General features: G+C 66.2%; 97 protein-coding genes, 1 tRNA gene and 1 riboswitch (1 of these 99 cut by a window edge). Of the genes, 42 read left to right on the top strand and 56 right to left on the bottom strand.

All coding sequences use genetic code 11. The features are described from left to right. Positions 1 to 637, bottom strand: partial view of a FadR/GntR family transcriptional regulator gene (locus U9J33_RS17955; RefSeq protein WP_324699606.1) — the 5' portion only. The gene continues 113 nt to the left of window position 1, outside the view; only the first 637 of its 750 coding nucleotides appear in the window; the start codon lies at positions 635 to 637; the stop codon falls past the left edge of the window. A 159-nt stretch (positions 638 to 796) separates the two neighbouring features. Continuing rightward, positions 797 to 3,601, bottom strand: coding sequence for a TonB-dependent receptor (locus U9J33_RS17950; RefSeq protein ID WP_324699605.1), 2,805 nt, complete (start codon positions 3,599 to 3,601; stop codon positions 797 to 799). Between the two features lie 194 nt (positions 3,602 to 3,795). On the opposite strand from U9J33_RS17950, the gene U9J33_RS17945 reads away from it, so the two are divergent. From U9J33_RS17945 to U9J33_RS17915, 7 genes are all read left to right on the top strand, one after another. Further along, complete coding sequence (locus tag U9J33_RS17945) at positions 3,796 to 4,497, top strand: response regulator transcription factor (protein WP_420719909.1); 702 nt, start codon at positions 3,796 to 3,798, stop codon at positions 4,495 to 4,497. Then, positions 4,494 to 5,789, top strand: coding sequence for a HAMP domain-containing sensor histidine kinase (locus tag U9J33_RS17940; RefSeq protein WP_324699604.1), 1,296 nt, complete (start codon positions 4,494 to 4,496; stop codon positions 5,787 to 5,789). The genes U9J33_RS17945 and U9J33_RS17940 overlap by 4 nt, the downstream gene beginning before the upstream one ends. Positions 5,790 to 5,917: 128 nt before the next feature. Beyond that, a complete protein-coding gene (locus U9J33_RS17935) occupies positions 5,918 to 6,928 on the top strand; it encodes an alpha/beta hydrolase (protein WP_324699603.1) in 1,011 nt (336 codons plus the stop codon). Positions 6,929 to 7,012: 84 nt separating this feature from the next. After that, on the top strand, positions 7,013 to 8,419 hold the full coding sequence (gene leuC / locus U9J33_RS17930) for a 3-isopropylmalate dehydratase large subunit (protein ID WP_324699602.1): 1,407 nt from the start codon (positions 7,013 to 7,015) through the stop codon (positions 8,417 to 8,419). Beyond that, complete coding sequence (gene leuD / locus U9J33_RS17925; RefSeq protein WP_324699601.1) at positions 8,419 to 9,048, top strand: 3-isopropylmalate dehydratase small subunit; 630 nt, start codon at positions 8,419 to 8,421, stop codon at positions 9,046 to 9,048. The genes leuC and leuD (U9J33_RS17925) overlap by 1 nt, the downstream gene beginning before the upstream one ends. Beyond that, positions 9,045 to 9,680, top strand: coding sequence for an isochorismatase family protein (locus tag U9J33_RS17920; protein WP_054441905.1), 636 nt, complete (start codon positions 9,045 to 9,047; stop codon positions 9,678 to 9,680). The genes leuD (U9J33_RS17925) and U9J33_RS17920 overlap by 4 nt, the downstream gene beginning before the upstream one ends. 456 nt (positions 9,681 to 10,136) lie before the next feature. After that, positions 10,137 to 12,647 carry a TonB-dependent receptor gene (locus U9J33_RS17915; protein ID WP_132468849.1) on the top strand — a complete coding sequence of 837 codons (2,511 nt, stop codon included), beginning with the start codon at positions 10,137 to 10,139 and terminating at the stop codon, positions 12,645 to 12,647. A gap of 63 nt (positions 12,648 to 12,710) precedes the next feature. Here the strand turns inward: U9J33_RS17915 and U9J33_RS17910 are convergent, their stop codons facing one another. From U9J33_RS17910 to U9J33_RS17855, 12 genes are all read right to left on the bottom strand, one after another. Beyond that, complete coding sequence (locus U9J33_RS17910; RefSeq protein WP_324699600.1) at positions 12,711 to 13,409, bottom strand: energy transducer TonB; 699 nt, start codon at positions 13,407 to 13,409, stop codon at positions 12,711 to 12,713. Continuing rightward, positions 13,402 to 14,001: a biliverdin-producing heme oxygenase gene (locus U9J33_RS17905; protein ID WP_324699599.1), complete on the bottom strand. Its 600-nt coding sequence runs from the start codon at positions 13,999 to 14,001 to the stop codon at positions 13,402 to 13,404. Before U9J33_RS17905 ends, U9J33_RS17910 begins: the two co-directional genes overlap by 8 nt. A 27-nt stretch (positions 14,002 to 14,028) precedes the next feature. Beyond that, the gene (locus U9J33_RS17900; protein ID WP_324699598.1) at positions 14,029 to 15,588 is read right to left on the bottom strand and encodes a surface lipoprotein assembly modifier; all 1,560 of its coding nucleotides are present in this window, start codon (positions 15,586 to 15,588) and stop codon (positions 14,029 to 14,031) included. Positions 15,589 to 15,595: 7 nt separating this feature from the next. Then, a complete protein-coding gene (locus U9J33_RS17895; RefSeq protein ID WP_165913204.1) occupies positions 15,596 to 16,369 on the bottom strand; it encodes a Slam-dependent surface lipoprotein in 774 nt (257 codons plus the stop codon). A gap of 114 nt (positions 16,370 to 16,483) precedes the next feature. After that, positions 16,484 to 19,558, bottom strand: a complete 3,075-nt coding sequence (locus U9J33_RS17890) for a TonB-dependent receptor (RefSeq protein ID WP_324699597.1) — start codon at positions 19,556 to 19,558, stop codon at positions 16,484 to 16,486. Positions 19,559 to 19,768: 210 nt separating this feature from the next. Then, positions 19,769 to 20,734, bottom strand: a complete 966-nt coding sequence (locus tag U9J33_RS17885) for a FecR family protein (RefSeq protein WP_324699596.1) — start codon at positions 20,732 to 20,734, stop codon at positions 19,769 to 19,771. A 93-nt stretch (positions 20,735 to 20,827) separates the two neighbouring features. Continuing rightward, positions 20,828 to 21,367 carry a sigma-70 family RNA polymerase sigma factor gene (locus U9J33_RS17880; RefSeq protein ID WP_082370598.1) on the bottom strand — a complete coding sequence of 180 codons (540 nt, stop codon included), beginning with the start codon at positions 21,365 to 21,367 and terminating at the stop codon, positions 20,828 to 20,830. A gap of 54 nt (positions 21,368 to 21,421) precedes the next feature. Continuing rightward, on the bottom strand, positions 21,422 to 22,381 hold the full coding sequence (locus U9J33_RS17875) for a fumarylacetoacetate hydrolase family protein (protein ID WP_324699595.1): 960 nt from the start codon (positions 22,379 to 22,381) through the stop codon (positions 21,422 to 21,424). Between the two features lie 2 nt (positions 22,382 to 22,383). After that, a complete protein-coding gene (locus U9J33_RS17870) occupies positions 22,384 to 23,175 on the bottom strand; it encodes a cyclase family protein (RefSeq protein ID WP_324699594.1) in 792 nt (263 codons plus the stop codon). Then, entirely contained in the window at positions 23,172 to 24,329 is a 1,158-nt protein-coding gene (locus tag U9J33_RS17865; protein WP_324699593.1) for an alpha/beta hydrolase family protein, read from the bottom strand. The genes U9J33_RS17870 and U9J33_RS17865 overlap by 4 nt, the downstream gene beginning before the upstream one ends. A 3-nt stretch (positions 24,330 to 24,332) precedes the next feature. After that, complete coding sequence (locus U9J33_RS17860) at positions 24,333 to 25,235, bottom strand: VOC family protein (RefSeq protein ID WP_324699592.1); 903 nt, start codon at positions 25,233 to 25,235, stop codon at positions 24,333 to 24,335. Positions 25,236 to 25,260: 25 nt separating this feature from the next. After that, entirely contained in the window at positions 25,261 to 26,376 is a 1,116-nt protein-coding gene (locus tag U9J33_RS17855) for an FAD-dependent oxidoreductase (RefSeq protein WP_054441980.1), read from the bottom strand. Positions 26,377 to 26,533: 157 nt separating this feature from the next. On the opposite strand from U9J33_RS17855, the gene U9J33_RS17850 reads away from it, so the two are divergent. After that, on the top strand, positions 26,534 to 27,433 hold the full coding sequence (locus U9J33_RS17850; protein WP_054441897.1) for a LysR family transcriptional regulator: 900 nt from the start codon (positions 26,534 to 26,536) through the stop codon (positions 27,431 to 27,433). Between the two features lie 9 nt (positions 27,434 to 27,442). On the opposite strand, the gene U9J33_RS17845 is transcribed toward U9J33_RS17850, so the two are convergent. From U9J33_RS17845 to U9J33_RS17835, 3 genes are all read right to left on the bottom strand, one after another. Next, positions 27,443 to 30,412, bottom strand: a complete 2,970-nt coding sequence (locus tag U9J33_RS17845) for a sensor histidine kinase (protein ID WP_324699591.1) — start codon at positions 30,410 to 30,412, stop codon at positions 27,443 to 27,445. Continuing rightward, positions 30,409 to 31,146: a GntR family transcriptional regulator gene (locus U9J33_RS17840; RefSeq protein WP_054441896.1), complete on the bottom strand. Its 738-nt coding sequence runs from the start codon at positions 31,144 to 31,146 to the stop codon at positions 30,409 to 30,411. Before U9J33_RS17840 ends, U9J33_RS17845 begins: the two co-directional genes overlap by 4 nt. Before the next feature lie 78 nt (positions 31,147 to 31,224). Continuing rightward, positions 31,225 to 32,535, bottom strand: coding sequence for an MFS transporter (locus tag U9J33_RS17835; protein WP_324699590.1), 1,311 nt, complete (start codon positions 32,533 to 32,535; stop codon positions 31,225 to 31,227). Between the two features lie 107 nt (positions 32,536 to 32,642). On the opposite strand from U9J33_RS17835, the gene U9J33_RS17830 reads away from it, so the two are divergent. From U9J33_RS17830 to U9J33_RS17820, 3 genes are read left to right on the top strand one after another with little or no spacing between them, the layout of a single operon-like run. Beyond that, a complete protein-coding gene (locus U9J33_RS17830) occupies positions 32,643 to 34,364 on the top strand; it encodes an alpha/beta hydrolase (RefSeq protein WP_324699589.1) in 1,722 nt (573 codons plus the stop codon). Then, a complete protein-coding gene (locus U9J33_RS17825; protein WP_324699587.1) occupies positions 34,361 to 35,710 on the top strand; it encodes an MFS transporter in 1,350 nt (449 codons plus the stop codon). The genes U9J33_RS17830 and U9J33_RS17825 overlap by 4 nt, the downstream gene beginning before the upstream one ends. Further along, entirely contained in the window at positions 35,707 to 37,284 is a 1,578-nt protein-coding gene (locus tag U9J33_RS17820) for an FAD-binding oxidoreductase (RefSeq protein ID WP_324699585.1), read from the top strand. Before U9J33_RS17825 ends, U9J33_RS17820 begins: the two co-directional genes overlap by 4 nt. 33 nt (positions 37,285 to 37,317) lie before the next feature. On the opposite strand, the gene U9J33_RS17815 is transcribed toward U9J33_RS17820, so the two are convergent. The 7 genes from U9J33_RS17815 to U9J33_RS17785 form a co-directional block, all read right to left on the bottom strand. Continuing rightward, the gene (locus tag U9J33_RS17815; protein ID WP_324699583.1) at positions 37,318 to 38,049 is read right to left on the bottom strand and encodes a hypothetical protein; all 732 of its coding nucleotides are present in this window, start codon (positions 38,047 to 38,049) and stop codon (positions 37,318 to 37,320) included. Positions 38,050 to 38,063: 14 nt separating this feature from the next. Continuing rightward, positions 38,064 to 38,726, bottom strand: coding sequence for a hypothetical protein (locus U9J33_RS17810; protein ID WP_324699582.1), 663 nt, complete (start codon positions 38,724 to 38,726; stop codon positions 38,064 to 38,066). A gap of 3 nt (positions 38,727 to 38,729) precedes the next feature. After that, positions 38,730 to 39,575, bottom strand: coding sequence for an alpha/beta hydrolase (locus U9J33_RS17805; protein WP_324699581.1), 846 nt, complete (start codon positions 39,573 to 39,575; stop codon positions 38,730 to 38,732). Between the two features lie 2 nt (positions 39,576 to 39,577). Further along, the gene (locus U9J33_RS17800; RefSeq protein ID WP_324699580.1) at positions 39,578 to 40,468 is read right to left on the bottom strand and encodes a VOC family protein; all 891 of its coding nucleotides are present in this window, start codon (positions 40,466 to 40,468) and stop codon (positions 39,578 to 39,580) included. Between the two features lie 133 nt (positions 40,469 to 40,601). Then, positions 40,602 to 41,978 (bottom strand): MmgE/PrpD family protein, encoded by a 1,377-nt coding sequence (locus tag U9J33_RS17795; protein WP_324699579.1) that lies wholly within the window; start codon positions 41,976 to 41,978, stop codon positions 40,602 to 40,604. 1 nt (position 41,979) lies between these two features. Then, positions 41,980 to 42,801, bottom strand: a complete 822-nt coding sequence (locus U9J33_RS17790; RefSeq protein ID WP_054441887.1) for an SDR family NAD(P)-dependent oxidoreductase — start codon at positions 42,799 to 42,801, stop codon at positions 41,980 to 41,982. Beyond that, on the bottom strand, positions 42,798 to 43,121 hold the full coding sequence (locus tag U9J33_RS17785; RefSeq protein WP_185999643.1) for an REDY-like protein HapK: 324 nt from the start codon (positions 43,119 to 43,121) through the stop codon (positions 42,798 to 42,800). Before U9J33_RS17785 ends, U9J33_RS17790 begins: the two co-directional genes overlap by 4 nt. A gap of 101 nt (positions 43,122 to 43,222) precedes the next feature. On the opposite strand from U9J33_RS17785, the gene U9J33_RS17780 reads away from it, so the two are divergent. From U9J33_RS17780 to U9J33_RS17735, 10 genes are all read left to right on the top strand, one after another. Beyond that, positions 43,223 to 44,467 carry a class I SAM-dependent methyltransferase gene (locus U9J33_RS17780; protein ID WP_324699577.1) on the top strand — a complete coding sequence of 415 codons (1,245 nt, stop codon included), beginning with the start codon at positions 43,223 to 43,225 and terminating at the stop codon, positions 44,465 to 44,467. Beyond that, on the top strand, positions 44,464 to 44,823 hold the full coding sequence (locus tag U9J33_RS17775) for a hypothetical protein (protein WP_185999641.1): 360 nt from the start codon (positions 44,464 to 44,466) through the stop codon (positions 44,821 to 44,823). The genes U9J33_RS17780 and U9J33_RS17775 overlap by 4 nt, the downstream gene beginning before the upstream one ends. After that, positions 44,820 to 46,232 carry an FAD-dependent oxidoreductase gene (locus tag U9J33_RS17770; protein ID WP_324699575.1) on the top strand — a complete coding sequence of 471 codons (1,413 nt, stop codon included), beginning with the start codon at positions 44,820 to 44,822 and terminating at the stop codon, positions 46,230 to 46,232. Before U9J33_RS17775 ends, U9J33_RS17770 begins: the two co-directional genes overlap by 4 nt. A 96-nt stretch (positions 46,233 to 46,328) precedes the next feature. After that, the gene (locus U9J33_RS17765) at positions 46,329 to 47,966 is read left to right on the top strand and encodes an FAD-binding oxidoreductase (protein ID WP_132468856.1); all 1,638 of its coding nucleotides are present in this window, start codon (positions 46,329 to 46,331) and stop codon (positions 47,964 to 47,966) included. Then, on the top strand, positions 47,963 to 48,982 hold the full coding sequence (locus tag U9J33_RS17760) for a zinc-binding dehydrogenase (protein WP_324699574.1): 1,020 nt from the start codon (positions 47,963 to 47,965) through the stop codon (positions 48,980 to 48,982). Before U9J33_RS17765 ends, U9J33_RS17760 begins: the two co-directional genes overlap by 4 nt. Positions 48,983 to 49,010: 28 nt before the next feature. After that, positions 49,011 to 50,393, top strand: a complete 1,383-nt coding sequence (locus U9J33_RS17755) for a 3-isopropylmalate dehydratase large subunit (RefSeq protein WP_324699572.1) — start codon at positions 49,011 to 49,013, stop codon at positions 50,391 to 50,393. Next, positions 50,390 to 51,007, top strand: coding sequence for a 3-isopropylmalate dehydratase small subunit (gene leuD / locus U9J33_RS17750; protein ID WP_185999637.1), 618 nt, complete (start codon positions 50,390 to 50,392; stop codon positions 51,005 to 51,007). The genes U9J33_RS17755 and leuD (U9J33_RS17750) overlap by 4 nt, the downstream gene beginning before the upstream one ends. After that, complete coding sequence (locus U9J33_RS17745; protein WP_185999636.1) at positions 51,004 to 51,924, top strand: hydroxymethylglutaryl-CoA lyase; 921 nt, start codon at positions 51,004 to 51,006, stop codon at positions 51,922 to 51,924. Before leuD (U9J33_RS17750) ends, U9J33_RS17745 begins: the two co-directional genes overlap by 4 nt. Next, the gene (locus U9J33_RS17740) at positions 51,921 to 53,117 is read left to right on the top strand and encodes a CaiB/BaiF CoA-transferase family protein (protein ID WP_324699569.1); all 1,197 of its coding nucleotides are present in this window, start codon (positions 51,921 to 51,923) and stop codon (positions 53,115 to 53,117) included. Before U9J33_RS17745 ends, U9J33_RS17740 begins: the two co-directional genes overlap by 4 nt. A gap of 121 nt (positions 53,118 to 53,238) precedes the next feature. Beyond that, positions 53,239 to 54,426 (top strand): HAMP domain-containing sensor histidine kinase, encoded by a 1,188-nt coding sequence (locus tag U9J33_RS17735; protein WP_324699568.1) that lies wholly within the window; start codon positions 53,239 to 53,241, stop codon positions 54,424 to 54,426. A 49-nt stretch (positions 54,427 to 54,475) separates the two neighbouring features. Here the strand turns inward: U9J33_RS17735 and U9J33_RS17730 are convergent, their stop codons facing one another. The 3 genes from U9J33_RS17730 to U9J33_RS17720 all read right to left on the bottom strand — a co-directional run bounded on the left by U9J33_RS17730 (position 54,476) and on the right by U9J33_RS17720 (position 58,255). Beyond that, the gene (locus U9J33_RS17730) at positions 54,476 to 55,219 is read right to left on the bottom strand and encodes an arylmalonate decarboxylase (protein ID WP_324699567.1); all 744 of its coding nucleotides are present in this window, start codon (positions 55,217 to 55,219) and stop codon (positions 54,476 to 54,478) included. A gap of 76 nt (positions 55,220 to 55,295) precedes the next feature. Beyond that, entirely contained in the window at positions 55,296 to 56,513 is a 1,218-nt protein-coding gene (locus tag U9J33_RS17725) for an FAD-dependent oxidoreductase (protein WP_054441880.1), read from the bottom strand. A 236-nt stretch (positions 56,514 to 56,749) separates the two neighbouring features. Next, on the bottom strand, positions 56,750 to 58,255 hold the full coding sequence (locus U9J33_RS17720) for an aldehyde dehydrogenase family protein (protein ID WP_324699565.1): 1,506 nt from the start codon (positions 58,253 to 58,255) through the stop codon (positions 56,750 to 56,752). A gap of 256 nt (positions 58,256 to 58,511) precedes the next feature. On the opposite strand from U9J33_RS17720, the gene U9J33_RS17715 reads away from it, so the two are divergent. From U9J33_RS17715 to U9J33_RS17695, 5 genes are all read left to right on the top strand, one after another. Next, positions 58,512 to 60,560 (top strand): hydantoinase/oxoprolinase family protein, encoded by a 2,049-nt coding sequence (locus U9J33_RS17715; RefSeq protein WP_132468861.1) that lies wholly within the window; start codon positions 58,512 to 58,514, stop codon positions 60,558 to 60,560. Positions 60,561 to 60,574: 14 nt separating this feature from the next. Further along, the gene (locus U9J33_RS17710) at positions 60,575 to 62,464 is read left to right on the top strand and encodes a hydantoinase B/oxoprolinase family protein (RefSeq protein ID WP_324699562.1); all 1,890 of its coding nucleotides are present in this window, start codon (positions 60,575 to 60,577) and stop codon (positions 62,462 to 62,464) included. Between the two features lie 23 nt (positions 62,465 to 62,487). Beyond that, the gene (locus tag U9J33_RS17705) at positions 62,488 to 63,360 is read left to right on the top strand and encodes an isocitrate lyase/PEP mutase family protein (RefSeq protein ID WP_324699561.1); all 873 of its coding nucleotides are present in this window, start codon (positions 62,488 to 62,490) and stop codon (positions 63,358 to 63,360) included. 4 nt (positions 63,361 to 63,364) lie between these two features. After that, positions 63,365 to 64,483 carry an alcohol dehydrogenase catalytic domain-containing protein gene (locus U9J33_RS17700; RefSeq protein WP_054441877.1) on the top strand — a complete coding sequence of 373 codons (1,119 nt, stop codon included), beginning with the start codon at positions 63,365 to 63,367 and terminating at the stop codon, positions 64,481 to 64,483. A gap of 240 nt (positions 64,484 to 64,723) precedes the next feature. Next, a complete protein-coding gene (locus U9J33_RS17695; protein ID WP_054441876.1) occupies positions 64,724 to 65,518 on the top strand; it encodes an IclR family transcriptional regulator in 795 nt (264 codons plus the stop codon). Positions 65,519 to 65,584: 66 nt separating this feature from the next. Here the strand turns inward: U9J33_RS17695 and U9J33_RS17690 are convergent, their stop codons facing one another. The 4 genes from U9J33_RS17690 to U9J33_RS17675 form a co-directional block, all read right to left on the bottom strand. Next, positions 65,585 to 67,102, bottom strand: a complete 1,518-nt coding sequence (locus tag U9J33_RS17690; RefSeq protein ID WP_324699558.1) for an aldehyde dehydrogenase family protein — start codon at positions 67,100 to 67,102, stop codon at positions 65,585 to 65,587. Further along, positions 67,099 to 68,250 (bottom strand): FAD-dependent oxidoreductase, encoded by a 1,152-nt coding sequence (locus tag U9J33_RS17685; RefSeq protein ID WP_324699556.1) that lies wholly within the window; start codon positions 68,248 to 68,250, stop codon positions 67,099 to 67,101. The genes U9J33_RS17690 and U9J33_RS17685 overlap by 4 nt, the downstream gene beginning before the upstream one ends. A gap of 2 nt (positions 68,251 to 68,252) precedes the next feature. Then, on the bottom strand, positions 68,253 to 69,182 hold the full coding sequence (locus tag U9J33_RS17680; RefSeq protein WP_324699555.1) for a polysaccharide deacetylase: 930 nt from the start codon (positions 69,180 to 69,182) through the stop codon (positions 68,253 to 68,255). Positions 69,183 to 69,321: 139 nt separating this feature from the next. Then, on the bottom strand, positions 69,322 to 70,878 hold the full coding sequence (locus U9J33_RS17675; RefSeq protein WP_292635854.1) for a flavin monoamine oxidase family protein: 1,557 nt from the start codon (positions 70,876 to 70,878) through the stop codon (positions 69,322 to 69,324). A 177-nt stretch (positions 70,879 to 71,055) separates the two neighbouring features. Between U9J33_RS17675 and U9J33_RS17670 the strand changes: the two genes are divergently transcribed. Next, positions 71,056 to 73,692 carry a TonB-dependent receptor gene (locus U9J33_RS17670; protein WP_221937301.1) on the top strand — a complete coding sequence of 879 codons (2,637 nt, stop codon included), beginning with the start codon at positions 71,056 to 71,058 and terminating at the stop codon, positions 73,690 to 73,692. Between the two features lie 526 nt (positions 73,693 to 74,218). Next, the gene (locus U9J33_RS17665; RefSeq protein WP_054441870.1) at positions 74,219 to 74,728 is read left to right on the top strand and encodes a porin family protein; all 510 of its coding nucleotides are present in this window, start codon (positions 74,219 to 74,221) and stop codon (positions 74,726 to 74,728) included. An 82-nt stretch (positions 74,729 to 74,810) separates the two neighbouring features. Here U9J33_RS17665 and U9J33_RS17660 read toward each other — a convergent pair whose 3' ends face one another. The 3 genes from U9J33_RS17660 to U9J33_RS17650 all read right to left on the bottom strand — a co-directional run bounded on the left by U9J33_RS17660 (position 74,811) and on the right by U9J33_RS17650 (position 79,331). Continuing rightward, positions 74,811 to 75,917: a glycoside hydrolase family 53 protein gene (locus tag U9J33_RS17660; protein WP_420719907.1), complete on the bottom strand. Its 1,107-nt coding sequence runs from the start codon at positions 75,915 to 75,917 to the stop codon at positions 74,811 to 74,813. A gap of 20 nt (positions 75,918 to 75,937) precedes the next feature. Further along, entirely contained in the window at positions 75,938 to 78,430 is a 2,493-nt protein-coding gene (gene galA / locus U9J33_RS17655; RefSeq protein ID WP_420719919.1) for a beta-galactosidase GalA, read from the bottom strand. 178 nt (positions 78,431 to 78,608) lie between these two features. Then, complete coding sequence (locus U9J33_RS17650) at positions 78,609 to 79,331, bottom strand: FadR/GntR family transcriptional regulator (RefSeq protein ID WP_054441977.1); 723 nt, start codon at positions 79,329 to 79,331, stop codon at positions 78,609 to 78,611. Between the two features lie 165 nt (positions 79,332 to 79,496). Between U9J33_RS17650 and U9J33_RS17645 the strand changes: the two genes are divergently transcribed. The 3 genes from U9J33_RS17645 (at position 79,497) to U9J33_RS17635 (ending at position 81,927) form a co-directional block, all read left to right on the top strand. Continuing rightward, the gene (locus U9J33_RS17645) at positions 79,497 to 80,183 is read left to right on the top strand and encodes a pentapeptide repeat-containing protein (protein ID WP_324699553.1); all 687 of its coding nucleotides are present in this window, start codon (positions 79,497 to 79,499) and stop codon (positions 80,181 to 80,183) included. Positions 80,184 to 80,353: 170 nt separating this feature from the next. Beyond that, positions 80,354 to 80,785 (top strand): GFA family protein, encoded by a 432-nt coding sequence (locus U9J33_RS17640; protein ID WP_324699552.1) that lies wholly within the window; start codon positions 80,354 to 80,356, stop codon positions 80,783 to 80,785. Positions 80,786 to 81,087: 302 nt separating this feature from the next. Further along, the gene (locus U9J33_RS17635) at positions 81,088 to 81,927 is read left to right on the top strand and encodes a LytTR family DNA-binding domain-containing protein (protein WP_054441868.1); all 840 of its coding nucleotides are present in this window, start codon (positions 81,088 to 81,090) and stop codon (positions 81,925 to 81,927) included. 50 nt (positions 81,928 to 81,977) lie between these two features. Here U9J33_RS17635 and U9J33_RS17630 read toward each other — a convergent pair whose 3' ends face one another. Continuing rightward, complete coding sequence (locus U9J33_RS17630; protein WP_324699551.1) at positions 81,978 to 83,027, bottom strand: NAD(P)-dependent alcohol dehydrogenase; 1,050 nt, start codon at positions 83,025 to 83,027, stop codon at positions 81,978 to 81,980. Between the two features lie 239 nt (positions 83,028 to 83,266). Here U9J33_RS17630 and U9J33_RS17625 point away from each other — a divergent pair, with 239 nt between their 5' ends. Then, positions 83,267 to 83,590, top strand: a complete 324-nt coding sequence (locus tag U9J33_RS17625; RefSeq protein WP_324699550.1) for an excalibur calcium-binding domain-containing protein — start codon at positions 83,267 to 83,269, stop codon at positions 83,588 to 83,590. 11 nt (positions 83,591 to 83,601) lie between these two features. Here U9J33_RS17625 and U9J33_RS17620 read toward each other — a convergent pair whose 3' ends face one another. From U9J33_RS17620 to U9J33_RS17600, 5 genes are all read right to left on the bottom strand, one after another. Next, positions 83,602 to 84,510: a LysR family transcriptional regulator gene (locus tag U9J33_RS17620; RefSeq protein ID WP_324699549.1), complete on the bottom strand. Its 909-nt coding sequence runs from the start codon at positions 84,508 to 84,510 to the stop codon at positions 83,602 to 83,604. A gap of 147 nt (positions 84,511 to 84,657) precedes the next feature. Next, positions 84,658 to 84,733 (bottom strand) — tRNA-Ala (locus U9J33_RS17615). 398 nt (positions 84,734 to 85,131) lie between these two features. After that, entirely contained in the window at positions 85,132 to 86,553 is a 1,422-nt protein-coding gene (locus tag U9J33_RS17610) for an efflux transporter outer membrane subunit (protein WP_054441865.1), read from the bottom strand. Positions 86,554 to 86,555: 2 nt separating this feature from the next. Next, positions 86,556 to 89,744, bottom strand: a complete 3,189-nt coding sequence (locus U9J33_RS17605; protein WP_132468864.1) for an efflux RND transporter permease subunit — start codon at positions 89,742 to 89,744, stop codon at positions 86,556 to 86,558. 3 nt (positions 89,745 to 89,747) lie between these two features. Beyond that, positions 89,748 to 90,893, bottom strand: coding sequence for an efflux RND transporter periplasmic adaptor subunit (locus tag U9J33_RS17600; protein ID WP_054441864.1), 1,146 nt, complete (start codon positions 90,891 to 90,893; stop codon positions 89,748 to 89,750). A 118-nt stretch (positions 90,894 to 91,011) separates the two neighbouring features. Here U9J33_RS17600 and U9J33_RS17595 point away from each other — a divergent pair, with 118 nt between their 5' ends. Further along, on the top strand, positions 91,012 to 91,596 hold the full coding sequence (locus U9J33_RS17595) for a helix-turn-helix domain-containing protein (RefSeq protein ID WP_324699548.1): 585 nt from the start codon (positions 91,012 to 91,014) through the stop codon (positions 91,594 to 91,596). Between the two features lie 84 nt (positions 91,597 to 91,680). On the opposite strand, the gene U9J33_RS17590 is transcribed toward U9J33_RS17595, so the two are convergent. Then, the gene (locus U9J33_RS17590; protein WP_054441862.1) at positions 91,681 to 91,956 is read right to left on the bottom strand and encodes a hypothetical protein; all 276 of its coding nucleotides are present in this window, start codon (positions 91,954 to 91,956) and stop codon (positions 91,681 to 91,683) included. Positions 91,957 to 92,521: 565 nt separating this feature from the next. On the opposite strand from U9J33_RS17590, the gene U9J33_RS17585 reads away from it, so the two are divergent. Next, positions 92,522 to 93,373 carry a TauD/TfdA dioxygenase family protein gene (locus U9J33_RS17585; RefSeq protein ID WP_054441861.1) on the top strand — a complete coding sequence of 284 codons (852 nt, stop codon included), beginning with the start codon at positions 92,522 to 92,524 and terminating at the stop codon, positions 93,371 to 93,373. Between the two features lie 128 nt (positions 93,374 to 93,501). Continuing rightward, positions 93,502 to 94,479 carry a serine O-acetyltransferase EpsC gene (gene epsC, locus U9J33_RS17580; RefSeq protein WP_054441975.1) on the top strand — a complete coding sequence of 326 codons (978 nt, stop codon included), beginning with the start codon at positions 93,502 to 93,504 and terminating at the stop codon, positions 94,477 to 94,479. Here the strand turns inward: epsC and cobF are convergent. From cobF to cbiE, 4 genes are read right to left on the bottom strand one after another with little or no spacing between them, the layout of a single operon-like run. Next, positions 94,472 to 95,227 carry a precorrin-6A synthase (deacetylating) gene (cobF, locus tag U9J33_RS17575; protein WP_054441860.1) on the bottom strand — a complete coding sequence of 252 codons (756 nt, stop codon included), beginning with the start codon at positions 95,225 to 95,227 and terminating at the stop codon, positions 94,472 to 94,474. The two genes, epsC and cobF, sit on opposite strands and share 8 nt — an antisense overlap. A 7-nt stretch (positions 95,228 to 95,234) precedes the next feature. Continuing rightward, positions 95,235 to 96,020, bottom strand: a complete 786-nt coding sequence (gene cobM, locus U9J33_RS17570) for a precorrin-4 C(11)-methyltransferase (RefSeq protein WP_054441859.1) — start codon at positions 96,018 to 96,020, stop codon at positions 95,235 to 95,237. Next, positions 96,017 to 96,382 (bottom strand): cobalamin biosynthesis protein, encoded by a 366-nt coding sequence (locus U9J33_RS17565; RefSeq protein ID WP_054441858.1) that lies wholly within the window; start codon positions 96,380 to 96,382, stop codon positions 96,017 to 96,019. The genes cobM and U9J33_RS17565 overlap by 4 nt, the downstream gene beginning before the upstream one ends. After that, positions 96,379 to 97,587 (bottom strand): precorrin-6y C5,15-methyltransferase (decarboxylating) subunit CbiE, encoded by a 1,209-nt coding sequence (cbiE, locus tag U9J33_RS17560; RefSeq protein ID WP_132468865.1) that lies wholly within the window; start codon positions 97,585 to 97,587, stop codon positions 96,379 to 96,381. Before cbiE ends, U9J33_RS17565 begins: the two co-directional genes overlap by 4 nt. Between cbiE and U9J33_RS17555 the strand changes: the two genes are divergently transcribed. After that, complete coding sequence (locus tag U9J33_RS17555) at positions 97,586 to 98,335, top strand: cobalt-precorrin-6A reductase (protein WP_132468923.1); 750 nt, start codon at positions 97,586 to 97,588, stop codon at positions 98,333 to 98,335. The genes cbiE and U9J33_RS17555 overlap by 2 nt on opposite strands. Here the strand turns inward: U9J33_RS17555 and cobJ are convergent. The 4 genes from cobJ to U9J33_RS17535 are packed head-to-tail and all read right to left on the bottom strand — an operon-like array spanning position 98,311 to position 101,547. After that, entirely contained in the window at positions 98,311 to 99,060 is a 750-nt protein-coding gene (gene cobJ, locus U9J33_RS17550; protein ID WP_132468866.1) for a precorrin-3B C(17)-methyltransferase, read from the bottom strand. The genes U9J33_RS17555 and cobJ overlap by 25 nt on opposite strands. After that, complete coding sequence (locus U9J33_RS17545) at positions 99,057 to 99,782, bottom strand: precorrin-2 C(20)-methyltransferase (RefSeq protein WP_132468867.1); 726 nt, start codon at positions 99,780 to 99,782, stop codon at positions 99,057 to 99,059. The genes cobJ and U9J33_RS17545 overlap by 4 nt, the downstream gene beginning before the upstream one ends. Then, on the bottom strand, positions 99,779 to 100,408 hold the full coding sequence (locus U9J33_RS17540; RefSeq protein WP_054441974.1) for a precorrin-8X methylmutase: 630 nt from the start codon (positions 100,406 to 100,408) through the stop codon (positions 99,779 to 99,781). Before U9J33_RS17540 ends, U9J33_RS17545 begins: the two co-directional genes overlap by 4 nt. Continuing rightward, the gene (locus U9J33_RS17535; protein ID WP_054441856.1) at positions 100,408 to 101,547 is read right to left on the bottom strand and encodes a cobalamin biosynthesis protein CobG; all 1,140 of its coding nucleotides are present in this window, start codon (positions 101,545 to 101,547) and stop codon (positions 100,408 to 100,410) included. The genes U9J33_RS17540 and U9J33_RS17535 overlap by 1 nt, the downstream gene beginning before the upstream one ends. Positions 101,548 to 101,783: 236 nt before the next feature. After that, positions 101,784 to 102,013, bottom strand: a riboswitch (cobalamin riboswitch). Positions 102,014 to 102,261: 248 nt separating this feature from the next. Between U9J33_RS17535 and U9J33_RS17530 the strand changes: the two genes are divergently transcribed. Next, entirely contained in the window at positions 102,262 to 102,864 is a 603-nt protein-coding gene (locus tag U9J33_RS17530; RefSeq protein ID WP_324699547.1) for a YbhB/YbcL family Raf kinase inhibitor-like protein, read from the top strand. Positions 102,865 to 102,911: 47 nt separating this feature from the next. Here U9J33_RS17530 and U9J33_RS17525 read toward each other — a convergent pair whose 3' ends face one another. From U9J33_RS17525 to U9J33_RS17510, 4 genes are read right to left on the bottom strand one after another with little or no spacing between them, the layout of a single operon-like run. After that, positions 102,912 to 104,003, bottom strand: a complete 1,092-nt coding sequence (locus U9J33_RS17525) for an NAD(P)/FAD-dependent oxidoreductase (protein ID WP_132468868.1) — start codon at positions 104,001 to 104,003, stop codon at positions 102,912 to 102,914. Between the two features lies 1 nt (position 104,004). Beyond that, positions 104,005 to 105,093 (bottom strand): type III polyketide synthase, encoded by a 1,089-nt coding sequence (locus U9J33_RS17520; RefSeq protein WP_324699546.1) that lies wholly within the window; start codon positions 105,091 to 105,093, stop codon positions 104,005 to 104,007. Beyond that, complete coding sequence (locus tag U9J33_RS17515) at positions 105,090 to 106,319, bottom strand: beta-ketoacyl-[acyl-carrier-protein] synthase family protein (RefSeq protein WP_324699545.1); 1,230 nt, start codon at positions 106,317 to 106,319, stop codon at positions 105,090 to 105,092. The genes U9J33_RS17520 and U9J33_RS17515 overlap by 4 nt, the downstream gene beginning before the upstream one ends. After that, on the bottom strand, positions 106,316 to 106,549 hold the full coding sequence (locus tag U9J33_RS17510; protein ID WP_054441853.1) for an acyl carrier protein: 234 nt from the start codon (positions 106,547 to 106,549) through the stop codon (positions 106,316 to 106,318). The genes U9J33_RS17515 and U9J33_RS17510 overlap by 4 nt, the downstream gene beginning before the upstream one ends. Before the next feature lie 346 nt (positions 106,550 to 106,895). Between U9J33_RS17510 and U9J33_RS17505 the strand changes: the two genes are divergently transcribed. From U9J33_RS17505 to ybaK, 3 genes are all read left to right on the top strand, one after another. Then, positions 106,896 to 107,306 (top strand): cupredoxin domain-containing protein, encoded by a 411-nt coding sequence (locus U9J33_RS17505; RefSeq protein WP_132468869.1) that lies wholly within the window; start codon positions 106,896 to 106,898, stop codon positions 107,304 to 107,306. 35 nt (positions 107,307 to 107,341) lie between these two features. Beyond that, positions 107,342 to 108,013 (top strand): methyltransferase domain-containing protein, encoded by a 672-nt coding sequence (locus U9J33_RS17500; protein ID WP_132468924.1) that lies wholly within the window; start codon positions 107,342 to 107,344, stop codon positions 108,011 to 108,013. A 110-nt stretch (positions 108,014 to 108,123) separates the two neighbouring features. After that, a complete protein-coding gene (ybaK, locus tag U9J33_RS17495) occupies positions 108,124 to 108,597 on the top strand; it encodes a Cys-tRNA(Pro) deacylase (RefSeq protein ID WP_324699544.1) in 474 nt (157 codons plus the stop codon). A 9-nt stretch (positions 108,598 to 108,606) separates the two neighbouring features. Here the strand turns inward: ybaK and U9J33_RS17490 are convergent, their stop codons facing one another. The 3 genes from U9J33_RS17490 to U9J33_RS17480 all read right to left on the bottom strand — a co-directional run bounded on the left by U9J33_RS17490 (position 108,607) and on the right by U9J33_RS17480 (position 110,520). After that, positions 108,607 to 109,176 (bottom strand): hypothetical protein, encoded by a 570-nt coding sequence (locus U9J33_RS17490; RefSeq protein ID WP_132468870.1) that lies wholly within the window; start codon positions 109,174 to 109,176, stop codon positions 108,607 to 108,609. A 69-nt stretch (positions 109,177 to 109,245) separates the two neighbouring features. Continuing rightward, entirely contained in the window at positions 109,246 to 109,875 is a 630-nt protein-coding gene (locus U9J33_RS17485) for an FMN-binding negative transcriptional regulator (protein WP_324699543.1), read from the bottom strand. Positions 109,876 to 109,899: 24 nt separating this feature from the next. Beyond that, positions 109,900 to 110,520, bottom strand: a complete 621-nt coding sequence (locus U9J33_RS17480) for a LysE/ArgO family amino acid transporter (RefSeq protein WP_054441849.1) — start codon at positions 110,518 to 110,520, stop codon at positions 109,900 to 109,902. A 168-nt stretch (positions 110,521 to 110,688) separates the two neighbouring features. On the opposite strand from U9J33_RS17480, the gene U9J33_RS17475 reads away from it, so the two are divergent. Together U9J33_RS17475 and U9J33_RS17470 are read left to right on the top strand one after the other, a co-directional pair. Further along, positions 110,689 to 111,585: a LysR family transcriptional regulator ArgP gene (locus U9J33_RS17475; protein ID WP_054441972.1), complete on the top strand. Its 897-nt coding sequence runs from the start codon at positions 110,689 to 110,691 to the stop codon at positions 111,583 to 111,585. Between the two features lie 104 nt (positions 111,586 to 111,689). Then, a complete protein-coding gene (locus U9J33_RS17470; RefSeq protein ID WP_324699542.1) occupies positions 111,690 to 114,686 on the top strand; it encodes a VIT domain-containing protein in 2,997 nt (998 codons plus the stop codon). The last annotated feature ends 206 nt before the right edge of the window (positions 114,687 to 114,892 follow it).

The raw sequence follows: 114,892 nt of genomic DNA, 5'->3' as shown, positions 1-114,892 counted from the left end.
GGTGCTCCGACATCGGGTCGCGCGGAAGGACATGGATGTGCTGCTTGACCGCCGTGGTCGAGGCGATCGCCGTGAGGATCGAATTCGACAGCGCCAGCAGCATCTCGTTGTGCGTGGCTTCCATGAGCAGGGCGTGAAACCGCAAGTCTGCAGCGCGGCCTTTTTCGCTTTGGAGCGTGTGATGCTCCATCGTGTCGAGCGCATTGGCCATGTCCAGAAGCTGGCTTTCCTCGCGGCGGAGCGCGGCCATTTCGGCGGCCTGGGGCTCCACCACCCTGCGCAGTTCGAACAGGTCCCTCAGGAACGCATCGCTGGCGCCGCACTGGAGCTGCCAGGCGAGCACGTCGGGATCGATCAGGTTCCAGCGCTTGCGCTCGTTGACCCAGGTCCCCGCCTTGGGGCGGCTCGAGACGAGCCCCTTGGCGGTGAGCATGCGGAACGCCTCGCGCAGGACCGAACGCGAGACGCCCAGCGCATCGGCATGTTCCACTTCGGCCGTGAACAGATGGCCCGTGGGATATTCGCCCGAAACGATCCGCAGCGCGAGGCGACGAGCCACGTCGTGATGCAGCCTTCCGTGCCTCGCAGCCGCAAGGGCGTCAGGCTCGGGCGTGAGCGAAAAGGTCATCTTGTTCATCCGGTCAGGTCCGTTTCAAGCGCGACGCACCCGCGAGATGGAAAGGGGAAGACGCCCGTCCTCCGCGAACATCGCGAAGGACGGGCACCCTCGGCCACCGGCGACAGAATGGCGGTACGTCGCTGGCTGCCGGAAGGAAGACGAACGGCCAAGTCCGCCCTACTGGAACGTGAAGCGCGCACCGATGGCGAACGTCCGCGCCAGCAGGGTCGTGCCGAGATTGTCGGTGGTGGAGCCGCCGGCATCGGCGAACTTGTAGTAGCTCTGCTGCTTCGACTTGGTGAGGTTGGTGGCGTCGAAAGTCACGCCGATCGCCTTGGTGACGTTCCAGGTCAGCTGGAAGTCGAGGCTCTCCTCGGACTTGTACCAGATGCCGATCGGGTTCGCGAAGAGGCTGGACTCGTTGTTGTGCAGGAAGCCCTTGCGCCAGATGTAGGAGAGGCGCGCGTTGAACGGCCCCCGGTCGTAGGCCAGCGTGGCATTGTACGAGAGCTTCGAGACGTCGAAGAATGCCGACCGCGAATAGCCGGTGATCGTGCCGGCCGAGTCCGTGACCGGGATGGTCTGGCTGGAATCGAGCACCGTCAGGCTGCCCTGGAAGCCGAGCCCGTCCAGCGGACCGGGCAGGTAGTGCGGGAAGTAGGTCAGCCCCGCTTCGACGCCCTTCAGCACGCCGTTGGATGCGTTCACCGGCTTCGTCACCACGAAATAGTCCGTTGCGCCCGCGACGATGCCGTTGCCGGGGATGTAGGTCATGACCGGCAGGCTGACGACGAGGCCGTCGATCTCGCGGCGGAAAGCGGTCACGGTAATCGCGCTGTCGCGGTCGAAGTACCATTCCAGCGCCACGTCGTAGTTCTTCGAATGCGTGGGCTTCAGGCCTGCATTGCCCGCCGTACCGCTGCCGTAACCGACGCTGGTGAGATCGCCGGTGAGCGAATAGGTCGGGTTCACGTCGCTGAAGTTCGGGCGGCGCAGCGTCTCGCCATAGTTGAAGCGCAGGCGCAGGCGGTCGGTGATGGCATAGCGCGCGGTGAAGCTCGGCAGGAACTTCGCCGAGCCCGAATTGGCGCGGCTGCGGGCATAATCGTTGTAGCGGTCGAAGAAGTTGTAGTCGGTCGCCACGTTCACATAGCGCACGCCGCCTTCGATATCGAGCGGACGCCCGAAGACAGAGACCTGCCCATCCGCCAGCAGGTAGGCCGACATGGTAATCTCGTCGATGTCGAAGGTCTTGTTGAGGACCAGCGATTCCGAGGTCGGCAGGCCATAGAGGCTGCGCACATAGTCGGCGTTATTGTAAAGCCACGCGCCATCGACCGTCACCCAGCTTCGCGGCACGTCGGCCTCGCCGCTCATAAAACCGGAGTTGGTGAAATAGGCGGCTTCAGGCAGCGTGGTCAGACTGGTGCCGAGGCTGGCGGCATCGGCGGTGCGCACGTAGCTCGACGCCTTGCGATCGTCGTAGCGCAGCCCCGCCTTGATGCGGCGGATGAACCCTTCGTCCCAGGTATAGTAGCCATCGAGCGAGGCCGTGACGGCACTGCCCTTGTCCTTGTTGGCGTTGTCGTAAAGCTGCGCGACGTTCCAGGCAGAAGGATCGGTGAGCAGGGAATCGTCGTCGAAGTGGTACGAGGGCACGCCGCCGCCCGAGTTGAAGTCCACCGAAATCTGGTCTGCCGTGCGATCGGTACGCATGGCGATGAACGAGGTCTTCGCGGTGCTGGTCTGATAGGCGAGGTCGCCGGTGATCTTGCCGCGATCGCCCAGATCCCACTGGCCGTTGAGCGCGTAGACGTAGCTGTCGGTCTTCGACCTCGTATAGTCGCCGCTGTTGAAGCCGTAGACGTCGTCGGTCGTGCGTGACTTGATGATGTTCGTGTCGGGGTAGAGCTCGAAGGCGCCCGGATTACTCCAGTAATCGACATAACTGAACATCATGTCGCTGTAGAGCGAGCTGCGATAGCCGGTGTAGAACACCTCGGCGGTGTAGACCGAACTGCTGTTGGGGGCCCACTGGAGCGCCGCGTTGAACGAGGGACGCTTGCGCTTGCCGTACTGGTCGGTGGAGAACACCGCATCGCGTGAAAGGTAGTAAGGCACCTCTACGCCGTTGTAGTTGATCGTCGAACCGGGCGTGGTCGGCAGGCCTTCGTTGAGGCCGGGCGTCCAGCCCGAGAAGATGCGTTCGAGCGGGGAGAGGCCGGAGCCTTCCGTCGGGTTCTCGGTGGCGAAGGGCACCAGTGCGCCGGCAGTGACGGTCTCGTTGCGATACTTCGTCTGGCTGTAGCTGCCGTTCACCAGCAGGCCGATCTCGCCGATCGGTGTCTCCCAGCGGTCGGACACGAGCAGCGCCAAGTTCGGATTGAAGCTGTCAGAAACCTCGTTGTAGATGCCGCGCACGAGGCCGGAGACCGCCAGGCCATCGAAATCGAACGGACGGCGGGTCTTGACGTCGATCTGTCCGGCCAGCCCGGTTTCGAGCTGATCGGCCGAGCGCGTCTTGTAGACGTCCACCTGCTTCACGAGGTTGGCGGAGATGTCCTGCAGCGCGAAGGACTGCCCGGTCGAGGTGAAGATGTTGCGGCCGTTCATCGTCGTCACCGCGTCGGGAAGCCCGCGAATGGTAACGGTGCCCGCCTCGCCGCCGGCGCGATCGGTGATCTGGATGCCGGTCACGCGCTGGAGCGCTTCTACCACGTTATTGTCCGGCAATTTACCCACATCCTCGGCCACCACCGAATCGACGATCTGGATATTCTCCTTGCGCACGTTGAGCGCGCCGACAATCGAGGCGCGCACGCCGGTGACGATGATGTCTTCCGCTGTCGGCTGCGAACTGTCGTCGCTGGCGGCATTGTCCGCCGCACCCTGGCCTAACCCGGCGTCCTGCGCCTGGGCCATCCCGGCAAGGCCGAGAGCGAGAACGGATGCGGTGCAGAACGCGAATGGCTTGAGCGCCATGAATCAACCCTCCCTGAGGGGCTGGCCGATACCATGCCCCTTCAAACTAGACCGGACCTCTATTTGTCCGAGTAATGAGGATATGGCGCTAGGCGGCGCACTTGTGGGTAAAGAGTTCGCAAGCGCATCGTAAAGTTTTCGTAAGGCGCAACGCGAAAGGCTGACATTCGCGGCGGACTGCGCCATCAGGGGGTGTGCAAGAGGAAGCCAAACGCATCCTGCTGATCGACGACGACCTCGAACTGGGCGCCATGCTCGGCGAGTATCTCGAAAGCGAAGGGTTCCGGGTCGAGATCGTGACGGACGGTCTGGACGGCATGCGCCGCGCCCTGTCCGGAGAGCATGACGCGGTCGTACTCGACATCATGCTGCCGCGCCTGAACGGGATAGAGGTGCTGCGCCAGCTGCGCGAGAACAACGAAGTGCCCGTCATCATGCTTTCGGCGCGCGGCGACGAGGTGGACAAGGTGATCGGGCTCGAACTCGGCGCGGACGATTATGTGGCGAAACCCTGCTACCCGCGCGAACTCGTTGCGCGCCTGCGCGCCAACTTGCGCCGGCACTACCCGTCCGACCGGACGCCGCTGCCGCCCCCGGTCGTCGAGGCAGGCGGGCTCGAAGTGCAGGTGGCCGCCCGCAAGGCGCTATGGCTGGGCAGCGCGGTGGAACTGACCGCATCGGAGTTCAACATCCTGCTCGTGTTGGCCCGCGCGGCCGAGGCAGTTTCGACCAAGGACGAACTCTCGCTGAGGGGGCTGGGCCGCGCGCGCCAGTCCTACGACCGCAGCGTGGACGTCCACGTCAGCAACTTGCGCATCAAGCTGGAGGGCGCCTCGCAGGGTGCGGCCTCGATCGAGACGATCCGCGGGGTGGGCTACCGGCTTCAGGTCCGATGATGCGGCGCAGGCTGTTCTGGAAGATCCTGCTGGGCTTCCTGGTGACGTTCCTGCTGATGACGCAGGCGGTATGGCTGCTGTTCGCCCTGCGTGACGACCGCGAGTTTCCCGAATGGCTGGTGACGCAGCAGATCGGCCCCGCCGTGCTGGAGGCGGCCACCCAGGCCGTCGCGGCAGGCGGCCGGGCGCAGTACGACGAGATGGCCAGCCACCTGCCGCAGGACCAGCGCCGCCGTCTCGACATCTTCGATGCAAGCCAGCCGGTCCCGGCGCCTCTCGCGGACGATCCCGAGAATGCCGCGATGGAGCGCGGGGTGACCGACCAGGCCGGAAACCCCTTCGTCGTGCGCTTCCGCTACCACCGGGACAGGCAGCCCTGGCGGCTGAATGTCCCGCCCGAACTTCTCTTCATCGGCGTCATCGCCGGGCTGCTGTTCAGCGCGTTCCTCGCCTGGTATCTGGTGCGCCCGATCGAGCATCTCCGCCGCGGCTTCCAGCGGCTCGCACGCGGCGAACTGACCGCCCGCGTCTCGCCGGCGATCGGCAGCCGGCGCGACGAAGTGGCGGACCTCGCACGCGAGTTCGACCGCATGGCGCGTCGGCTCGAAAAACTCGTCGAAAGCCGTGAGCGGCTGATGCACGATGTTTCGCACGAGTTGCGCTCGCCGCTGGCCCGGCTGCAACTCGCCATCGCGCTCGCACGCCAGGCCCCCGAGCGGTTCGAAAGTGCGATGGAACGGATGGAGCGCGAGGTCGACAGGCTAGACGGGCTCGTCGGCGAACTGCTGATCCTCGCGAGGGTCGAGAACGAGGAAAATCCGGGCGACGAGTATTTCGATATCGCCGGGATCGCCGAAAGCGTGGTGGCCGATGCACGCTATGAAGCGCAGCCCGGCGGCATCGAAATCTCCTTCGAACCGCCCGCCGCCATGGCGGAGCAACTTCCGCCCGTTCGCGGCAGCTCCGAGCTTCTTCGCCGGGCGATCGACAACATCGTTCGCAATGCCTTGCGCTTTTCGGCGCCGCTCGGACATATCGACGTGTGCTGCACCTACCGGGAGCAGGAGAACCGCTTCCTGATTTCGGTGAGCGACGAGGGGCCCGGCGTTCCTTCGGAACTGGTGGACACGATCTTCGACCCTTTCGTGCGCGGCAGGCCGGACGGGAAGAACCTCGGACTGGGGCTGGCCATCGCGTCGCGGGCCATCGCCGTGCACGGCGGGCTCATCACCGCCCGAAACCTGCCCGAAGGCGGCTTCAGGGTGGAGATCGAGATACCCGCGGCCCTTTGATCCGTGGAGGACGGACTATCCTACAGGCGGACATTTCATCCTCGCGCATTCGACAGCGGCAGCGGCACCGGCAGAACCGGCGTCTGGAAAGAACAGCGCCCGCGAACAGACCGCCCCGGAGGAACCTCATGACGATAAAGCGAAACATCGACCGCGCTCTGGCGGTGCTCGCCGCCGGGCTGGCCCTGTCGCTGTCGGTTGCGCCCTCCGCCCTCGCCCAGACCGCCGCGCCGGATGCCGCGGCGCAGGCCCATCCATGGCTGACCGTCGCGCAGCTTCGCAAGACCTATACGGACAGGCAAAGCCGGTTCTTTACCGTGGGCGGGCTCTCCATCCACTACAAGGACGAGGGCCCGCGCGGTGCGCCCGTCCTGCTGATGGTCCATGGGTCGGAAAGCAGCCTGCGGACCTGGGACCGTATCGCACAAGTGCTCAAGGGCCGATACCGCGTGATCCGCTTCGACCTGCCCGGCTACGGCCTGTCGGACGGCGCGACCGACGAGGCGGCGAAAACCCTCTCACCCACCGACGTCCCCATCGCCCTGCTGGACCGGTTGGGCGTGAAGAAGGTCACTTTCGTGGGCGTTTCCAGCGGCGGCACCATGGGCATGTACCTTGCGGCCAGACGGCCGGACATGGTCGAGCGGCTGATCCTGTCGAATACGCCTTCCGATCCTGTCGATACCAGCCATCTCGTCATGCCGAAGAGCTTTCTCGATGCGCAGGCCCGGGCCAGGCAGACCGGCTTTCGCGACCAGGATTTCTGGGACGAGTTCCTGAGCTATTTCGCCGGCGATGCCTCCCGCATTTCCACTCAGACGCGCAAGGAATACTACGATTTCTACCGCCGCGTGCCCGAAAAGAACCTCATCGCGCTGATCGCCCGCATCGGCGACGGCAAGCAGGCTTCGATAGAAATGGCCAAGGTCGACAAGCCCACGTTCCTGATCTGGGGCGGTGCCGACCCGCTCCTGCCGGAATCGGCGGTCACCGCGATCACGCGCTATCTTTCCCATGCCCAGATTTCCAAGGTCATCATGCCTGACGTGGGCCACTATCCGCCGCTGGAAGTTCCGGACCGCTTCGCCCAGCTGATCGCCGCCTATGTCGAGGCGGGGACGCCTGATCCGGCGCGGTAGCCGGGACGGGCGCCGAGTGCCCGCTGTTCGGAGACTATGCCGCCCCGCCCTCCTTCCCGTCCGGTTCCGGCCTAGTAAGAGGGCATGACCGCACCGCGCACGCTTTACGAGAAGCTGTGGGACAGCCACGTCGTCGCCGAAATGCCCGGCGGCGCCAGCTTGCTCTACATCGATCGCCACATCGTCCACGAAGTTTCCAGTCCGCAGGCCTTCGTCGCCATGCGCGAGAGCGGGCGAAAGCTTCGCCGTCCCGAGACGCACCTCGGCGTAGCCGATCACGCGGTGCCGACCCGGAGCCGCGGCGGCGAAATCGCCGATCCGCAGGCCCGCGCGCAAGTGGCCGAACTGGAGGACAACGTCGCCGAGTTCGGCGTGCCCTACGCGCAGCTCGATGGGCCGGAACAAGGCATCGTCCACGTCATCGGCCCGGAAACCGGCTTCACCCTGCCCGGCACCACCATCGTCTGCGGGGACAGCCACACGACCACCCACGGCGCATTCGGCGCGCTGGCCTTCGGGATCGGCGCAAGCGAGCAAGGCACGGTCATGGCGGCGCAGGCACTGCCGCAGGCCAGGGCCCGCACGATGAAGGTCGAACTGCTCGGCGAACGCCATCCCCTGATAGATGCCAAGGACATCGCCCTGGCCCTGATCGCGAAAATCGGCGCGCATGGCGCGGTCGGCCACGCGGTCGAATATGTGGGGGCGGCAGTGGCGGGCATGGCGATGTCCGAGCGCATGACCTTGTGCAACATGACCATCGAGGCCGGCAGCCGCATGGGGCTGGTCGCGCCTGACGACGTGACTTTCGCCTATCTGGCCGGCCGCCGTCTCGCGCCCGAAGGGAAGATGTGGGATGCGGCCACCGCTTACTGGAGCACGCTCGCCAGCGATCCCGGCGCGGTCTACGACAAGGTCGTCACGCTCGACCTGGACCGGCTAGAGCCGCAGGTCAGCTGGGGCACCAGCCCCAACCAGACGCTGCCGATCGGCGCCCTCGTTCCCGATCCTCTGGCAATCACCGACCCCTCGGAGCGCCGCGAGACGGAGAAGGCGCTTGCCTACATGGGCCTCATGGCCGGCCAGCCGCTATCGCAGGTGGTCATCGATCACGTCTTCATCGGCTCCTGCACCAATGGCCGCATCGAGGACTTGCGCGCCGCCGCCCGGATCGCAGCGGGGCGCAAGGTCGCCGCAGGCGTCCGCGCGCTGGTCGTGCCGGGCTCCGCCGCGACCCGCGCGCAGGCCGAGGCCGAAGGGCTGGACCGCGTGTTCCGGGACGCGGGATTCGAGTGGCGGTTTGCAGGCTGTTCGATGTGCGTGGCCATGAACGATGACCGCCTCGCGCCGGGCGAACGCTGTGCCAGCACGTCCAACCGCAACTTCGAGGGACGGCAGGGCCCCGGCGGGCGCACACACCTGATGAGCCCGGCCATGGCCGCCGCCGCCGCCGTCTCCGGCCACCTGGCCGACGTGAGGGACTTCGCCTGATGCCGAACCAGCCTTTCGTCACCGTCTCCGGTCTCGCCGCCGCCATGCGCGAGGAGAATATCGACACCGACATCATCTTCCCCGCCCGCTTCCTGCTCATCACCGCGCGGGCCGGGCTCGGCGAATATGCCTTCCATGACCGCCGATTTGACGCGGACGGCAAGGAAGTGCCAGGCTTCGTGCTCAATTCGGACGGGTTCCGCGATGCGCCGGTGATCGTCGCAGGGGCGAACTTCGGTTCCGGGTCCAGCCGGGAGCAGGCGGTCTGGGCCCTGCTCGGCCGCGGTACCCGTGCGGTGATCTCTTCCAGCTTCGGCGAGATTTTCTATTCGAACTGCCTGCGCAACGGCGTGGTCCCGATCGTGCTGCCCGAAACCGAGGTTTCCGCGCTGATGGATGCAGCGGAGAGCGGCGCCCGGTTCACGGTCGATCTCGATGCGCAGCAACTCGGTGTGGAAGGGCGCCCCGCGCGGGCTTTCGAAGTTCCGCCCGAACGGCGCCTCGCCATGCTGAACGGGTGGGACGAGACCGACCAGATCGTCAACCAGTACGGCGCCGAGATAGACTCTTTCGAACAGCGGCAGCGCCGCACGCAGCCATGGCTGCATCACAAGGAACAGGACGCATGAGCAGCGAGGAAGACCTGCTGGCCAACTACAGGAAGGCCTATGACAACCGCGTCGGCTTCGGATCGCGTCCGGCGCTGATCCTGATAGACTTCTGCCAGGCCTATTTCGAACCGGGTAACGCGCTCTATTCCGAAGTCGACGATGCCCTCGAATCGGCCTTGCGCGTGCGCGCGGCCGCCCGGGCGGCGGGCGTGCCGGTGGTGCTGACCAATGTCGTCTATCACCCCACCGGGTTCGACGGCGGCCGATTCTACGAGAAAGCCATGCCGCTGAAGAACTTCCTGAAGGGCAGCCCGATGGGCGCCTTCGGACCGGGGCTGGAACCGTTCGATGACGAACTCGTCGTGTCCAAGCAATATCCGAGCGCCTTCTTCGGCACATCGCTCGCCTCGACGTTGACGGCGGCAGGGATCGACAGCGTGATCCTCACGGGCCTCACAACCTCCGGCTGCGTCCGCGCGAGCTGCGTCGATGCGATGAGCCACGGCTTCCGCACCGCCGTCGTTGCCGAGGCCTGCGGCGACCGTCACGCGGCGCCGCACGATGCCAACCTCTTCGACATGAACGCAAAATACGCGGACGTCGTGAGCGAGGCGGAGACGATTGCCTTCCTCGGGGGCCTGAGCCGCTGAATCGGCGCGCCTGAAAAGGCGCATTCCCAGCACGATCACATGCCGAACCCGCCGGGCCCAGCCCGCGCGGGTTCGCAGCGCATGGGCCGGCCGCGAGCGCCGCGCACGCTCATCCGACAGGCGAATACGCACCAGATTCGCCGTCATTCTGACGAGACTCAAGTAAATCTATCACTGACAAAAAAGCAGCGGCCCGCTCGATCGGGACGCAAGACAAAAAGAGGGAAGAAGCAATCATGGCGACAACCCGGACAAATATCGGGACCGCCAAACAACACCCCAAGAACACGTAAAAACAACCAGAATACAATCTGAAGAAAAAATCGGGCGAACATCCGGAGACAAGCGCTGAAGCGCGATCCTGACGCCTTGCAAGAACAAAGTGTTCAAGCAGCAGGGACTCAATTTGAAGCGATGCGCCCTTGCGTGTCCTTTCGATCAGCATTGAGGGAAAACATGACTGGCAATTCTCACACCATCCGTCTCGCTTCCACGCTATCAACCCTGGCGCTCGTCGCCGGTATGACATGGTCGGCACCGGCCATGGCCGAAGCTCCCGAAAACACCAGTGGCGACATCGTCGTCACCGCGCGCAAGACCGGCGAGGACATCCTCAAGGTGCCGGTTACGGTGACGGCGATCACGTCCGAGACGCTCGAAGCCAAGGGCATCGTCTCGATGGTGGATGTCGCCAACTCGACGCCCGGCATCAACATCAACAACAGCTCCTCGGGCCATGCGGATCGCTCGTTCCAGCAGGTCGTGCTGCGCGGCTTCACGCCGTCGACGACGCTGGCGACCACGGTTTCGACCTTCATCGACGGCGTGCCTGTCTCGTCACCCTCGCAGGTCGGCGCGATCAGCAATCCCGAGCGCATCGAAATCCTCAAGGGCCCGCAAAGCGCCTACTTCGGCCGCAACACGTTTGCAGGCGCCATCAACGTCGTGAACAAGGTGCCCGGCAACGACTGGGGCGGCCAGATCCTCGGCATGGTCGGCACGCGCGACAACTGGCGCCTGCAGGGCTCTGTCGAAGGGCCGATCATCGAGGACCTGATTTCCTTCCGCGTCACCGGCGAGAAGTGGTCGAAGAGCGGCTCGTGGAAGAACTACGACGGCAGCACGCTGGGCGACCAGTCCTCCACCGTCGGCACCGCGATGCTGGCGATCACCCCCTCCTCCTCCGTCACCATCAAGCTCTTCGGCATGATGGGCGAGGACAAGGACGGCCCGGCGGCACAGACCCGCCTCAGCGCCTATACCGTCACCGCCCCCAACGGCAGCGTCGTGCTTCAGGGCCAGTCGAACTGCACCCTGACCGGCGATACGCGCGGCGTGCTCGATCCCACCACGGGCCAGCCGATCGGCACCGCAGTCAGCAATCCCTATTTCTGCGGCACGATCCCGACGATCGCGAACCCCGTCACGGCCAACGTCGAGAATACCGACCAGGTGCGCCAGTTCCTGGCCAGCACGCGCGGCCGCGTCGTCTCGCCTGACGATACCGTCTCGGGCTACGGCCTGCTGCGCAAGACCCGCCACGTCCACGGCACCATCGACGTGGACCTGACAGACAACCTTACCGCTTCCGCCCTCGCCGGTTACAACCGCGAGGTCTGGACCACGCTGATCGACCTCGACGGCTACGATACCCGCGCCTTCAGCAACGACTCCTACGATCCGCCCGCGAACTACGGAAAGGGCTACTTCGACTATCCCTACCTGATCGAGCGCAAGATCGAGGACTTCTCGCTCGAAGGGCGCCTGTCCTACACCAAGGGGCCGTTCCGCGGCGTCGCCGGTGTCAGCTACCTCAGCGCCGACCAGATCCAGGGCAACGGCGGCAGTACCGGCTCCCTGCTCACCGCGTCGATGTTCCCCGGCGGTCTCAGCCGCAACAAGACGACCGGCTTCTTCTTCGGCCTGACCTATGACCTGACCGACACCATCTCGGCCAGTGTCGAAGGTCGCTACCAGATCGACAAGTTGCAGGCCTTCGCCACCGCATCGGGGCTCACCGTGGCCTCCAGCGCCTTCATCCCGGCCGGGTTCTACGAAGGCGGTTCGCTGCTGGCCAGCGCTACCTACAAGAACTTCACGCCGCGTGCGATCATCAACTGGCAGATCTCGCCCGACATGATGGTCTACGCTTCGTGGTCGAAGGGCGTGAATCCCGCCCAGTTCAACACCTCGATCCTGTCCAACGCGGCAACCGTGCAGCAGGCCGCGCTCGATGCGGGCGGCCAGCTCTCGATCAAGCCGGAGAAGATCACCAACTACGAACTGGGTCTCAAGGGCAAGGCGCTGGGCGGCAACCTGCGCTACAGCCTGGCGGCCTACTACGCCCAGTGGCGCGACCAGATCAACGCGGTGACCATCGTCGCGCCCGATTCCACGCAGGCTACCGGGTTCAGCTTCGTCAACACCTCGGCCAACTCGGGCGACGTCGATCTCTACGGTGTCGAGGGCGAGGTTTCCTGGCGGCCGACCGACTTCATCACCATCGATGCGGCCGGCGCGGTCAACGAAACCGACATCCAGAAGTTCACCAGCACCACCATCAGCGCGCTGACGGGCATCTACGATTTCTCCGGCAAGGAGATGAAGAACACCTCCAAGTATTCGGCCAACGTCGGCGTGACGCTGGGCACCGAGATCGCCGGTTGGGACGAAGGCCGCTGGTTCGTGCGCGGCGACTGGAACTTCAAGTCCGGTCAATGGTCGAACGAGGCCAACCTCGCGAAGACGCCGGACCTGCACCTCTTCAATGTGCGTGCCGGCATCACTCACGGCCAGATCACGGTGGAGGCCTTCGTCAACAACCTGTTCAACAACCACACGCCGATCTCGGTATCGGACAACTTCGTGTTCAACCCGACGTTCAGCTACACCGCGCGCTATTCCGCGCTCATGCTGGGCCTGCCGGAACTGCGCACGGCCGGTATCCAGACCAAGATCACGTTCTGATCGCGGTCTTCATTCAACTACGAAGGAAGGGCCGGGCGCGGGGAGCGCCCGGCCCTTCTCTTTTCAGCGCAAGTAGAATTCCACAGGAACCGTCAGTTCCAGCGGGTCAGGCCGGTCTTCGGGAAGACGGGGCAGCGGCTGCGCGCGCCCAAAGGTTTCGAGCGCCGCCTGATCCAGTCCCGAAAAGCCAGAACTGCGCTGGATGACGGCAGCAAGAACCTGCCCGCCGCGCGTAACCTTGAAGCGCACCAGAACGGTCCCCTGCTGCCGCGCCGAGCGGGCGCGCGCCGGATAGCGGCGGAACCGTTCAAGATGCGCAAGAAGCCGGGCTTCCCAGTCCGGCTCGGCCATGTTCGAAAGCCGCGGCGCAGGCGGCGCCTGGATGCTTTTCGGTGCGGTCGTTTCCGGTATCGGCGGGCCGGGATCGACCGGCTCGGCCACTTCCTGCCGCTCCTCCCGAGGCTGGATGGAAACCTTCTGCAGCGTGAATGCGGGCGCTTCCTCGGCCTGGACCTCCACCCGTTCCTCCTGCCTCTCGACCTGCTCCGGCCCGGGCGCGACATCGCGGACCGGGTCGGGCGCCGCAAGCGGTACGAGATTGACCGTGAGCGCAGGCGTGGAGGCGGACAGTATCCTCGGCGCCTCCCGCCAGACCACCAGCATGGCCCCGGCAACAGCCAGATGCAGCGCCACGCTCAGCCCGAATGCAGCCGGATTGCGGGCCGGTGCGTAACCTGTCTGGCCTGCCTTTAAATCAGGCACGGGCGAGATGATCCTCGACGAGCCCCCTCACCCGCAGGAATGCCGCTTCCGCTCCGGCGCGCGCGCGGGCCTGCTCTGCCGGGGAAAGCGCCGCCGCGTCCAGTGCGGCAGTAAAGCTGCGCCAGTGCCGGGCGCGGCCCTCGGGATGACCGGCGAGGTGGCGCGCGCCGCTATTCTCGTCCAGACCCAGTGCCGCCGCCGCCTTGAACAGGAACGCCGCCCCCAGGTTTGAGCCTTCCGCAACATAGAGCCAGCCCAGCGCCGTGGGAATGTCCGCGCCTGCGCCGAAGGCCGGCGCCGCGCTCGCCTCGGGAACCGCAAGGCCGAGATCGGCGAGATCGAACGCAATCAGCGGCAGTCGACGGCGGTCGGCAAGATCGGGGAGCAAGGCGGCCAGCGCGGGCTGCTCGTAAAGCGCATCGATATCGCGGTGGAACAGGTACTGAACGGCAACGAAGCGCCCGTAGCGCTCACGGTCCGCGAAAGGATCGGCAGACATGATGCGCTTGTCCAGCGCCTCGTGAACGCTTTCGGTTTCCGCCTTGAGACGCTTCGAGAGCGGAAGGGGAACGGTATCGGTGGTCATGGTCATCGAATTCTCCTTTTTCGGGGATCGGTTTCAGAAGGAGCGGCTAAGCCGGAGGCTGACGGTCGTGCGCCGGTAGGAATAGAGCCAGTCGATATTGCTCTTCACCCGGTTGTGCTGGACCAGCGCCTCGGGCACGAGCCCCGCCAGCCTGAGCGCCGGCACGCGCAGGATTGCGGTATAGACCTGCTCCCGGTCCCGGCGCTTCGCTTCGAAAAGTTCGCTGTAGGCCCGGTAGCGGCGCTCCCTCGCGGAGCCGAGCAGGAGCAGGCTGGCGGCACTGCCGAAGGATTTCGCCACACCGAGGCGCGCACCCAGCTGGCGATAGGCATCGACGGGATCGCCCGCCGATTTGTCGAGCGCATCAGGCCCGCCCAGCAGGGTCCAGCCGTGCGGCAGGGTATACCAGCCGGTGAGGAACAGATCGGCCAGCCCGCCGTCCTGCGTGTCGTAGCCGGCCAGGGCATAGTCGAACCGGCGGTAGTTGCCCTCCAGCTTGAACAGCGCGCGCGGAGAAAGGGTATGCGTCCACTCCGCATTCACGCCCCAGGCCGTGTAGAGGATCGAGGAACCGAACGTCCCCAGATCGAAGGAGGGCGAGATGGCCACACCGTCTCGCGCCGTCTGGTAATCGTAGCCGAGCCGCATGATCGCGGTGGTTTGCGAATAGGCGTGATGCTCGGGATAGATGTCCCCGAACAGCATCACCCTTGCCCGCAGCCCGCCATGCCCGCCAAGCGCGATACGGCGGCTGAGCGTTCCCTCGATGTTGATCCCGGTGGAGGCGATCGCATCCGGCACCTTGCGATCGATCAGGCAGGTGCCGTCATCGGCGGCGAGCAGGCAGGTATAGCTTGCCGAGGACTGGTTGAGATTGGTGCTGTAGCCCGGCCCAAGCGCCAGGCTGCCCTGCCAGCCCTGCCGCGTCTTCAATGCGGAGAGGAAAGCGTCGATCGAGCGCAGCACTCCTTCGCCCTGCGGCCCGCCCCCGGCCACCTGAAGCCGCGCGGCGCGGAAGATGCGGGCGGCCTCCCGGTCCTTGCGGTTCTCGAACAGCGTCCGCGCCAGTTCGAGCTGCCCGGGCAGGAAATCCGGCTTGAGGTCCAGCAGCGCACGGTAATCGCGTTCCGCCTGCGCCAGTTTGCCCTCGCTGCGGGCAAGCGCGCCGAGAGCGTAAAGCTCCAGCATCGGATCGCGATCTTCCAGCTTGCGGTAGGCCGCCAGAAAACGGCGCACGTCGCGCCATTGCTTGCGAGAGACGGAAATGTAGAGCGCCTGCCCGAGGTCGCTGGCATTGTTGCCGACCGCATAGGTCTCGCCGTCGATCACCATTGAAGAGGGCACTTCGTCCAGTGCTTCGGCATCCTCCCGCGCTTCGGCGTCGCGCTGGGCTTGCTGCCGGTCGATCTGCTGGTCCAGGCGCAGGCGCGTGTCCTGCCCGCTTCCGCTCTGTGCCACTGCCGGGGGGGTTCCGAGCGGCATGCCCGCACAGAGCAGCAGCAGGTACTTGCGAAAGGCGGCCATGAGGATCGTGTCTATCCCGTTCGCGCGTGGTGGGACCGGACGCACGGCGGCGCCCGATCCCGATTTCACGCTCGGATCAGTTCTTGGTGCCGCCGAACGCGGTGTTGTACTGGCGGGCCGACGCAAAGTTGACGATCCCGGCCAGCGCATCGGCATTGGTGCCGAAGAAGCTGCCGCTGACGGCGCCGTTCGTGGCGACCGTGGTGGTGCCGCTGGTAGCCGTGGCGGTAGTGCCGGAGAAGGCGCCTCCGCTGATGCCCGCCGTACCGATGTTGACGCCGTAGCTTCCCGATGCATTGCTCAGGCTGCCGGTGAGAATGCCGGTGCCGCCGCCCGTGAACGTCGCGTTGAAGGTGCCGGTCAGGATGCCCTTGTTGGCATAGTCGCTGATGCCCTTGACCGAGTAGCTGGCGGCGCCGCTGTTGGGCACTGCGCTGGTCTGGCCGGTGCCGCCGTAGTAGACGGTGTGATCGCCGGCGGTGGCGCTGCCGGTCTGCGACCATTCGCCGAAGTAGACATCCTGCGTGCCGACCTTGGCAAAGTCGAAACGGCCGTACTTGCTGTGGTCGGTGACGGTGCCGGTGACTTGCGCAACCGAGGTCACGCCGTTGGCATCAGCTGCGGCATAGGCCTGAAGGCCCTGGAAATCGACGTACTGCACGCTGGTCAGGCTCGGCACGTTGATGCCCACGCGTCCGGCCACGTGAGGTCCGCCGCTGACCGTGCTGGCGGCGATCTTCACTTTCGCCGTGTCGCTCGATGCACCGACCACTTGCGCCTGGGCAGTACCGGCCAGCGCGGTCGAAAGGGTGAAGGCGGCAGCAATTGCTTTGAGATAGGCAGACTTCATTCTACTTCTCCTGCAGTTGGTGCGCCCGATCGTTCGGGCGCGTTGATCCAGGATCGTCGCCGGTGCCCTGCTCTGTCAGGATCAAGGGCACCGGCGGCGGTCCTGAAATTCTCCTCAGAACCGGCCGGTCACGCTGAGCTTCACGGTGCGTCCCGGTGCGGGCAGCAACGAACGCGACAGCGGGTCGAGGTAATAGCGGTTGTTGAGGTTGAGGCCGGTCAGCTCGGCGCTGAACCGGTCGTTGATGCGGAACTTCGCGAAGGCATCCAGGGTCACGATCTCTCCCCAGGTGTACGGGATATTGAGCGCGCAGCCGCCGATGCAGTCCGCCTCGTTGGTGAATTCGGCCAGTTGCGGGTTGTCGTAGCCCGCATACCAGGTGACCCTGCCGCCCAGTTCGAGCCGACGGTCGAGGAAACGGCCGCCCACCGTCCAGTTCACCGTATCCTCGGGCGTGGCCTGCGTGAGCAGGAAACCGGCGATGAAGCCGTACTTCACGCAGTCGGGCACCCGGCCCCGGCTCGGGTCCATGGTCGCCGCCTGGCTCTCGTCGCAAACCTTATTGGTCGTCATATGGCCGGCGCTCAGATCGGTGAAGAAGCGCCCGTTGTCATACCGCGCCTGAAGCTCGAAGCCGGCGATCACCTGCTTGTCGAGATTGCTGAACATCAGGTGGATGTCGCGCTCGATCACGTCGCGGGTGGTGTTGTGATACCAGGTCAGCTTGAGATCGGCGTACTGGCCGTCGTTCAGGCCGAACAGCGGGCGCAGGTCCTGTATCCAGGCCGCTTCCCACGAACGGATGCGCTCGGGCTTCAGATCGCGCGAGGGGTTGATCGAGGCTGAAAAGCCGATCGTGCTCTCGAACATGCTGGGGAAGCGATAGGCCTCGGCATAGCGCAGATAGGCCCGGCTGGCGCTGCTGATGTAAGCGGTGGCCGAAAGCGTCGGCGCCCAGCCGCTGCCCGACTTGCGCTTGGCCTGCGTTATCGCGACCCGTTCGTTCTGGGCGCTGACCACACAGCGGCCCGCCACGAAGCCGGCGATGCTGTCGGTCGAACCGTTCAGGCAGAAATTGCCCGCGCGGTGGAAGTTGCCCGAGGCGTCCGGGGTCCAGTCCGGCCCGTCGTGACTGACGACGAAAGTATAGGGATTGGCCGCGTAGCTGGCGATCTCGATCGGCAGGATGATGTCGATCACCGATTGCGGCATGTTCAGCCCGGTCCAATAGGCCCTGCGATAGGCTTCCCACGCGGCGGCGCCGGATTCCTCCGTTTCATAAGTGGTCTTCCACGAGGGCGTGACATACTGCGAGATCGAACCGCCCTGCAGTTCGAGATACTTGGGCAGGAAATCGTCCTTCGCCCAATATCCCGAATAGGTCAGTCCGGCATTGAACTTCAGGAATTGCGCGGGGCGCCATTCGCCCTTGAGGCTGAGGCGATATTCCTCGCGCCGTCCCGCACGCGGCAACTGACGCCAGCCGTTGGCCATCGCCTCCGAATATTCGTCGTCCGAACGCAGCTTCTCGTGCTGCCAGCTTCCCTCCATCAGCAGGTCCAGCGTCGAGGTCAGTTCGAACTGGTTGCTGGCGGTCAGACCATAGCGGTTGTTCCGCGAGTTGGAGAGCGCCGTATTGGTGATGATCGGGTCCGCCTCCGAAGCGGCATTGGGAAAGCCACCCGCGCTGTAGGTATCGCCAACGGTATGGGTCGCCCAGAGATTGGCCTTGAAATCGATCAGGCGGCTATCCGGGTCCCACTTGTACTCCCCGTTCCAGGCCTGTGCATGGACCTTGCTGAGCGGCCACTGGATATTGCCGAAATAGCCGCCTCCGGCGGTCATGATCCGCGATGGCATGATCTCGCCGAACTTCGAGCGACTGTCGCGAAAACCGATCTGGAGAGCCTGATCGTCGGCGATCTTCCAGGTCGCCTTCAGCAGCCACGATTCCAGCTCGCTCGAGGTATTGGGAACCTCGTTGCCGGGTTCGTAATTGAGGCCCAGCTTCCGCACATAAGTATCGGCGTTCAGCGGCAGGTCTTCCTGCTGGTAATAACCGGCCCCCGTCTTGCCCGAAAAGTAATTGCCGCGCTCGCGGTAGGCGTAAGCACCGAACAGTTCGAAGTCTCCCACGCGCCCCGCCACGGCCAGCCGCGCGGCACGATCGCCGAACGAGACGAATTCGTTGTCGTCGCTGCCCTTCAGGTTCACCCGCAACGAAGGGTCCGCATAGGGATAGGTCGGCGAAGCGCCCACACCGGAGCCGACGAAGCCGGGAATATCGCGATAGTCCTGCCCGGTCAGCAGCGTCGGCAGGCGCGGATCGGTGGAGTTGTTGCCGCCTTCCAGCCGCATCTCCACGCCGAAGCTCTGCCCGGGCTTGAGGATGTCGCTGGCGTCGAGCGTGTTGATGACCACGGCACCGCCGGTCGATCCGTTGACCCCGCGGGTGGAAACCGGCCCCTTGAGCACCTGCACGCCCGAGATCAGGCTGGGATCGATGTAACTGCGATTGCTGGCGCCGTTGTATCCGCGCCAGACCGTCAACGCCTGCTCGGTTCCGTCGATCAGCACGGGCACGCGGCCCGGCCCCTGGATGCCGCGAATGCTGGGGTCGAGCGCGCCGCCGTTACGGGCATCGCCGCTGAAGACATTGACCATGCCCTTCAGCACGTCGGCGGTATTCACGCCCTTGTAGCGTTCGACCTCCTCCTTGCCCGCATAAGTCGAAGAGATATCCTGATCGTAGACTGCATCGCGCTGCCGGGTATCGCGCTCGCCGCCGGTCTCCGCCGCGTTGCTCACGCTGCCTTCGACCCGCAGCGGGCCGAGCTGGACGCTTCCGTCGGATGCGGCAGGCAGTTTCGAGAGGCTGACCACGCTGCCTTCGATGCGATAACCGAGGCCGGTGCCCGCCAGCAGGCGCCCCAGCGCCAGCGCCGGAGCCATGCGGCCGCTCACGCCGCCGGTCGAACGGCCGCGCACATCATCCGCATTGACGCTGACCTGCAGGCCGGACTGCTCTCCGAAATCCGTCAGCGCATCGGCCAGGGACTGCGCCGGAATGCTGAACGCCCGTGCTTCGCCGCTTGTGCTGGCCTGCGCTGCGGCCACAGCGGGAAAAGCCAGTCCTCCTGCGGATACCGACGCCAGAAGCGCCCCCGCCCAGGCACCGCGCCGCCCCATCCCGCAAAACTTCACCCCCGCAATCACCGTCAAAATCCCCCATTCGTCAAACGGGCGACTAAATGCTAATGCAAGTCAGTCGCATATCCTAACGACGGGCGAGGCTCAGGAAATTCCGGAAAAAAATGCAGTGAGCGGTGAATTAATTGAAGGCTAAGGGAAACTGCATGGAAAAGCAGCCTTTTCAGCGCCCGCCGGTCATCCCCCGGCTCACTCTACCGTGACGATCCTCAGCCATGGCGTAATGTCGCGCACGGCGATGGTGTGGGCTCTTGCAAGCGCCTCCAGCGCTGCATCCGGATGGCGCAGATCGTAAATGCCCGTTACCCGCCGCGTGTCGAGCCCCGGCCCTCGGGCGACGATATAGCCCCCGTACCAGGGACGCAGCGCTTCGAGCACGTCCCTTACCGGGCGATCGTTGACCAGAAGGCGGCCGTTCATCCACGCCGCGATCCGGTCCGGCCGGACCTGGCCGCGCGAAGGGCTTCCGGCCCAGGGCACCGCGATCGATTGTCCGGGGCGCAGCCGGTCTCGCACCCGGCCCTTGGGATAGGAAACCTCCACAAGCCCCCGCCGAACGGAAACCGCCATGCCCTGCTCGTTGAACCCTGCCTCGAACGCGGTGCCGAGAACCTTCACCGCCCCGTCTCCGGCCTCCACGCGGAAGGGATGGGCAGGATCGTGGGCCACGTCGAAATAGCCCTTTCCGCGCAGAAGTTTCAGGCGCCGGCCCTCTGCGTCCATCGAGAATGCCATCGCAGCGCCGGGCGCGAGCCAGGCGGTGCTGCCGTCCTGCAAGGCCACCTTGTGAACCTCTCCGGTGCGCGCGATATCCTGCGCCTGCATCCAGACCGGAATGTCGGCCGCCAGAACCAGCCCAAGGCAGGCCGCTACCGCGAGCGGCACAAACACACGCCATTTGCCCCGCGCCTTGCGGCGAAACTTCAACGGAACGACATTCCCGGAAGGCAGCGCTACGGCATCCACCGGCCTTGCAGCCTCAAGCAGGAGATCGAGATCCCGCGTTTCCGCCCATACCCGGCGATGCTCAGGGCTGGCATCGAGCCACTGCTCGAATTCCGCGCGCAATCCGGCGTCCTCCGGATCGTCATCGAGACGAACCAGCCAGGTCGATGCCATTCGCTCGACCGCGCCCATATCCACTTCGTCATTCATCACGGGTCTTGCCGCATTTCCTGTCGCCAACGAGACTCCACATGATTGAGACGAACGACGCCGCCGGGAATCCGGATAAAAATGCAGGTATCGTCATGGCCGCCGCCGCAAAGCCTTGCGGCAGCGCTCCAGACCATCCACCACGAGTTCCTGCGCCAGGCTCCTGGAAATGCCGAGCCGCTCCGCGATGTCGATCAGGCGCGCGCCCTCGAACCGGTGCATGGTGAACGCCAGCCGCGTCCGCTCCGGCAGGGCGTCCATGGCCGTGCGAATGATCGAAAGCTCATCCATCGCCTCCAGCCGGGTCTGTGCGGAAGGCTCGTCGCTTGCAATCAGTTCGGCCACGCCGCTGTCGTCGCCGCTGAACAGCTTCTGCTCGAAGCTGCGGCGGCGCCGGCCATCGAGCGCAAGGTTACGGGCGATGCGGAACAGGAATCCCCGAGGTTCGCCGATAAGCTGCTTCTTCGCCGCAGCATTGAAACGCAGCCAGGCCTCCTGGACGATGTCTTCCGCCCCGGCCCGGTCCCCAACGATGTTCGCGGTATAACGGACGAGTTCGGAACGCTGCGCCAGGAAGACGCGCAGCAGTTCGCCATCGGACGATGCTCCGTTTTCCCTGTCTGCTCGATCCATGGCCGGGACGGATAGCAGATCACTTATTGCGAACCAATCGCAATTTATGGAAAATCAGATAACGACGACTTCCTGATCGATCGAACCGAACGGCGCGGTGCCGTCCGCGCCGGTTGCCGTCATGCGGATCGTGTCGCCATGCACCATGAACGGCGTAACGGGTCTGCCTTCCCGGATGATCTCGATGGCACGGACTTCGGAAATGCAGCTCGATCCCACTTCGGCGTAGTTCGCATTGGACACCGTACCGGAACCGATCACCGTTCCGGCAACGAGATCGCGCGTCAGCGCGGCATGGGCGATCAGTTCATGAAAGCCGAAATCCATGGCCGAACCGCTCGCCGCGCCAAACCGCTGCCCATTGAGATCGATTTCCAGATCCAGGCAGACACGCCCATCGCGCCACGCATTGCCGAGCGCGGCGGGGGTGACGGCGAACGGCGCCATCGAGCACGGCGGCTTGGCCTGGATCCAGCCGAAGCCGGTCTTCATCTCCACCGGCGCCAAGGTGCGCAGCGACCAGTCGTTGATCTGGACCACCAGCCTGATGTGCTTCGACGCATCCTCGGCGCGGGTGCCCATGGGAACGTGATCGACGATCACGCCGAACTCGCCCTCGAAATCGATGCCGTGGCCAGCGTCTGCAAACGGCACCGCGTCGCTCGGGCCGTAGAAGCGGTCGGAAACGCCCTGGTACATCAGCGGCCGGTCGCTATCGACCGGAGGCAGGCCGAAAGCGATCTGCATGAGTTCGCCATGCGTGCCGAAGGCCGACCCGTCGAGCCATTGCCACGAACGCGGCAGCGGCGCGCGCAGGCGGGCGGGATCGAGCCGTCCGCCCGCTCCGCCCTCAAGCGCCGCGGCAAGCCGAAGGAGATCGGGCTCGGCCGCCGGCCAGTCCTCCATGGCCGACAGCAGGCTCAGCCCGGCCGCCTCCAGATAGCGTGCACCATCGGCCGAGACGACCGCCAGCGCGCCATCCGGGCGGCCGTTTTCCAGAGTTGCAAGGCGCATGCTCAATCCTCGAAGATCGCGACGGCGCGGGTCCAGCCCGCCGAGGCACCCTTGATCTTGTGCGGGAAGCACGAGACGGTGAAACCATGGTCGGGCAGCACTTCGAGGTTGTGCAGCTTTTCGAGGTGGCAATACCCGATATCGCGGCCTGCCTTGTGGCCTTCCCATATCAGGGACAGATCGCCGGTTTCCTTGACCTTTTCAGCGGTGTAGCTGAACGGCGCATCCCATGACCAGGCATCGGTGCCCGTCACCCGTACCCCCCGCTCGGTGAGGTACATGGTCGCCTCGTAGCCCATGCCGCAACCGCGGTTGACATAGTTCGGCTCGCCCAGCGCCTTGCCGGCGGCGGTGTTGACGAGGACGATATCGAGCGGCTTCAACGTATGGCCGATGCGGGCCAGTTCGTCCTCGACATCCCTGGCCGTAACCACATAGCCATCCGGGAAGTGCCGGAAATCAAGCTTCACGCCGGACTGGAAGCACCATTCCAGCGGCACTTCGTCGATGGTGAGAGAACGCTCAGGCTCTCCGTCCTTGCCGTTCATTGTCGGATGGAAATGATAAGGCGCGTCAAGATGCGTGCCGCTGTGCGTGGTCAGCCTGACCCATTCCGCAGCGGCGAAACCGGCGCCATCCGGCGTATCCTCGGCGGTCACGCCGGGGAAGAACATGTTCAGTTCGCCCACCGTTTCGGAATGGGTCTGGTAGGTGATCTCCGGCTTCAGGAACGGAGGATCACTGACGACATCGTTACAGAGCGAGATCGAGAGATCGACGAAACGGCGAGTCATGCGGTCTTTCCTCCCAGCGTCTCGGCGAACCAGTCTGAAATCAGATCGCGGCCATAAGCCATGTTGTCCGCTCCGACGTGCTCGACGCCGCCTTCGCGGGGCGTGAAGATCACCTTCTCGCGGCGCGGCGAATTGACCAGCTGGTCGTAGAGATCGCTGGCGTAGTTCACGCTGATCTGGCGATCCTGCGCGCCGTGAGTGACGAGGAAGGGTACCTTTATGCGGTCCATGTGGCCGTTGAGGTTCATCGCATCGGACTTCGCCAGGAAATCGTCCTGATCCTCGGCACCGAAGGCCCAGTGGACATGCGCCCAGTAGTGCGGCACCGGGTTCTCGCCCTCGCGTGCCATGCGCTTGTCCTGCACTTCGCGCCAGTTGTGGTTGGCCCCCCAGACCGCGCCGGATGCAAAACGCGGTTCGTAAGCGACCGCGCGCGGCGCGAAGTGGCCGCCGAGAGAGATGCCGGTCATGCCGATGCGCGCCGGATCGACGTCCGGCTGCTGCTCCAGCCAGTCCACCGCCTTGCTCGCCCAGCTTTCCGAATTGGGATCGACCGGCAGGTTCTGAAGGCGCAGCGCCTCGCCCGATCCTGGCTGGTCGACGCAGAGCGTGGAGATGCCCCGCCGCGCCAGTTCCTGCGGCAGGCGGGTCCAGTAGAGCAGTTCCTTGCAGCTATCGAGACCGTTGCAGAACACCGCCACCGGTTGGCGTCCCTCTCCGGGTGCCCGCGTGAACAGCGCAGGCATCGTGCCGGTTTCCAGCGGGATTTCCACGCGCTCGCGGTTGATCCGGCCCAGCGCGGTCGAACGGTCGAACGCTTCGCGCGCCCTTGCGTAAGTTTCCTGACGGCCGGGATGGCCGTGGCCCTGCATGCGTTCCGCGGTGATGAGGTAGAGCGAGGCGCGCTCCAGCTTGTTCGAGGCGGAGAACTTGCGCCCCTCAGCCTCGTCCTCGGCGGCAAGTTCGAGCAGCTTGTCGCCCATCGCCGCCCATGCCTTCATGAACTGCGGCGTACCGGCATCGGCGCCGCTGGCCGCCGCGTCGCGGATCGGCTGGCACATGTCGATGATCTCGCCAAGCTGCGCGCCCGATTCCATCGCGATCGAAACCGAGAGGTTCCAGATGTAGTTCGGAAAGTATTCGAACAGAGCCATGGTTCAGGCCTCCGCCGGCTGGAACAGGCGCGCATCGGGTGCGGGATGCGGCATCGTCTGCGGGCCCCCGACACCGATGCCCCACTGGTCCATGATCTGCGGGCCCGGAATATGGACCTTGTGCTGATGCGTTTCGAAATCGACCTCTTCCAGCTCGGACGTATACTCGACCGCGAAACCGCCGGGCGTCGTGAAGTAGCTGAAGGTATTGTTGCCCGCCGTATGGCGGCCCGGCCCCCAGCGCAGGTCCGTGCCGCGCTGCTTGAGGCGATGGACGCCGCGCATCATGTCGTCGACCGAGAGCATATCGTAGGCGACATGGTTGAGACAGGGCGGACCGGGCAGGATGGCGACGCGGTGGTGCGCCTCGTTGCAGCGCAGGAAGCACATGAAGTCGCCCAGCCAGTCGCTGATTCTGAAGCCGAGCACATCGGTGAAGAAAGCCACCAGCGCCTGATGATCGGGCGAGTGCATGACGATGTGGCTGATCTTCACCGGCACGCCTTCCCAACGCTCCATCGCCCGCTTGCCGAGCTTCTCCACGTCCGCCGAAATCTCGAAGGGGAGGCCGTCGGGCGAGAAGAAGCGGAAGGCATAGCCGCCGCCGGGGGCATCGAGTTCGCGCGGGGCAAAGATCACCTTGCAGCCTGCCGCCACGACCTTCTCGTGCAGACCATCCACATCCCCCCGCGTATCGGCGGCAAACGCGATCACCTCGACATGGTCGGCATCCGACTTGTGGAGGCGCACGACATGGTGCTCGTCATGCCCGTGGGTCTTGAACCAGGCGAAATCGTCCTGCGCGGCGACCTCCACGAGGCCCCAGTCCTGGGTATAGAAGGCGCGCTCGGCGTCGAAATCCTGAACGCCATATCCGACATAGCGGATTTCGGTCACTCGGCTCATGGCTGCAATTCCTTGAATGAAATGGTCAAATGGGTTGGCTGACAACCGCGAACATCTCGGCGGTGGCCTTGTGGTTATCGACCGGGGGGCCCTTGCCGATCTGGCCGTGGCAGATCGCCAGCGAAGCCTCGACGATGTAGCGGCAGCGCTCGTAACGACGGGCGCGATAGGCAGCGAATGCCTCCTCGGGAGCGGTGTGCGCCGAGAGTTCCTCGGCCAGAACCAGCGCATCCTCGATCGCCATGCCGGCGCCCTGCCCCAGATGCGGCGTGGTGGCGTGAATGGCATCGCCCAGCAGCACCACCCGGCCTGCATGCCACGGACCGTGAACCATCATGCCTTCGAGCGGGCGGTAGACCACGCCCTCGTCATCGGTGATATGTTCGGCTAGTTCGCGGATTGCCGGTGCGGCCCCGGACAACCTCGCGCGCATCGCCGCGGCCAGGCCATCCACCGGATAGCGGGGATTGTCCGGCTCCGGCGTGGTCGCATAGATGTACATCGTGTCGGCCGACATCGGCACGAGGCCGACGCCGGTAGGTCCGTTGTAGACGTGAAGCGCATCGAGCCCTTCAGCGCGCGGAAAGTTGTAGCGCCAGACCGACTGACCGGTGAATTCCGGGCTTTCCGCCTGAGGCAGGACCATGCGGCGGGTTTGCGAATAGACGCCGTCAGCGCCGACCACCACATCATAGCGCCCGTCGGAGCCATCGGAGAAGCGCACGAAAACGCCCGTTTCATCCTGATCCAGCAGTTCGACAGTCACGCCGAGGCGGATCTCGGCGCCGAGGGCCCGGGCGCTGTCGCCAAGCACCTTCTGCAGGGCACGGCGGCCGATACCGACGTTGGAGGGCCTGCCCTCCACCAGTCTCGGCGTGGGAATACGAGCCACGCGGGTCCCGTCGGGAAGGTAGATCTCCACGGCATCGAACCCGCAGGCCGCATCCAGAAAGGCTTCGAGCACGCCGAGCTGGTCCATCGCGCGGACCACGTTCGATTGCTGGATGATGCCGACGCCATAGACCGACCACTCAGGATCGCGCTCGATCACGGTGACGCGATGCCCCTTGCGAAGGAGCGCAATCGCGGCGGAAAGGCCGCCGATGCCACCGCCGATCACGAGAATATCGAGTTTTTCCATATACCTGCTTTCAGGAACGCCATCCGCATCCGCCACGATGCGCCGCCATTCTTCTCCCATGCCCATCGCGAGCCCGTTGCCGGAGGGATTGCAGGACCGCTTGCCACAGATCAAATTTTTTGTTTTTGTCCATTACCAACGATGGAATCGATACCTGATGCGCCTGGACAAGTTCGACCTCAACCTGTTGATCGCCTTTGAACTGCTGCTGGAGGAACAGAACGTCACCAGAGCGGCACAGAGACTGAACCTGACGCAATCCGCGATGAGCGCCGCGCTGGGTCGGCTTCGACTGGCGCTGAACGATGAACTGCTGGTGCCGCACGGCCGCCGGATGGTGGCCACGCCCCATGCGCTGGCGCTGGCGCCGATGGTATCGGAAGCGGTGCGCAATCTTCGCGTGCTGATCTCGGGCGCGACCGCCTTCGATCCCGCCACGTCCGATCGCCGCTTCGAGATCGCGGCCTCGGACTATATCTCGACGGTGCTCCTCAGCCCGCTGCTGCCCCAGCTCAAGCACGAGGCGCCCGGGGTGGAGATCAACGTCGTCCTGCCCAACCGGGAATCGAGCGCGCTTCTGGAAGACGGCAAGCTCGATTTCCAGCTCACGCCCGAACAATACCTCAGCCCCGACCACCCCAGCGAACTCCTGTTCGAGGAACGGCACGTCGTCGTCGGATGGTCGGGCAATCCGGTGTTCCGGCAGGAAATGACAGAGGAAGCGTTTCTGTCCTGCGGTCAGGTCGCGGTGCGGATCACCGGCGTTCCCTCCTTTGCCGAGCGCCACCTGCTGGCATCGGAAGACCGCCGCCGGATCGAGGTGACGGCGCCATCGTTTTCGCTGGTGCCATGGTTGCTGCCCGGCACGAACCTGCTGGCCCTGATGCACGAACGCCTTGCCCAGGTCTTCGCGCCGCTGCTGCCGCTGGAAATCCGTCCGGCGCCGATGGCCATGCCGGCGATGCGCGAGATGATCCAGTACCATGCCGCCCGCACCACCGATGCAGGGATGATCTGGTTCAAGGACAAGCTGATGACGGCAGCGCGCTCCCGGTGAACACCGGCCTCATACCAGGCGCGAAGGCACTGCCGCAAAGACCTCGGTGCCGTGCGGCTGCCGGGCGCGGAATTCCAGCTTGCCGCCCAGCCGGACGGCGCGTTCGCGCATTCCTACCAGCCCATAGTGACCTTCGCGGCGCCCCGCTTCCCGGATCGCATCGGGCAGGCCGATACCGTCATCCGCGATGGAGAGGGTGAGCTTGTCCGCCGCATACCGGATACGGATTTCGACCGATGAAGCCTCCGCATGGCGAACGGCATTGGCCAGCGCCTCGCCAACGATGCGGGCCAGTTCGTCCGCCACCGAGGCGCGGATCGGCCGGACACTGCCTTCCTCCACGATCGTCCAGCGCAGGGCCGAAGGCACGATGCGGGCCGCGAGCGGAGCCAGCAAGGGCGCCAGCGGCACCGGCTCGCGGTCCTCCCGCAGAGAACGGACGCGGTCGCGCCCTTCGAGCAGCACGTCGTCCGCCCGCTCCAGCGTATCCTCGAGCGCGCTGCGGGCCTTGTCTCCTTTGGGGAGCAGTTCGACGATGGACTGGAACCGCAGCATCAGGCCCTGGAAACCCTGCAGCAGGGTATCGTGAAGTTCCCGCGCGATCCGCTCCCGCTCGGAGAGGCGGGCCTCCAATCGGCTGCTGGCCTGCGCCGCCACCGTTCGCAGGCGCCAGCGATAGAATGCCCAGACCGCCGCGCCGATCGCCAGACATGCGAGAGCGAGGAACCAGCCCGTCTGGTAGAAGGCCGGAGCGATGGTGAAGGCGATTTTCGCGCCCTGCCGGTTCCAGACGCCGTCGTTGTTCGAGGCGATGACGCGGAACTCGTAATTCCCCGGACCAAGGTTCGTGTAAAGCGCCTGGCGCTGGTGCCCGGCATCGACCCAGTTGCCGTCAGCGCCGCGCAGGACATAGCGGTATCGGTTGGCACCGGCATCGGTAAGGCTGAGAGCGGCGAATTCGATCTCTACGCGGTCCGTGCCGACCGGCAGTGCGATCACGCTATCGGACGGAGCATGCAGGGTCTTGCCCGCAATCAGCGAGCGGATCATCACCGGCGGCACGACGTCGTTGCGCGTCAGCCGTTCCGTATCGATCCAGGCCAGCCCCTGGTTGGACGCAAGCCAGAGCCGCCCGCCGCCATCCGCCGCCAGGTCATTGGTGCCGAACACATTGGATCTTGCCCGGAACCCTTCCTCATGCCCGAAGCGGTCGAACGGCAGGGCGGCGCCGGGCCTCTGGAAGGCGCGGTCCAGCCCCTTGGCCGGAATGCGTGCGATCCCCGTCGCCCCGATGGTCCAGACCGCACCGTCCCCGGTTCGGCCAATGCCGGTCACGCCGGCCAGCACGGGATAGTCCCGCTCGGAAAGGCTCTCGAGACGCGTGCCCCGCAGCCGCGCGATGCCCTTCTGCCCGCCGAACAGCAAGCTCCCCCCGCTCCCGACGACGAGGTTGACCGAACCGATGCGGTTTGCGCCTGCCGGCCAGAGGCTGATCGCCGAGCCGCCCGCGATGCGCTGAAATCCGGCCTTGCTGCGGCCGACGAGCAATGTGCCCGGCCCATCGGGGCGCAGGGTCAGCACGGTGCCGTTCCGGTCTCCTGCCGGACCGGAAGCAGGCTCCAGTCGAGTGCCTGAAAGCCGATAGACCCGGTCCATGCCGGTCCAGAATGTTCCCGTATCGTCCACGGTGCAGGATACCGAAAGCGGACCTGCTATCGCTTTGGACTGCGCGACGGTTCCGTCGCCCCGCAATGTCAGCAGGTAATTCCCGTCAAGGCCGATGGCCAGCAGGCGCCGGGCATCGCCGCACAGGACGCCGAGGGACGCCTTGCGGAAGATCAGTTCCGGCTCCTCGCGGTCCCGCCCGGCCCGGTAGACACCGGAAAGCCCGGCATAGAACACATGCCCCGAGCGCGGATCGGCCACGAACCCCGTCACCACCGCCTCGTGATTGCGCGGCCGGGCGACATTGCTGGCGGAAAACCGATCGAGACCGGATTCGGTGCCGACCCAGACATTGCCCTCGCGGTCTTCCAGAACCGACAGGGCAAGCGATGCGGTCAGCCCGTCCCGGTCGGAAAGCCGATCGAACACGGGCCTCGCCGCCGCCGTGGAGGGAACGACCCGGGCGAGACCATCATCCTGACCGGCGATCCACAGGGCATCGCCGCGATCGAAGGCGATCTGCCGGCGAACGTAGGGGGTATTGACGGGAGACAGCGGGGCGATAGGCCCGCCGCCCGACAGGTTGCGAAGCCCGCCCTCGTCGGCCAGCCAGATACGACGACGGGAATCCTCGGCAAGCGCAGCGAACGAACCGGCGCGGGCCCCCAGCGGTTCGAAGCGCGAGGCCCCCGGAGCAAGGCGGAGCACGCGCGATGGCTGGGCGACATAGAAGCTGCCGTCCGATGCGCTCAGCATCGATCCCATCGCCGCCTCGGCAAAGCCCTGCGCCGGTCCGAAATAGGTCCATCGTCCGTTGAGGTAGCGCGACAGGTTCATCACGCCCTTGCGGTCAACCGCGATCCAGACGGCGCCGTCGCGGCCCTGCCGGATGCTGTCCACCCCGCCCGAAGGCGGCCGCGGGTTCGCCCCTCGCAGCACGCCGCGATGAGGACCGCTGCCGCGCAGCACCGCGATGCCGCCGAAATCATAGCCGACCCAGATGTCCCCGTTGCGGGCCGCCAGCAGCGCCGTGACCTGTATCGACCGGCCGGGATCGTCGTCCACCGGATTGACCCGTTCGAAGCGAATGCCGTCGAAGCGGTAAAGCCCCGTGGAAGTGCCGAGCCAGAGGAACCCGTCGCGCCCCTGGGCCATCGCGCGGATATTGCCCGGAGCGCCGTCTCCCAGCGACCAGCGCGTATGCCGGAACTGATCGAGCCTGCGGGCCGGATCGAGCGCGGCGCCGGGCCCGGCAAGGCCCAGCAGCGGCAAGGTCCAGAGCAGCGCCGCGAAACGGCGAGCCAGTGGCCTCATTCCGCGCCGGGGTTCTGAAGATCCATGCGGATATTGAACCTGTCCGAACGATAATGCGCGTAAGTGCGCAGGAACGGCCGGTCCTGCCGATCATAGACGGTACGGGTGATGCGCAGGATCGCGGACATCGGCTCCACCTGAAGCCGTTCCACGCAAAGCACGTCAGCCAGCATGGCGCCGATGGTCTGTTCCGCCCGCGCGGCGTGGTGGCCCGCCTCGTCCAGCAGCTTGAGGATCGGGGCGCGCACCAGCGACGCCTCGTTGACCACCGCGCCCAGTTCGCCCGGAACGTAGCTGACGACATAGCCGATCGGCACCCCGTCAAGACAGCGCACGCGCACCGCCCGGACCACCTCGGCCCCTACGCCCAGCCCCAGCGCGCTTGCCACGGTGGCGGTCGCCTCGCGCCTTTCGACCGAGATCACGTTGACCGTGGTGCCCTGCCCCAGCGCCAGCAGCGAATCCACCGCCTGGTCGATGTTGGCCTCCAGCGGCTTGGCCGGGGATTTGAACACCACGCGCGTGCCAAGGCGGCGCTTGCGCTCGACATAGTTCTGCTCGGCCAGATCGTTCAGCACGCGGCGCGCGGTAATACGCGAGACGCCGTAGATTTCGGAGACTTCCGCCTCCGTGGGCATGGCGCTGCCAAAGGGACGCTGGCCGCTCAGGATCTCGTCGCGCAACATGAGGTAGATCTGGTGATAGAGCGGCACTGCCGCATCGCGATCGAGCACGTCATTCCCCCGGGAGGTGTCGGGCCAAGGACGCCCGCCTTGGTCCGACCCTGCTCTTCGGAGCCCGCCCCCGCTTAGTCAAGTCGCCGCCGCCACGCGCCAGACCGGATAGCGGCCCATCAGCAGCAGCGAGAACCCTCCCGCCACCAGGCAGCCGACCCCCGCCATGAGCGCCGGATCGTAGCGCCCCATCGTGTCGAAGGCCCACCCGTAGACCACCGGGCCAAGGCCTCCGCCCAGCGCGATCACGGTATAGAAACAGCCGTAGATCGTGCCGTAGTTCCGCCGCCCGAAGTAGCGCGCGATGAGATAGGCCAGCAGGTCGAACTCGAAGCCCGCCCCAAGGCCCAGCGCAATCACCGAAAGCACGGCATGGGTGGTGTCGAGTTGCGGCTGCGCCATCATGAAGCTGCCGGTGGCGGGCATGGCGAGGATCACCAGCGCGCAGCCGGGCGCCCAGAACCGGTCGAGCAGCCAGCCGCCGATCACCCGACCGGCGATCACCGAAAGCCCGAATCCGGCCGTGATCGCGCCGATCTCCGCCAGCGCAAAGTGCCGGGTGCGCAGGATATTCTCAAGATTGGGCGTAGGCGCGGTAAGCGCGAAGGCGATCAGCAGGAAGGCGAAGGTCATGATCCAGAAGCGCCTGTCACGCAGCGCCTCGCGCAGGGTCAGCCCGCTTTCCATGATCGGCGATTCTTCCTCGCCCGAACCGCGCCGCTCGCCCCTTTCGCGAAACAGCAGGGAAACCACCGGGAAGCCGATCACGATCGGCAGCGCCCCGATCGCCACGAACGCCCAGCGCCAGCCGAAGTCACCGATCAGCCAGGCAGCCAAGGGCTTCACGAGGAAACCGGTGATGCCCGTGCCGGTGCTGGCCACGCCGATGGCGAGCCCGCGGTGACGGTCGAACCAGCCGTTGACGGCGTGCATCCACGTCGCCGTCAGGGTTCCGGCGCCGACCACCGACATGAGCACCCATTGGCCGTAATAGATCCAGAGCGTGCCGTCGCTGAACGAGAGGCTCATGAAAGTCAGGCCGAACAGCAGCAGCGAGACTTGCGCCACCCGCCGCGCGCCGAAACGGTCCACGGCAAAGCCCGCCATCGGCCCGGTCGCCATGACCACCAGCGACTGCACGGTAATCGCGCCCATGAGCGCGGCGAAGCTCCAGCCGAAAGCCTTCTGCAACTCCGGCGCGAACATGCCCGCCGTATAGAACGGCAAGGGGCTCAGCCCCATCGCCAGTCCCACCATCGCCGCGAAGACCACGACCCAACCCGCGCCGCTGTCTCGCGCCGGAAGGCTGCGATCGGACGTCGCTTCGGGAGATGAAGGCCGTATCTCCGCAGAAGACGGTGCTGCTGTCACCATCGAATTCGAACGCATTTTTCACCTGTCGGAGATTGGGCCGCCCCGCTCTGGACGGACACTGGACAAGGCCGCGATCCTGACACAGTAATAGTCATATTGATATACCATAAAGGACGGGCCGCATGACCACCGCCAGCACCATCAGGCGCCGCTACGTGACTGCCCCGATTGCCGGCAAAGCGATCGGCAAGGGAGCGGAAGCAGGCCGGCTGGTTCACTACCGGGTCTGCGGCGAAGGGCCGGCGGTGGTCATGCTTCACGATTCCCCGCGATCCTCCCGCCTGCACACCGCCACGATGAAAATGCTCGCCAGCCGGTTTCGCGTCTTCGCCCTCGACACGCCCGGTTACGGCAATTCGCAGCCGCTCGGCCTGATCGATCCGGCGATCCCCGATTTCGCCGAGGCTCTGCGCGAAGCGCTTGCGGCACTGGGGCTGGAGGAAGCACCGCTTTACGCCACGCACACCAGCGCCAAGATCGCGCTGGCCCTCGCCGCGCGGGGCGGCAAGATGCCGCTGCTGGTGCTGGACGGCCTCTCGATCCCCGACGCCCCCGCCCCCGAAACCTTCATCAACGCCTATATGCGACCCTTCCGCCCGGATGCCGACGGGGCCTACCTCGCGGCGGAATGGGTTCATGCCCGCGACATGCTGCGCTGGTTCCCCTGGTTCTCGCGCAAGGCCGAGAGCCGCATGGCGATGGATGCCCCGGCGCCCGAATGGCTGGAAGACTACGGTATCGACCTGTTCAGCGCCGGACCGCACTATTCCGACGCCTATGCCGCCGCGATGCGCTGGAACCCGCTGGAGGACCTGCGCACCGTGCAAGTGCCGACCCGGGTGGCCGCCCGTAGCGACGACGTGCTCTACGGGTTTCTCGGCAAGGTACCCGTCGATCAGAACGACAGGCTGACGGTCGAAAGGCTCGGCAGCGATCGCAACGAATGGCTGGACTGGCTGGCGGAAACGCTTGCGGGAGCGGGAGCGGGAGCGGGAGCGGCATCGCCACCCCCGCCTGAAGCCGCACCGGATGCGCAGGCCGGCTATGTGGACCTTCCGCAAGGTCAACTTCACTGGCGGCGGAACCTGTCGGGCAGCGGGCGGACGGTGCTCGCGCTTTCCGCGCCGACCACCCTGGAAGCGCAGGCATGGGCACAGGCCCTCGCCGGTTCGCGCTCGACACTCGTGCCCGACCTGCCCGGATTTGGCGATTCCGATCCGTTGGCCAAACCGGATGCCGACCTTCTGGCCAATAGCCTGGCCCAAGTCATCGAGCATCTGGCTCTCGGCAAAGTGGACGTGCTCGCCATCGGCCTTGCCGCGCCGCTGGGCGCCAGGCTGGCGGCGCAGCGTCCCGATCTGGTGGAAACGCTCGTGATCCACGGCGCCCCCCACATGGACATCGACGCTGCCTTCAACGCCGCCTGCTGCCCGGTCATCCCCTTCGATGCCCATGCCGGAACCCATCTCCACCGCATCTGGCATATGCTGCGGGACAGTCAGGTGCAGTGGCCATGGTTCGACGGCACGCAAGGCGCAGCGCGCAAGTCCGCGGCGCTGCCCGAACCGGCGCAGATGCACGCCGCGCTGACCGGCGTGCTCAAGCAACTCCCGCGTTATGGCGACTGCGTGGCCGCCGCCCTGACTGCCGCCTCTGCAGAGAAGTGGCGGGAAGTCACGGTCCCGACCTTCGTGACCCTTGGCGACGATCCGGCCCAGCGCGAGGCGGAGGAAATCGCAGGCCTTCTGCGCGATGGGCAAACCTCCGCCCTGCCCGCCTCGCCGCAGGAAGGCGCGGCCATCCTGACCGCCATGCTCGGCGCCGCCGTCACGGCCGCTTCGTGAGCGCCGGCATCGAGAGCGCAGCGCCGCTCGCCGCCGCGTTCCCGCGCCGGTCCTATGCCTGGTACGTCCTCGCGCTCCTGACGCTGGCCTATGCGCTGGCTATCCTTGACCGGGTTTCGATCGCGCTGCTGATCGAACCGCTGCAAAAGTCGCTGGCGATTGACGATACCCAGTTCGGCCTTCTGCAAGGCATGGCGTTCAGCGTCGTCTACAGCGTCCTGGGGCTACCGCTGGGGATGCTGAGCGATCGCTGGCGGCGCGTGCCGCTGCTGCTGGGCGGGCTTACGCTCTGGAGCCTGGCAACGATCGGCTGTTCGCTCGCCACCACCTTTCACGAACTCTTCGCCGCGCGAATGATGGTGGGCGTGGGTGAAGCGGCGCTGGTGCCGGTCGCGACATCGCTGATCGCCGACTACTTCGCGCCAGACGTGCGGCCCAAGGCCTATGGCCTGTTCGTGACCGGCAGTTCGCTCGGCACGGCCGGAGCCATGGCGCTGGGCGGCCTGTTCCTCGACTGGGCCGACGGGCTGATTGCGGGCCTGCCCGCCGTATTCGGCGGCATGCAGACCTGGCAGGTGGTCTTCGTGCTTTGCGGAGCGCCGGGCATCGTCCTTGCCCTGCTGCTCTGGCTCACGACGCGGGAACCGGCCCGGCAGGGCGGCGCAAGGGCGACCGAACCGATCAGCCTGCGCCCGATCCTTCGCCTGTTCGCCCGCCGTCCCGGCGCATTCGCGCTGTTCATGCTGGGATCGGTGCTGAACCTCGTCTGCGTCTACGCCATCGTCGGCTGGTTCCCGGCGCTGTTCATCCGCGTGCATGGCTGGGGCGCCGCCGAAACCGGGAAAATTCTCGGTCTCTACGGCTTTCCCGTCTCGATCTTCGCGGCAGTGAACAGCGGCTGGGTCATCGCCTGGCTAGCCCGGCGCGGGCATGCCGACGCACCGATCCTCTGCGCGATGGGCTGCGCCGCCTCGATGGTGGTATTCGGCACGCTTGCCTGCCTTGCGCCAAGCGGCAGCCTTGCGCTGGCGGGATATCTGCTGAACGCCCTGTTCCTCAACTGGAACACCTCGGCCGTCTATTCCGGCTTCGCGCAGATAACCCCCAATGCCCTGCGTGCGCAGGTCATGGCGCTCCAGACGATCGCTTCGGGCCTGATCGCGCTCACAGCGGGCAATTTCATCGTCGGCTTCCTGTCGGACACGGTGTTCACCGGCAGGAGCGGCATCGCCTGGTCGCTGGGAAGCGTATTCTTCGGCTGCGGCCTTGGCGCCTTCTTCGTCCTCATGGCGGCGCGGCGCAGCTTCCGCGCCGCCGCCGCCGAACTTGCGGGAGAAACGGCATGACCGGCCTCACCCCGCTGCTGGACCGACTGGCCGAGACGCTCGGCCCGGACGGCATCCTCACCGATCCCGACAGCCTGCGCCTCCATGGCTCGGACCTGCTGGACGAAGGCGCGGACTGCGCCTTCGTGGTTCGCCCCGCAACGGTGGAGGCGCTTGCGGAAGCGGTCGGGCTGATCGGGCGGGCCGGGATCGCCATGGCCCCGCGCGGCGGCGGCCTTACTTATGTTCGCGGCTATACGCCCGCCGACCGCCGCTTCGCCGCCATCGACCTGTCCCGCCTCGACCGCGTGATCGCGGTGAGCGAAGCAGACATGACCATCACCGTGGAGGCCGGCGCGACGTGGAAGCAGATCCACGATGCGCTTGCTCCGCTCGGCCTGCGATTGCCGTTTTTCGGGACCTTTTCCGGCAGCCGGGCCACGGTGGGCGGCGGCCTGTCGAACGGCGCGCTGTTCCTCGGCACCGCGCGTCACGTCTCGGCGGCGGAAGCGGTCGTTGGCATGGAAGTGGTACTGGCGGACGGTTCGATCCTCCATACCGGACAAAGGGCCGTCGCCCGCGCCCCGCGCCCGTTCCTGCGCACCTTCGGCCCCGATACCACCGGCCTTTTCGTTCATGACGCAGGCGCGCTGGGTATCAAGGCCCGCGTGACCTTGCGCCTGATCCGCGCGCCGGGACACTTCGGCTATCTCTCCTTCGGTTTCGAGCGACAGGCCGACGGCATCGCCGCGCTTTGCGAAGTCGCCCGCGCCGACCTTGCCGAAGATGCCTACCTGATGGACGCCGACAAGACCCGCAGCGCTCTCTCCGGCCCGACCGATCTCCTCCGCGACGCCCGGATGCTGGCCAAGGTCGCCGGGCAGGAACGCGGGCTCCTGAAGGGCTTGAGGGCCGGTGCGAAACTCGCCCTGGCGGGGCGCTCGTTCATCGCGGCGGGATGCCATTCGCTCCACCTCGTCCTCGCCGGCCGCAGCGAGGCGGCCATCGCGGCGGACAGGCAGGCGGCGCGGGCAATCGCCGCCCGTTTCGGCGGCCGCGAACTGCCGGACTCCATTCCGCGCGCGGGCCGCGCCGACCTGTTCCCGCCGGTCAGGGACATGATCCTCGGCCCCCTGGCAGACCGCTGGATCGCCCTTAACGCCAAAGTCCCGCACAGCGAGGCGCAGCGCCTCACCGCGGCGGTGGAAGCGCTGCTGGCCCGCCGCCAGTCCGCACTGGACGCCGCCGGCGTGACCGTCTCGCGCCTCATAACCGTGATGGGCACCCATGCCTTCAGTTACGAGCCGGTCCTGAACTGGCGCGATGCCTGGTTGCCGCTGCACCGCGACGTGCTGGGCCCGGCGATCCGTCTGGACGAGCCGCCCGCCGCGGCGGATGCGCGCGCGCTGGTCATGGAAGTTCGCGAGGAACTGATCGCCCTGTTCGCGCAGCTGGGCGCGGCGTCGAACCAGATCGGGCGTACTTATCCCTATGCCTCGGTCCTGCGCCCGCAAGCGCGCGCGCTGCTCGAAGCGCTCAAGCGCGCGGTCGATCCCCAAGGGCTGATGAACCCCGGCGCGCTCGAACTGGGCTGAGCCGGGGTTCCTTCCGGCTCAGCTATATGCTTTTTATAAGCGACTTAGTTCGACAAGTTCATACCATGTCTGCATATATCCGCCGACACCGCCCTGCACGAAGATCGCATCATCGTCTGCCGTCACCCACAGCTCGTAGGGCGGATGGGCATGACCATCGACGGAGATCATGCCGCCTGCATCGTCGGTGAACTGGTACTTGTAGCAATCGAACGTCCCCGCCGCGACGGTAACGGTCTCCTCTCCGACGAAGCCGAGGTCGATGTTCGATTCCGCGATCAGCGGCGGCGTTGCGCCGCGATGGTCGGGCGAAGGCAGGAAGCAGCGGAAATTGCGCTTGTGCACGCCCAGCGAGCGGTCGATCTTCTTGGTGATATAGGCGTCGCCCGAGATCGGATGCGTGCCGAAGCCGTCGAAATCGCCGCCGATCGGCATCTTCTGCGAGATACGGCCGATCGAGGGACCGTAGCTTTCGCATTCCACCGTGTCCTCGCCGATGATGAACAGGCCCGACCCCATGAACCTGTCGCCGATCGTCAGGCGGACGAAGCAATCCATCGGACGGTCGTTCTCGTCGAGGCTGTAGACCACGTCGCGGTGAACGGTCGGCGCGGGCTCGTCGATCTCGCATCGCGCGCGCAGGGAGCGCTTGCCGTCGGTGTGGTGCGTGAAAGTGAACCATTCGCGCCCGCGTTCCTGGCCTTCACGGCCCGGTTTGCGCGAGGTGTAGAGGATCTTTCCGCTGATCGTGCGATGCTGCTGCATGGTTGCTCCGTAAGTCAGAGAGGGGTGGCGATGCCGAGGAAGCAGGCAATCAGCACCAGCACCCAGATGGTGAGGACGCTGATGCGCGCGCGGCCGTTGACGGCGGCGATCACGCGGTCGGTCTCGGGCGTCGGGCCGCTTTCGCGCATCTGCACGATGGCGGGGAACAGCGGCACCAGCTGGCGCCGCACGACAAGACCGAGCGTGATGCAGGCGCCCAGCGCCAGCATCTTGAGCGTGATGAACAGCGGCAGCGCGATCTGGCCCGAAAGTCCCAGGATCACCGCCGCCGCCAGCCCGGCCAGCACGATGTAGCGCACGAGAATGTCGAAGCGCTTGAACGCCTGTCCCTGCGGGCCGTGCTTGAGGTGTACCGCCCAGGCCAGCGCCAGCCATGCCAGGCCCAACACCCCTGCGAGGATCGCCCAGCTTGCGGACAGATCCAGCCATCCCTTGGCGACAGCAAGCCCGAAACCGGTCGGAAATGCGAGGATCAGCGTGGTGCGCGGCGCCATGTCGATATTGTTGAGGATCTTGAGCGCCATCATGCGCTCTGCCACCGAACGCTTCGGATCGACCATGAAGCGCGAACCGTAGAATGCGCCAAGATCGCCGCCCAGCCAGTAGACCGGAATCAGGATGTGAAGCAGCGTGAGCAGCGAAAGACCGATATCCATGGTTCAGGAATGTCCTGCAAAGAAGGCGGCCATCGCGTCATGGCGAACAGCGCGGAATGTGGGATCGTCGAAGCGCGGCAGTTCCAGGAAGTGGCCGTTCGGCAGCAACGGCGCCAGACGCACGCTGGCATCGTAGAGCGGATCGTTGGTCGCCGCCGTCACCAGCGTGGGACACTGGATCAGCGACAGGCGCCGGTCTGCGGGCCACTTGAAGGCCGCCCGGTAATTGAGATGGTACGTCGTGCTCGCCTTCATCACTTCGGTGACCCAGGCGTGCAGGTCCTCCGCGCTGCCCAGCCCGCCGTCCCGCCGCCCGGCGCGGGTGCGGCGATACCACGGGAAGAACAGGTACTGATCGCGGCAGAACTGGAACAGCCGCGCCAGATAGGCGCCGTCGAGGTCGGGCTCGAACGGGAAAGCGTAAGTGGCGAGTATCTCTTCCAGTTCGGCGCCTTCGATCAGGCTCACCCCGTCAAGCACGAGATGGCTGACACGCTCCGGAGCGAGTATCGCCAGTTCCGCGGCGATGGCGGCGCCGGTGTGCGAACCGTAGAGACGCACCCGCTCCAGCCCCATCGCGTCGAGATAGTCCACCATGGCTGCCGCCAGCGCGGTAATCTCCGGCTCCTCAGCGCAAAGCGCATCGGAATCGCCGTTTCCGGGGGTGTCGGGCGCGAAGACCATGGCTTCGCCCGCGAAATCCTCGATCAGGCGCACTTGCTGGCGCGAACTGCCCGGCGAGGCGTGAAGGATGAGCAGCGGCGCGCCTTTCGTGCCGGCCGCCCTGTAATGAACCTGCCCCTGCGCAAGATCGGCGAAACCGCGCCGGATGCGGATCTGCGTGTTCATCGTCAAAGCTCCCCGCCTTCGATCACTTCGAGCAGCGCGCCCTCCGGCGTCACCAGCACCCCGCTGCGGCGGCCGTCATAGAGCGGCCCTTCGCGCACCACCGGCATCGCGGCCCAGTGCCCTTCGAGCCGCGCAAGATCGGGATGAAGCATGGTCGTGATGGCAACGCCCGGCGGCAGAGCGCCGGGATGTCGCGGGCGCTCGGTCGCACCTTCGGGATACTGATCGAGCTCAAGGAAGACCTGCCCCGCGCCCTTGGCGGTCACCAGTTCCGTCTTCGCATCCTCTTCGAGACCGAAGCTGAGCGTGATCATCGAATAGCGGATCGCCACCGGATCGATCACCGGCAATCCGAGCACGTCCTTCACCCACTGCGCCGACTTGCGCAGGTCCGGGCAGGCCAGCACCATGATGAAGGGCCGGTCGACGAGGGAGCGAGGCTGGGGAAGGCCGGTGTCCGGCCCCGGAGCAAGGATTTCGGTGAGGTAGACGGTCTCCTGGTCTGCCCCGCGCACCTGCATCGGCTTCACGGTGGCGAAACCGTCCAGCTCCCTGGGCGGACCGATCACCTCGAACGGGCTTTCCAGCATCCGCAGGTTCACCGCTTCCACATCGGAAACGCACAGTTCGATGGCGGCCCAGCCATAGCTGCGGATCGGCGCGTAGCCGGGTACCGGATCGCCTTCGACGAAGCGCAGGAACACCGCCTCGCCCGAGGCGGGCTGCATCAGCGCATAGCCGCGTCCGGCACTGGCAGGTGCCTGCCAGGCAGCAGCGAGGTCGGGAGGAACCACTCCCTGTTCGACGAGGCGATAGCCCATCCAGTCCCGATACCGATCCACCGCCGCCGGAAGGTCCGCAACGACGTGAGTGGCGCACTTGAGTAAGGTCATTTCGCTTCCCTGCCCGATCCGCTCGATTATTTGATATAGTTTTATATCATAATGCAAGAGGCAATCGTGCCTTGCCTGCACATGACCTGTCCGCCCTGCGGCACAGCTCTCCGCACAGCGGAGAAACCACCCCTCAACCCATCACGCCGGCATCGTTCAGAAGTGCCACCGCATCGGCAGAGCCAGGCATGTCCGCGATGGCCTGAGCGAGAGCCTCGTGCAGATGCTCCAGCCCTGCAAAGGCAAGGCAGGCGCGCGCCTTGGCGAGATGCTCTGCCCCGGACAGCGGCCACTCGGGAGAGCCGAACTGCGCGGCGACATCTTCCGTCCATTCCCGGCCATCGCGGGTTCGCGCCAACGCTCTTGCGGGAACGAAGGCGGCAAGATCGGGATTGTCGTCAGCCACCACCCGTATCCGGGCGGCGAGCGCAAGGATTTGCGGATCGTCGAGGGTTTCCCTCTGGAAATCGCCAAGCGAAACGGTTCCCCGCAGCAGTGTCACCGCCGCCAGGAAAGGCAGGCAAAGCCGTGCATAGCCCGGCTCCATCGCCGCCTTGGCGGGCCTTCCGACGAGGCGGTGGATGAGCGGCGGCGCGTGATATTCAAGGCTCTCCAGCCCTTCAGCACCCGGCGCGCCCGCGATCAGTCCCCGCTCGATCAGCCTCTGGACAGCAACGATACCGCCATGGCCGGCCCGCCCGGTCGGAAACGGCTTCCAGCTCACTTCGGTGATCCGGTGCCCCTCCTGCAGCCGCGCAAGCGCCGCGCCGAGTTCCTCGCGCTTTTCCATCAGGGCGAAGTAGCCGAAAGGGCCGTCCAGCGGGTGCTCGACACCCGGCATTCCGGCATGCGCGAGATCGATGGCGACAAGGCTGGAGCGCGCGGCACCGGCAACCTGCACCGGCAGCGCGGGCTTGCCTTCGACATGCGCCTGCATGGTGCCGGAGGCCAGCGCGAGCGCATGCCCGAAAGCATCGAGCGCCATGACGCGCGGCATCGCCCTGAGGCTGGCAATGGCAGCGACGCAGCCGAAGATGCCTGCCGTGGCCGGACGAAAGAACCGGAGCGCATCCGGCGCGGCGATACCCAGCGTGACCGCCACGTCCACGCCGGCGACAATGGCGGTCAGGAACTGTTCCCCGCTCACCGGCGCGCCGCGCTCGGCCTCGGCCAGCAGGGCTGCCAGCACGGTCGCCATCGGATGCAGCACCGCCGGTTCGTGGACGCAGTCGTACTCCTGCCCGTGAATCTGGAAGGCATTGACGAAGGCCGCCGAAGCCGCCGGAAGGCGCAGCCCCGGCCGCCCCAGCACACCAGCGGCGCCGCCCTCGCCCCAACCTTTCGCCATTTCCAGTACGCCGTCGGCATGGGCGGCGTTGCGTCCGGCCACCCCCACGGCAAGACTGTTATGCAGGAAGACGGACGCCCGCTCGCGCGCCGCGCCGGGAATGGCCTCCCAGCGAAGCGACAGGGCGTGATCGATCAGGACTTCGGCGGGATTTTCGCTCATCTCAGTGCGGTTCCTCGCCGCCCGAGACATTCATGCTTTCCCCGGTGATATAGGCCGCTTCATCCGAGCAGAGGAAGGCGACCGCGCTCGCGGTGTCCTGCGGCAGGCCGGGGCGGCCCATCGGAATACGCGCAGCCATGCGCTTGAGGTATTCCTCCACCGAGATGCCTTGGACTTCGGCGAAATGCTCGTTCTGCCACTTGCCAAGGCCGGTCGTCACATGGTTCGGGCAGACGTTGTTGACGGTGATCCCTTCCGGTCCAAGCTCGATCGAGGCGGACCGCACAAGGCCGACAAGCCCGTGCTTGGAAGCCGTATAGGCCTGAGCATGGGGAAAGCCCGACTTGGCGGCCTGGCTGGCGATGTTGACGATGCGGCCGCCGCGCCCCTGGCGCACCATGCGCGCCGCCGCCGCCTGAAGGCCGAACCACGCCCCGCTCAGGTTCACATCGATCACCGCGCGCCAGTCTTCCGGCGAGACTTCGGCGAGCGGCTTCATGATGTAGCCAATGCCCGCATTGTTCACCCAGATATCGAGCGAACCGTGCTTTTCCATGGCATGATCGGCCAATCCCTCGACCTGGGCCGGATCGCGCACGTCGCAGGCGAACGTCGAGCCGCCGGAGGGCAGCGAGGCAGCAATCTCGCGCATTTCCTCGGTTCCGCCGATCATGCCATCCGGCGTCGCCGCATCGCGCGAACCGCCGATGTCCGAGATGACGACCCTTGCCCCCTCTTCCGACAGCCGCCGCGCAATGGCCTCGCCAAGACCGCCCTTGCGGCCCGACCCGGTGACGACCGCAACCTTGCCCGCGAACCTCATGCGGCCAATTCTCCGATGGTCACTTCCTCGGTGGTGAGGAATGTCACTTCGACCATGCCCTGGAATGCAGCGGCCACTTCCTGCATCGCCGCCGAAGCCACTTCGGCGCCGAACTGCTCCATGTCCTTCACGTCCAGCACTTCGACATAGCCGAACGGCGGCGGCGCATCGCTGCCGAGCACGCCGGTCGTGCGGAAAACGCGAAAGCTCTCGATCGAGGACAATGCATTCACCGTGGGGAGGTCCGATTCGCGGGCCCAGCTCTCATAGGCTTCGACCGAGATCCCCGGCTTCAGGTTGAACAGCGCGAAAATCAGCATTCTTCGTCCCTTTCTTGTCGCCTGCCGGTCATCGCCGCTTAGCGTGCTTGCTTCCGGCGCCCGGCCATTATATCATATCTCTATAACAAATGAGGTAGGCCGTGAAGACGTCTCAGAAACCCCATTCCCCAGCCCCGGCCGGCAACGACCCTAACGCGGCCTACGATGGCCCGCCGGACTATCGGGTGATTGGCCGCCACGCGGTTTTCCCCGAGACCAGCCATGACGAGATCGAGCGGATCAACTTCCTCGCGCAGATGAACCGCCATCTCGCCGCGCGCGTGGTGCCGGGGGTCAAGGCATCGTTTGAAAACCGCGTTGCGCCGGGCTTCGCCGCGCAGAACGGCCGTCCGCTCGCCAATCGCCACGAAGCGCGCAAGGCCATGCTCGATGACCCGGCGTTCCAGACCTGGTCGGCACTGCGCCGCATGACGATGGAGCAGCGGCAGCAGGCCGGGCGCTGGACGGCGCTGCGCCAGAACGAACGGCTCGCCCGGATCGCCGCCGATCTTACCGATGGCGACGAGCGACTGGCCCTCGATCCCTCGCTGGCGATCCCGCGCTACGTCTCGGCCGTGGATCATCACTGCATGCCGGGCAGCTACCACACGGAATACTTCCCCGGCGACGTGACCAACGGCGCTAATTACGACCACGCCGGTTTCGTCACCACCAGCGGCTTGCTGGGCAAGTATTCGGACGGCGGCGGGCATGCCGTGGTCAACTGGGTCCGCCGCAACCTTCCGGATTTCAGGCCCCGCAGGATCCTCGAAATCGGCGGCACGGTGGGCCATTCCAGCCTGCCGCTGGCCCAGGCCTTTCCCGATGCCGAACTGACGATCGCCGATCTCGGCGCGCCGGTCCTGCGCTACGGTCTTGCGCGCGCCAAGTCGCTCGGCGTTGACAACGTGCGCTTCGTGCAGGCCAGCGGCGAGGATCTCTCGCTGTTCGAAGACCAGAGCTTCGACTGGATCCAGACGACGATGTTCCTGCACGAGCTTTCGACGAAGGCGCTGCGCAATATCTTCGCCGAGACCCGCCGCCTGCTGCGGCCCGGCGGCGTCGTCCTTCACGTGGAGCAGCCGCAGTACGCGCCCGAAATGCCGCTTTTCGAGCAGGCCATGCGCGACTGGGATGCCTTCTACAACAACGAGCCGTTCTGGAGCCGGATGCACGAGATGGACCTCGATGCCGAAATGGTCGCCGCGGGGTTCGCCGCCGACAGTCTGATCCACGGCGGCGTGTTCGGCGTCGTCGACCGCGAACTGTTCCCCGATGCGGCCGAGGACGAAACCGAGGATTACGGCCGCAAGGCGGCCTGGCACGTGATCGGAGCCGTGGCATGAGCTTTACCGACGCCCTCAACCACGCCGGCGCCAAACCGGCCGGAAAACGCCCCTATTTCCTCGAACCGCAAGTGGAGCGGGTCCTCGCCATCACCATGGCGGTGGCGCAGGAACTGGCGGTTACCCGCCAGCGCGCGGACACGCTGGAACGCCTGCTGCTCGAAAAGGGCGTGTTGTCGGAAGGCGAGATCGACGCCTTCACGCCGGACCGCGCTGCCTCGGCCGAGCGGCAGATGTGGAATCAGGAATACATCGCCCGTATCCTGCGCATCGTGCAGCAGGAGAACGAGGCCGCCATGCTCGCCGAAGATGTCGCCTCGGGCGATGTGGGCGACGAACTCGCGAGCGAGGCATGAGCGGCGAGGCCTTCGAATTCAGCGTCCCGGTCCTGGTGGTCGGCGGGGGGGCATGCGGCTGCATTGCCGCGCTTTCCGCGCGGGAATCCGGTGCCGAAGTGCTGCTGGTCGAACAGGACGAGCGGCCCATGGGCTCCACCGGAATGTCGCAGGGCCTGATCTGCGCGGCGGGCACCCGGTCGCAGGCGGAGCACGGGATCGAGGATGATGCCGAGCGCTATTACGCCGATATCATCGCCAAGACCCGCGGGCAGACCGACCCGGTGCTGGCCCGCGCCATCGCCGATCACGCAGGGCCGACGGTGGACTGGATGGTCGGCGCTCTCGACATGCCGTGGCAGCTCGATACCGGCTTCCGCCCGGCCTATGGCAACAGCACTTACCGGGTTCACGGATGGCGCGGCCATTCGGGGCAGGACATGGTGGAACTGCTGCACCGGCGGCTTGACGACGCCGGGGTGGACGTGATGGCGGGCACTCGGCTTTCCGGGGTAGAATCCGATGAAAACGGCCGGATTCTGGGCGTTTCCCTGACCCGGCGCGATGGCTCGGTAGAGCGTGTGGGCTGCGGCGCGCTGGTGCTGGCCTGCGGCGGTTTTGCCGCCGATCACGCCATGGTCGCCCGGTACATGCCCGAGATGGCCCATGCCCGGAACAACGGCCACGAAGGCAGCCGGGGAACGGCAGTGCGGGTGGGCGAGCAACTGGGCGCCGCCCTGGGCGACATGGGGGCCTACCAGGGCTACGCCATGCTGACCGAACCGCAGGGAATCCCGGTGCCGCCGGGTGTTCCGGTGGAGGGCGGCGTGCTCGTCAACATGGCGGGGGAGCGGTTTACCGACGAGACCACCGACATCGCCGGCATGGTCCATCCGGTGCTTCGGCAGGAGGGCGATCACGTTTGGGTGGTGTTCGACGCCAGGATCGAGGCCGCTGCCGACTATATTCCCGAAATGCAGCAGCTCAAGGCCCTCAACGCCTTGAAAAAGGCCGATTCCATCGCGGATCTGGCCGAGGCGATGGGCGTTCCCGCCGCCGCGCTCGAGGCGACACTGAAAGCGACACAAACGGCACAGAGCGAGGGTAGAGCCGACCCCTTGGGCCGCGTCTGGGGAACCGACCTGCCGCCTGCCGCCCCGTACCGGGCGCTCAGGGTGGTGGGCGCGATCTTCCACACGCAGGGCGGCCTCCAGATCGACGGCGAGGCCCGCGTCCTGCGCGCCGATGGCACGCGGCTGCCCAATCTCTTCGCCGGCGGCGGCGCCGCAAGGTCGGTCTCGGGACCGTCCTACTGGGGCTACCTGCCCGCGATGGGCCTTGCCACGGCGGTGACCTTCGGGCGGCTCGCCGGGCTGGGCGCCGCGCGCGTGGGGAGCGCTTTCGCAGAGGCCGAACTGTCCGACAGGTGACCATGTTCATCCGACAGGCGGGCAATCGCGAAACCCGCGTTCAATTGATCTAAGGCAAAGCCAATTCAAGGCTTCCAGCGTCCGGGGAACCAAGCCATGTCCGCCAACCCTGCCACGAACGAAACCCTGTCCGGGATCGCCCCCTGCCCCGCCGACCTGCGCGCCGCGCTGGTGGCCATCGTCGGGCCGGAGAACGTCAGCGACGACGAGGCGCGCCTTCGCCTGTTCAGCGAGGACGTGTGGACCCGCGCCGATCACGTCGCCATGCTGGCCGTGGCGCCTGCCACCACCGCTGAGCTCGCCGCCGTGGTCAAGGCCGCGAACGAGGCAGGTGTGGCGCTGGCGCCGCGCGGCGCGGGCATGAGCTATACCGAAAGCTATCTCCCGGTCACGGACGACACCGTCACCATCGACACCACCCGCATGGACAAGGTGCTGAAGATCAGCCCCGAGGACATGACGGTGACCGTGCAGTGCGGCTGCACCTGGCGCGCGCTCAACGAGGCGCTCGCGCCGCATGGCCTGCGCACCCCTTTCTGGGGGCCGATGTCGGGCATCTATTCCACCATCGGCGGCGGTCTTTCGCAGCTCAACGCGATGTTCGGCGCCGGGCACCACGGCACCTCCAGCGAGAGCGTGATCGCGGTGACCATGGTGCTGGCGGACGGACGGACGCTGCGCACCGGCGCGCGCGGCCCTGACGGCGACACGCCGCACTACCGCCACTTCGGCCCCGATCTCGCCGGGCTGTTCTGCGGCGATTCCGGGACGCTGGGGCTCAAGGCCGAAGTGACTTTCCGCCTGATCCGCACGCCCCGGTTCGAGGATTCGGTCTCGTTCTCGTTCCCCACCGGCCAGATCATGATCGAGGCGCTGGCGGAAATGACCCGCGCCGGCATCGCTTCGGAGACCTGCGGCTTCGACCCCGGCCTCACCAAGGTCCGCATGCGCCGCATGTCGCTCGCCAGCGACGTGAAGACGCTGGGCAAAGTCGTGGCCAAGGAGAAGTCGCTGGGCAAGGGCCTGCTGGCCGCCGCGAAGATCGCCATGGGCGGGCGCGACTTCATCCCTGAGGACGACTACCCGCTTCACATCACCGCCGAGGGCCGCTGCAAGGAATCGGTGGCGGCCGATATCGCCAGTGCCCGCGATATCGCCAGGCGCTTCGGCGGCACCGAGATCGAGAACTCGATCGCCAAGGTGATCCGTGCCATGCCGTTCCCGGCGCCGAACTCGATCCTCGGCCCCGAAGGCGAAAGCTGGGTGCCGGTTCACGGACAGGCCTCGCTTTCCACCGCGCCTGCCATGTTCGGCGAAATCCGCGCCTACTTCGATGCGATGAAGGCCCGCTTCGATGCGCTGGGCATTCACAACGGTTTCCTGTTCTCCTCGCTCTCCACCAATGCCATCGTCATCGAGCCGGTGTTCTTCTGGCCCGAAGGCTATCGCCCGGTCCACGAATCCATGGTCGAGCCCGAGCATCTCAAGCGCCTGAAGCAGCTTGGCCCCGCGCCGGAGGCGACCGCGCTGGTCGCCGAAGCGCGCGAGCAGGTGAAGGCGATCTGCAAGAAATACGGCGCCGCCCATTTCCAGATCGGCCGCGCCTATCCCTACCGCGAGACGCGCGATCCTGCGTTCCTCGATGTGCTGGATGCGGTGAAGAACGTGATGGACCCCAAGGGCCTGTTCAATCCGGGCGGGCTCGGCTTCCCGCAGGGAAAGATCGCGCAATGAGCGAGACCTACCGCGCCATCCGCCTCGAACGCGTCGCGCCCTCGTTCCGCGAAGGGAGCGAGATCGTCGAACTGCCGCTGGCCGCGCCCGGTCCCGGCGAGATCCGCGTGCGCAACCTGCATTGCGGCGTCAACGGCATCTTCGACACCCAGATCGCCCGCAACGCGGTGGACTATGTGAAGATCGCCCTGCCCACTTTCACCGGGGTCGAGGCCATCGGCACGGTGGAAGCGGTGGGCGAAGGTGTGAGCGACTTCGCGGTGGGCGATGCGGCGGTCACGGTGCGCTTCACCGGCGGCTACCGCGAGGCCAATACCGGCCCCGCCAGCCAGTTCGTGAAGGCACCCGCCGCCACGCGCGAATATCTGGCGCTGGCCTCCACCGGGGTTTCCGCCCTTGTCGCGCTGGAGCGGATCGGCGAGCTGAAACGCGGCGAAACCGTGGCCATCTCGGCGGCGGCGGGCGGCCTTGGCCACCTGCTGGTTCAGCTTGCCGTTCTCATGGGCGCGCGGGTGATCGGCGTGGCGGGCGGCCGGGCGAAATGCGATTTCGTCGCCTCGCTCGGGGCGGAACGGGTGATCGACTACAAGTCCGAGGATGTGGGCGCCGTGCTGGCGGCCGAATATCCCGGCGGCCTCGACGTGGCGGTGGACACGGTGAGCGGCGCGATCTTCGATGCCTTTCTCGCCAATCTCGCCAATCATGGCCGCCTCGTGGTGGGCGGCGCCGCCTCGGACCTGGAGGGCAAGCCCGAGATCGTCACCGGCCCGCGCATCGCCCATGCCATCTACTACAAGGGCGCATCGGTGCGCGGCTTCATGAACGGGCTGCTCACGCCCCACTGGGCCGATGCGCGCGAGCGGCTTTTCGACCTTTACGCACAAGGCCGGATCAAGGTGCGGTTCGACGATCAGCCGAACATCGGCATCGAGGGCGTGTTCGGCGCGGTGGAGCGGCTGCTCTCGGGCCGATCGATGGGCAAGGTCGTGGTCGACCTTGCCGGACAGGACGACTGAAACCGCGCGAAAGCGGGTGCGACGACACATGACAGGCAAGACTCTCTTCGAAAAGATCTGGCAGGCCCACCATGTCGCGGACAGCGCGACCGGGGCCGCGCTCATCGCCATAGACCGCGTGTTCCTGCACGAACGGACCGGCGCCGCCGCGCTCAAGGCGATGGCGGCAGCGGGGCGCCCCGTGCGCGATCCGGCGCGCGTTTTCGCGGTGATGGACCATATCGTCGATACCCGCCCCGGCCGCGGCGACGGCACGCTGATGGAGGGCGGCTCCGCCTTCATCACCGAGACCCGCGCCGCCGCGCGGGCCGCCGGGATCACCCTGTTCGACGTGAACGACCGCGACCAGGGCATCACCCACGTCATCTCGCCCGAGCTTGGTATCGTCCTGCCCGGCGTCACCCTTGTCGCGCCCGACAGCCACACCTGCACGCAGGGCGCGCTGGGCGCGCTGGCATGGGGGATCGGCTCCAGCGAGGCGGAACATGCCATGGCAACCGGCGTGCTGCGGCTGGACCGGCCGGGGACGATGCGCGTCACCTATACCGGCACGCTTGCGCCCGGCGTCACCGCCAAGGACATGGTGCTGGCGCTCATCGCCGCGCACGGCGCGGGCGGCGGCGCGGGACATGTGGTGGAGTTCGCGGGCGAGGCTGTGCGCGCGCTCGACATCGAGGCGCGCATGACCTTGTGCAACATGGCCACCGAGTTCGCGGCCATGACCGGCATCGTCGCGCCGGATGCAAAGACTTTCGAATATCTGGCGGGCCGCCGCTATGCGCCGGAGGACTTCGGCGAGCCATACTGGCACGGCCTGAAAACCGACGAGGACGCCCGGTTCGACCGCGAGATCGTGATAGACGCCGCCGCGCTCGCCCCGATGGTGAGCTGGGGCACCAGCCCGGAACATGCAGTGCCGGTGGACGGCACGGTGCCGCAGGGACCGGCGCGGGCGCACGACTATATCGGCCTCGATGCCGGCAGCCCGCTGCTGGGCACGCCGATCGACGTGGCGTTCCTGGGATCGTGCACCAATGCCCGTCTCTCGGACCTGCGCCGCGCCGCCGCTTTGGTGAAGGGGCGCCATGTCGCGCCATCGATCCGCAAGGCCATGGTGGTGCCCGGAAGCTCCGCCGTGAAGCGCGCCGCCGAGGCCGAGGGGCTCGACGCGATCTTTGCCGAGGCCGGGTTCGAATGGCGCGAGAGCGGCTGCTCGCTATGCTTCTTCGCAGGGGGCGAACGCTTCCCCGAAGGCAGCCGGACGATCAGCAGCACCAACCGCAACTTCGAGGGGCGGCAGGGGCCGGGCATCCGCACCCATATCGCCAGCCCGGAAACCGTGGTTGCCAGCGCGATTGCCGGCGCGATCGCCGATCCCCGCGAACTCATGATCCGGAAGCCGGCGCGATGACCCCGTTCACCACCCTCACCTCGCGCGCGGCCGCGCTGCTGCGCGACAATGTCGATACCGACGCGATCATCCCCAGCCGCGAGATGAAAAGCACCGGGCGCACCGGCCTTGCCGACGGGCTGTTCGCGCCGTGGCGCTATATCGACGCCGCCGCGCGCGTGCCGGACCCGGCGTTCCCGCTCAACCGCCCCGAAGCGGCGGGCGCGCAAGTGCTGCTGGGCGGGGCGAACTTCGGCTGCGGATCAAGCCGCGAACATGCCGTCTGGGCGCTGGCGGAGTACGGCATGCGCTGCGTGATCGCGCAAGGCTTCGCACCGATCTTCCGGGCCAACTGCATCCGCAACGGGCTCCTTCCCGTGGTCCTGCCCGAAGCGGCCATCGCCGCCATGGCCTGGCAGGAGGTGACCGTGGACCTGCCCGCGCAGGAAGTGCGCTGCGGCGCCGCCATCCACCGCTTCGCCATCGAGCCCGAACCGCGCGAGATGCTGCTCGAAGGGCTCGATGCCATCGACCTCACGCTCAAGTCGTTGCCGGAAATCGAGGACTGGACCTCGGCCGACCGCAAGGCGCGGCCCTGGGTCTACCTCGGGGCCACTCTCGAAAGAACACCATGACGCAGATACTCGTTTCCGAAGTCGGCCCGCGTGACGGGTTGCAGTCGATCAAGGCGATCATGCCGCTGGAGGCCAAGAAGGCGTGGATCGCCGCAGAGGCCGCCGCCGGGGTGCGCGAGATCGAGGTGGGCAGCTTCGTGCCGCCCAGCCTGCTGCCCCAGATGGCCGACACCGCCGAACTGGTCCGCTTCGCGCGGGGGATCGAGGGGCTCAACGTCGTCGCCCTCGTGCCCAATGCCAAAGGGGCGCAGCGGGCGGTGGAGGCGGGTGTCCACGCCATGTCGATCCCCCTTTCGATGAGCGAGACCCATTCCATCCGCAACGTGCGCAAGGACCATCCGGCGATGCTGGCGGAAATCGCGGCCGCATCCGAAATCGCAAGGGCGGCAGGCGTTCACTTCGCCGTCGGCCTCGCCACGGCGTTCGGCTGCACCATCGAGGGCGCCGTCGCGGAGGATACTGTCGTGCGCCTCGCCCTTGCCGCGGCCGAGGCGGGCGCGCAGGAGTTCAGCCTGTCCGACACCACCGGCTATGCCGACCCCGCGCAGGTCCGGCGGCTGGTTCGCAAGGTCAGGGCGGCGGTGGGGGCGGACATGCTGACCACGCTCCACCTCCACAACACGCGCGGGCTCGGCCTCGCCAATGCGCTGGCCGGGCTGGAGGAGGGCATCACCACGCTTGACGCCTCGCTCGGCGGGCTCGGCGGCTGCCCCGCCGCGCCGGGGGCCTCGGGCAATCTCGTGACCGAGGATCTCGTGCTCATGCTCAATGCCATGGGGCTCGATACCGGCATCGACCTCGAACGCCTGCTGGAAGTGCGCCAGATCCTGGCCGCCGCCCTGCCCGGCGAACCACTCTACGGCTTCACGCCGGATGCCGGGCCGATGCTCGACTACAACGAAAGGATCGCCCGATGAGCGAGAACGTAACGCAGCCAGCGGTCCCGCAGCCTTTGGCCGGCATCCGCGTCGCCGAATTCACGCACATGGTCATGGGCCCCGCCGTGGGCCACATCCTCGCCGGGCTGGGCGCCGAAGTGGTGCGGATCGAGCCCATCGGCGGGGACCAGACCCGGCGCCTGCTCGGCTCGGGCTCGGGCTATTTCCCGATGTACAACCGGGGCAAGCAGTCGATCTGCCTCGACCTCAAGTCGGCCGAGGGCCTGCAGGTCGCCCGCGACCTTGCCGAGGGCGCCGACGTGCTGATCGAGAATTTCCGCCCCGGCGCGCTCGACCGGCTCGGCCTGTCCTACGAGGAACTGGCACAGGCCAATCCGCGCCTGATCTACTGCTCGGAAAAAGGCTTCCTGCCCGGCCCCTACGAACAGCGCACCGCGCTGGACGAAGTGGCGCAGATGATGGGCGGCCTTGCCTATATGACCGGCCCGCCGGGACGCCCCTTGCGCGCGGGCTCCAGCGTGATCGACGTGACCGGCGGCATGTTCGGCGTGATCGGCATCCTCGCCGCGCTGGAGGAGCGCCATCGCACCGGGCGCGGCCAGAAGGTCGTCGCCAGCCTGTTCGAGACCACCGCCTACCTCGTTGGCCAGCACATGGCGCAGTTCGCCGTCACCGGGAAAGCCGCCGCGCCGATGCCCGCGCGCATCTCGGCCTGGGCGATCTACGACGTGTTCGAAACCCGCGACGAGCCCGTATTCATCGGCGTGGTTTCCGACGTGCTGTGGCAGAAGTTCTGCGCCCTGTTCGAACTGCATGAGCTCTGGGCCGACGAGAGCCTGCGCACCAACAACCAGCGCGTCCTCGCCCGCGACCGTATCCTGCCGCAGGTCCGCCAGCTCGTCGCCTCGATGACGCGGGCCGAGATCGTGGCGAAGCTGGAAGGCACCGGCCTGCCTTTCGCCCCCATCGCCCGTCCGGAGGACATGTTCGACGATCCGCAGCTGGCCGAAGGCGGGCTGGAACCGGTCGTGCTCGACACCGGCGAGGAAACCCGCCTGCCGACGATCCCGCTCCAGATGGGCGGCCTGCGCCCCGGCGCGCCGGTGACGCTGCCCGCCCCCGGCGCGAACAGCCGCGCGGTGCTCGAAACGCTGGGCTATGCGCCGGAGCGGATCGAAGCCCTCGTCGCGCAAGGCGCGGTAGGGGCCTGAGCTTTCCGTTCCCGGGGCGCCGCCCCCGCGCCCTGCAGCCGGAAGGATTGAGGCCCAGACTTGAATTTGATCGCGTAGTCATACTGAGCTAGGCCAATCGGGTTCAAGGCTAGGGAAGCAAATGCACGCGATGTCGGACCTGATCGCAGATGATATGGAAGCGGTCGCCCGTATCGACGCGGTGCCCTCCATCCTGGAGATAGCCTGCCGCATTACCGGCCTGCGCTTCGCCGCCGTGGCCCGGGTGACCAGCACCAGCTGGACGGCCTGTGCGGTCAGGGACGAAATTGCCTTCGGCCTGGAAGTGGGCGGCTCGCTCGATCTCAAGACGACGATCTGCGACGAGATCCGGGATTCGGGAACCGGCGTGATCATCGATCACGTGGCCCTGGACCCGATATTCCACAATCACCACACGCCGCGTCTATATGGCTTCGAAAGCTATATCTCGATCCCGATCTTCCGCCGCGACGGCAGTTTCTTCGGAACCCTTTGTGCGCTGGACCCGCTTCCCGCCAAGCTGTCCGATCCGGGAATCGTAGCCACATTCGAGAATTTCGCCAGATTGATCGGCCTCCAACTCGACCTTCAGGACGATCTGCACCGCAAGGAGCAGGAACTGGCGAATGCGGATCGTTCCGCTTTGATCCGGGAACGTTTCATCGCCATCCTCGGCCACGATCTGCGCAATCCCCTCGCCGCCGTGGTTTCGGGAATGAGGCTGCTTGCAAGGATGGATCCCTCACCTCGGGCCGCCCTGGTGATCGAGAAAATGGGCCAGAGCACCCGGCGCATCGAAATGCTGATCGACGACCTGCTGGACTTTGCGCGCGGCCGCCTGGGCGACGGCGTATTCCTCGATCTGCAGACGACGGACTCGCTGGAAGCGCCCGTTCGAGAGGTGATCGAGGAATTGCAGATCGTTCATCCAGAGGCATCGATCGATGTGATCCTCGATCTGGAAGAACCGATCATCTGCGACATTTCCCGGATTTCGCAATTGCTTTCCAACCTGGTCGGCAACGCGCTCGTCCATGGGACCCCGAACCGGCCGATCACCGTGCACGCGCGCAGCGGGCAAGGGCGGTTCAGTTTGTCGATCGCCAATGAAGGCGGTCCGATCGCCCCGGAGCTCGTCCCCACATTGTTCGAACCGTTCACCATGGCGAACGGGAACGAGCGGGGGAACGGGTTGGGGCTCGGGCTGTTCATCGTTTCCGAAATCGCCAAGGCGCACGGCGGCACGGTACATGTCAGCTCGGACAGGAACCTGACGGTCTTCGAACTGTCGATGCCTTCGGGTTCGTGACAGGCGATCCTTTGCGCCGCCCCGGAACCGCTCCGGTGCGGCGCATGTCTCAGTATTCGGCGAGCAGGCGGCCCATGCCTTCGATCCGGTCCGCGATCCCCTGCGCGCGCAGGGCGTGCCAGTAGGTTGCGGTGTTGATCGCGATCACCGGCTTGCCCAGTTTCGCCTCGTATTCGGCCGCAAGGTCCACCATCGAGAGATTGGTGCCGACCTGCACGATGGCGTCAACGTCATCCCCGTCCAGCTCTTCGATCACCTCGCGCAGGCGGTCAGGGCCGACTTTGGCGATGTCGGTCCAGCGGCGGCATTCCAGCGGCACGTCGCGCTTCACGGTGAAGCCCGATTCCTCCAGGAAATTGCGGACTTCGGCATTGGCGACCGGGTAATAGGGCGAAACGAAGCTCACCGTCTTCGCGCCGTAGGCATGAAGCGCCGCCGCCACCGATTCCGCCCCCGTAGACGCGCCGACGCCCGCCAGTTCCTCGACCTGCCTCTTCCATTTCCGGCTACCCTCGACCCCGCCGTAGAACGTGATCGCCGACATGCCGAGCACGAGGTAGTCCGGCTTGCAGGTCATCACCGATCGCACCGCGTCCAGCGTGTTTTCGGCGATCGCCGTGGTTCCGGCGATGAAATCCTCGTTCGAGAGCGCCAGCGGGTCCTCGACATAGATGCGCGAAAAATGGTTGGTCACGCCCGCAGGGCGCATGCGCTCCATGTCCGGCTGGACCACGGTGTTGGTGGAGGGGGCGATGACACCCAGCAGCTTTCGCCAACCGAGAACGTCTCCCATTGCAGATACTCCTGTTGCGGACCGGTGCCGGTGCCGCTGGTTGATGGGGTGCCGGGGGTCTGGTTTACGACCTGGTTCAGCGGATCTCGGCCGCCTGGGCGAGGCTCTCGTACATCGCCTGCCGCAGCATGTAGGCGCGGCGGCGCGTATCGTCCTGCTTGATCGCCAGCATGGCTTCGCGGCGGCGCTTGTGCGCCTCGTCCTGCCCGCCGCGGATCATCGCCATGTTTTCCTTGGTCTGCATCTGCGTGAAGCTGTGCGTCACTTCGCGGCGCTGCCGGTCGTAAAGCGCGAGGTTCTCCTCTGCCCCCGAACCCGTCTTCTGCCCCTTGAGCACCGGCAGCAGCTTCTCGAACAGGTTGAAGGCATCATGCACGCCCGAATTCATGCCGAAGCCGCCAAGCGGGTTGTTGAGATGCCCGGCATCGCCCGCCAGCAGCACGCGGCCCTCGCGGAAGGATTTCGCCACGCGCTGGTGGACCCGGTAGAGCGTGCGGTGCTCGGTCTTCACCATCTCCCCGTCGCCGACCAGCCTGCCGAAGATCGCGTTCTTCATCGCATCCGAGCGCAGTTCCTCGTCACTGAGCGAACCGTCGGTCGGCACCAGCACGCGCCAGAGCGTGGGCACGCGCAGCAGCACCAGCCATTCGTCCGGGTCGGACACGTAGTTGACCCAGGCCAGGTTGGGGATGTGGTCGCCCAGTTCGAACGCGGTCGAGAGGCAGAGGAAGCGTTCGGGATAAGTGAACCCGTCGAATTCGATGCCCAGCCACTTGCGCACGATGGAATTCGCGCCGTCCGCACCGATCAGGTAATCGCAGCGCATCTGCGCGATGCCGGTCATCGTCTCGACCGCAAGGTTCACGCCGTCCGCGTCCTCCTCGAAGGTCAGCAGGCGCTGGCCGAAGCGGACATCGGCATTGCCCTGCTTCTCAAGCCCCGAGGCAAGCGCACGCGACAGGTGATACTGTTCGCACTGGATGCGGAAAGGGTAGCGGGTCACGTCGTCGATCTCGGCAAGGTCGAAGTCGATCACTTCGCCCGAGTGACGGTCTCGCCAGTGATAGACCGGCGCCTTGAGCCCCTTCTCCAGCAGCATCGGCGTCACCCCGATCTGGTCGAGCATTTCCAGCGTCGGCGGATGGAACGTGGAGGCGCGCAGATCCTGCGCGCAATCGCCGTTCACTTCCAGCACCACCACGTCGATACCCGCCTGCGCCAGCAGCGTCGCCAGAACCGTTCCGACCGGTCCCGCCCCCGCGATCGCCACCTGACACCGTTCAACTGCCGCCATATCGAGCAGACTCCATTTCCTGTTCCGTCCCCCGCTATGGACCGGGCGGTCCGGCGGGACGGGCGAAGTCGCGGAACTATCCGAGGTACGGGGAGGCGCGCCGGTTGGCGGACACTCCGCCCGCCCGCAGCCGGTCCGGGGGGGGCGGGCGGCACGGAGCGGCGCAGGCAGGACAACGAAAAGGGGCGCACCTTGCGATGCGCCCCTCCTCCCTCAACCCGCGATGATGCCCCCGATCAGACGACCGCGCAGACGGTCTTCCATTCAAGGTAGTTTTCCAGCGCCTGCCGCCCGCTGTCCCGGCCCCAGCCGGACTGCTTGACCCCGCCGATGGCAAGAGTGGCGTCATACATGGCGTGGCAGTTGATCCACACCGTGCCCGCCTTGATCGCGCTCGACATGCGGTGGGCGTTCGACAGCCCCTCGGTCCAGACGCTGGCGGCAAGGCCGTATTCGCTGTCGTTGGCGGCGGCGATCACTTCCTCCACATCGTCGAACGCCTGCGCGACCAGCACCGGACCGAACACTTCCTCGCGCACGATCTCCATGCCGGGCTTCACGTCGACGACCACGGTGGGGGTGATGAAGGTGCCCGCCTCGCCGGTGCGTTCGCCGCCCGCCAGCATCGTCGCCCCTTCGGCCCGCGCGCGCTGCAGGAAGCCTTCGACCCGCTCGGCATGGCGCAGCGAGACCACCGGGCCCATCTGCGTATCGGGGGCAAGGCCGTGGCCGAGCTTCAGGCCCTTGGCATATTCCGCCACGCCCTCCACCACCTGGTCATGGACCGAGCGGTGGACGTAGAGCCGCGATCCGGCGATGCAGACCTGCCCGCCGTTGAAGTAGATGGCATTGGCCACGCCAGGGATCGCCAGCGAAAGATCGGCGTCGGGCATGACGATGGAGGGCGACTTGCCGCCCAGCTCCAGCGTCACGCGCTTGAAGTTGGTCTTGGCGGCATCGAGCACCGCGCGGCCGGTGGCGGTGGAGCCGGTGAAGGCGATCTTGTCCACCCCCGGATGGGCGGCCAGCGCCGCGCCGGTCTCTCCGCCAAGCCCGGTGACGACATTGATGACGCCTGCCGGAACACCGGCCTCCACCATCAGTTCGGCAAGCCGCAGCGCGGTGAGCGAGGTATCCTCGGCGGGCTTGAGCACCACCGTGCAGCCCGCCGCCAGCGCGGGCGCCAGCTTCATCGCGGTGAGCACCAGCGGCGAGTTCCACGGCACGATGGCCGCCACCACGCCCACCGGCTCGCGCACGGTCCAGGTCCGCATCTGCTTGCCCTGCGGCTGGTAGTTGATCGAGCTTTCGAGGGTGCTGCCCTCGATCGCCATGGCCTGCCCGGCGAAGAAGCGGAACTGGTTCACCGCGCCGGGGATCTCCGCCCAGCGGCCGACGAACAGCGGCTTGCCCTGGTCGAGCGTTTCCAGTTCGGCAAGGTCGTCGATGTTCGCTTCTATAAGGTCGGCGATCTTCCACAGGATGCGCGCGCGCTCCACCGGCACGGTGGCGCCCCAGCCGGCCAGCGCCGCGCGGGCGGCCGAAACGGCGGCATCGACATCGGCCGCGCCCGCCTTGGCGACTTGTCCCAGCTCGCTGCCGGTGGCCGGATCGAGGGTAGCGAAGGTGGCGCCTTGCGCAGCCGTGCCCCATGCCCCGCCGATAAGCAGGCCCTCACCGCCCGCGCGGCGGGCGAGAAACTCCTTCGTGCCGGGGCGAAGCGTGCTGAAGTCGAGTGGCATGGCTGTCTCCTTTGTTGCGACCTTTCCTAATCTGGTGAACGGCGCGGCGGCCCCCCGCCACCCCAAAAATTCGCTTGGCGGATAACTCTGTCCGAAACCGCAGCGCCCGCCCCCCGGCGCGGTACGCAGACTGCAATGCGGCCTTGCCGTATTGTCATATCAATATACCATTTCATCACCCGGAGTCGTCGGCCGCAATCCGCGCCCGAGATCCGGAACCGAACACTGCCTGAGGGCAAAGCCGGATGGGGAACGCATGACCTATCGTTTGGGCGTGGACGTCGGAGGGACGTTCACCGATCTGCTTCTTTTCAACCAGGACAACGGCGAGTTCTGGCGTCACAAGACGCCATCGACCCCGCACGACAGTTCCGAAGGCATCCTGAACGGTGTCACCGCGGTCTGCGAAAAGGGCGGCATCGCCCCGTCCGACGTGGAATTCTTCCTGCACGGCACCACCGTGGCCACCAATGCGGTGCTTGAAGGCAAGGGCGCGCGCGTCGGCCTCATCACCACGCAGGGCTACCGGCAGGTCATGCAGATCGCCCGTTCCTTCGTGCCGGGCGGCCTGGCCGGCTGGATCGTCTGGCCCAAGCCCGAGCCACTGGCCGCGCTGGAGGACACTTTCGAGATCAGCGGCCGCATGAACGCGCGCGGACAGGAAACCGCCGGAATCGACGAAGGCGAGATCCGCGCCGCGCTCGAAGCGCTCAAGGCTTCCGGCGTCGAGGCGCTGACCGTCGCGCTCGTCAACGCCTATCTCAACGGCGCGCACGAGGCGCGCGTGGCGGAACTGGCGGCAGAGATCATGCCCGAGGTGCCGATCTCGCTCAGCCATCTGGTCCTGCCCGAAATGCAGGAATACGAACGCACGCTCACCACGGTCGCCAATGCGGCGGTGCGTCCGGTCGTCGGCAAGTACGTGCGCAACTTGCGCGCATCGCTGCGCGGCGCCGGCATGGCGGGTTCGCTCTCGCTGCTGCGCTCCGACGGCGGGCTGATGTCTTCCGAAAAGTCGGAGGAACACCCCGTCTCGCTGCTGATGTCGGGTCCGGCAGGCGGCGTGACCGGCGCGATCTGGGTCGGCCGCAATGCCGGCATCAGAAACATCCTCACGCTCGACGTGGGCGGCACCTCGACCGACGTGGCGCTGATCGAGAACCTCGAGGCGCGCCGCCAGCGTACCACCGAAGTCGGCCACCTCTCGGTCCGCGCCTCGGCGCTGGACGTGAAGACGGTGGGCGCGGGCGGCGGCTCGATCGCCTATGTGCCGGAACTGACCAAGGCGCTGCGCGTCGGCCCGCAATCGGCAGGCGCGGTGCCCGGCCCGGTCGCTTACGGCAAGGGCGGCAAGCTGCCCACCGTGACCGACGCCAACGTCGTGCTCGGCTACCTGCCCGAGAACCTCCTCGGCGGCACCTTCAAGCTCGACCGCGAAGGCGCCAAGGCGGCCGTCCAGACCATTGCCGACGCGCTCGGCATCGGCCTGATGGAAGCGGCGCGCGGCATCATCGACATCGTCAACGAGAACATGTTCGGCGCGCTGCGCATGATCTCGGTGCAGCAGGGCTACGACCCGCGCGACTTCGCGGTGATGGGCTTCGGCGGTGCCGGGCCGCTCCACGTCAATGCCGTGTCCAAGCTGATGGGTTCCTGGCCCGCCGTCTCGCCGGTCTCGCCCGGCGTGCTCTGCGCGCTCGGGGATGCCACCACCCGCATGCGCACCGAAACCGCGCGCTCGTTCTCGCAGCGCGTGGCGGACACCAGCGAGGCCGACGTGCTGGCCCTGCTGGAAGAAATGGCCGCGCAGACCCGCGCCGAACTCGCCGCCGAAGGCATTGCCGAGGCGGACATCACCAGCCAGTTCGAACTCGACGTGCGCTATGAAGGCCAGGCCTTCGAAGTGCCGCTTTCGATCGACCCGGAAACGCTGCGCGCCGATGGCCTTGCCGGCGTCACCGCCCGCTTCGATGCCGAGCACCTGCGCCTCTTCACCTTCAACATGGACAGCGCCCATGAACTGGTGAACCTGCGCGCCGTCGCCATGGGCCCTGCCCTCGAACTGCCCTCGCCGCCGCTGGAGCAGGGAGACGGCGATCCCATCCGCGCCAAGATCCGCGACCACGAACTGTGGACCGGCACCGAAATGCAGGCCGCCGTCATCTACGACCGCGCGAAGCTGCGCGCCGGAGACGTGATCCCCGGACCCGCCGTCGTCACCGAGATGGACTCCACCACGCTGATCGAGGCCGACTGCGTCGGCACCGTCGATCACGCCGGCAACATCCTCATCAACCTCGCCTGAGGGGAGCCAAGACCATGCCCGCACGTATCATTCAGGCCAATGAAGCCCCGTTCCAGACGGTTCCCGTCGATCCCGTAACCCTCGACATCATCGAGAACGCCCTGCGCAACGCCCGCATCGAGATGGACGCCACGCTGGTGCGCACCGCGATGTCGCCCGGCATCCGCGAACAGGGAGACGCCTTCCCGCTGATCGCCGACCATCAGGGCAAGATGATCGTCGGCCAGTTCGGTTCCTACATCGGCCCCTTCCTCGAAGGGTTCGACGGCACCGTGGAAGACGGCGACCTGATCTTCCTGTCGGACCCCTACTCGGTCGGCGGCGCGATCAGCCACTGCAACGACTGGCTGGTGCTGCTGCCGGTGTTCAAGGACGGGCGCCTGATCGCCTATACCTCGATGTTCGGCCACCAGAGCGACATCGGCGGCATGGTCCCCGGCTCGATGCCGATCCACGCCACCGAGATTTTCCAGGAAGGCGTGCGCATCCCGCCCGTGAAGATCTGGAAGAAGGGTGAATACAACGAGGATCTCGTCAAGCTGGTCATGCACCAGTCGCGCACGCCGGACTGGTGCAAGGCGGATCTCAACGCGCTGATCGCCTCGTGCCGCGTCGCCGCGCACCGCGTGGTGGAAATGGTGGAACGCTTCGGCGACGACGTGTTCGTCTCCGCCACGGAAATGCTGCTCGAACGCAACCACCGCGCGATGAAGCATCTGATCGAAACCTCCATCGGCGAGGAGAAGGTCACGTTCGAGGACTACATCTGCGATGACGGCATGGGCTACGGTCCCTACCGGATCAAGTGCACGATGTGGCGCGAAAACGGCCGCGTGGTGCTCGATTTCGACGGCACCGACCCGCAGTCCAAGGCCTCGATCAACATGCTGCTGAACGAGAACATGATGCGCATGTTCTTCGGCATCTACATGATCATGATCTTCGATCCGCAGATCCTGTTCAACGATGGCTACTACGACCTGATCGACGTGCGCATCCCGGAAGGCTCGCTGCTCAAGCCGAAATTCCCGGCCGCGCTTTCGGGCCGCACCCACGTTCTGGGCCGCCTGTTCGACATCCTGGGCGGTCTGCTCGGCCAGAAGACGCCGGAATTCCTCAACGCCGCCGGTTTCTCTTCCTCGCCGCACCTGTTCTATGCCGGGCACGACAAGGCCGGTAAGTGGTTCCAGCTGTTCCAGATCGGCTTCGGCGGCATCCCCGGCCGTCCGCTGGGCGACGGGCCGGACGGACACTCGCTGTTCCCCGGCTTCACCAACGTCCCCAACGAGTTCCTCGAACGCTATTTCCCGCTGGAGATCGTCAAGTACGAGACAGTGGCGGATTCGGGCGGCGCGGGCCTCCATCGCGGCGGCAACGGCATCAACATGGTGTACCGCTTCCTCGAGAGCGGCGTGATCGCGATCCATGACGACCGCTGGTTCGTGCCGCCCTGGGGCGTCAACGGCGGCCTTCCGGGCAAGCGTGCGAAGAAGATCCTCACCAAGGCGGACGGCACGCAGATCGTGGTCGGCAACAAGCTGGAGGACTATCCGGTCGAGGCCGGTGACGAGCTGCAGTTCATCACCTGGGGCGGCGGCGGCTGGGGCGATCCGCTCGACCGCGATCCCGCGCTGCTGGCCAAGGAACTGAAGCAGGGCCTCGTCACCGCCGAAGGCGCGAAGGACTACGGCGTGGTGCTGGTGGATGGCGCGGTGGACGAAGCCGCGACGCAGGCCCTGCGCGCCGAAATGCGCAAGGCCCGCGGCGAAATCGGCGTGTTCAACTTCGGCCCGGACATCGAGACGCTGCGCGCCAACTGCCTTGCCGAAACCGGCCTTCCCGCCCCCATCGCGCCGCAGTGGACGCATGTGGCCGCTCCTGCTCTCGCAGAAGCCGCCGAATAAACAGAACACAGGAGAGCACCATCATGGCCAATCCGATTTTCCGCCAGAAGCTGGAGAGCGGCAAGTTCTTCGTCATTCCCGGCATCCAGGACATGATCACCGCGGTGATCGCCAACAAGGTCGGCTTCGATCTCGTCTATGGCACCGGCTACTGGCTTACCGCCTCGGCCTGGGGCCTGCCCGACGCCGGGATCGCCACCTACACCGAGATGAAGAACCGCATGGAAACGCTGGTGCGCACCAGCAATGCGGCGGTCATCGCGGACGGCGATACCGGTTATGGCGGCCTGCTCAACGTCCATCACACCGTGAAGGGCTATGAGGCCGCCGGCGTCACCGCGATCCAGCTCGAGGATCAGGAATTCCCCAAGAAATGCGGCCACACGCCGTTCCGCCGGGTGATCCCGGTGGAAGACATGGTCGAGAAGATCAAGGTGGCGATCGCCGCGCGCGAGAGCGAGGACTTCCTCGTCATCGCCCGCACCGACGCGCGCCAGAGCGAGGGGCTGGACAGCGTGATGCGCCGCCTCGAAGCCTACGACAAGGCGGGCGCCCACGTCCTCTTCCCCGAAGCGCTGGAAAGCGAGGAGGAAATGGCGAAAGCCTGCGCCGCTTTCGACAAGCCGCTGATGGCCAACATGGCGAACGGCGGCTCCACGCCGATCCCGCTCGCCTCGGTGCTGGAGGAGATCGGCTATGGCTATGCGATCTACCCCTCGCTCACCAGCCTGGTCGCCTGCACCGCCATCGAGAAGTCGCTGCGCGATCTCAAGGACCACGGCATCGGCGAGCCCGAGGGCATCTTCAACTTCAAGGAGTTCTGCTCGCTGATCGGCTTCGACGAAGTGTGGGACTTCGAGAAGCAGTGGGCGCCTGCTCCGGCTCCGGCGAAGTAAGCCGATGAAGCGCCGGATCGCCGCCGCCGTCCTCTCCCGCTCCGGGGACCATCCCCGGCCCTATGCCGAGAACGAGCCGCTGGCGGTCCGGCCGCTCGATCTCTCCGATCCGCTGCCCGGCGAAGTGCTGGTGCGGATCGACGCGGCGGGGATCTGCCACTCGGACCTCTCCGTCATCAACGGCGACCGGCCCCGGCCGATGCCGATGGCGCTGGGGCACGAGGCGGCGGGCACCGTGCTCGCACTTGGCGATCCCGATGAACCGGACCTCGCGGTGGGGGACCGCGTGGTACTGGTGTTCCTGCCGAGCTGCGGGCAATGCGCGGCCTGCCTCTCGGGCGAGGGCTACCTCTGCGCGAAAGGCGCCGCCGCCAACGGCAAGGGCGAACTGATGCGCGGCGGCAGCCGCCTCTCCTGCGAGGACGGCGTCGTCCACCACCATCTCGGCGTCTCGGCCTTCGCGACGCAGGCGGTGGTGGACCGGCGCTCGCTGGTGAAGATCGACGCCGATATCCCGCCCGAGACCGCCGCACTGTTCGGCTGCGCGGTGCTCACCGGGGTCGGCGCGGTGATGAACACGGCCAAAGTCCAGCCGGGCGAAAGCGTGACCGTGATCGGGCTGGGCGGCGTCGGGCTTTCCGCGCTGCTCGGCGCGCTGGCGGCGGGCGCGCAGCCGGTCCATGCGGTGGACCCGTCCCCTGCCAAACGCGCGCTGGCGCTGGAACTGGGCGCGGCCAGCGCTTCCGCCCCCGGAGAGGACGATGCGGCCATGGGCAGCGACGTGGTGGTGGAAACGGTCGGCAAGGCCGCCGTACTGGCCCATGCCTATCGCTCTGCCCGGCGCGGCGGCCGGATCGTGACGGTGGGCCTGCCCAACCCGTCGGAGGATCTGGCCATCAACGCACTGTCGCTGGTGGCGGACGCCAAGACGCTGATGGGCAGCTACATGGGCTCCTCGATCCCCGCGCGCGACATTCCGCGCTACATCAAGCTCTGGCGCGCGGGACGGCTGCCGGTGGAGAAGCTGCTGACCTCGGTCGGCCCGCTGGAGGAGATCAACGAGGCCATGGACAAGCTCGCCTCGGGCGAGGCGATCCGCCAGGTGATCGTGCCCGGCTGGTAAGCAGCGAATCGTTACCGCATGGGGGCGCCGGCCTTTGCGATCAGGCCCTCCCGCTGGCCCGGCGCGAAATTAATTTTCGTTCCGATCAAGAAAAAGGGCGCTGGCGGAAAACTATGAACCCGTTTTGGTTCCGCCTGTCGGCATATCTATCCGACAGGCGGATATCGTCTTGATTATTTCGAGCAAACGTCATTCCCTTGTCACTCTTCCGATAACACAAAAAACGGACGGGGTCTGACGATGGAAAAAGGGGTTCCAATTCGCTCTATCACGCGGTCAATCGCGGCGCTGAAGGCGATCAACCGCCACGGCTCGCTCTCCATGATGGAGATCGCCAAGGCATCCGAGGTGCCCTATCCCACCGCCTGCCGCATCGTCCAGACCTTGCTCTATGAAGGCCTGATCGAACAGGAACCCTCGCGCAAGCGCTACCGCGCCACGGCCATGGTGCAGACACTGGCAACCGGCTTCCAGCATGACGACGAACTGGTCCGTCTTGCCCGGCCGCACATCGTGGGCCTGACCAAGCGGCTCGGCTGGCCGGTCTCCATCGCCATCCGCGTGGGCCGCGAGATGATGCTGCGCGACAGCACCCATTCGAACTCCTCGCTGACGTTCGAACACTATTACCCCGGCTTTACCCTGCCGATCCTCGACAGCGCCTCGGGCAAGGTGTCGATGGCTTATGCGCCTGATGACGAGCGCGAGATGATCCTGCGCTTCATGCGCGTCTCGCAGGACATCGACCTCAATTACCTCGCCACCGCCGAAGTCAGCCTCGATGTCGATCGCATCCGCGCCGAAGGCTACGCCGTGCAGGGCCGCAACCACTTCAACCTCACGCCGGGCAAGACCTCGTCGGTCTCGGTGCCGATCTTCCGCAACGGCCACTTCGAGGCGGCGATGACCATGGTGTTCTTCGTGGCCGCCATGCGCCTGTCGCAGGCGCTGGAACTCTATTTAGACGATCTCAAGTCGACGGCGGCGGCGATCAGCCACGATCTGTCGAACCCCGTGCCGATGGGAAATGCCTGAAGCCCGGGATAAAAAAAGGGAGGTCCCGATGGGCCTCCCTTTCCTGTTTCCCGATGTAGCGCCCGTTCAGAGCCGCGCGGTTACCGCCTTGGTTTCCAGGTAACCGTCGAGCCCTTCCTTGCCGAACTCCCGGCCCCAGCCGGACTGGCCGTAGCCGCCGAACGGAATGTTCGTCCCCACCGCGCCGTGGCAGTTGATGGAGACATGGCCCGACCGGATACGCTTCACCAGCCGGTGCGCGGTGGACAGGTCCTTCGTCCAGACCGAGCCGGAAAGCCCGTAAGGCGTGTCGTTGGCCAGTGCCGCCAGCTCGTCGAGGTCGGTGGTTTCCACTTTCATCACCGCCATCACCGGGCCGAAGATCTCCTCCTTCACCAGCGCCATGTCCGGGCGGCAGTCCGTATAGATCGTCGGGCGGACGAAGTTGCCGGGGCGGTCCAGCTTCCCGCCGCCCGTCACCAGCCTGGCCCCGGCCGCCTCGGCCCCCTCGATATAGCCCATGACCTTGGCGCAATGGGCGTCGGAGATCATCGGCCCCTGAATCGTCGCAGGGTCCAGCCCGTGACCCAGCGTCATCGATTCCGCGAAAGCCTTGAGCCCCGCCACCAGTTCGTCATGCACATCGGCATGGGCGAAGATGCGCGTTCCAGCCATGCAGTTCTGGCCCTGCAGGAAGAACGTGGCCATCGCCGTGCCCGGCACCGCCAGCGCAAGGTCGGCATCCGGCATGATCATGACCGGGCTCTTGCCGCCCAGTTCGAGGCTTACCTTCTTGAGATTGCCCAGCGCCGCCGAAACGATCTTGCGCCCGGTTGCGGTGGAGCCAGTGAACGAGACCTTGTCGATCCCCGGATGCGCCGCGATCGCCGCCCCGGCATCACCGCCAAGACCGTTGACGATATTGACCACGCCCGCCGGGAAGCCCGCATCGAGCACCATCTGGCCGAGCGCCAATACCGAAAGCGGCGTCTCTTCCGAAGGCTTGACCACGACCGTGCAGCCCGCCGCCAGCGCCGGGGCCAGCTTGAGGATCGCGGTGGAGAGCGGCACGTTCCACGGCACGATCTGGCCAACCACGCCCACAGGCTCGCGCAGGGTATACGTCAGCGCCTCGGTCTCGGCCGCGATATGGCGCGGCGGGGCAGTGGTGGTGCCCTCGATCCGCATCACCGCGCCGGCATAATAGTCGATCATCTCGACGCAGTTGGCGGTGGTGAGCCCGGCGATGAAACCGGGCATGCCGTTGTCGAGAATATCGAGCTGGCTGAGCAGCGTGGCGTTCTGCTCCATGATCCGGGCCAGCCGGTGCATCAGCGCGGTACGCTCCGCCACGGTCATGCGCGACCACGGCCCGTCGAAGGCGCGCCGCGCGGCGGCAACCGCAAGGTCCACTTCCGCCGCGCCGCCGGTCTGCACGCGGGTCAGTTCGAGGCCGGTCGCCGGATCGCGGCTGGCCAGTTCCCCGCTGCCTTCCACCCATTCGCCGCCGATCAGCAGCTTGTGGGTCTGGCCGAGAAACGCCTCGGTTTCAGGCGCGATCTTATGGCCATCAAAGGGAACGGGGGCAAAGGGAACCGCGCTCATACCGGTACTGTCCTGCAATCGTAGTTGAACAGGCCCAGCGATTCCTCGTCCTTGGTGCCTTCAAGGCCGAAGAAGTCGGTGTTCTGGCCCTGCATCCGGTCGGCGTTGGCGTTGCTTTCCGCCTGGATGAAAGTCGCGCGTTCGTGGCGCGCGGCCTCGTAGCGACGAAGACCCTCGCCGATGGTGGCCGATGCCGCCAGCGCGCGGGCAAGGACCACGCCGTCCTCGATCCCGCAGGCCGCGCCGTGGCCAAGAAACGGCGTCATGGCATGGGCGGCATCGCCGATCAGGGTCACGTTGTCGTCGATGATCCAGCCCGGCAGCGCGGTGCGGGCGTTGATCGCCCACTTGTACATCGGCTGCTCGCAGGCCGCGGCGATCAGCTTCTGCGCATCGGTGCACCAGCCTTCGTAGACCTTGCGGACCTCCCCGGGATCGACCGGAGTGGTCCAGCCCTCTTCGTTCCAGCCGTCCTGCCGCGAGAAGAACACCAGGTTCATCGCCGTGGACCCGCGAATGTTGTAGCGCGTGATCATCGCGCCGGGGCCGATGATGATGCCGGGGAAGTCCGAAAGTTCCTGCAATTCCGGCGTCACCGGCACCAGGCAGCGCCAGGCGACATGGCCTGTGAAGTGCGGCGGCGTGGTCTCGAACCGTTCGCGGATCACCGACTTCACACCGTCCGCGCCGACGATCAGGTCGCCGGTCACGATCGAACCGTCCACCAGCGTCACCGTATTGCCTTCGCTGGAGACCACGCCCGCGCTGGTGCGCAGATCGACGCCCGCCCGCCGCGCCGCGCCCAGCAGGACTTCGTGCAGGTCGGCGCGGTGGATGGTGACGTAAGGCGCGCCGTACTTGTCGCGCTGGTCAGATCGGTCCTTGGCGACGATGGTGCGGCCGTCCTGCCAGTGCTGGATGCGCTGGCGGCTGGGCTCCACGCCCGCGCTCGCCGCTTCCTCGCAGACGCCGATGAAGTCGAGGCCCTTCATGGCGTTCGGGGAGAGCGTGACGCCCGCCCCGATCTCGCCGAATTCACGCGCGCTTTCCAGCAGCGTGACCTTGAAGCCTTCCTGCGCAAGAGCGGCGGCGGCGGTCATGCCCGCGATGCCGCCGCCGACAATGACGATGCTTTCGGCGCGCGCCATCGTCAGGCCGCCGATCCGCCGGTCAACTGACCGGGAATGTGGCTCTCATGGTTCTGGAGATACCATTCGGCGATCTCTTCGCGGGTGGCCCACCAGACACCGGGGAGCGACTTGGCGTGTTCGATGAACTCCCGCAGCGCGCGCACGCGATGGGCACGGCCGGAGACGTGCGGATGCAGGCCGACGTTCATGATCCGGCCGGTCTTGCCGCCTTCTTCATAAAGCACATCAAGTTCCTCGATCAGCGCATCGCGGAACTGGTCGGTGGTGAAGTTCTTTCGAGTAATGAAAGTGAAATCGTTGATTTCATTGGAATATGGCACCGAAACAATCTGGCCGTTGGGCGTGCGCAGCAGGAACGGCTGATCATCGTTCATGATGTCGCAGTAGAAGGTGCAGCCCTGCTCGGCGAGGATATCGGCGGTCTGCATCGTGCCGCGCAGGCTGGAGGAGAGCCAGCCCTTGGACTTGCGGCCGGTGTACTTCTCGAACTGCTCAAGGCTGCGCAGGACGATGTCGCGCTCCTTTTCCGGCTGGTGTGCGAAGTTGGTCAGCAGTTCGCCCTGTTCCCAGTTGTGGGTCAGCAGTTCCCAGCCGCGTTCGAGCACCGCGTCGGTCATCGCCTTGCGGCGTTCGAAAGTCACGGCATTGGTGGTGCAGCTGGCCGGAACGCCCAGTTCGTCGAACAGGTCGAACAGGCGCCAGATGCCCACGCGCTGGCCATATTCGCGCCAGGTGAAGTTCGGGAAATCGGGCGTGTTGCCCGGCAGCACGTCAGGCAGGATGGCCGGGCCGCCCGCGTAATAGGGCTTGTCGGTATCCTTGGTGAGGTCCCAGGTTTCGAGATTGAACGTCAGGATCAGGGCAACCCGCGCGCCGTTCGGCCACTTGAGGGGCTGGCGCTGCGGAAGGGGAACGTAATCGTATTCCATGGGACAATTCTCGCTTGCGACGTGTTGTTGGACCCGAACCATATTCCGGGCACCCTTCCCCACCCCCGCACCGCAACTCTCCGCCTTGCGAACAGCGGCTTGGCCTGTCAGCGGGCGCGGGGGCGGCACTTCATGGCATTCACATGCCGAGGACTTCAAGAGCGACGCGCTCGGACGATTCCAGAGCGCCTTCGAGGCCGCGCGCACCCGTGGCGGTATGCTCGCCGCAGAAGAACAGGCTGCCCGCGGGTTTGGCGATCTCGTCCATCCAGGCGACCTGCCCGGGCGCGATGTACGAGAAGTCTCCGAGGTTGAACTTTTCCTGCGACCAGCTGAAGTAGGAATGCGCGGCCAGCTTGCCTTTCGCCGCCGGACGCAGGGCCTCGATCCGGGCGACGACCATGGCCTTTACCGCCTCGGCCCCCATCCGGTCCCAGTAGTTCGCAAGGTTGGCGCGGGCCTGGACGATGAAGCCGGTGATCTGCTGCGGATCGTCGCCGTAGCGCTGCGGGATGACGTTGCCGAGCACGCCGTCCGTCCACATGCCGGGCGAGAGGCCGTCCTGTTCCCAGAACGGGGCCTCGGCCGTGACGAAGACCATCGAGATCGGCTGATATCCAAGCTGCGCCACCGCCTGCGCCTGCACGCCCGAAAGGCCGGGCTCGATCCGCACGTTGCGCAGGGCGGAGAACGGCAGCGAGCAGATCACCCTGGGGGCGGAGAAGGTCGCACCGTCAGCGCAGTGTACCGTGGCGCGGCCGCCGTCCTGCGTGATCGCCACGATCTCGCGGCCAAGCAGGACGTCGCCCTTCATCTGCTTCGCCAGCGCCATCGGCATGAGCAGGTTGCCGCCCTTCACCGCGAAGGATTTGGGCCCCGCCGCGATCTGCGCCTTCACGAAGCCGTCGTTGTACTCGCTGAGCAGGGCGGAAACGTCATAGGCGTTCATGCCGTAATAGGGCGCGATATCGTAGGAGAGGTGGATCGCCTGGTCGGACAGCCCCTGCTGGCGCAGGAAATCGTGCAGCGAGATATCGAGCTTCGCATTGACCGGGTCGTGCCACGAATTCCAGTCCTCCAGCCGCGTCTTCTGGGCGACCAGCATCGGCACCAGCTCTGCCGGCAGCACCGATTTCAACGCATCGGGGAAGGGGTTGCCCGGAAACTTCGCCCATTCCTCGCGGGTGAGCGGCTGGTCGCCGATATAGAGCAGGCTGGGCGGACCGATGCGGTAGCGCGCGCCCACTTCCTGCATCTCCACACCCGCACGCTGGGCGATATCGAGGCCGCGGCCATAGCCTTCGCCCATCGAATTGAAGCCCATTTCGGGATAGCCGGGCTGGTCCAGCAGGGTCATGATCCGCCCGCCCACGCGGCTGCGCCCCTCGATCACGGTGACCTTGAGCCCCTGCTCCTCCAGCAGCCAGGCCGCCTGAAGCCCGGAAATGCCTGCGCCCAGCACCAGCACGTCCGGCTCTCCCGAACGCGCGGCGCCCTTGCCAGCGCCCTTCGCCGGCGCCGCGCGGGCGGAGGCGACGGCGGGCAGGCCCGATGCCAGCGCTCCCATGCCGAACGCCGCCGCGCCGAGCGTGAACTTGCGCCTGTCCATCACCATGCCTGCCTGCTCCTTTGGCTCGCCGGTCCACATCGGGGAGATATCGTCCCGATGGCCTGCCGCGAACGGTTCTAGAGCCATCGACGGTACAGACGGCAGCCCGTGTTCGAAGCCGCGCTGCATGGATGCCCATCAGGCGGATAAACGGGCGGCGATTTCGGTTGAAACCCCCTGCCCGAATGCGCGAATGACGCTTGACTCTATTTGTCTGACAAATTATTTATCCGATAAATAAGAACCGAAGCTGGGAGGGGAATTATGAAATCCGCAATCCGGCGCCGCATGGGCGGTGCCAGCTTTCTCGCCATCGCACTCGTTGCCACGCCCGCCGTCGCCCAGACGGCCGGGACCGAAGGCAATACGACGGACGAGGAAATCGTCGTCACCGGCCTGCGCGCCTCGCTGCGCGATGCGCTGAACGCCAAGCGCGCGGCCTCGGTCGTTACCGAGACGATCAGTTCCAAGGACATCGGCGCGCTGCCGGACGTCACCATCGCCGATTCGCTGCAGCGCCTGCCCGGCGTCACCGCCACGCGCGATCGCGGCAACGCCAGCCAGGCGGCCGTGCGCGGCCTTGGCCCGCGCCTCGTGCTCGGCCTCATCAACGGCCGCGAAGTCGCCTCGTCCGAGCCGGATCGCAATGTCCGCTGGGAAATCTATCCCTCGGAAATCGTCTCGGGCGTGACCGTCTACAAGTCGCAGTCGGCCGACATCATCTCGGGCGGCGTCGCGGCCACGATCGACATCCGTACCGTGCGCCCGCTGGACTACCAGGGCCCCGCGCTCACGGCGCGCGCCGGCGCGCTCTACAATGACAGCGGCAAGGACATTCCCGGCTATTCCGGCTGGGGTTCGCGCGGCAGCGCGCAGTATGTCGGCAAGATCACCGACAATCTCGCCGTCGTCGTCGGCGGCACCTTCCAGCGCCAGAAGAACGGCTACAACTCGTTCCAGGGCTGGGGCTACAACACTTACGACATCAATGGCGAAGACGCCCCCACGCTGAACGGCCAGCCGGTCAACGCACCCTGGGGCGCGCAGACCGAGATCAAGGCGCTCAAGGAAACCCGCTGGTCCACCACCGGCGCGATCCAGTGGCAGCCCACCGCGAACTGGGACATCAACCTCGATGTCCTCTACTCGAAGGTGAAGATCGACGAGCACCAGTCGCAGCAGTGGTACGGCCGCCAGAACGGCTGGGGCGACTGGGGCGGCGAGATCGGCGCCCCCGGCGATATCTACCAGGACGGCAGCTACACGCTGTCGGGCAACACGATCACCGGCGCCACGCTGAACAACTATTCCTCCGTCACCAATGTCCTTGCCCGTTACCAGGAGGACAAGGACCTGTTCGTGACCGGCTTCAACGCCAAGTACGACGACGGCGACTGGACGGCCAAGTTCGACGGCTCCTACTCGCGCGCGCGCCGCGACAATTCGTGGGGCGCGATCGCCACCGAACTCTATCCGGCGAGCACGACCTTCTCGACCGGGCGCGGCTCGGTGCCCAGCGTCTCCGTCAGTTCCAACCCGGGTGACGTCAACAACCAGGTCATCCCGAGCTACTACGCCGGCCAGTACGACGGCCCGCAGCGCCTCAAGGACGACCTCGGCGCCGCGCAGGTGGACGTCTATCGCCACATCCACGACGGCTTCTTCACCGGCTTCGGCGGGGGTCTTCGCTACTCCAACCGCGTGAAGAGCTACGACGCCTATACCGCCACGGTGAACACGAAGACGCTCGGCAACCTGACGATCGATCCTTCGTACCTGACCGAATTCTCGGTGGGCACCTTCAACGTGCCCAACCTGGTCTGGGGCAATTACGAAACGCTCGCGGCCGAATACCTCGCAATCGGCACGCCCGAGCGCGACAAGTCGAAGTACTGGCGGGTCAAGGAGGATAACTTCGAAGGCTACGTGATGTCGGACTTCGCGGGCAACGGCTTCACCGGCAACCTCGGCGTCCGCTTCGTCAACGTCTCGACCCATTCGAACGCCTTCTCGGGCCGGACCTACTGGGACAACGATCTCCAGCAGAACGTCACCGTGTTCGATCCCGTGCGCGAGAACGACAAGTACTTCCGCGTCCTGCCCAGCCTCAACCTCAACTTCGAGCTGACCGACAGCCTGAAGCTGCGCGCCGGCGCCGCCCGCGTCCTGTCCCGCCCGCCGCTCGACGAGCTGCGCGCCAGCATGGCGCTGAGCAACTACCCGCCGACCAACACCGGATCGGGCGGCAACCCGCACCTCAAGCCGTTCATGGCGACCCAGGGCGACCTCTCGCTGGAATGGTACTTCCACAAGGACGCGCTCGTCGCGGTGGCGGGCTATTACAAGGACGTCAGCAGCAACGTCGGCTACACGCAGACGCAGGAAACGATCGGCGGCGACACCTACCAGATCACCTCGCCGCGCAACGGCAAGGGCGGCTACATCGCCGGTGTCGAGGCGACCTTGCAGACGCCGTTCTACTTCATCCCCGGACTCGACAAGTTCGGCCTCTACGCGAACGCCAGCTTCGTGGATTCCAACGTGAAGGAACTGGCCCCGGTCAGCAATCCGTTCCCGGGCGTGGGCCTCACCAAGTTCACCGGCGAAATCGACCTGTGGTATTCCGACCATGGCATCGATGCCCGCGTGGCGCTCAAGCATCACAGCCCGTTCACCGTGATCTACGGCTGGGACGCCTCGCAGCTCACCCGCCTCGAATCCGAGACGACGCTGGGCGCCAGCGTGTCCTACGCCGTGACCAAGAACTTCTCGGTGCGCCTCCAGGCCAACAACCTGACCAACCAGGTCGCCCGCTTCTACTGGAACAACGATCCCGACCAGATCGCCCGTTACGAGAAGTACGGCCGCAGCTACCTGATGGACGTGACCTTCAAATATTGATCTCCCAACCGGCCCCGTGCGCAAGCGGGGCCGTCATTCCGGCCCTCCATGAGGGCAGGAAACACGAAAAGGGGCGCCATCTCCTCCCGGCGCCCCTTTTTTGTGCGCGCCCGCGGCGCGAAACGCCGCCCGCCAGCGCCATCGCCGCCAGCGATTCGCGCGCGGCGCGGAAGAAAATACAATTTTTTCAGGGTATCCCGCACAAGCCGGCGCGGGAAAATGCATCCTCTGCAACCCGCCGGAAGCCCGGAAAAGCGCGCTTTGCACCGGCACCTTATCCAACCTGTCACATTTGTGAATGGTGCCCATACGGCCCATTAACTTTGAGTACAGTCTTGGAACGACATAGGGAACTCGTCCCAGGGCATTGTTCAAGATGATATATTTCCTGAGAAATATATACGAAATTTTTCAGAAATATTAATTCCTGAACGATGATCGCGAATATCTGCGCTCATCTCAGAACAATAACTTTGCCTTGGAGATAAGACGACCTTTGTGTCGCAGGACTATTATGAGGATTACCATGAAGTACATTGCACTTTCGGCCGCTCTTGCCGCTTCGTTTTCGGTTCCCGCCATGGCGCAGGACACCGAAGCGTTCACCGGCCCCCGCGCCGGCGTCACCATGGGCTTCGACAAGATTCAGGGCGATGAAGGCTTCTCCTACGGCGTGAACGCCGGCTACGACGTTGCCGTCGCGCCGCGCATCACCGTGGGCCCGGAAGTCTCCTTCGGCGACTCCACCACCGACAGCGCCACGACCGACGTGAGCCGCGACATCACCGCCTCGCTCCGCGCGGGCTATGTGGTCGCCCCCAAGGTCCTGGCCTTCGGCAAGGTCGGCTACACCAGCACCCGCTTCGAGCCGGTGGCCGGCGGCAACTATTCGCTTGAGGGCGTGCGCTACGGCGGCGGCCTGGAATATGCGGTGACGCCGAAGACCTACATTTCGGCCGAATACCAGCGCACCGAATACGAAGCGAACTTCGGCGGCCGTGACGCGGCAGTCGTCGGCGTAGGCATGCGTTTCTAAGAGCTTCCAACCCGCCACCGAGACGGGAAGGCAAAAGGACGGGAAGGGTTGCCCCCCAGGGGGCCGCCCTTCCCGTTTTGCGTTATTTCGAGGCCTTCACGTAAGTCTTCGAGAGGAAGTCCATGCCCGGCACCACTTCGTGCTTCCGCAAGTCGAACCAGGCGGCGTTTTCCCAGTTCGATCCGGTGCCCCAGCGCGTCTTGCACTGCGTGGAAACCCAGTCCGGCGCCCAGTAGACCACGCCGTTCCCGCCCGCATCGACCACGGTCTGCGTCAGGTCCTCAAGATACTTCAACTGCCCCTTCGGCGTTGCCGGATAGCCGGGAATCAGCGAATCCGTGCCGAGCAGGTTGGTAGAGGCATCGGCGCTATCCTCGGTGAAGGGATAGGCCGTCTCCACCACCATGACATCCGCACCGTAGCGCTTGTGCGCGGTGTCGATGACCTTGGCCAGGCCCGAGAGGTTGTATTTCGACCACTTGGAGTAATAGCTCACGCCGATGATGTCATAGTCGAGCACGCCCGCCGCCGTCGCATCGTCGAACCAGGGCAGGACGTTTTCGGGCTGGGCGATGTGCAGCATGACCCGGATCGGCTTGCCCGTCTCCTTCGAAACCTCGCGCACGGCCGCGACGCCGGCGTTGAGCAGGTTGGCATTGCGCTTCCAGTCGATCGGCTTGTCCTTGGTGCCGCCCATGACTTCGGGGTTGGTCTCGTTGCCGACCTGCACCAGTTCGGGCAGTTCCCCCGCCGCGTTCAGCTTCGAAAGCACCTCGCGCGTGTAGTCATGCAGCGCGCGCACCTGCTGCTGGGTGTCCATCTTGGCCCAGGCGGCCGGCACGATCTGCTTGTCGCCATCGGCCCAGTCGTCGGAGTAATGGAAGTCCAGCAGTACCTCCAGCCCGGCGGCATGGGCGCGGCGGATGGTCTTGAGCACGTCCTCGTAGTTCGAATACTTCGTCCACTGCGGATCGTTCCAGATCCGCACGCGCATCAGGTTTCCGCCCTTTGCCTTCAGAAGCACGAAAGGATCGACGGGCTTGCCGTTCTGGCGGAACACGGCGCCGCAGTCCTCCATCTCGTTGGCAAAGGACAGGTCGGCGCCGAGATAGAGCTTGGTCTCGGCATGAGCCGAAGTCGCAGCCAGCAGCGTGGAGGCCGCAAGCGCGGCGCGAATGACGTTCTTCACCGGTATTCTCCTGCGGCCGGTCAGTGGAAAAAGAGATCGATGGCGGCGGGCGAAAGCCCCTCGCCGGACACGGTGACGCGGGCCGAGCCGCTGGAACCGCTGCCCTGCACGATGGCCTGCGCAAGGCCGTTGAACGCATTGCGGCTGTCGCCCTTGTCGGCCTCCAGCGAGGTGGGATTGCCGTTGCCCAGCCCGATGATCCGCGCCGGGCCGCTGACGCTGAAGCGCAGCGCATTGTCCGCCGTGAGCACCGGATTTCCGGCCTTGTCGAGCACTTCGACCCGCAGCACCGAAAGATCGGCGCCGCCTGCGGCGAGACGGACGCGCTCGGCAGTGAGCTTGAGCTTCGCCGGGGCCGATGCCGTCACCCGCTGGTCACGGGCGACGACCTTGCCGCCGTTGTACCCGCGCGCCTCCAGCTTGCCGGGCGCATAGGGCACCTGCCATTCGAGGTGGCCGTTGCGCGGCATCGGCTTGCGCCCCAGCGACTTGCCGTTGAGCAGCAGTTCGATCTCCGCGCAGTTGCCGTGCGCCCACACCGGGATCGGCTGCCCCTCGCGGCCCGCCCAGTTCCAGTGCGGCAGGAGATGGACCAGCGGCTGGTCCGGCCGCCACCACGCGCGGTAGTAGAAGTAGTTGTCCTTGGCGAAACCGCAGCTGTCCATCGCGCCGAAGTAGCTGGCAACGCTGGGAAACGCCGGATAGGGCGTGGGCTCGCCGCGATAGTCGAACCCGGTCCAGATGAAGCCGCCGGCAATGTAGGGCGCGTTCGCCACGATCGTCCACCATTCCTCGGCGGTCGATGCCCACCAGGGGTGCTCGGTGTCATAGGCCTTGACGATGTGCCGGGCCTCGTCGTTCTCGTACGCGCCGCGCGTGGAGACCGTGCTGCCGGTCTCGGTGCCGATCACCGGCTTGTCGGTGTGCCGTTCGTGCCAGGCGGCGATCTTGTCGGTGCGGTAATTGAAGCCGACGACATCCACCGCCTCGGCAGCGCCGCCGTCCCAGCCCTGGTCCATGGCCTGGGTGGTGAGGCGGGTGGGATCCAGCGCCTTGCAGCGCGCTACCAGTTCGGCCGAGATGCGGCGGCCGCGCTCCGAACCCTGATGGCCTTCCTCGTTGCCAACCGACCAGAGGATGATCGAAGGGTGATTGCGCGAGGAGAGGATCATCCGCTCCAGCTCGTCCATCGCCTCGGGGTTGGTGGTGTTGAGCCGCGTTTCCGCGATCATCATCATGCCCTTGCGGTCGCAGATGTCGAGCAGGACCTGCGCGGAGGGATTGTGTGCGCTGCGCCAGGAATTGGCGCCCATTTCCAGCGTGCGGTCAACGCGCCATTCGTGCAGCGCATCGGGGATCGCGGCGCCGACGCCGGCGTGGTCCTGATGGTTGCAGACTCCGAGCAGCTTCACGTTCTGCCCGTTGATGGTGAACCCGCGAACCGCGTCGAAGGTCACGGTGCGCACGCCGAACGCGGTCTCGGTCCTGTCCACCACCACGCCATCGCGCAGGACTTCGGTGGTGAGCCGGTAGAGATAGGGACTTGCCGGAGACCAGAGCCGGGGCGCCCGGATGCGTGCGGTCTGCTCGAACTCCACCTTGCCGAGCGCGGCCGGCTCGGCAAGGTGATCGGCCGCCATGGCAACCTGCCGCCCTTCCGCATCATGGACCGCGTGGCGCACGGTCACTTTCGCCGGGCTTTCGGCGTCGTTCGCCAGGGTGGTGAGGATGGTGACAGCGGCCCCTTCGCCGTCCACTTCCGCGCGGACGCATGTGCCCCACTGGGGAACGTGGCAGGCAGCCGCGCTGACCAGCGTGACGTGACGGTAAATCCCCGCCCCCTCATAGAACCAGCCCTCGCCCAGCGAGGCATCGACGCGCACCGCAACCTGGTTGGCGCCGCCTTCGTAATCGAGGAAATCGGCGATATCGACGCGGAACGGAGCATAGCCGCTGGCGCTGCCGCCCGCCTCGAAGCCGTTCACGAAGACCTTGCAATTGCGGAACACGCCATCGAATTCCAGCCAGACCGCGCGTCCCTTGTCAGCCGCGCCCACCGGCAGGCGGCAGCGATACCAGCCGACGCTGTTCTGCGGGAATGCGCGCCCGATCGCCTTGAAACCGTGCGCGGCGACAGCGTCTTCCTTGTCCTTCTCCGCAGGCGCGGCGGGCGCGGCAAAGGGCAGGTCCACCGCCCAGTCGTGAGGAACGCGGATTGCGCTCCAGCCGCTGTCATCGAAATCGGCCAGCGTGGCGGGCGAAACGTCGCGGCCGGGCTTGGCATACGTGCGCTGGTTCAGGCCGAAATCGAAATCCTTCGCCATGTCCGCGGCATGGCCGAGATGGAAGCGCCACCCTTCCGCCAGCAGCACCGAACGGCGCGGGGAATCCTCTGCCCGCCCCTGCGTCGTCGTTTCGGCCAGGGCGATGCCGGGAAGGCTCGCCGTGCCGAGGCCCGCAAGGCCCAGCGCCATGGCAGTGCGGCGGTCGGTGGAAATCGTCTGGTCGTCCATCATCGGTCTGGGCTCTCACGGCAGCTGCGTAGCTGGGAGGGCCGACGATCCTTGCGGATCGCAGTCCTTGCCGGTTCAGGCCCTCCCGTCTTCTTTCCATTTGTATGATATATATGGTTACGGCGGTCAATCGTTTGCGGCAGATCGTTTTCCGCCCTTCCCCGCCGCCCTTTGGCCTTCAGCTCTCGCCTTCGTTATGCTCGATCGCATCCAGGGCATCGACGATGATGAGCTTCATCGCATCGTGAGCAGCCTCGGGATCGCGAGACAGGATGGCGTTCTTCACCCGCTCGTGAGACTCAAGATCGGCGCTGCGCCCGACGATCCGGTTGGTGTAGCGGATCGAGGTCTTCAGGGCGGTGGACACCACGTCGCGGAACTGCCCGAAGAACGGATTGCCCGATGCGCTCAGGATCGCGACGTGGAAGGCGACATCAGCCTCCAGCACATCGTCCCGTCCTTCTTCGGCAGCCTGCATCCGGGCGAAGCCGGCAGCGATCGATCCCAGCCCTGCCTCGTCCGCCTCCCTGGCCGCCAGCGCGGCGGCGGCAGGCTCGATCGCGACGCGCAACTGGCTGAACTGCTTGAGGAGATCGATCGAAAACCGTTTTTCCAGCATCCAGCGCAGCACATCGGTATCGAACAGGTTCCATTCGCTGGAAGGCTGGATCACCGTGCCTTGTCGGGGCCGGGCACTGACCAGCCCCTTGGCCGTCAGCATCTTCACCGCTTCGCGCGTGACCGAGCGGCTGACGCCGTTCTGCACGGAAAGTTCGGCTTCCGTCGGAAACGGCTTTTCGGCATATACACCGCCGATGATCTGCGAACCCAGTCGATCGAGCAGGCCGTAAGTGAGGTTCCGCCCCAGAGAACTGCGGGTCTCCTGCTGCTTGACTTGCATCTGGTTGCGCTCTCCCATTATATCTTTAATCATATAAATAGACCCGGCGCCGCCAGCACAAGTCCTTTAAGCATTTCATTGCTTGGCACGAATGCATTTGCCCGCACCATCGCTGCCTTGGCCTCGGCGCTGGCATGTCGGCCTTTCGCAGGCTAGCAAGCCGGGATGGACGATCTGTTTTCCGCCGCTGCCCTGACCGGCCGGACCCTCACGCGCGGGGACATCCGCAACCTGTGCGGCACGCCGCGCACGCTGGCCGAATGCGATCTGGAGGAAGCCGACCTGTCCGGCCTCGACCTTTCGGGCTGGCAATTCGAACGCTGCAACTTCCGCAAGGCCGATTTCGGGGGCGCGATGCTGGAAGATACGGCCTGGAAATCCTGCCGGGGCGCTTTCGTGAACTTCATCGCCGCCGACCTCACCGGCGCGGCCTTCACTGCCAGCGATTTCAACAACGGCGCTTTCAGGAAAGCCACCCTGCATTCGGCCGCCTTCACCGGATGCAAGCTGACCGGCGCCGACTTTTCCGATACGAAAGGCGTGGAGATCCGGTTCGAGGAAACCTTGCTGATCGATGCCAAGCTGCTCGGCCACTCTTTCCGCAAGACGGTTCTGAAGCGCGTGGATTTCTCGACGGCGGACTTGCGGAAGTGCGATTTCCGGCAGGCGACCTTCGAAGCATGCAGCTTGCGCGAAGCCGGCCTCGACGGCGCCCGGTTCGACGGCGCCGACTTGCGCGGCGCCGACCTCGGCGGCCTGCGCCTCGTGGACGCCGCCCCCTTTCGCGGCGCGACGATTTCGGCCGATCAGGCAGGCCTGCTTCTGCGCGAACTGGGCCTCAAGGTCAGCTAGAGCGCGTGAATCCGGCGCGGTCAGGCCGTCGTCAACGAGCAGGTGCGTCAGCTCGAAGGGCCGTGACCACGTTTGAGCCGATAGGCGATTGTCCCGCTCCGGCTTTCACCCGGTGATGGAAAACACTGCGACCATATCGCTGGACCAGGTTCGACATGCGCACTAACTAAATGCTCATGTGCTCGGCGTCCTCGAACCAGTCCAACATTTCCGGCTCCTGTCTTTGCGGAACAGTTCGCTTCGACATCAACGGCAGCTTCGACAGCTTCTTCCTCTGCCATTGCTCGCGGTGCCGGAAGGGAAGCGGCACGGCCCATGGCGCCAATCTCTTCGCGACTGACGCATCGCTCCATTGGGTGGCCGGAGAGGCTGAAGTGAAAATTTTTCGGCTGCCCGGCACCCGGCACCAACGCAGCTTCTGCGTTGAGTGCGGGTCAGCGCTCCCCGATGTCCAGATGGATGGCGCACTGCTCAAGGTTCCCGCCGGCTGCCTCGATGGCCCCGTCGAAATTCGACCGACCGCACACATCTGTTGCGCCAGCCGTGCAGACTGGGATGTCGATCTGGAAAAGGTTGTCACGATGGATGGATTGCCCGGCTGAACGCCCCGGATACGTGGATATCGATCCCTCGCGGAATTCGTCCAGGTGTCCCCCACGTCAAGCGACCGACAGGGACGCGCAGCGGTTGTTAATGCGCCCTCGGCCCTGCGTCCGCTATCAGGCGCATCGGAAAAAAGCGGGTTTCAATCGGCAGGCCGTCTCGGTCGGACTTTCACACGCGCCGCGCAAGTCGCAACCGCCGCTGCGTTACCTCATCGGCAACTTCGCCTCAGCCCCTTGCCTAACACCGCGAAATTACGGACATCTGCCAGCCTGCGCAGCGCGGATCGGGAGGCGATGACATGAGTTGGGTGCGTCGGGGCCTGCTGGAGCTTTGGGCGATGGTCATCCTCGCCGGGATCGTGGGCTTTCTCGGCCCATTCGGCACATATCTCGATGCCGAGTTTCCGGCGCGGGCCTGGAACTGGTTCACGCACCTCATGGGCGCCTATGTGCTGGTGCGCCCCACGATCTGGCTGCTGATCGCCATCGCCAATGCCACCTCGCTGCCGCGAAATGCGCTGCTGTTCTGGGGCGTTCTGCTGTCCAGTTTCCCGCTCACGCTCGTCTGGGTCTGGGGCGGGGGCGTGTTCTTCCATGCACTGGGCGGCTTTACGGGAATTCTCCCTCTCGCACTGCTCAGTGCGGTCGCGATCCTCGTCGTGGTCTGGTGGGCCAAGCGGATCGACGCCCAGTTGAGCGACGGACACCAACCTCACCGCGACCGGATCGCAAGCTTCGCGGACGATACCCCCGTTCGCGCCGCGGCGCCTGAACGCGACGAAGCCCTGGGCGAACCGCTGGACGACAGCGGCATGCCCCGGCTGCAACGCCGGCTCAGCAAGGCTTTCGCGGGACCGATCCTGGCGCTTCAAAGCGAGGACCACTACGTTCGCGTCCACGGGGCCGGGTCGAGCGAACTGCTCCTGATGCGCCTTCGCGATGCCATCGCGGAAATGGACGAATGCCCCGGCCAGCAGGTCCATCGAAGCTGGTGGGTTGCCCGCGAGGGCATCGCCTCGGTGGAATCGGACGGACGAAACCGCGTAATCCGGCTGACCAACGGCGAATTCGCCCCGGTTGCGCGGGATTCCATTTCCAGTCTCGAAAGGCAGGGCTTCCTGAAAACGTCCAGCAACTGAGAAGCTCCGGGCGGGCAGAGCGAAGGAGCCCTGCCCGCCCGGATACCGGATCAGGCGTTCAGCGTCGCGTTGTCGATCACGAAGCGGTACTTCACGTCGCTTCGCTGCATGCGATCGAAGGCTTCGTTGATATCGTGGATGTCGATCAGTTCGATATCGGCAACGATGCCCTTCTCGGCGCAGAAATCGAGCATCTCCTGCGTCTCGGCGATGCCGCCGATCAGCGAGCCGGCGATGGTCCGGCGGCGGAAGATCAGGGCGCCCACGTTCGGTGACGGGTGGGGACGCTCGGGTACGCCCACCAGCGTCATCGTACCGTCGCGCTTGAGCAGCGCGGTGAAGGCATCGAGATCGTGGCTGGCGGCAACGGTGTTGAGGATGAAGTCGAAGCTGTTCGCATGGGCGTTCATCTCGTCGGGATTACGCGAGACCACCACCTCGTCCGCGCCGAGCGCCAGCGCGGCTTCGCGCTTGCTGTCCGAAGTGGTGAAAGCCACGACATGCGCGCCAAGTGCATGGGCAAGCTTGACGCCCATATGTCCCAGACCGCCGATGCCGACCACGCCCACTTTCTGGCCCGGGCCGACTTTCCAGTGGCGCAGCGGCGACCATGTGGTGATCCCCGCGCAGAGCAGCGGCGCCACGGCGGCAAGCTGTTCCGCCGGGTGGCTGACCTTGAGGACGAACTTGTCGTTGACGACGATGGCCTGCGAATAGCCGCCCTGGGTATGGCCGGGGGCATCGGCGGTTGCACCGTTGTACGTGCCGATGAAGCCATCGTCGCAATATTGCTCAAGGCCTTCGTCGCAGGCGCTGCAATGCTGGCAGCTATCGACCATGCAGCCCACGCCAACGGTATCGCCAACCTTGAAGGCCGTCACTTCGCTGCCTACCGCACTGACGCGGCCGACGATTTCGTGCCCCGGCACGCAAGGGTAGAGCGTGCCCGCCCATTCGCCACGCGCTTGGTGCAGGTCGGAATGGCAGACGCCGCAATATGCGATATCGATTGCGACATCGTGTGCCCCCGGCTCACGGCGTTCGATATCGAGCGCCACGAGCGGAGTGTGTTCGGTGACGGCACCAAATGCCTTCGTCATCGGAATTTGTCCTTGAAACTGAGAGAGTATGCGCGGCAGACCGTCGCCGCGCCCTTCAGGTAGGCGTCCGCCCCCGCCGGATCAGCCCGCAGGCAATCGAACAAAGCGATGAACGAAACTCATCGTGATCGTCCCTTGCAGCCAGTCGGAGCGCCGCGCCCTCACCAGCGAAACAACCGATGAAACGGGCCAGCCGGTCTTTTTACCGATCGTCCATTTCTTTCGGCCACGATCCGCAGATGGTTCGATCGCCCGCTCCCTATTCGATCCGTGCGCTACGCCGCCGACGGTCGCGTTCCGTATGGCAGACGGTGGGCGGATACTTCCTCGTCGCGATCTGCATCGGCGGCACAGCCGGTCTGGCGCTTAATGCCTTTGATCGATGGCGTACCGAAAGCGCTGCCCGCCAGGCCCTGCTGGACACGCTGCCAGAGGGCTATGTTTTCCGGACTTGCGGCGAAGTTGAAGCGAGGGGGCTGGCACCGCTCTATCGGGGTGAGCGCGGCTTCGGGCAGCACCTGGACAGCGACCATGACGGGACCGGCTGCGAACCCTACCCCTGATCCCGCCCGGTCTAGAACCCGAGCGGCCTCATTTCGCGGATGAGGTCCACCAGCAGGCGCAGGCCGGAGGGCACCTGCCTGCGGCTCGAATAGTAGACATGGAAAGCCTCCCCCATGGAGCCCCATTCGTCCAGCGCGATCGCCAGCCTGCCTTCCGCGATGGCACCCGCAATAGAAGGTTCGGCGGCGTAGATGAGCGCGGCGCCGCTGAGCGCCATGTGCAGGCCGATGCGGGAATTGCCGATGGTGAGCGGACCGGGAACGGCGAGCGCCACCGCCTCGTCGCCCTTTTCGAACTCCCAGTGATAGATGCGGTCGTTGCCGAGCCTGATCTTCATGCAGCGGTGATTCATGAGATCCTGCGGGACCTGCGGCGTTCCAAAACGCTCGAAATAGGCGGGCGAACCAGCGACGACCCAGCGCATCGGCGGCGAGATGCGCTGCACGATCATGTCTTCCGGCACCGTGCCGCCATAGCGAATGCCGGCGTCGTACCCCTGATCGATCACATCGATCATGCGGTTGTCGATCGAGAGGTCGATCTCGATATCGGGATAGAGTTCGACGAAGCGGGGCAGCACCGGGGCGAGGATCAGTTCGGCCGCATCCTCCGGCACGTTAAGCCGGATGCGTCCGGCCGGCGCATCGCGAAAACGGTTGAGCACTTCCGCAGCGTGATCGATCGCGTCGAAATGCTCGGCGATCGCGTCGCGGAACGCCTCTCCCGCCGCTGTCAGCGTAACACTGCGGTTGGTGCGGTTGAGCAGGCGCACGCCGTGGCGCTCTTCCAGCCCCTTCAGCGCATGGCTCAGGGCCGAGGCGCTGATGCCGAGTTCAAGGCTGGCCCGCCGGAAACTGCGATTGCGCGCGATGGCGAGGAAATAGGCGAAATCGGCAAGGTCCGATCGACTGAACTTCATGGAAACCTGGTTCGCCCTTCGCTGGGATGCATGGAGAGCTACTCTAGCACGGCCCCGACGCGCAGGCGCAAGATGGCCCTGCATGAAGGATGCCGCGGCCTGTTTGTGGCCGATCAGATTTTCGGGAATAAAGGGTATCTGGTGAAATGGTGGAGCCTAGCGGGATCGAACCGCTGACCTCCTGCATGCCATGCAGGCGCTCTCCCAGCTGAGCTAAGGCCCCAATCATTTCAGCGGATCAACCTGGGAGGTTCGATCCGGTTTCCCTGCCGTAACCGGCTTTGAAGGCCGTGTTCCGCTTGGGAGGCAGCCCTTTAGATCGGCTTTTCCGGCATGACAAGAGGGACAATCGCCCTGCGAAAAACTTTTTCGATCTTTTTCCACAGCCCGTTTCCGCCCTCTGGCGAGACCGCTGCAGACCGCCTGCCTTGACGATAAAGTCGACGCGCGGTTCCTTCAGGAATCCCCGTCAGGACGGATGTCCGGGTTGGGCAATCCCAACCCGGTCCGCGCGACATGTCCGGCACATCGGTGGCGTGACGAGGACAATCGCTGCGGAACGGATGACCCGGGGGGACAGGTCATCCGAACCTCCTGGCTTCCTCAGGCAGCCGGCCGGCTCTACTTGAGGCCGCCGCCGATGGCGCGATAGATCTCGACCATGTTGCTGGCGCGGGTCAGCCGCGTCGTCACCAGGGTCTGTTCGGCGCTGTAGAGCGTGCGCTGCGAATCCAGCGTGGTCAGGAAATCGTCCACGCCCGCGCGGAACCGCGCGTCCGAGAGGCGATAGCTGACCCGCGCGGAATCGCGCAGCGAGGTCTGGGCTTCGAGCTGGTTGGTCATCGTCGCGCGCCGGGCAAGCGCATCGGCGACTTCCTTGAAGCCGGTCTGCACGCTCTTCTCGTAAGTCGCCACCATGGCATCATACGTCGCGCGGGCATAGCGCAGGTTGCCCTGGTTCCTGCCGAAGTCGAAGATCGGCAGGCTCGCCGAAGGTGCCACCGACCAGTAGTCGCTGCCCGACTTGAACAGGTTCGACAGGCCGAGGCTCATCGTGCCGAATGCGGCGGTCAGCGAGATCTTCGGGAAGAACGCCGCGCGGGCGGCGCCGATATTGGCGTTCGCACCGATAAGCTGATGCTCCGCCGCGGCAATGTCGGGACGGCGCAGCAGCAGGCTGGAGGGCAGGTCCGCCGGCAGGTTGGCCAGCGTGACGTCGCTTTCCGGCAGCGCGGTCGGCAAATCTTCTGCCGAAAGGCTGGTTCCCGCCAGCAGTTCCAGAGCGTTCCTGTCCTGCGCCACCAGCGTCGTGGCCTGGGCGATATCGGAACGGGCCTGATCGTAGCTGGTCTGCGCCTGTCGCACTTCCAGTTCCGAGGCGATCCCCTTGGCGAAGCGCGCCTTGGTCAGGTCGAACGTCTGGCCGAACGCCTTTTCGAGATTGCGGGCGATCTGGAGCTTTTCCTGATCGGCCGCCATCGTCAGCCACGCCGTTGCCGTTTCGGCGATGAGCGCGGTCTGCGCGGCGTTACGGTTCTCGACCGAGGCAAAGTAGCTTTCCTGCGCCGCCTTGGTGAGATTGCGCACGCGGCCGAACAGGTCGATTTCCCAGGCCGAAACCCCGACCGAGGCGGTGTAGATATCGGTCCGCCCGGATACGCCGCCGGCACCGCCCGCAGCCTGCTGGGCAAAGGGCTGGTCCTGGTAGGTCGCGCTGCCGCTCCCCGCGAGCGTGGGCAGAATATCTGCACGCTGCACGCGGTACTGGGCACGGGCCTGTTCGACGTTGGCAACGGCAATCCGCAGATCGCGGTTGTTGTCCAGCGAGGTCTGGATGACCCGCGCCAGGCGCGGATCGGTGAAGAAGTCCTTCCAGGCGGTATCGGCCGATACCGCCTGCGCCCCCTGCCCGTCCGGCGCGGCCAACCCTTGCGGGCTGGTCGCCGGAACCGGCAGGTCGGGACGGACATACTTGGGGGCCATGTTGCAGGCCGCCAGCGCCAGCGCCAGCGACGTGGCCGTAAGCGCTTTCACGTTTCGCATTTTCATGCCTCCTGAGGCGCGGCCGAAGCCTCGCCGTCGACAGGTGCCCCGTCCTTTCCGTGATGTTCACGGAACACGCGCTTCACGACGGTGAAGAAGACGGGAACGAAGAAGATGGCCAGGATGGTGGCCGAGAGCATGCCGCCCACGACAGCCCAGCCGATCGCGTTCTGGCCGCCCGCGCCCGCCCCGGTCGAAACCGCCAGCGGCAACACGCCGAAGATGAACGCGAAGCTGGTCATCAGGATCGGACGCAGGCGCAGTTTGCCCGCTTCCAGGGCCGCGGCCACGGGTGAGAGGCCGTCCCGCATCTTCTCCTCGGCGAATTCGACGATGAGGATCGCGTTCTTGGCCGAGACGCCGATGGTCGTGATGAGACCTACCTGAAGGTAGATGTCGTTGTTGAGCCCCACGAGCGTCGCCGCGATCACCGCGCCGAGCACGCCCAGCGGCACGACGAGCATGACCGCGATCGGCACCGACCAGCTTTCGTAAAGCGCGGCAAGGCAGAGGAACACGATCAGCATGGACAGTGCGTAAAGCGCCGGAGCCTGACCGCCCGAGGTGTTTTCCTCGTAGGAGATACCGCTCCATTCGAGGCCGACACCGGCCGGCAGCTTGGTGGCAAGCTGTTCCACGACCTTCATCGCATCGCCGGTGGAGACGCCGGGAGCCGGAGCACCCATGATCTGCATCGAGGACACGCCGTTGAAGCGTTCCAGCTTGGCCGGACCGTAGATCCACTCGGTGGTCGCGAAGGAGGAGATCGGTGCCATCACGCCCGAACTGCCACGCACATGGAACGCACCGATCGATTCGGGCGTCGTGCGGAACGGCTGGTCGGCCTGCACGAACACCTTCTTCACACGGTCGCGGTCAATGAAGTCATTGACGTAGCTGCTGCCCATGGCGGTGCTGATGGTCGAGTTGATGTCCGCCTGCGCGATGCCAAGGGCACCGGCAGCCGCCTGATCGACGTCCAGCTTGATCTGCGGCGTATCTTCCAGTCCGTTGGGACGGACTTGCGCCAGGCGCTTGTCACCCGCGGCCATGCCGAGGAACTGATTGCGCGCCTCCAGCAACTTCTGGTGGCCGAGGCCCCCGCGATCGACGAGCTGGAACTCGAACCCGGTCGCATTGCCCAGTTCCTGGACGGCGGGCGGCGCGAAGGCGATCACCATGCCAGACGTGATCTTCTGGAACGCCATGTTGGCACGCTGGGCCACCGCCATCACGGTGTTCTCCGCGCCCTTGCGCTCCGACCAGTCCTTCATGCGCACGAAGGCGAGGCCCACGTTCTGGCCCTGCCCCACGAAACCGAAGCCGGAAATCGTGAAGACGTCGGCCACGTTGGCCTTTTCGTCCTTGAGGTAGTGATCGCGGACACGCGCCAGCGTGCGCTCGGTCTCCTCCATCGTCGTACCGGCGGGCAGCGACACCTGGTTCATCAGGATGCCCTGGTCCTCGTCCGGCAGGAAGCCGCCGGGAAGACGCAGGAAGATAAGGCCCATGCCCACCACGATGGCGGCGTAGACCAGCATGGTCCGGCCCCAGCGGTGTTCGACCTTGTCCACCGCCTTGCCGTAGCGCTCGACGCCGCGATCGAAGGTCCGGTTGAACCAGTCGAAGAAGCGGTTGAACATGCCCGCGATACCGGTCCGCTTGCCTTCGCCGTGGCCGTGGCCGTGTGAGCTGGGCTTGAGGATCGTGGCGCAGAGCGCCGGCGTAAGGACGAGCGCCACGATCACCGAGAGCACCATCGATGAGACGATGGTGATCGAGAACTGGCGGAAGATGACGCCGGTGGAACCGCCGAAGAACGCCATCGGCAGGAACACCGCCGAAAGCACGAGGCCGATGCCGACCAGCGCGCCGCTGATCTCGTCCATCGAGCGGCGGGCCGCTTCCTTGGGGCTCAGCCCCTCGTCCTGGATGAGACGTTCGACGTTCTCGACCACGACGATGGCGTCATCGACCAGCAGGCCGATCGCCAGCACCATGCCGAACAGGGTTAGCGTGTTGATGGTGAAGCCGGCCAGTTGCAGGATCGCGAGCGAGCCCAGCAACACGACGGGAACGGCGATGGTCGGGATCAGCGTCGCGCGCCAGTTCTGGAGGAACAGGAACATGACGATGAAGACGAGCACCACGGCTTCCACGAGCGTGTGGATCACCTGCTCCACCGAGAGCTTCACGAAGGTCGAATTGTCGACCGGGAACTTGTACTTCACCCAGCTCGGGAAGTTCTTGGAGAGCTGGTCGATCTGGGTTTTCACGGCTTCGACGGTGTCGAGCGCATTCGCGCCCGGTGCCAGCTTGATGCCGAAACCGGCAGCCGGATAGCCGTTGAGCTTGGCGCCGAAGCTGTAGTTTTCCGCGCCCATCTCGACGCGCGCGACGTCGGACAGGTGGACGACGGAACCGTCGGTGTTGTTGCGGAGCATGATCTGGCGGAACTGCTCGGCCGTGCGCAGGCGGGACTGCGCGGTGATCGTGGCGTTGAGCGCCTGCCCCTTGGGCGAAGGCGTACCGCCGATCTGGCCCGCCGAAACCTGCGCGTTCTGCGCCTGGATCGCCGAGGTCACGTCCGAAGTCGTGACGCCGAGGTTGGCCATCTTGTACGGGTCAAGCCAGACGCGCATGGAATATTGCGCACCCAGAAGCTGCGTGTCGCCCACGCCGTTGACGCGGCTGATCGGGTCCTGCAGCGAACTCGCAACGAAATCGCCCGCGTCCTCCTGGTCGTGAATGCCGTCATCAGCATAGACGGCCATGACCATCAGGAAGGTCGCGGTGGACTTGGTCACGCGAAGGCCCTGCAACTGCACTTCCTGCGGCAGCAGCGGCGTGGCCTGCGTGAGCTTGTTCTGGACCTGGACCTGCGCGATGTCGGGATCGGTGCCCTGCTCGAAGGTCAGGGTCACGGTAAGGTTGCCGGCGCCATCGCTCGATGACGAGAAATAGCGAAGGTGGTCGATGCCCTTAAGCTGTTGCTCGATGACCTGGGTCGTCGTGCTTTCCAGCGTCTCGGCATTCGCACCGGGATAGCTGGTGGAGATCTGGACGGCGGGGGCCGCGATCTCGGGGAACTGGGCCACGGCGAGCGAACGGATCGCCAGGACGCCCGCAAGCATCATGACGATGGCGATGACCCATGCGAAGATGGGTCTGTCGATGAAATACCGGGACATGGGTTACTTCGCCCCGCCCGCGGTCGTGATCTGCTGCGGCATGCCCGCCTTGACGACCGTGCCCGGCCGCAGGTTTACGAGACCCTCGACGATCAGCCTGTCGCCGACGTTGAGGCCCTTGGTGACGATCCACTTGTCGCCGACGGCGCGATCGGTTTCGATCTGGCGCTGCTCGACCTTGTTGTCCTTGCCCACGACCATCGCGGTAGCCCGGCCGCGCGGATCGCGCGTGACGCCCTGCTGGGGTGCGAGGATGACATTGCTGCGCAGGCCCTCGACCAGCTTGGCGCGGACATACATGCCCGGCAGCAGCAGGCCGTTGGGGTTCGGGAAGGTCGCGCGCAGGATCACGGAGCCGGAGCTCTGGTCCACGGTGACGTCGGCAAACTGGAGGCGGCCTTCGATCGGGTAGACCGAACCGTTCGGCAGGATGAGCTGGACGCGGGCGCCGTCGGCTTCGCTGACACCCCCGGCGGCCATCGCCTGCTTGAGGTCGATGATCTGGGCGGCCGACTGGGTCACGTCGACATAGACGCTGTCGGTACGCTGGATCGTCGCCAGAGCGTCCGCCTGCGCGGCCGAAACGAGCGCGCCCGGCGTGAACAGCGAACGGCCGATACGGCCCGAGATCGGCGCGCGGATGCGCGTGAAGTTCTGGTTCACCTGCGCGGCCTGGAGCGCACCTTGCTGCGCCGCAACATTGGCCCGCGCCTGCTGCGCGGCGGCGGCGGCATCATCGTATTGCTGCCGGCTGACCGCGTTGATCGCGATCAGGTCCTTGTAGCGCTGGGCCTGGAGCGCGGTGGAGCGGATCGTCGCATTGGCGGTGGCCAGCGAGCCCTGCGCCTGCGCCACGGCCGCACGGTAAGGCGCGTCCTCGATCTCGTAGAGAAGCTGGCCGGCCTGCACGTTGCTGCCCTCGGTGAACAGCCGGCGCCGGATTACACCGGTGATCTGGGGCCGGACATCCGCCGTTTCCAGCGCGGTAATACGGCCGGGGAGTTCATTCGTCAGCGCTGCTGATTCGGTCGTGAGCGTCACGACACCGACTTCGGGCGGAGGCGGCGCAGACGGCTGCTGCTCTCCACATGCACTCAGCGCAAGCGCCGAGGCGCACGCCAGAAACCCGATAATCATCGCCTTTTGCATTGGTTCATCCGTTGCGATCGTTGGGGGGCAATTTGAGAGTGAACGATCATTCACATTGCATCGCCACTAGAAATCGGCCATGGAGAATACAAGCGAAAAATACGTACGAGAACGAAAAATGGGTGCAGTGCAGCAAAAAGTACCCAGCAGGGATCGGATCCGAAACGCAGCGCGGGAACTGTTCGCAACGAACGGTTTCCACCAGACGTCGATGTCGGAACTGGCTGCTGCTGCGGAGATGTCGGTCGGGCTGATCTATCGCTCCTTCAAAAGCAAGGAAGAGATTATCGAGGCGATCGTAATTGCCGATTTCGATGAAAAGCTTACCGAACTTGATGATCTGCGTCGACGTCTTGATCAGGGCGAACTGACTGTCCTGGAAACCTTCCGGGAACTGTTCCTGCAAGTCATTGACGAAGGGCACGAGGCATTGTCCTTCGACATCCTTGCCGAAGGCTTCCGCAACGAACGAGTGGGACGCACGATCGGTTCCATGTGCGAGCAATTTCGGGATTATCTTCGCGAATTCGCGTGCGCCGCGAACCGGAATCTGACGGGCGAGGAACTGGAAGGCGCCGTCGAGATGATGCTGGGCTGCCTTTTCGGGCTCGGTCATCGCAGCATGTCGCTGCCGAGGTTGAGCGCCGAACGCACGGCAGAACACTCCGCGCGGATGATCGTCGCCGCGCTGCAAGCAATATAGCGAACAGGCAATCTCGGAAACAGGCCGGCAGCCTGTTTTCAGACAGGCAAGGCCGCCCCGTGCGGCCCATGCCCAGGACCCGTTTCAGTGCGCCTTGCGGTGCTTCCCGCCGTAGCGCTTGCCGCAATATTCATCGAGGCTTGCCATTTCGCGCGCGGCGGCCACGGCAGCGGCCGAATTGCACGGCATCGCCTTTTCCGCGGCGGCACCTTCAACCGCAAGGATGCGCGCATCGACGCGATCGCGCAGTTCCTGGATGTCCGCCCGGCTGAGCACGTTCTTCTCGCGCAGGTAGCAGATCAGGCTCTGCAGGATGATGATGGCCTTGTCGCCCGAATCGACTTCGAAACCTTCTTCCACTCGTCAAACTCCTTCCCAACTCCAGGTTCGCCTGGATGTTATTGAGCGGCCTGTATTTTTCTCCTCCCGGCAGTCTCTGTAGACCCGCCTGCCGTCTGGAAGAGAACGACCGTCCAGTCAGGATAGTCCCGTGCCGCGCGTCCGTATACAAATCGATGCTATGGATATCGCCCTGCGGATAAATCGATTTGCTGGATTCGATTTGCGGGTTGCCTCGCTGCATCATCTGCGACGCTCCAAGGCAGGCTTGGCGCAAGCAAAGAATAGTTTTCGCAGGAAAGCCCGGTCGGCTGACCCCGGTCGCTTGACGCCTTAATGTCAATTAAATAGGTTGAGAATGAAGGCGAGGGGAACCTGGCTCGCTCTTCCGCAGTATTTTCCAGTCCGCGGCTTTTGACCGGGAAGCAGCTTGCTCCGCGTAACCAACAGCTAAAGCGCGCGATGCTCGGGGCGACAACGCCAGGCTTCGTGTTCCCCATAACTCAGGGGCGATACGAAGGATGAGTTTTCACGACACCGGTTTGCACCGATCCATCCGGAAATCCGGCCAAGAAAAGGTTTCGGCATGACTCTCGAAATCCGCAAGCACGGGCGCGTCGGTGCCGAAATCCTGGGCATCGACTTGTCCCGGCCCTTCGCAACCGGTGATCTTGCCGCCATTCGCGCCGCCTTCGCGGAGCATGGGGTGGTGTTCTTCCGCGATCAGTCCATCAGCGAGGAACAGCACATCGCCTTCGCCCGGAACTGGGGGGAGATCAACATCAACCGCTTCTTCGCCGCGCACCCGGGCTATCCCGAGATCGCGCTCGTCGTGAAGGAACCGGATCAGCAGCACAATATCGGCGGCGGCTGGCATACGGACCATTCCTACGATTTCGAGCCCGCGCTTGGATCGATCCTTGTCGCCCGCGAACTGCCCGCGCAAGGCGGCGCGACGGCCTTCGCCTCGATGTATGCCGCCTATGACGGCCTGCCCGAAGCCCTGCGCGCCCGGATCGAAGGCCGCAGCGCCGTCCATTCGGCGCGCCATGTCTTCGGCAGCAAGGCCGGGGTCTACGAAGCCGCGCAGGATACCCGACAGGACGGCCGCATCGGCAACTCCGGCGCGGCCGACGTGCTGGACGATCCGGTTCATCCGATGGTGATAACCCATCCGCTCAGCGGCAAGCGCGCGATCTACGTGAACCCCAGTTTCACGGTGCGCATCCAGGGCCTTTCCGAAGACGCTTCCCAGGAGTTGCTCCAGGAGATCTACGCACACTGCGTGAAGCCGGAATTCCAGGAGGATTTCCACTGGCGGGACGGCTCGATCGCCTTCTGGGACAACCGCGCGACCTGGCATTACGCCTACAACGATTATCACGGCCACCGCCGCGAAATGCATCGCATCACGATCGAGGGCGAAGTGCTGCGCTGAGGCGGCGTGGACCGATCGGCCCCGTGGGATTCCCTCGGACGGGGTCGCCAGCCCCGCACCGGAAAGCGGCAGGGGCATCGCCGTTTCTTTCGAGGGAAGCACGGTAATTGGCCGGGAATATGAACGTCATGAGCAGCGAGCCGGAACATATCAGCGCGAACGCCGGGGAGGACGACTTCTGGGATGTCGGCAGCATTGTCCGCGAACTCGCGGAGATCCGGCATCACTGGCGCACCACCAATACCCAGCATTCGGAATATGGGGTGGAGAGCTTCCCTTCCCGCGTGCGCCTTGCAAAAGTGGCCGACGAACTTTGCGGCGCGCTGTTCCCGCTCAGGCTCGGCCCCGATTTCGTCCGCCTGCACAACGAGGACACCTTCGTAACTCAGTCCCTGCAGATCGCGCTGAGCCGGCTTCAGGCCCAGTTGCGGCTCGAACTGACATATTCCTCCGGCACGCAGGACAAGGGCGCGATCGATCGCCATGCCTCGGAACTGGTCGCCGGGTTTTCCCGCCAGCTCCCCGCGATCCGGCGCCTGCTCGATATAGATATCGAAGCCGCCTATCGCGGCGACCCTTCGGCGCGCAGCCTCGACGAAGTGCTGATCTGCTATCCCGGACTGCTGGCGATCATCCATCACCGCCTTGCCCACGCCCTGCACCTGCTGGGCGTACCGCTGGTGGCGCGCATCCTCTCGGAAATCTCGCATAGCCGAACGGGGATCGACATTCACCCCGGCGCACAGATCGGACAGGGGTTCTTCATCGATCACGGCACCGGCGTGGTCATCGGGGAAACCGCGATCATCGGCGACAACGTTCGCATCTATCAGGGCGTGACGCTGGGCGCGAAGAACTTTCCCGCCGATCCTTCGGGTGCGCTGGTCAAGGCCACGCCGCGCCATCCGATCATCGAGGACGACGTGGTGATCTACGCCGGCGCGACGATCCTGGGCCGGGTGACGATCGGCAAGGGCTCCGAGATCGGCGGCAATGTCTGGCTCACGCACGGGGTTCCCGCGCACAGCCGGGTGTATCAGGCCCGGGAGAACCTGGTGACGAGCCAGAACGGCAAGGTTGCGCCCGCTCCCGGCTCGCTTAACTGACGGCCCGGCGCAGCAGGTAGACGTCCATGATCCAGCCATGGCTGGCGCGCAGTTCGGCCCGGTGCCGGACGATCTGCGGCCCGGCCGTGGCCAGCGGCCCGTGGACCAGCGCTTCATGTGCCATGCCGAGATAGGCGCCCCACCAGATCGTCAGGCCCTCTTGCGGCAGCGCGGAAAAAGCGCACATGCCATCAAGCATGACCACGACCGTTTCCGCGCCCTGCGGCCACCCATCCTCCCGAAGGCGGCGTCCGGTGGTGATCGTGACGGGTGAACCCAGAGTGTTGAGCGGGATGCAATGCGCCGCCGTCAGTGCCTGGATGCTGGTTATGCCCGGCACGACCTGCGTGCGCAGGGCCATTCCGCCCTCCGCGAGCAGGCCCGCGATCCGCAGCGTGCTGTCGTAAAGGGAGGGATCTCCCCAGACCAGCAGCGCCAGCTTGCCGCCCTGCGGCAGATGCGCACCGATCTGATCGGCCCAGACGCGGGCGATTGCGCCGTGCCAGTCTCCCACCGCCTCAAGGTAGGGCGGCACCGGCGAGCGTTCCGGCAGATCGAATTCGGCGATGCGCACGGGCTGCGTCAGCACGGCACCGCAGATCGCGCGGCGCAGGTCCAGCAGGTCCGACTTGCGTTCGCCCTTACGCGGCAACAGGATCAGGTCCGCCTGGTTCAGTGCCTTCACCGCCGCCAAGGTCAAGTGATCGGGATTGCCGGTGCCGATCCCGATGAGATGAAGGTCGATCACGCGGCCGTCACTCTTCCAGCCCGGCGAACCGGGATTCGGCCGTTTGCGGGCGGAACCGGCGGTCGTAACCTGCGGCATAGAGGCTGCTCTCGCCGGACACGCCCTGCCCCAGCGCCTTGCCCACGAGGATCAGCGCCGTCCGCTCCATGCTCCCCGCCACCGCGGCTTCCACCGAACCGAGGCTGGCGCGCACGACACGCTCGTCCGGCCAGCTTGCCCGCCACACCACGGCGACCGGGCAATCCGTGCCGTAAGCGGGGAGCAGATCCCGCACCACCTGCCCGAGATTGTGGATCGACAGGTGAATCGCCAGCGTCGCTCCGGTCGCGGCGAACCGTGTCAGGCTCTCGGCCTCGGGCATGGCGCTCGCCCGCCCGGGCGTGCGGGTAAGGACCAGCGACTGGGCCAGCGCGGGCACCGTCAATTCGGCCTCCAGCGCTGCCGCCGCCGCCGCGAATGCCGGAACGCCGGGGGTCACCGTGAACGGAATGCCCAGCGCCCGCAGCCGCCTGACCTGCTCCCCCATGGCCGACCAGATCGATAGGTCGCCCGAATGGAGCCGCGCCACGTCCTGCCCCGCGTCATGGGCTTCGCGGATCGCGGCCACGATTTCGTCCAGCGCCATCGAAGCGGTGTTCACGATGCGCGCGCCCGGCGGGCAATGGTCGAGGATGGCGGCAGGCACGAGCGAACCGGCATAGAGGCACACCGGGCTCGCCGCGATCAGATCTCGCCCGCGCAGCGTCAACAGGTCGGGCGCGCCGGGACCGGCTCCGATGAAATGAACGGTCATGGTTGAACTCCCTCGGCGATGGCGCAAGTCGCCATGCGGTCAGATGAAACGTGGCGGGGGGCGAGCAGCCTCGCGGCCGGACCGCAGGCGGCAAGCGCGGCAGCTTCGGCCACGCTGCCGGTTCCCCGCGCGGCAAGGCTTGCGGCGGAGCGGGTGATCGTGGATGCGGCGCGGAGCCGCTCGGCATCGATGGCCAGCAGCGGCAGGCCGAGACGGTCGGCCAGCGCCTTGAGCTGGGGGGCCTTGTCGCAAGGGGCGGCCAGCGCCGCAATCGGCGGCAGGCCTGCGCAGGCCCCTTCCAGCGCGCGCTCCAGAGAGACGAGGTTCGCGCCCGCGCGAAATCCGAAACCAGCCACGATCACAGCACCACGCTCCACTGGACGATCGGATAGCTTGCCCTCCAGCCGCGCTTCGCGCCCAGCGGCGCCGCTTCGGACAGTTCGATCCGCAGGAGACTGCCCCCCCTCGCCCCGTGCCATTGCGCCAGCAAGGCCTCCGATTCCAGTGTGACGGCATTGGCGACGAGACGTGCGCCCGGCCTCAGCACGGTCCAGAGACATTCCAGAAGCTCCGCACAGAGCCCGCCGCCGATGAAAACCGCATCGGGCGCGGCCTGCCCGGCCAGCACGGCAGGCGCGCGGCCTTCCACCACGGACAGCCGATCGGCCCCCAGCGCCGCCGCATTGGCCCGCGCCCGCGCCGCACGCGCGGGGTCGCTCTCGAAGGCAATGGCCTGCATGTCCGGGTGCGCAAGCAGCCACTCTATCGCAATGGACCCCGAGCCGGTGCCGATATCCCACAGGGTCTCGCCCTGACGCGGCGCCAGCGCCGAAAGCGTGAGGGCCCGCACCGGGCGCTTGCTGATCTGTCCGTCATGCGCGAACCAGTCGTCCGGCAGGCCGGTGCCGCAGGGCAGAACCGCGCCGTTTCCGGCAAAACGGATACCCAGCGCCGCGGGGTGCGCGATATCGGCGAAGTCAAGCTCTTCCGCGGCCGAATGGCGTATGCGCTCGCGCGGGCCGCCCAGCGCTTCGAGCACGGAAAGCTCCGAAGCTCCGAAGCCCAGTTCCGCGAGATAACGGGCCACCGCCACCGCCGCCGCGCCGTCACGAACCAAAACCAGCGCCCTTCGCCCCGGTGCGATGTGGCGGCGCAGGCGGCCAAGCGGCGCCGCGTGAAGGCCGAGGCAGGCCGTGCCCTCGATCGGCCAGCCAAGCCGCGAGGCGGCCAGCGCAAAGACCGAAGGTGCGGGATGCGCGGTCCATTCGTCCCGTCGCAGATGCCGGGTCACGACACTGCCTGCGCCGAACCAGAACGGATCGCCCGATGCCAGCATGACCACGCGCCTGCCGCGATGGGCCAGCAGCGGTTCCAGTCCATCGGCGAAGGGCACTGGCCACGTCATCCGCTCACCTGTAGAGGCGGGCAGGAGCCCGAGGTGGCGTGCGGCGCCGGTCACCAGTTCGGCACCGGCCAGTGCCTCGCGGCTTGCATCGGAGAGACCGGAAAGCCCGTCCTCACCCATGCCGACGATGGTAAGCCATGGCTGTTCAGGAGTTTCCGGCATTTCCCATATCCTGGTTCTCGGCGGGACGACGGAAGCCAGCGCGCTGGTCGCCTCCCTGGCGGAGCGCGGGCTCACCGCGACACTGAGCTATGCGGGGCGCGTCGAACGGCCGAAGGCGCAGCCGGTGCCGGTGCGTATCGGCGGTTTCGGCGGCATCGAGGGACTGGAACGCTATTTGCGGGAACACCGGGTCACCCATCTGGTAGATGCCACGCATCCGTTCGCCGCGACCATGAGCGCGCACGCGCTGGCCGCCGCCCGGAACACTGCAACGCCGCACATCCGGCTCACCCGCCCCCCGTGGCAACCCGCCCGAGGCGACCGCTGGCAGCATGCGGCGGATATCGAGGCCGCCGTTTCGGCGCTTGCCGGGCCGCCGCGCAGGGTCATGCTGGCACTCGGCCGGATGCATGTGAACGCTTTCGCGGTGCAGGGTCAGCACCACTACCTGCTGCGCTTCGTGGACCGCCCGGAACAGGCGCCCGCGCTTCCCGACCATCATCTGGTGGTCGATCGCGGCCCCTTCACCGCCGAGGCCGACACGCGCCTGCTGCGGGACCATGCCATCGACCTGATCGTCTGCAAGAATGCCGGGGGCACCGGGGCGGAGGCCAAGCTCATCGCCGCGCGCCGCCTCGGCGTGCCCGTGCTCATGATCGACCGCCCAGCGCCCGCCCGGGGCAAGGCGGTTCACCACCCCGGCGAGGTGCTGCGCTGGCTGGGTCATGCCGCCGACCGCGGCGTGTAGAGGATCGGCCTTCCCGGCCGCTCGACCAGCCGGGTCCGGCTGGAACCGAGGATCACCATCGTGCGCATGTCCGCCATTTCCGGCCGGGCCTCGCCCAGCGTGACGACACGCATTTCCTCCTCCGGCGTGGAGACTGCGCGCGCGAACAGGATCAGCCGGTCCTCTCCGCATGTCTCGCGCAGGACTTCAAGGACGCGCGCAAATCCGTGCGGTCGTGCCTTCGACCGGGGATTGTAGAACGCCATCGCAAAGTCCGCCTCTGCCGCAAGGCGCAGCCGCCGCTCGATCAATGCCCAGGGCTTGAGATTGTCGGAGAGGTTGATGGCGCAGAAATCGTGGCCCAGCGGGGCGCCCGCCCGGGCGCTGGCCGCCAGCATCGCGGTGATCCCCGGCAGCACCCGTATATCGAGTGCGCGGTGCGCGGCAGGCCCCGCCTCCAGCGCCTCGAACACGGCGGAGGCCATTGCGAACACCCCCGGATCGCCCGACGACACCACCACGACCCGCCGCCCACTCGCCGCCATCTCCAGGGCATGGGCGGCGCGCTCCAGCTCCACCCGGTTGTCGCTGGCGTGAAGCGTCAGCCCTGCCCGCGCGGGGACGCGCGAAACGTATGGGGCATAGCCGACGATGTCGGTCGCCTCCGCCAGCGCCTGCGAGACTTCTGGCGTCACCAGCGCGGCATCACCCGGACCGATGCCCGCAATCGCGATCCAGCCGCTCATGGCCGGCGGCCCTGCCCGTGGATCAGCAGGATCGAGAAATAGGGCGTCACGGCCTGCGCCTCGCACAGCGGCGTAACGCGTTGCTCCGCCATGGCCGCATGTTCCACCAGCCAGGCCTCTCCCTCGCGCCCGGCGGCGGCCACCGCGCGCCGCAGCTTGTCGAGATTGCGACCGATCTTCATGACGACCAGGGCATCGGTATCGCGAATGCGCCTTGCCAGATCGTCCTCGGGCAGCGTGGCCATCAGCACGGTGAGCACGTCGTCTCCCCAGGTCATCGGCGCGCCGCTGGCAGTCCACGCGCCGGACATCCCGGTGATCCCGGGGACCACTCGTGTCGGCACCGAGCCCGACAGGCGGGTGTAGAGGTGCATGAACGAGCCGTAGAAGAACGGGTCGCCCTCGCACAGGACCACGACATCCTCGCCCGCACCGGCCAGCCGCGCGACATGGCCCGCGCAATATTCGTAGAACTCGGAAAGGCAGGCGTTGTAGCGCGGGTCGGACAGCGGGATTTCCGTCGTGACCGGATACTCCATCGCGAATTCCACAACGTCTTCGCGCAGCATCCCCTCGACGATCCTGCGCGCCTGCCCGGGGCGGCCGGACTTGCGGAAATAGGCGACATGCCTTGCCTCGCGCACCAGACGGTCGGCGCGAACGCTCAGCAGGTCCTGCGCGCCGGGGCCAAGGCCCACGCCGTGAACGGTGCCCGGCTTCATTCCGCGCGGCTCCCGATGGCGTTGATCGCGGCCACGGTGATGGCGCTGCCGCCCAGCCGCCCCTCGACGATGCAGCAGGGCACCGGCATCGCCTCCCACAGCGCGGCCTTGGACTCCACCGCGCCGACAAAGCCGACCGGACACCCTATGATCGCCGCCGGGCGCGGACAGGCGGGGTCTTCCAGCATGTTCAGCAAATGGAACAGCGCTGTCGGCGCATTGCCGATCGCCACCAGCGCCCCCTGCAGATGCGGCCGCCACAGTTCGAGCGCCGCGGCCGAGCGCGTGTTGGACATGGCTTTCGCCAGATCGGGAACCGCCGGGTCGTGCAGCGTGCAGATCACCGGATTGCCGGCGGGAAGGCGCGATCTGGTGATGCCTTCCGTCACCATGCGCGCATCGCAGAGCACCGGAGCCCCGCGCGCTGCAGCCGCGATCGCGGCTTCGGCGAAGCCCGCGGAGAACCGTATATGAGCGGCCAGTTCGACCATGCCCGAGGCATGGATCATGCGCACCGCGATACGCTCTTCCTCACGCGTGAAACGCTGGAGATCGGCCTCGGCACGGATGGTCGCGAAAGACTGGCGGTAGATCGCCGCGCCATCGGTTTCATAAAGATGAGGCATCATTCGGCTCCGAAATGGGCGAGCAGTTGTGGGAGATCGAGGCCGGACCGGCATGGCGGGTCTCCGGCAGCGGCATCGATGGAAAGGTCGAAGCGGCCGTTTCGCCCGGTCAGCGTGACGCTTGCAGGGGCGGAACGCGCACAGCCCTTGGCGCAGCCGGAGACGTGAAGGCGGCCCGGAACGTGCGCGGCCAGCCGCAAGGCCAGCGGCCGCGTCGCCACGGTCGCCTGCGGGCACAGCGGTGCTCCGGGGCAGGCGTCCACGCGCATGGCCGGATCGGTAGGATCGCTGACAAAGCCATCCCCGACAGGATCGGGGAGCGGGTTCGCGCCTTCCAGAAGAAGCACCCGCCACGGGGTGATCCGCAAGGCCGCCGCCCCGGAACGTGTGACGAGCGAGGCCAGCGCCGCCGCCTCCACGCTGCCGAAAGCGGCGCCGCAGGCATGGCCCATGGCATGGGCGCCGGGGCCGATGACCGGACGCGGCGATGCGGGAGAGACCCATCCCCTGGCCCAGCCCGGCAGCTCGGCACGGTGGCGCGCCATCCTGCCGGATGCGATCCCGCCGGAGGCGACGAACCATTCCGCCAGTTCGACCAGCGCGCCGACCGCTTCGTCCACGGCAACGGGAATCCCCAGCGCCCGGCCATCCGCGCGCAGGATGAGCCAGCCGCCTTCGCCCCGTTCGATCCGAAAGTCCGCCGGGCTTCCCCCCAGGATCGGCGCGGCTCCGGCGTCCACGGCGAAACCCATCTTTCCCGGCAGTTCCGGCAGGCGAACCTGCGCACTGGCCAGCGCCTCGGCGATCCGGAACGTGTCGTCCCCCGCCGTCCAGTCCGGCGCGACGAGGATATTGCGGCGGTTTTCGGTATCGGGCCGGGCATCCACCAGTTCCAGCGCCACCAGTTGCTCCAGCAGGGCCGCCCAACCGGCTTCGGTCACACCCCGGATCTGGAGATTGGCACGGCGGCTGAGGTCGATCGCCCCGCTGCCGTATTCGCGGGCCAGCGCGCAGAGCGCCAGCGCCTGCGCGCGTGACAGGCGCCCAAGGCGCGGCCGCACGCGCACGATCAGCCCGTCGCCCGCCATCATCGGGCGCCAGGCACTGGGGCACCAGCCGCGCACGGCAAAGTCGCTCATGTGCGGCGATCCGGGCGGGAACGCTGGATTTTCAAAAGGGCACGCTTCGACGAGACGCGCATAAACGCTTTCAACCGCGCGCGGCGACGATGACCGGGGCTTGCCGACGAAGTCGGTCCGTGCGCAACGACAGGCGGGCGCGACATACGCCATCCCTGCACACCGATGCAGCCCCAGCCGCACAGGTTCGTCGCTCACGCGGAGTACCGAGCCTTGGCCTTTCCCTGGACCATGGCAAGAGCGACCGACGCGCCGGCAGGTCTCCTGGCTCACGGGTCAAAGCTCGATACGCGGCCTTCCCGGAACCGGCGCCGATGGGCGCCTTCATCCAGTGGCCGGCTCCGTTGAGGGAGCCCCGGCATCTCGCTCGCCGCTTACAGTTGCAGGGACAGCTGCGGAATGGGAGTTTCCTCCGCACCGCATTCCCATTTCAGCCCCGAAAGGCACCCGCGCGATCGTTGCAGGCCGGACGAAATCCGGCTTGCAGGTGCCGCCTAACCCAAAACGGGATCGATGCCAATCGTCAGCGCAGCCCTGCAAGCGCATCCCGGCGATATCGCACGGCGGCGGCGATACCGGGCGGCCCGATTGCGCCCGATCAATGCGGCTGACGGCGCAGGCGTCATGATCTGCCGAAACCCGGAAGTCATCGCCGATGGTGACGAAACCTCAGGTCGGGTCCGGACGTTGCACACCGAGACGAAGGAGAATCCCATGCTCGAACATGTCCCTCAATGGCTTGGCGCCCTGTTTCACAACTTCCGCGCGGGACATTCCAAGCTGGCGATCGTCCGCGCCGGGCTGGTGCCGGAAGGCGCCTTCATAGACCTGTCGAGCCCCGCTTTCGAGAACGGCGCGCGCCTTCCCGCCCGCTTCACGGCCGATGGCGAAGGCATATCCCCGCCGCTGGAATGGGGCGAGGTTCCTGCCGCCACCACCAGCCTGGCGCTGCTGGTCGAAGACCCCGACGCTCCTGCGGCCGAGCCTCTTGTCCACGCCATCGTCTGGAACCTTCCCGCAGGCACACGGGCGATTCCCGAAGGCGGCATCGGCCCTGACGACGACGGTGCGCCGGACGGGCGCGATGTGGGGCGCAACAGCTATCAGGCCGAAGGCTGGCTGCCGCCCGATCCCCCGCCGGGCCACGGCACGCACGATTACGTGTTTCAGCTCTTCGCGCTTTCCCGCGCGCCCGTGCTGGAAACGAACCCGGGCCGTTCGGAATTCCTGGCGGCGATCAAGGACCATGTCCTGGCCGCCGGAATGCTGGTGGGCCATTACGCGCGCGGAGACGGGGAACCGGCTGACGAGGAGTAGATCACGGCGGCAAAGGCGAGCGCCCCTTCGGCGCTCCCGCCCCGCTGTCATCTCCATTCGCGCAGGCGGGTTGCGCGCGCGGCCATTGTCAGCAGCGCAGGAAAGGACCGGGCCGCGTGGCACCCGGCCTGCCGCAGGACCGGATGGTCCAGCATGTTCTGGAACGCCATGGCCCGCCGGACCTGACCGCGAACCTCCGCGGCGAGCCTGCAGTCGTATCGCCGCGCGTCCTCGCCCGCCATCACGCTTTGCGCGGCGACGAAGGCACTGCGCAGGGCGATGGCCATGCCGTCCCCGGTGAGCGAGGCGGTCATCGCCCACTGGTCTCCCAGCCGCAGCACCCGGCTGTTCGCGGTCCGGGCCGGGGCCATGCCGTAGTTCAGGTTGGCGATCGTTACAGGACGGTCGAACAGCGGCTCCGCATCGGCCAGCATTTCGCGCAGCGCCGCGATCTCGTCCAGCCGGGCGCGCAGGCCCGTCCAGTCCCCGCCGGACTGCGCAAGACGGCTGCGGCGCACGACGAGGCACAAGTTGGCCCGTCCACCCTCCACCATCTGAAGTCCCGCATAACCGCCGCCGAACAGAAAGAGCATGATCGTGCCCGCCAGACGGTGCATCGCGGCAGGGGCAAGGCGGTAATGCATCTTGAACCCCACGAAACCAGCCTCCGCCCGCCCCGTGGACGCCGTGCCTCTTTCGCGCAGGGGCAGCTTGCCGCTTGCCAGCAGCAGATACTCCCCCTCTCGGTCCCCCTCGCTCGTGCGGGCCACGCAGCCGCCGAGTTCGAGTACCCTGACGCCCCGCTCCACCCGCGCGCCGGCTGCGATGGTCTCCCTCAACAGCGCCTCGTCCAGCACATGGCGGCTGAGGCCCCAGGCACCGAAGGGCAGCGGCGCCTCCGCTTCCACAGTGCCCGAAACCAGCCTGATCCGCTGGATCGGCACACCGCCCAGCGAAGCGGGGTCCACGCCAAGCTGGCGCAGATGCGCCGCCGCCTCCACCGAGAGGAATTCGCCGCAGACCTTGTGATGCGGCCCATGCTCCCGTTCCAGCAGGAGCACGTCCCGCCCCTGCCGCGCCAGCAGGCAGGCCGCCGCCCCGCCTGCAAGCCCCCCGCCGACCACGAGGACATCGGCCATGTCAGCGTTCCAGGGTGAAGCGGAAGCTCTCCGCCGCCATGCCCGGCCCGAAGGCCAGCGCCAGCCCATCTCCCTCGCCCGAGCCCGACAGCATCCGCGAAAGGATGAACATCAATGTCGCCGAGGACATGTTGCCGTGATCGTGCAGCACCGTTCGCGAAGGCAGCAGCGCCTCGGCGGGTAAGCCAAGGCCGTGCTCCACGGCATCCAGCACCGTGCGGCCGCCCGCGTGGACCGCCCATAACGCGACATCACCGGGTGAAGCGCCGCGCAGGAGCCCCCGGTCGTCTCCGCGGGAGGCATCCGCCGCAAGAGCCTCGGCGATGCGGGCCGGCACTTCTCCGCCAAGGTGCATGTCGAACCCCTGATCGCGGATCGACCATGTGATGGCATCGGCCGTGCCCGGTATCGTCACCGCCCGAAAATCGCGCAGGGCGATCCCTTCCGGCCGCGCCGTCACCAAAGCCGCCGCAGCCCCATCGCCGAACAATAGCATCGCCAGCAGGTTCGCCAGATCGCCGCTCCGCTGGAAATGGATCGTACAGAGTTCAAGCGTCACCACCAGCACCCGCGCCTCCGGCGTCGAACGGACGATATGATGCGCCAGCCGCAGGGAATTGACGGCCGCATAACAGCCCATGAAACCCACCACCGTCCGCTCCACGCCGGGATCGAGTCCGGCGCCGGCAACGATCGCCTGGTCCAGCCCGGGCGCCATGAAGCCGGTGCAGGAAGCGACGATGAGGTGCGTGATCCCCGCCGCGGCGATGTCGATTTCCAGCGCCTCTATCGCGGCGAAGGCCAGACGGGGCGCGTCGCGTTCGTAAAGCGCCATGCGCTGCCCGGTCGATGGCCACGCCCCCGTCCCATAAAAGCCCGCCGTATCGGTTATCGTGCCATCGGCAAGCGTCACCGGTTCGAGGAAGGAATAGCGCTGCGCGATGCCGGAGCGGGCGGCCATGCGCTCGAACAGGCGGCGAGACCGTGCATCGGCCAGCTCTGCGCTGACGAAGCGCACGAAAGCATCGTGAACCGCGAAAGGCGGATTGGCGGTGCCGATGCGATTGATATGCGCGATAGCCGAGGTCATGCCCGTCTCCCCACCAGCACCGCGTTCAGCCCGCCGAACGCGAAGCTGTTCGAAATCAGCACTTCGGCCGAAAATGACTGAGGCTCCAGCGCCAGCGGAAGATCGCACTCCGGGTCAGGGCCGAGATGGTTCAGCACCGGGGGCGCCGTGCCTTCGACAAGGGCCATCAGCCCCAGCAGGAACTCCATCGCCCCGGTCGCGCCGATCATGTGGCCATGCGCGGACTTCGTGGCGATCACCCGGTGGCGGGGCAGGTCTGCGCCGTAGACCTCCCGCAGCGCAAGCGCTTCGGCCGCATCGTTCAGCGCGGTGCCGGTGCCATGCGCCGAAACGATGGCGGGAATGTCGAAACCGATGCATGCATCCTCATGCGCTGCGCGAATAGCGGCCGCGATCCCGGCAGTGTCCGGCGCAGTGATGTGCGACGCATCGCTCGACAGGCCATATCCCGCCAGTTCGCCATGAACGCGGGCTCCTCTGGCGCGGGCATGGCGCTCGCTTTCCAGCACGAGCACGGCCGCGCCCTCGCCCAGCACCATGCCGCGCCGATCGCGCGAGAACGGGCGGCAGGTGTCCGGCGCCAGCACGCCCAGAGACTGCCATCCCGCCATCGAACCACGCGTGAGGCAGGCCTCGGCCCCGCCCGCGATCGCCACGTCGACACGGCCGCTGCGGATCATATGCAGGGCTTCCCCCAGCGCGTGAGCGGAAGAGGCGCAGGCGCTGGACAGGGTAAAGACCGGGCCGTGGATGCCCAGCAGGATCGAGACATGCGCGGCGGGAGCCGTGATCATCGAGCTAGGGATGGTCTGGGGGTGGACCTTGGCCTCGTCCTTGCCGAAGAGCCGTTCGTAACCTGTGTCGATCGTTTCGTTGCCGCCGCTGCCGCAGCCCATCAGGACCGCCGTGCGCCGGGCCAGTGACGGATGATCCGCAAGGCCTGCATCCCGGACGGCCTCCAGCGCGGCCTCTATCGCGAACTGGGAGATCGGATCGAGGCGGCCAAGGCGGCGCAGGCGCTGCCCATCCACGCCCGGAAAGCGGATGTCGTCCGCGGGCCTGCCCTCCAGCCAGGCGGCCATGCCCACCGGCGCCGGGCCCGGCAGCGGGCGGATCGCGCCGTCTCCCTTGCGGGTACGCGCCCAGTTGACAGCGAGGCCCCGGCCAAGACCGCTCACACACCCCATGCCGGTCACGAGCACGCGGTGCCCCGAGGCGCCGGTCATCGCGGCGCGGCGCTTCCGATGCGTTCCAGCAACTGCCCCAGCGTGGTCTCGCGCGAGAGTTCCTCCGGCTGGATTTCGACCCCGAACCTGTCCTCCAGCTCGAACAGGATGCTGACAAGATCGAGCGAGGAAATGTCCAGCGTGGCCAGCGTGGCTTCCGGGCGGAGCTGCTCGGGCGGAAGGCCCGTCTCCTTGGCGATCAAGGCGATGATATCGGCATCGTGAGTCATCGGCTGTTCTCCATTGGGACGGGGGCCAAGGGCTGGAATCGGGGCTGGAATCGGAGCCGGGAAGGTCCGGCAGGGCGCGAAATCGCAAGCTCCGCCATGACCTCAGCCCGTCCGGGAAATAGGCCGGTATCCTGCCTGGAGCACGCACGCCGTAAGCGGACATTGGCTTCTCATCATGGCATCCCACCCGGATCGTAAGGACCGGAGACTGCGCGCTTTCCGCCGGTCTGGCAAGCGCGGCGAGCGACGCGGATAGCGCTTCTTCGCGGGCCGGAACGGTGCGATAACGAACCATGCTCCGCCCGCGCGGAGTCGCGTCCCTGCACGGACAATGGAAAGACCGGACATGAACACTTGCCGTCTTGTCATCGCCGCCGCCGTTCTGGCGGCTCCCCTGCCCGCCGCCTCGCAGCAACCCGGCGGAACGGCACCTGCCGAAATGCGCGTGCTGACGGTACGCCTGTCGAACTTCCAGTTCGATCCCGCCACCATCACGCTGGAACACGGCGCCAGCTACGACCTGAAGCTGGTGAATACCGCTTCCGGCGGGCACGATTTCGCGGCGAAGGAATTCTTCTCGGCCGCGCGGATCGCCGAGGCGGATCGTGCCAAGGTATCCGACGGGCAAGTGCCGCTGGCAGCAGGGCAAACGGTTGAAATCCACCTCGTCGCGCCGCAGCCCGGCAGCTACAAGCTTCGCTGCACGCATTTCATGCACAGCGCCTTCGGCATGAACGGAAAGATCGTCGTGCAGTGAGCTTCCTGCCGGTTCGCGTCCGCCAGGAAGAACAGATGGACGCGGTCGATCTCGACAGCGCCGCCTATGCCGCCGTGCTGCGCGATCTGGCGCGGGTCAACCGCTGGACCTTCACGGCCCATTCCACCCTTTCCTTCCTCTCCCGCGCGGTGGGAACTGGGCGCAGCTTCAGCCTGCTCGACGTCGGCTTCGGCTATGGCGACCTGCTGCGCACCGTGGCGCGCTGGGCGGCGCGGCGCGGGATCGAGGCACGGCTGGTGGGGGTGGACCTCAACCCGGAGAGCGAAGGCATAGCACGTGCCGCAACGCCTTCGGACGCGGCGCAAGGTGTCCCGATAGACTATCGGACCGGCGACTATGCCGACCAGCCCGAGCATTTCGATTTCATCGTCAGCAGCCAGGTCGCTCACCATATGACCGACGAGCAGCTCACCCGCTTCCTGCGCCATATGGAGTGTGAAGCGCGGCGCGGCTGGCTCCTGTGCGACCTGCACCGCCATGCTTTCGCCTATTACGGCTTCCCCCTTCTCGCACGGACGCTGGGGGTTCACCGCATCGTGCGGGAGGACGGCCAGCTTTCGATCGCCCGTTCGCTTCGCCCGGCCGAATGGACGCAGGTGCTCGCCGACGCCGGGCTGGGCGAAGGGACGGTGAGAGTGGCGAGGCGCTTTCCCTTCCGCATCGCGCTGGAGCGGGAATTTCCCTGATCTTACGGGACATGCCGATATCAGGGCGCCTTTTCGTGCCGGTCCTGCCCCTTGGCCCGCGCTGCGCGCTGCGCTAGGCGGCTGCGGGCAACCACGAGCAGGAATTCCCGATGGCGCAATCCACCCGCGCAACAAGGGCGCTGGAACAGGCAGGAGTCTCCTTCAGCCTCCACGCCTATGACTACGATCCTTCGGCAGAGAGCATCGGCCAGGCGGCGGCCGTGGCGATCGGCGCCGATCCTGCCCAGGTGTTCAAGACCCTCATGCTGCTTGCCGACGGCAAGCCGGCCTGCGTCGTCGCGCCGAGCAGCGGCGAAGTCTCGATGAAGAAAGCCGCCGCCGCCCTGCGCGCCAAGAGCGCCGCAATGATGAAACCCGCCGATGCCGAACGACTGACCGGCTACAAGATCGGCGGCATCAGCCCGTTCGGACAGATGCGCCGGGTGCCGACAGTGATCGACGAGACCGCCCTGCTGTGGGACGCGATCTTTCTCAACGGCGGGCAGCGGGGCCTTCAGACCAGGCTTTCCGGCGACGATGCAGCAGCCCTTCTCGGCGCCACATTCGCGGACATCGCCGCCTGAACGCCCCCGTTACAGGCGAGAGACGAACTTCGTCGCGATCGCGGACAATCGTTCGCGGGCGCTGTCCTGATCCGCATCGCCATAAGTGCTGACCGCATAGCGGGCGCCATCGGGGGCGACCCATGCCATGGTCGCCATCGTCCGCTGCAACTTCGCGAAATCCTGATAGCGGAACGCCGCCGGTCGCCCGGCGAGGCTTTCCGTAAAGCCCAGTCCGCCGAGGTTGCCTACCCGCCCGGTGACCTTTCCGTCCTTCACGGTGACCTTCTCCCGCAATTCCCGCAGGAGAAAGGCGGAACTGTCCGCACATCGCACGAAGAATGCCGAACCGAGGTCGGCGGAATCCTCGACGACACCCGACTTCATCGTGACGATCTGCTGATCGATGGAGCCAACCACGCCGCAGTTTTCCGCCTGAAGCGCCGCATCGATCTGCGGATCGCCGGCCGATCGCGTATCCCTCTGCACCGGCGGGGAAGCGAGCGCCTGTTCGAAGGCATCGTTCATCGCCGCGTCCGGCACATTGGCGGCAAGCAGCGGCAAAGCCGCAGCGGCGGCGAGAAGTCCATGAACGATCATCACCAATTCCTTCGCTGATACGAAGTTCATATTAATGCAATTTAGCTATTGCGAGTCAATATCATAACTTTACGTCGCAGCCGCAACGATATCCGCCATGGACGCAGACGGAGTTTCGCCCTCTCGCAGTCCCTCAGCCACGGCGCTCCGGGCGGCTTGCGACTGGTTCTGGCTCGCCTTCCACTTGCCCTCAAGCCTCTCGACCGGGACCTCGATACCCGAAATTCCCCTGAGCTGACCGGCGATGAAAGCGGCGGGCGCATCGTCCACCGCCCATGGCACGGCGCGGCCGCGCTCCTGCTCATCCGTCAACTGGTCGATCTGCGCGCGCAGCCAGGCGGCATCGTCCGTAACGGATGCGCGGCCCCGCGCCTGCACGGCGATATAGTTCCACGTCGGCACGACTTTCCCGTGCTCGCGCTTGGCCGGATACCATGCCGGAGTGACATAGGCCTGCGGCCCCTGGAAGATCACGAGGGCATCGGCACCTGCGCGCAGTTCCTCCACCTGCGGGTTCGTGCGCGCCATGTGCGCGCGGAGCAAGACCGGCCCGGACGGCGGCGCCACCAGCGTGAACGGGATCAGGTTGGCCGTCAGCCCCGCCGCGCCATGCGTCACCAGCGTGGCCAGCGGATAGGCGCGGATCGCCGCGTGAAGCACCTCGGCACGGTCTTCACGAAAGGCGGCGGGACAGTACATGAGCAGGCTCCGGGAAAAAAGAAATCAGAACGCGGCCCGCGCGAGCAGCGATGCCGAAAGCACCAGCATCGTCGCGCCGACGATGGCGTCAAGGATGCGCCATGAAGCCGGGCGGGAAAACAGCGGCACGAGCAGGCGCGCACCGTAGCCGAGACCGGCGAACCAGATGAAGCTCGCGCTCGCGGCGCCTGCAACGAAAAGCGGCCTCGCCGCCGCTGATTGTGCCGCGCCCGCCGTGCCCATCAGCAGCACCGTGTCGAGGTAGACGTGCGGATTGAGGAAGGTGAAACCCGCCGTCGCCGCGATCGCCCTGCCCAGGCTGATACCGCCGCCAGACGCCACCGCCATCGCATCGGGCGCAGCCATTCGCTGGAACGCCTTGATCCCGTACCATGCCAGGAACGCCGCCCCGCCAAGCGAAAGCACCGTCGCCAGCCCCGGCACGGCCGTCAGGAACGCGCCGACCCCGGCCACCCCCGCCGCGATCAGCACGGCATCCGCCGAAGCGCAGAACAGCACGACCGGCCCGACATGCTCACGCCGAAGCCCCTGCCGCAGCACGAACAGGTTCTGCGCGCCGATCGCCATGATGAGCGCGGCGGACAGCGCGAAGCCGGAAAGGAACGGATAGGCAGCCCCCGTCATCGCGGCGCACCCTTCGCAAGTCCGGCCCACAAGGCCAGCAGGGACGCAGCCACGACGATCAACGTCAACACGCAAGGGATGGTCAGAACATTCATGTCCCTTCCAGTGCAGGCCGGCGCAGCATTAGCAAAGGTTGATTTGCTAATGCAGATGAAGCACTGCTTCATCATGCTGGACTACCCCGCCCTCGCCGCCGTCTCCGCCGTCATCCGCGAAGGCACGTTCGAGCGCGCGGCGGAAGCCCTGAACATCACGCCGTCTGCCGTGTCGCAGCGCGTGCGCGGCCTTGAGGAACGGCTGGGCGCGGTCCTGATCGTTCGCGGCCAGCCTTGCGAGCCGACCGAGCTGGGCGCGACCCTGCGGGCCCACTTCGACCGGGTGCAACTGCTAGAAGCCGACCTGCAACCTCATCTCAACCCGCCGGAAGACAGCCGCGCAGCCCCGCTGACCGTGAAGCTGGCCGTCAATTCGGACAGTCTCGCGACATGGTTCCCCGAAGCCGCCGCCGCCTTCGTCCGCGCGACGGGGATGCTGCTGGACCTGACGCTGGACGACGAGGCGCACACCGCGGACCGGCTGCGCTCCGGCGAAGTCCACGCCGTGGTGACGTCGGACCCCGAGCCGGTGCAGGGGTGCCGGACGATCGAACTGGGATCGCTGCGCTACCGCGCCTGCGCCTCGCCCGAATTCATCGCGCGCCACTTCGGGAACGGCATCGATCCCGGTGCACTGGCCAAGGCCCCGCTGCTCCGCTTCGAGCGCCGCGACACGCTGCAGGCGCGCTGGGCCTTCGAGACTCATGGCGTCAAGCTGGCCGCGCCGACGCACTGGGTGCCCTCCACGCAAGGGTTCGTCGATTTCGCGCTCCGGGGGCTGGGCTGGGGAATGCATCCCGCTCCCCTCACCCAAGCGCATATCGCCGCCGGCACCTTGCAGGAACTGCCGCCCGGCCGCCCTTTCGACGTCAAGCTCTACTGGACCGTCACGCGCATTCAGGCCCGCTCGCTCCGCGTGCTGACAGACGCCGTGCGCGACGTGGCGGCCGCCAGCCTGATCACGGATTGAACTGCCACATTGCCTGTCCGCCAAGGTCATGTTTTAGTGGCGCAATTGCGGGGGGATATCGGCGGATGGGTTGCAGGCGCATTGCGAAACTGGTTCTGGGCCTGTTGGCGGCCGGAACGCTGCCGCTTGGCGGTTCGGCCCTGGCAGCGCCGCCCCCAGGGCCGAACACGGGGCCGAACCCGCAGCTCGCCGCATACCAGCGCGGGATAGACGACGGCTCCGGCAGGCACGATGCGCAGGGCCTGAAAATCTCGCGGCTCCATGTCGACGTGCAGGTGCAGGGACGCCTTGCTGACATCGTGATCGAGGCCGATCTCACCGATGCGTCCGGCACGGCGGACGAGGCGCGTTTCCTGCTGGAACTGCCCACCGACGCGGTCGTCACCGGCTATGCGCTGGACGTTGACGGGGCCATGATCGATGGCGAACTGCTGGACCAGCCCAGAGCCCGGAACGTCTACGAGGACGAAGTGCGAAAGGGCATCGATCCCGGTCTGGCGGAGATCACCGCGGCGAACCTTTTCCAGGCCCGCATCTTCCCGATTTCCCGCAACCAGCCCCGGCGCATCCGCATCAGTCTTTCCGCGCCCTTCGACCCGGCGCGGGGGCTCGTCCTCCCGCTCGATCTGCAGGACGGCACCGCCCTCCACGTCAGCACGCGGATCTCCGGTTTCCGGGCGGCGCCCGAGGTCAGGATCGGCGGCAAGCCGCTGTCGCTCCTGCACAAGGCGGCCGGCAGCTGGTCCACCGATCTCGAGGAAACCAAGCGGCCGGTCGCGGGCGGCATCGTCATCCTCGGCGGCGATCCCGTTGCCGGGATGCTGGTGTCGCACCACGGCAAGGGCGGCGACTTCTTCCAGATCGGCGATGCCGCGCCGGCCCGACGTCCGGGCGCGAAGGATGGCGGCCGCCTGAGGATCTACTGGGATCGTTCGCTGTCACGCCGGGACGACCTGCTCGACCGCGAGAGGGCGCTCCTGCGCGCCTACGTGGAACAGGCCGCGCCCGAGGCGATCGACCTCGTGACCTTTGCGAGCGACGCGCCACGCCTTCAGACCGTTCACAGCGCCGACGAACTGGACAGGGCCGTAGCCGCCGTGACCTACCGGGGCGGCACCAGCTTCGCCGGGCTGGAAAAGCCGGAATTGCCCGCGGCGGATACCTGCCTGCTGTTCTCCGACGGCGTGGCGACGCTGGACAATCAGGCCGCGTTCGAACCGGACTGCCCGCTCTCGATCATCGCCTCGGCGCCGGATGCCAACGGTGCCCGCCTGACCCGCATGGCGCAAGCTGCGGGCGGCCGCTTCCTGCGCCTCACGCAGGAAAACGGGCAGGACGTCGTCCAGACCCTCGGCAAGCCCGGAATCGCCATTCTGGCTGCGCGTGACGATAACGGGCGAAAGCTTCCGTTTCGCACCCTGCCGGCTGCCGACGGCCGCTGGTTCGCGGTCGGCAAGATGCCCGAGACCGGAAAAGTGCATCTGTCTATCGCGGGACTCCGCAAGGGCACGGCCGAACGCGTCTACGAAGCCCCTTCCGGGCCGATCGCCCCGCTCAACGCCGCCGGCGCGCTCTGGGCAAGCCAGGAGGTGGACCAGCTGGGCGACGATCCGCTCGCGCATGATCGCATGGTCCGGCTGGCCCGTTCCTTCAATGTGGCGGGGCCATCGATGGCCTTCCTCGTGCTCGAAAGTCCCGACCAGTACCTGAATGCCGATATTGCTCCATCCGGCGGCTTTTCCCGGCAATGGATGGCCGATTACCGCAGCGCCCGGAAAACCCGCGATCAGGAAACCGCCCACCAGCGGCAGGAACGGCTGGCATTCGTGGTGGAGCAATGGACCGCGCACAAGACGTGGTGGAACAGTCGCTTCAAGCCGCGCCCCCGTGTGAAGGGCCGTTCGGCTGAGGTCCTCGGGGCGGCGCCTCCTCCTCCGCCTCCTCCGGCCCCGCCTGCCATGAACATAGCTCCGCCTCCGCCGGTCTCCGTTATCCTGCCTGCCACGCAGGCCGCTTCGGCGGGCGGCGATGACGCGGCGAACATCGTCGTGTCGGGACAGCGGCGGTCAAGCCCGGTCCAGGGCGCGCCGCTGGCCGTGGATGTCCAATCCCGCGAAACGCTCGCCGGCCGGACCATCGGCCTCGACCTTGAAAGCGCCCTTGCCGAGCGCCCCTACCTCGCCGCGCTTGACGCTGCGAAGCCGGAGAACCGGCTGGCGGTGCTGGCGGCACAGGAAGAGACCTTCGGCACGCTGCCGGCTTTCTATCTGGAAACCTCCGAATGGTTCCGGCGCAAGGGCGATGCCGGGGCCGCCCGCGACCTCCTGTTTTCGGCGCTGGAACTCGCGGTGGTGGATGACGAAACCCGGCAGATCGTCGCGTTCCGGCTGGAACGGGACGGCGATCTCGACCGCGCCGTCGCCCTGTTCGAGACGCTTGCGGCAGGAAGCGATTTCCGGCCCCAGCCCCGCCGCGCGCTGGCGCTGGCGCTTGCCGAACGCGGGCGGGCGCACGGCCCCTCGGGCAAGGACGATCTGGAGCGGGCCTTCGCACTGCTGGCGAAAGTCGTGCTCGATCCCGCGATCCGCGACTTCGACGGGATCGAGACGGTGGCCCTGATGGAAGCCAACGGCCTCATTCCCGCGATCGAGGCGGCAGGCGGAAACTGGAAGCTCGATCCGCGCCTCGTGGCGCTGCTCGATACCGATATCCGGATCGTCATCGAATGGACGAACGACGATGCCGACATCGACCTCTGGGTCATCGAGCCCAACGGCGAGAAGGTGTTCTACAGCTACCAGACCAGTTCCTCCGGCGGCCATATCACCAATGACATGACCGACGGCTACGGTCCCGAGGAATACGCCATCCGCAAGGCCCCCGCCGGGGAGTACACCGTCCGCATCAACGGGTTCGACGCGGACCGCATCAATCCGAACGGCAACGGAAGGGTGATGCTGCGGATGATCCGCGATTTCGGGCGCCCCTCGATGAAGGAAACGCTCGTCGATGCCGATATCGCCTTCGAGAAAGGATCGGATCGGGATGCCGAAGGCGGGCGCCTGATCGGGCGGCTGACCGTGGCGCCGGGCGGGAAATGAACCCCGCCCGGCGTGCCGTTTATGAATTTACGACCTAGGGTCAGGACCCATTAATCACGCCTGCGAGGTTTGAATAAAAATGGCTCAGAGCGAGGAAGGAAGGCGTAGTAATATGTCTATATTTCAAGCCTTTCTGACGCTGCACTAGGCCATTTTGATCAAATCCCTCCGGGACACCGGAATGGCTTCCATCTCGAACCAAAGCG

Origin of the sequence: Novosphingobium sp. RL4, assembly GCF_035658495.1 — a bacterium.
Lineage (GTDB): Bacteria > Pseudomonadota > Alphaproteobacteria > Sphingomonadales > Sphingomonadaceae > Novosphingobium.
The sequence above is the reverse complement of the archived record's forward strand: the minus strand, read 5'-3'. Positions and strand labels throughout refer to the sequence as shown.

Coding starts and splice junctions, on each gene's coding strand:
- U9J33_RS17950 (WP_324699605.1), bottom strand. CDS start 3,601: ATGGCGCTCAAGCCATTCGCGTTCTGCACCGCATCCGTTCTCGCTCTC.
- U9J33_RS17940 (WP_324699604.1), top strand. CDS start 4,494: ATGATGCGGCGCAGGCTGTTCTGGAAGATCCTGCTGGGCTTCCTGGTG.
- U9J33_RS17935 (WP_324699603.1), top strand. CDS start 5,918: ATGACGATAAAGCGAAACATCGACCGCGCTCTGGCGGTGCTCGCCGCC.
- leuC (WP_324699602.1), top strand. CDS start 7,013: ATGACCGCACCGCGCACGCTTTACGAGAAGCTGTGGGACAGCCACGTC.
- leuD (WP_324699601.1), top strand. CDS start 8,419: ATGCCGAACCAGCCTTTCGTCACCGTCTCCGGTCTCGCCGCCGCCATG.
- U9J33_RS17920 (WP_054441905.1), top strand. CDS start 9,045: ATGAGCAGCGAGGAAGACCTGCTGGCCAACTACAGGAAGGCCTATGAC.
- U9J33_RS17915 (WP_132468849.1), top strand. CDS start 10,137: ATGACTGGCAATTCTCACACCATCCGTCTCGCTTCCACGCTATCAACC.
- U9J33_RS17905 (WP_324699599.1), bottom strand. CDS start 14,001: ATGACCATGACCACCGATACCGTTCCCCTTCCGCTCTCGAAGCGTCTC.
- U9J33_RS17895 (WP_165913204.1), bottom strand. CDS start 16,369: ATGAAGTCTGCCTATCTCAAAGCAATTGCTGCCGCCTTCACCCTTTCG.
- U9J33_RS17890 (WP_324699597.1), bottom strand. CDS start 19,558: ATGGGGCGGCGCGGTGCCTGGGCGGGGGCGCTTCTGGCGTCGGTATCC.
- U9J33_RS17885 (WP_324699596.1), bottom strand. CDS start 20,734: ATGAATGACGAAGTGGATATGGGCGCGGTCGAGCGAATGGCATCGACC.
- U9J33_RS17880 (WP_082370598.1), bottom strand. CDS start 21,367: ATGGATCGAGCAGACAGGGAAAACGGAGCATCGTCCGATGGCGAACTG.
- U9J33_RS17875 (WP_324699595.1), bottom strand. CDS start 22,381: ATGCGCCTTGCAACTCTGGAAAACGGCCGCCCGGATGGCGCGCTGGCG.
- U9J33_RS17870 (WP_324699594.1), bottom strand. CDS start 23,175: ATGACTCGCCGTTTCGTCGATCTCTCGATCTCGCTCTGTAACGATGTC.
- U9J33_RS17865 (WP_324699593.1), bottom strand. CDS start 24,329: ATGGCTCTGTTCGAATACTTTCCGAACTACATCTGGAACCTCTCGGTT.
- U9J33_RS17860 (WP_324699592.1), bottom strand. CDS start 25,235: ATGAGCCGAGTGACCGAAATCCGCTATGTCGGATATGGCGTTCAGGAT.
- U9J33_RS17855 (WP_054441980.1), bottom strand. CDS start 26,376: ATGGAAAAACTCGATATTCTCGTGATCGGCGGTGGCATCGGCGGCCTT.
- U9J33_RS17850 (WP_054441897.1), top strand. CDS start 26,534: ATGCGCCTGGACAAGTTCGACCTCAACCTGTTGATCGCCTTTGAACTG.
- U9J33_RS17845 (WP_324699591.1), bottom strand. CDS start 30,412: ATGAGGCCACTGGCTCGCCGTTTCGCGGCGCTGCTCTGGACCTTGCCG.
- U9J33_RS17835 (WP_324699590.1), bottom strand. CDS start 32,535: ATGCGTTCGAATTCGATGGTGACAGCAGCACCGTCTTCTGCGGAGATA.
- U9J33_RS17830 (WP_324699589.1), top strand. CDS start 32,643: ATGACCACCGCCAGCACCATCAGGCGCCGCTACGTGACTGCCCCGATT.
- U9J33_RS17820 (WP_324699585.1), top strand. CDS start 35,707: ATGACCGGCCTCACCCCGCTGCTGGACCGACTGGCCGAGACGCTCGGC.
- U9J33_RS17815 (WP_324699583.1), bottom strand. CDS start 38,049: ATGCAGCAGCATCGCACGATCAGCGGAAAGATCCTCTACACCTCGCGC.
- U9J33_RS17810 (WP_324699582.1), bottom strand. CDS start 38,726: ATGGATATCGGTCTTTCGCTGCTCACGCTGCTTCACATCCTGATTCCG.
- U9J33_RS17805 (WP_324699581.1), bottom strand. CDS start 39,575: ATGAACACGCAGATCCGCATCCGGCGCGGTTTCGCCGATCTTGCGCAG.
- U9J33_RS17800 (WP_324699580.1), bottom strand. CDS start 40,468: ATGACCTTACTCAAGTGCGCCACTCACGTCGTTGCGGACCTTCCGGCG.
- U9J33_RS17795 (WP_324699579.1), bottom strand. CDS start 41,978: ATGAGCGAAAATCCCGCCGAAGTCCTGATCGATCACGCCCTGTCGCTT.
- U9J33_RS17790 (WP_054441887.1), bottom strand. CDS start 42,801: ATGAGGTTCGCGGGCAAGGTTGCGGTCGTCACCGGGTCGGGCCGCAAG.
- U9J33_RS17785 (WP_185999643.1), bottom strand. CDS start 43,121: ATGCTGATTTTCGCGCTGTTCAACCTGAAGCCGGGGATCTCGGTCGAA.
- U9J33_RS17775 (WP_185999641.1), top strand. CDS start 44,464: ATGAGCTTTACCGACGCCCTCAACCACGCCGGCGCCAAACCGGCCGGA.
- U9J33_RS17770 (WP_324699575.1), top strand. CDS start 44,820: ATGAGCGGCGAGGCCTTCGAATTCAGCGTCCCGGTCCTGGTGGTCGGC.
- U9J33_RS17765 (WP_132468856.1), top strand. CDS start 46,329: ATGTCCGCCAACCCTGCCACGAACGAAACCCTGTCCGGGATCGCCCCC.
- U9J33_RS17760 (WP_324699574.1), top strand. CDS start 47,963: ATGAGCGAGACCTACCGCGCCATCCGCCTCGAACGCGTCGCGCCCTCG.
- U9J33_RS17755 (WP_324699572.1), top strand. CDS start 49,011: ATGACAGGCAAGACTCTCTTCGAAAAGATCTGGCAGGCCCACCATGTC.
- leuD (WP_185999637.1), top strand. CDS start 50,390: ATGACCCCGTTCACCACCCTCACCTCGCGCGCGGCCGCGCTGCTGCGC.
- U9J33_RS17745 (WP_185999636.1), top strand. CDS start 51,004: ATGACGCAGATACTCGTTTCCGAAGTCGGCCCGCGTGACGGGTTGCAG.
- U9J33_RS17740 (WP_324699569.1), top strand. CDS start 51,921: ATGAGCGAGAACGTAACGCAGCCAGCGGTCCCGCAGCCTTTGGCCGGC.
- U9J33_RS17735 (WP_324699568.1), top strand. CDS start 53,239: ATGCACGCGATGTCGGACCTGATCGCAGATGATATGGAAGCGGTCGCC.
- U9J33_RS17730 (WP_324699567.1), bottom strand. CDS start 55,219: ATGGGAGACGTTCTCGGTTGGCGAAAGCTGCTGGGTGTCATCGCCCCC.
- U9J33_RS17725 (WP_054441880.1), bottom strand. CDS start 56,513: ATGGCGGCAGTTGAACGGTGTCAGGTGGCGATCGCGGGGGCGGGACCG.
- U9J33_RS17720 (WP_324699565.1), bottom strand. CDS start 58,255: ATGCCACTCGACTTCAGCACGCTTCGCCCCGGCACGAAGGAGTTTCTC.
- U9J33_RS17715 (WP_132468861.1), top strand. CDS start 58,512: ATGACCTATCGTTTGGGCGTGGACGTCGGAGGGACGTTCACCGATCTG.
- U9J33_RS17710 (WP_324699562.1), top strand. CDS start 60,575: ATGCCCGCACGTATCATTCAGGCCAATGAAGCCCCGTTCCAGACGGTT.
- U9J33_RS17705 (WP_324699561.1), top strand. CDS start 62,488: ATGGCCAATCCGATTTTCCGCCAGAAGCTGGAGAGCGGCAAGTTCTTC.
- U9J33_RS17700 (WP_054441877.1), top strand. CDS start 63,365: ATGAAGCGCCGGATCGCCGCCGCCGTCCTCTCCCGCTCCGGGGACCAT.
- U9J33_RS17695 (WP_054441876.1), top strand. CDS start 64,724: ATGGAAAAAGGGGTTCCAATTCGCTCTATCACGCGGTCAATCGCGGCG.
- U9J33_RS17690 (WP_324699558.1), bottom strand. CDS start 67,102: ATGAGCGCGGTTCCCTTTGCCCCCGTTCCCTTTGATGGCCATAAGATC.
- U9J33_RS17685 (WP_324699556.1), bottom strand. CDS start 68,250: ATGGCGCGCGCCGAAAGCATCGTCATTGTCGGCGGCGGCATCGCGGGC.
- U9J33_RS17680 (WP_324699555.1), bottom strand. CDS start 69,182: ATGGAATACGATTACGTTCCCCTTCCGCAGCGCCAGCCCCTCAAGTGG.
- U9J33_RS17675 (WP_292635854.1), bottom strand. CDS start 70,878: ATGGCTCTAGAACCGTTCGCGGCAGGCCATCGGGACGATATCTCCCCG.
- U9J33_RS17670 (WP_221937301.1), top strand. CDS start 71,056: ATGAAATCCGCAATCCGGCGCCGCATGGGCGGTGCCAGCTTTCTCGCC.
- U9J33_RS17665 (WP_054441870.1), top strand. CDS start 74,219: ATGAAGTACATTGCACTTTCGGCCGCTCTTGCCGCTTCGTTTTCGGTT.
- galA (WP_420719919.1), bottom strand. CDS start 78,430: ATGGACGACCAGACGATTTCCACCGACCGCCGCACTGCCATGGCGCTG.
- U9J33_RS17650 (WP_054441977.1), bottom strand. CDS start 79,331: ATGCAAGTCAAGCAGCAGGAGACCCGCAGTTCTCTGGGGCGGAACCTC.
- U9J33_RS17645 (WP_324699553.1), top strand. CDS start 79,497: ATGGACGATCTGTTTTCCGCCGCTGCCCTGACCGGCCGGACCCTCACG.
- U9J33_RS17640 (WP_324699552.1), top strand. CDS start 80,354: ATGCTCATGTGCTCGGCGTCCTCGAACCAGTCCAACATTTCCGGCTCC.
- U9J33_RS17635 (WP_054441868.1), top strand. CDS start 81,088: ATGAGTTGGGTGCGTCGGGGCCTGCTGGAGCTTTGGGCGATGGTCATC.
- U9J33_RS17630 (WP_324699551.1), bottom strand. CDS start 83,027: ATGACGAAGGCATTTGGTGCCGTCACCGAACACACTCCGCTCGTGGCG.
- U9J33_RS17625 (WP_324699550.1), top strand. CDS start 83,267: ATGGTTCGATCGCCCGCTCCCTATTCGATCCGTGCGCTACGCCGCCGA.
- U9J33_RS17620 (WP_324699549.1), bottom strand. CDS start 84,510: ATGAAGTTCAGTCGATCGGACCTTGCCGATTTCGCCTATTTCCTCGCC.
- U9J33_RS17610 (WP_054441865.1), bottom strand. CDS start 86,553: ATGCGAAACGTGAAAGCGCTTACGGCCACGTCGCTGGCGCTGGCGCTG.
- U9J33_RS17605 (WP_132468864.1), bottom strand. CDS start 89,744: ATGTCCCGGTATTTCATCGACAGACCCATCTTCGCATGGGTCATCGCC.
- U9J33_RS17600 (WP_054441864.1), bottom strand. CDS start 90,893: ATGCAAAAGGCGATGATTATCGGGTTTCTGGCGTGCGCCTCGGCGCTT.
- U9J33_RS17595 (WP_324699548.1), top strand. CDS start 91,012: ATGGGTGCAGTGCAGCAAAAAGTACCCAGCAGGGATCGGATCCGAAAC.
- U9J33_RS17585 (WP_054441861.1), top strand. CDS start 92,522: ATGACTCTCGAAATCCGCAAGCACGGGCGCGTCGGTGCCGAAATCCTG.
- epsC (WP_054441975.1), top strand. CDS start 93,502: ATGAGCAGCGAGCCGGAACATATCAGCGCGAACGCCGGGGAGGACGAC.
- cobM (WP_054441859.1), bottom strand. CDS start 96,020: ATGACCGTTCATTTCATCGGAGCCGGTCCCGGCGCGCCCGACCTGTTG.
- cbiE (WP_132468865.1), bottom strand. CDS start 97,587: ATGCCGGAAACTCCTGAACAGCCATGGCTTACCATCGTCGGCATGGGT.
- cobJ (WP_132468866.1), bottom strand. CDS start 99,060: ATGAGCGGCTGGATCGCGATTGCGGGCATCGGTCCGGGTGATGCCGCG.
- U9J33_RS17545 (WP_132468867.1), bottom strand. CDS start 99,782: ATGAAGCCGGGCACCGTTCACGGCGTGGGCCTTGGCCCCGGCGCGCAG.
- U9J33_RS17540 (WP_054441974.1), bottom strand. CDS start 100,408: ATGCCTCATCTTTATGAAACCGATGGCGCGGCGATCTACCGCCAGTCT.
- U9J33_RS17535 (WP_054441856.1), bottom strand. CDS start 101,547: ATGAGCGACTTTGCCGTGCGCGGCTGGTGCCCCAGTGCCTGGCGCCCG.
- U9J33_RS17530 (WP_324699547.1), top strand. CDS start 102,262: ATGCTCGAACATGTCCCTCAATGGCTTGGCGCCCTGTTTCACAACTTC.
- U9J33_RS17525 (WP_132468868.1), bottom strand. CDS start 104,003: ATGGCCGATGTCCTCGTGGTCGGCGGGGGGCTTGCAGGCGGGGCGGCG.
- U9J33_RS17520 (WP_324699546.1), bottom strand. CDS start 105,093: ATGACCTCGGCTATCGCGCATATCAATCGCATCGGCACCGCCAATCCG.
- U9J33_RS17515 (WP_324699545.1), bottom strand. CDS start 106,319: ATGACCGGCGCCTCGGGGCACCGCGTGCTCGTGACCGGCATGGGGTGT.
- U9J33_RS17510 (WP_054441853.1), bottom strand. CDS start 106,549: ATGACTCACGATGCCGATATCATCGCCTTGATCGCCAAGGAGACGGGC.
- U9J33_RS17505 (WP_132468869.1), top strand. CDS start 106,896: ATGAACACTTGCCGTCTTGTCATCGCCGCCGCCGTTCTGGCGGCTCCC.
- U9J33_RS17500 (WP_132468924.1), top strand. CDS start 107,342: ATGGACGCGGTCGATCTCGACAGCGCCGCCTATGCCGCCGTGCTGCGC.
- ybaK (WP_324699544.1), top strand. CDS start 108,124: ATGGCGCAATCCACCCGCGCAACAAGGGCGCTGGAACAGGCAGGAGTC.
- U9J33_RS17490 (WP_132468870.1), bottom strand. CDS start 109,176: ATGATCGTTCATGGACTTCTCGCCGCCGCTGCGGCTTTGCCGCTGCTT.
- U9J33_RS17485 (WP_324699543.1), bottom strand. CDS start 109,875: ATGTACTGTCCCGCCGCCTTTCGTGAAGACCGTGCCGAGGTGCTTCAC.
- U9J33_RS17480 (WP_054441849.1), bottom strand. CDS start 110,520: ATGACGGGGGCTGCCTATCCGTTCCTTTCCGGCTTCGCGCTGTCCGCC.
- U9J33_RS17475 (WP_054441972.1), top strand. CDS start 110,689: ATGCTGGACTACCCCGCCCTCGCCGCCGTCTCCGCCGTCATCCGCGAA.